Source organism: Acinetobacter sp. YH12233 (assembly GCF_013417725.1).
GTDB lineage: Bacteria > Pseudomonadota > Gammaproteobacteria > Pseudomonadales > Moraxellaceae > Acinetobacter.
In genome coordinates, this window is sequence record NZ_VPDK01000001.1 from 1 (window position 1) to 113,415 (window position 113,415).

The window sequence follows — 113,415 nt, forward strand, 5'->3', positions numbered from 1 at the left end:
AGTGAAGGTAAAGAATGTTGAAGGGTGCAATCTAAATTTTCAGATAAAGTCATAAAAAAATGAGCGTATTTACATACACTCATTTTTACTACATTTTACTAATATTTGCTTAACTGACTGGCATTACACTAAAGTGAGCTTTTTTATTTGCTGGAATTAAAGACTTAGATTTTATATTTTCTTATTTTAAATTATGGAAGTGGGCAATATCGCTGCCAATCATCTTTCATTTTTTGCAATTCATTACCCGTCAATATCTCGCTGTAATAAATATAATAGGTGGCATCGGGATATTGAATCTCATGTCTGTACATAATTCCACGTAGAGAAACAGGCAACTCTTCTGGGAAGTCATCCGCTAAATTCAGTTCCTCAAATTCATAGTTAAAATAACAATTTTGGATTGCTAAAAATGCTTCAGCCACGATCATCTTTCTGCTCTTAATGGAAATATGCTTCATTTTAGCTGATGAGCAGTAACCATGGCTGATATTTATGAAGGTTCAATCCATTTAAACAGCTTAGATTCTGCCAAATGCGGATATTTGAACTTATCTAAATATTCAAAGCAGGCTTTTTGACCTTGAGGAATTTTCTTTAGATGCTTATCAAAAAATAGATGACGATTATATTGAGCACCATCAAAGCGGATGCTGACACGCTCAAAGTAACCACCACGACGAGCATTGAATTGGTAAAATTGAATCACGCCACAGTCCTTCGAAGGACTAACTGGTGGAGCATCTGGCTTTAAAAATGCGTAAAGTAAAAAGATTGAAGTGCCCGGAAGAAAGCTGAGCCAAAATAAAATCTTCTTCGATTCGTCAGTGGTTAATTTCGCTTCAGAATAGAGCATAAATAGCATCGGAATAAAAATGATACTGAATAAGCCGAATAGTAAAAGAAACGTGAGCATATAAATGAGAAACTTCTATAAGTCAGTTACTTATAGCACAATTTTTTGATTTTAAATCATAAAAAAAGCCCACCGAAGTGAGCTTTTAGATTCATAACTGAATAACCAATTAAAGTTTAGGATCACGCATCTGTACCAGATTTGAATTGGCTTTGGTTAATGTATCTACTACTTTATTCATCACCGCAGGGATAAAAGAATCAGCAATTTGTGCTGCTTGCAAACCTAGTTTTTCGCCCAGCGTTGGTTTTTTACGAGTCTGAATTAAATACACATCATGCTGTGGTAAGAGGTCTAACAGATATTCATCAGAAGTTTGCAGTTTATCTACCAGATTCAGATCTAGGGCATCCTGACCATACCAGTGTTCACCCGTTGCCACTTTTTCAACATTTAACTGTGGACGATATTTTTCCACGAAGTGTTTAAACAAGGCATGTGTCTGTTGCAATTCTTCTTCAAACTTGGCTTTGCCTTCTTCGGTATTTTCACCAAACATGGTCACCGTACGTTTGTATTGACCCGCAGTATAAAGTTCAAAATCGATCTTGTTTTCTTTCAGTAGACGGTTAAAGTTTGGCACCTGTGCCACTACCCCAATTGAACCCACAATCGCAAACGGCGCAGAGATCACTTCATTTGCAATACACGCCATCATATAACCGCCACTGGCTGCAACCTTATCAACACAGATGGTCACATGAAAACCCGCTTCACGTAAGCGCACCAGCTGCGCAGCTGCAAGACCATAACCATGCACCATACCACCCGGACTTTCTAAACGTACAATGATACGGTCACGACCAGCTTTCGCTGTAGATAGAATCAGGGTAATTTCTTCACGCAGGCTTTCTACCGCAGACGCAGCCATATCGCCTTTAAAATCGAGTACATAGATTTTCTGGTTAGTTTTCTTACGCGCACGCGCTTCTTTTGACAATTGTTGGCTCAATTGCAAAAGTTCCAGTTTAGATGAAGTTGTTTGCGCTATTTTTTTTCGTTGCTCATTAATGCGCGCATTCAAATGACTAATACGGATTTCAGCGGGTAATTTGGGGGTATGAAATAACATAAAAATCGGGTCTCAATTATTTATATAGGTTTTATTTTAAGATAAGGTCAAATGAATTTTTTTCAATAGAATATTGTTGTTTAATTGCTGAAACAGAGCAGTATCCATGGGGCTCTAGTAGAGCAAAAATAATTTGTACTATAAAAGATTGATGCCATGCTGATAACCTGCCCAGAGAATAACACCCAGCAATACAGCAGAATTCGCATATAAGGCTTTTTCCTGCTTTTTAAAATAGAAATTCAAACTGAGTCCATACAGCAATCCAATCAGTGTATAAAACATGCTGCCGCCTTGTAATTGATGCCACAGACCACCCATGCTTAAACTTAATGCAATCAGCAGCATCAGAAAAACTGACATCGTTTTGAGTGTTTTCATAGCGGATGCAACCTTTTCTTAACATCTATCTTTTGACAGCTCTGCCATGTCAAAGACGGCATATTCTATAAGAATTTAGGGCACAATAGGATTCGGTTTATTTTTCCACATTTCACTGATTCAATTGATATATCTTCTATTCTTTGGTTACTTTTGGATATAAAAGAAAGAGCTTTTTAGCCCTTCTTTCTTGAGATAAAACTTCTTAACCAAAACGCCCGGTAATATAGGCCTCAGTGAGCTGATGATCTGGCTGGGTAAAGACTTTCTCGGTCGAGTTGACTTCGATCAGATCACCTAAATGGAAATAAGCAGTCCGATCAGAGACTCGCGCTGCCTGCTGCATGGAGTGAGTCACAATGGCAATGGTGTATTGGGTTGAAAGCTCGGAGATCAGTTCTTCAACTTTGGCTGTTGCAATCGGATCGAGTGCTGAACAAGGTTCATCCATTAGAATCACTTCAGGAGAAACGGCAATCGTCCGTGCAATACATAAACGCTGCTGCTGACCACCCGACAGCCCCGTACCCGGCTGATTTAAACGGTCTTTGACTTCATCCCATAATCCCGCTTTACGCAAGCTGTTTTCTACAATTTCTTCCAGATCATATTTATCCCGTGCCAGACCATGCAATTTTGGCCCATAAGCGACATTGTCAAAAATCGATTTTGGAAAAGGGTTTGGCTTCTGGAACACCATCCCCACCTGCGCACGCAGCAATACCACATCCAGATTCGGATCATAAATATCCTGATGATCCAGCAACACCTTACCGGTCACACGACAGCGATCAATCGTGTCATTCATCCGGTTTAAAGTACGCAGGAATGTTGACTTACCACAACCTGAAGGACCGATAAAAGCAATCACTTCATTTTCATAGATGTTCAGATCAATGCCTTTAATTGCTTCTGTTTCACCATAGTAAACATGTACATCTGAGGTACTGATTTTGACCTGATCTGACTTTTTCGGTGCTTTGTTTTCAGCCTGAGTATCAAACTGGGAAACAAAAGCAGTCGCCGGCTTTTGGGTCACAGAATCTTGGGTAAATTGTGTATGTTGTGGATTCACAGACGGATCCTTTTCTAAGGCATTTATAGTTGGATTTGCTGTATTCATATTCTGCTCTTCCTTACCAACGGACTTCAAATTTCTTACGTAACCAGATGGCTAAGCTGTTCAGGCTGATCATCATGGCCAGAAGTACAATAATGGCTGCTGCAGTACGTCCTTCGAAGAAGTTACGTAGCTCATTGCCTTGCCACAGGAAAATTTGCACCGGCAATGCTGTGGATTGATCAAATGGTGAAGCCGGTACACTTGCGACAAAAGCACTCATCCCGATCAATAATAGCGGGGCCGTTTCACCCAGTGCTTGTGCCACACCAATAATCGCCCCCGTCAAAATACCTGGTAGTGCAAGCGGTAAAACATGGTGAAATACGGTTTGCAAGCGTGATGCACCTAAGCCTAATGCTGCCTGACGAATGGATGGCGGTACGGCTTTAAGTGATGCACGCGTAGTAATAATCACAGTCGGTAGTGTCATCAAACTTAATACCAGACCACCCACCAACGGTGCTGACAGTGGTAAATGCATCCAGCCAATAAAAATCGCTGCACCGAGTAAACCAAAGACAATGGAAGGAACTGCTGCAAGGTTATTAATATTCACTTCTACGACATCGGTAATCCAGTTCTTTGGTGCAAATTCTTCAAGATAGATGGCCGATGCTACCCCGATCGGAATCGAGATAAAGATCACGATCAGCATCATGAACAATGAGCCCATAAATGCGCCTGCGAGACCTGAGGTAGCAGGTGAACTGCGCGAGTCCGGACTGGTAAAGATATTGGTATTAAAGCTACTTTCTATGATTCCGGCAGCTTTCATATCATCCGCAAGCTGACGGACTTCAGGACTGAGCTGTTGCTGTTCATCGGGCAGATCGCGGTCAATATTGCCAGCCAGCCAGACATCAACATTGGCATCTGCCAGAATTTTTACGTCTTTGGTTTGACCGACCAGAGCCGGATTATTCAGTACCATATCCCGCAGACGATACGCTTCTGAACTGGTATATAAATAGCCCAGTTCATCACGCTGGCTTTCCAGCTTACTGTCTTTGGCAATCATGCCATTTACAATCAAGGCATCCCAGTCAACCAGACCGACCTGCATTTGCCAATCCACCATACGCTGTTCAAATTGTGCCTGGGATTCTCCCGCAGCCTGTTTAGGTTTAGGATTAATATTGACAATGGCTGGATCAAAATGAATCGGCAAGCTCATACTGCTTTGCCAGAATGCCGGCAAACCTTTGCCCAAAATACTGCCGAAAAGCACCACTACAAAAAATAAACCGGCTAATACAGCAGAAAGCCCCATGACACGAAAGGTTTTTTCTTTGCGATGACGTCGTGCCAGAGAGCTTTGAATGGTCTTCCTGCGCTTTTCACGTTGCTCAGCAGCCACAGATGGATCAATAGGCTGATCTACAGGCGTTGTATTTGAAGTACTCATTAGTCGTATTGCTCTCGATATTTACGCACGATGTACAGTGCAACAATGTTCAGCCCTAATGTAATGACAAACAGGGTAAGACCCAACGCAAAAGCCACCAGCGCCTGCGGACTGGCAAAGTCAGTATCACCCGTAAGCTGATTGACGATAGTAATGGTCACTGTTGAGACTGCTTCCAGCGGATTGGCATGCAGTTGCGGACTGTTTCCTGCTGCGAGTACCACAATCATGGTCTCACCAATGGCCCGCGATGCCGCCAGCAAAAAAGCGCCAATAATGCCGGGTAAAGCGGCTGGTAATACGACCTGACGAATCGTTTCAGATTTGGTCGCGCCCAGACCTAAAGAACCATCCCTCAAGGCACGTGGGACCTGGGTAATAATGTCGTCTGATAAAGAGGAAACAAATGGAATAATCATGATGCCCATGACGAAGCCAGCAGTAAGCGCACTGGTGGCATTAATATCAATACCGACCAAAGCACCTAGACTTTTAAGAAATGGCCCCAGAATCATTAAGGCGAAAACACCGTAGACAATCGTTGGAATTCCAGCCAAAACCTCAATGGCCGGCTTTGCCCAAGCCCGGAAGCGTGGTGATGCGTACTCGGCCAGATAAATCGCAATCATCAGTCCTAAGGGGACTGCAACAAGTAATGCAATCCCGCTGACCATCAATGTTCCCCACAGCAATGGCAATAATCCATAACTGCCTTCGGCATGACCCGTGGTGCTAAAACCCGGATCCCATTCGGTGCCAAAGAAGAAATCCAGTGGACTGACAAAGCTGAAGAATCGCATGGCTTCGCCAAACATCGACATCACAATGCCGAGTGTGGTCAGGATGGCTACTCCAGAACACAAGGCCAGCCCGATATTCATGATCTTTTCGACCTGATTCCGTGCACGAAAATTCTGGCTGATCCGTTTTTTTGCCCAGACCAGACCGGCCAAAGCCACAGAAATAACAACTGCCAGTTTGGCAAAAGTACCGATGGTAGAAAATTTAGCTAATTGTTCTGCTGCTGCAAGTTCATAAGCAGCTGGCTGATCACTGACACCGAAACCGGAAGCCAATGCCTGTACACGGTCTATGACCACACTCAGACTGGCTTGATCCAGATGAGTCAAAACATCATGAGGCAGGTGTTTAATTACGACCTGTTCCAGCAGGCTAGGTTCAACAATGTTCCATGCCATCAGAATCAAAAATGCAGGAAGTCCACACCACAAAGCTACCAGTGCGCCATAATATCCAGGACGTGAATGTAGCATCGCAGAATTATTGCCCTGACCTGCTAGTTTCCGGCTTTTACTTAATCCGATTTGATAGGCGATGGCAATTAAAGCCAGTAACACACCTATAAGTAGCAGATTCATGTATTCTCCATGGTTCTTTTCAGGATTTTAGTCTGTGAAAAAACTTGCTTGCCATGAAAAGCCGATGACAGGTCGACTGTCACCAGCATTTCCCTAAATCCTGTTTTATTTCACTACTACGGCTTTTGCAGCCTTAAAATTTGCCAGCACTGCTGCACGTTCTTTGTCTGACATTGAAATCAAGCCGGCTTTTTCTAGCTTGGAACCCTTACCCGATACCTTTTTATTCAGGAAATACTCTGTGAACTGTTGCAAACCTTTGATTGATTTCAGGTGTTCGCCTTTGACATAGAAGAACAACGGGCGAGATACTGGATAAGCCCCATTTAAAATGGTCTTTTCAGAAGGAGCAACGTTGTTGACGGTTGCTACACGTAGCTTGTCGCGGTTTTGATCGTAAAAGCCCAGGCCGAATACGCCAACAGCGCTCGGTGAGGTTTTTAAGCGTGCCAAGGTTTCAGTATAGTCACCTGAAATTTCAATGACGCGTCCATCCTTACGGAAGGTGCTACACGCCTTTTTCTTGGCATCTTTATCTAGAGACTTAATTGCAGCATACGTTTCACAGCCTGCATCCACCATCTTCTCCTGGAAGACTTCACGTGTGCCATGATTTGAAGCCGGAATCACTAAAGTGATGGGTTCATTCGGCAAAGCTGGATCAATCTGGTTCCAGCGGGTATATGGATTAGCCACCATTTTCCCTTTAGAAGGTAACTGCGCAGCTAAAGCAGCATAAACATGCTGAGGTCGTAATTTATAAGCGGCTTTATTCGAATTAGATGCAAAGACAATCCCGTCATACCCGATCTTGATTTCTAGTACCTTGTTGACACCATTCTTTTTACATTCTGCCAGTTCGGCACTTTTGATTTGACGCGAGGCATTGGCAATATCAATGGTATTGTCCCCTACACCATTACAGAACTGTTTTAGGCCGCCAGATGAACCACCTGAACCAACGACTGGTGTTTTAAACTGAGGGAAAGTATTGCCAAATTCTTCAGCGACAATACTGGCATAAGGTAAAACAGTAGAAGAACCTGCGATTTGAATAGTGTCACGTGCTGCATTCGCTGTCGTGGATGCCGCTACCCCCGCTGCAATTAAGATTGCTATATTTGTTAAGCGCATTCTGGATCTCTCTCATTTATTAAAATTTCGAGTACACCACTTTTGATTCAGTTGAGTACCTGTTTTCGATACTCACATTTTGATTTTGGAATATGACAGCCGGGTTACAGCTTTATGACGGTTTTATGATAATTAATCCGTCACCTGATCAAGACAATATAATAGAAAAAAGACCCTGTTCAGGGCCTTTTTATTTAAGTGGTGGGTTCAGTAGATTCAGGCAAGAGCACAGGTTTCCTGCGATATTTCATCACATACATCACCGTCAAAAACAGCAACCAGACCGGCACCAATGCAACAGCAATCTGCATCTCTTTGGTAAAGCTCATGATCATTAAGATCATGATGATAAATGAAATCGTCAGGTAATTACTCCAGCGGCCAAACAGGCTTGGGAATGCGGTCTTCTGCTGCTGTTCTTGCATGGCTTTTCTGAATTTCAGATGAGTCAGTGAAATCATTAGCCAGTTAATCACCAGAGCAGAAACCACCAGCAACATCAGAATACCAAAAGCTTCACCCGGCATGAGGTAATTCATTAATACACAGATACCGGAGACTGCTGCCGAGAATAGAACAGCATTCACCGGAATACCCCGGCGGTTAATTTTCTTTAAAAATGCGGGTGCATTACCTTGCTGAGCCAGACCCAACAACATACGGGTATTACAGTAAATACAACTGTTATAGACTGAAAGTGCAGCGACCAGAACTACAAAATTAAGAACATTGGCCACGCCGTGACTATTCAATGACTGGAAAATCATTACAAACGGACTACCGCCTTGCGCCACCAGATTCCATGGATAGAGACATAGCAACACACCAATGGCACCAATATAGAAAATCAGTACACGGTAGACAATTTGATTCACTGCTTTTGGAATGGTCTTTTCTGGATTTTTGGTTTCACTGGCAGCAATACCAATCAGCTCCAGCCCACCAAATGCAAACATAATCACGGCAAGTGCCATCATAAAACCCGACCAGCCCTCAGGGAAAAATCCGCCATGCTGCCACAAGTTGGTCACACTTGCCTGACTTCCTGCAGAACCGCTAAACAGCAGATAGATCCCGAATCCGATCATGCTTAAAATGGCAATGATCTTGACCATGGAAAATATAAATTCGCTCTCACCGAAGAATTTGACATTGACCAGATTGATGCCATTCATGAGCAGGAAGAATGCCAGTGCCGTGAGCCAGGTCGGAATCTCCGGCCACCAGAACTGAACAAAAGTACCGATTGCACTCAACTCAGCCATACTCACTAAGACATAGAGTACCCAATAATTCCAGCCTGAAATAAAGCCTGCTTTTTTGCCCCAGTATTTATTGGCAAAATAACTGAATGAACCACTGACCGGTTCATGCACCACCATCTCACCCAATTGGCGCATGATCAGAAATGCAATGATGCCAGCGATGGCATAGCCCAAAAGCACTGATGGGCCTGCCAGCTGAATCGTATGTGATAAACCTAAAAATAATCCTGTACCGATCGCTCCGCCTAAGGCGATTAGCTGGATATGCCGGTTGGAAAGCTGTTTTTTTAATTGATGATCTTCAACATCCATATTGTCACTCCTTGTGAACAATTTTTTTATTTCTACATTTTGCTAGATTGCCTTTTTGTAGGGAGGTGTATTCTGCTCAACCAGCTGCTTATAACCATATTCACCATAGTCATAGCGTGCCACGACTTCAGCAAACTGTTTTAAGCGTTGTGGCGCATCCATACGTGGGAGTTGCAGCTCAATCAGACATAATTCCTCAGCCTGATGAACCTGTGCGAGTGTACGCTTTAATTCTGCCGGGGTTTTCACTATATGAGCCTGATGCGGAGTATCAGCAGAAAAGACTTGGGCAAACTGGCTGTATTGCCAGTTCTGAATATCGTTGTACTTGGCATTTTCACCCATGATCAAACGTTCAATGGTATAGCCGCCATTATTTAAAATAAAAATTACGGGTTTTAAGCCTTCTCTTAATAAGGTAGAAAGCTCCTGAATGGTCAGCTGAATCGAACCATCCCCAATAAATAACAGATGACGGCGCTTCGGTGCAGCAAGCATACTGCCAAGCAAGGCAGGCAAGGTATAACCGATTGAACCCCAGATCGGTTGTACCAGATACTTGGCGGTCACTGGCAAGGTTAGTCCAGACAACCCCGCATTGGCGGTGCCCACTTCTGCCACAATCACATCATCTTCCTGTAAGAATTCAGAAATCTGCTGCCAGAGTGCAGTTTGGCTCAGCGCAGTATTTTCTTCGATCTGTTGAGTTTGTAACGATGGTTTCGGTGCAGGATTAAAAGTACGTGGTTGATCATCTAAAGTCTGTTTTGAGATAGCTTGGATCAACTGAGCTAAATCCAGTCCACTGATCATCTGCCCATCCAGACAAAGACAGGAATCCGCCAGATACAGCATATTTTGTACGGATACACGATGTGAGAAAAAGGCGGTGGCCACATCGGTAAAACGTGGCCCAATAGCGATCAGGCAATCCGACTGTTCCACCAGCTGACAGGTTGATGCTGCGCTTGCTGCACCTGCATAAACACCTGCATATAAGGGATGGCTTTCATTCATGATATTTTTGGCAGTAGACAGGCAGGTATAGGGGATTTGCATGCGCTCAGCCCAATTTTGCAGCATATCGGTAAGCTGGAAAATTTCTACTCCATTGTCAATCAGTAAGACTGGCTGACGTGCCTGTTTGATGCGTTTGGCTATTCGTGCCGCAGTTTCTTGCAGAAGTTTTGGATCACTCTGTGGACGGCTCAAATCTAGAGGCTGCTTAGGTACTTTAATCTGAAGATGGGTAATATCTGAAGGGAGCTGAATATGAACCGGTCGACGCATCAATATACATTGCTTTAATACCCGGTCAATTTCACTCACTGCATTGGCTGGAGTCAAACGTGTCTGTGCCACGGTAAATTCGCGCATGCAGTTCATGATATTGTCATAATCGCCATCAATCAGGGTATGGTGTAACAAAGCGCCCTGCTCTACGGCATGCAAAGGCGGAATACCGGAAATATGCACCATGGCAACCTGCTCGGCATATGCACCTGCAATGCCGTTAATCGCGCTTAGATCGCCCACACCATAAGTGGTCAGTAAAGCGCCGACACCATGCAGACGTGCATAACCATCTGCTGCATAAGCTGCATTTAGCTCATTACAGTTACCGATAAATTCCAGTTTTGGATCAATTTCAATCTGTTCTAAATAGGAGAGATTAAAGTCACCTGGCACACCAAAAATATACTGAATTCCTAGTTCTTGCAGGCGCTGATTAAGGTACTGACCAATTTCCATAAACATTATTATTTTCCCTATCACTTATTATGCTTCAATTACAGAATATTGCATTTCATTTTCTGATTTCGTGCATAATGCAAGTCACAATGATTTAAAAATACATAGAACGTGTATCGAATAAGGATTCAATGCAATGGATGCAATGGATAAATTTGACTGGAAAATCATCCAGGCTTTGCAAAAAAATGGGCGCCTGACGAATCAGGAAATCGGAGATTTAATCGGTTTGTCAGCCTCTCAATGTTCTAGACGGCGTCAGCTGCTGGAGCAAAAAGGAATTATTTTGGGTTATAGCGCCTGCATTCATCCTGAAGCTTTGGGAATTGCAGTTTTGGCTATGGTACAGGTCAATCTCAAAACACATGACGCAGCAGCCAAGATCGCTTTTCAACAATTGATTGAAGAAGAAGAAGCTATTCAGGAAGCTTTTTCTTTAAGTGGTGATGCAGATTTCATGTTAAAAGTAGGTGCCAAAAATCTGGAAATGCTGGCAAATTTTGTGACTGAAAAATTACTAAGCTGTAATTTTATCGGCCATATCAAATCTTATATTGTCTTAAATAAATTCAAGCAATTACATTTTGATTTTCAGGCTGCCCGCCCTTTATTACGTTGATATATTTTAAGTAAAAGAAAAAAGCTCAAGTTAAACTTGAGCTTTTTTTGATTTAATTTTTATTGATATGAACAACCTGTTGAATCGTATTTTCGAGCAGCCCACTCAGTCCGAACTGGGCACCGATGCCCGAATGCTTCCATCCACCAAAAGGTACATGCGGGAAAATCTCACCATGCGTATTGATCCATGCCGTACCACAACTCAGTCGCTGTGCAAACTGTTGTGCCTGCTCTAGATCGGATGACCAGATCGAGCCGCCTAAACCAAAATCTGTATTGTTAGCTTTAGTCAGTACTTCTTCAATATCGTGATAACGGATCAAAGGTAATACCGGGCCAAACTGCTCTTCCTGCACCAGACGACTATCTGGGTTCACATTGGTCACGATCGTCGGTGCAATAAAATAGCCTGTATCCGGTAGATTCTGACCAGATGTCATAACTATTGCCCCTTCATCACGGGCTTCCTGAATCATGGCCTGAACTTTTTGGTATTGCTTGATGTTTTGCACTGGACCAAAAGTAGTCGTCTCGGCTAAACCATCGCCCAGAGACTGTTGCTGTGCGACTTTCACTAATTCCTGTACCAGTGCATCATACTGACTGTCATGCACATACAGGCGTTTCAATGCTGCACAGGTCTGACCCATGTTGATAAAAGCTCCATTAAAGATTCGGGTTGCCATTGCCTGGATATCGGTATCTGGCAAAACAATGCCTGCATCATTGCCACCAAGTTCCAGTGTCAGATGTTTGAAAGTCGCGGCTGCATTTTGCATGATTCTTTGCCCAGTCGCAGTTGAACCGGTAAATACCACTTTGGCAATTGCAGGGTGACTGGTCAGATTGGCACCGACCTCACCGCCTCCTGTAAGTATAGAGACCACTCCAGGTGCAACCTCTTGCTGAATCAGCTCACCGAGTCGAAGTGTCGACAATGGGGTAAATTCTGAAGGTTTATTGATCACCACGTTGCCAGCGCGAATTGCCGGCATGATATGCCAGACAGCAATCATTAAAGGCCAGTTCCATGGAGTAACCGATGCTACAACTCCTAAAGGCCGATGATAAAGTTCGATCCGCTTATTAGCATCATCCTGTAAGATTTCAGTTTCAATCTTGAGTTCTGCCTGATAGCGGGTCCAGGCAATGGCCCCACCGACTTCAAATTCAGCCAGTGCATAAGGTTTGCCCTGCTCCTGCACCACTAAACGCGCTAACTCTTCCCGATGTTCTTCAATACGATCTGCAATACGATGCAGGATTGACTGTCGCGTTGCATCATCCGTATTTTTCCAGTGTTGAAATGCCTGCTCGGCACTACGGATGGTATCTTCAATTTGTGCTTCCGAGGGAGAGGAACATAGGGCCAATACCTGCTCATCAGCAGGATTGATCACTACAAAACTTTCGGCAGCGCCTTGTACCATTTTTCCTTGAATAATACAGCCAACGGGTTGGGATACATGCAAATTAGTCATCTCTTCATCCTGAATCAGATATTTTTGTTGTTCCCTGACATTAGCTGATTTTGTCTGAATGGAGCTTGCATATCACATTAGGCATAAAGTCCTGAATGCACATTTTGTGCATGGAAAATAGAAGAATCATCTTTCGGGATGCTTTTTTGGAACTTTAAATATTGCTTCCTTTAATTTTTTGCCTATAGCTCATTCTTCCTTACATCCTGTTCGAATTTATGCAACAGGATGTCCTGATCTTTGAAATTTCGTAGAACATCACATTGGCCTATATTGGAAATAAAGAATCACAGTGATAGCGTCATGAATAGCACAACCATTCCAGTTTTCAATCCCGATTTACCGATTCACATGACATTTGAAGAACATGACTGGCATCTCCTGGCTCAATATTGGTATCCAGTGGCCTTAGCCCGTGATGTCTCTGAACAGCCGCTAGGGACAATGTTGTTAGATATGCCACTGGTCATTTACAAGATGCAGGATGAACTAGTTGTGGCCAAAGATGCCTGTCCGCATCGTGGTGTGCCTTTAAGTCTGGGAAAAAATGATGGTCAAGGCATCGTCTGTCCTTATCATGGCTTGCGTTTTGGTACACAAGGTAAATGCAACCGTATCCCTGCCCATCCACAGCATAAAATTTCAGATCGGTTTCATTTACGGACCTATGCCGCGGTTGAACGTTATGGTCTGATCTGGTGTTCACTGACAGCTGACAAAGATGCTGAACCGAATATTCCAATGATGCCTTATTGGAATGATGCAGATTATCAGCAACTGGTTTGCCCACAAGTCGACATCAAATGTTTTGCTGGCAGACAGCTAGAAGGCTTTATTGATGTAGCCCATTTTGCCTGGGTACATCCGGATACCTTTGGTGATCCGAATGATGTCGAAGTCCCGGATTACACCACAACGGAAACTCAATATGGTTTTAATGCCGACTATATCAGCAGTGTCGGCCGTTATCCGATTGGGTTAGATCAGCGCGGTCAGGAAGATTTTAAATGGCTACGGCATTTTGAAATTAGTCTGCCCTTTACCGCAACCCTGACCATCCATTTCCCTAATGATGCCAAACAGGTGATTATGAATGCTGCTTCACCGATGACCGCCCGTCAGACCCGACTGTTTGCTCCTATCTGTCGTAATTATGATAAAGACTTACCCGTTGAAGAAGCCTACGATTTTAATCTGAAGATTTTTGAAGAAGATCGCCTGATTGTCGAAAACCAGAAGCCTGAGTTTTTACCGCTAGACTTATCTCTGGAAGCACATTTCCCGGCAGATCGCAGCTCCAGTATGTACCGTAAACTGTTAAGGAAAAAAGGCTTTAATCCTTTATTTGCAGCTTAATCACCTTGAAGCTGATGATCTATATATGGATCAAAACCCAATAAAAAAGGAGATCATCTAGATCTCCTTTTTTCACCTGCAACCGCTTATGCGATTGGCGGTGTATAAGTACCATCAGCAATTGAATCTTTGATACGGTCCGCTTCTGCAAGCACAAGTGCCAACAGGTTCTTCACGTTTTCAAGCGTTGCAACCGGGCTTAAAGTCGTCATTTTCAGAGATTGAACCTGACCGACTTTAGTGACACCAATGTTCGCTTCACCACGCGCAAACAGTTCATCCGCGACGTTCTGATTCAAGGCATCGACAAACTCAGCTGGATAGCCTGCTGGAACCACACGGAACAATACCGATGCAAATTGTGGCTCAACCAGAAGTTCCAGACCATCAGTTGCCTTGATGTAATCTGCGACTTCACGAGTCAATTTCACGCCATGGTCGATCATCGAACCATAAAGCTCTTCACCCAACGCTTCTACAGTCATCCACAATTTCAACGCGTCGAAACGACGAGTGGTTTGTAGCGACTTCGACACCAGGTTAGGTACACCGTGCTCTTCGTCATAAGCAGAGTTCAGATATTCTGCTTCGTAGTGCATGAAACGATAGTTCGCTTCATCTTTCAGCAAGAACGCACCACATGAAATCGTCTGGAAGTAATGCTTATGGAAATCCAGTGTCACAGAATCAGACAGCTCGATACCATCCAACATAGAACGATAGTCATTCGACAGGATCAGTGCCCCACCCCATGCTGCGTCGATGTGCATCCACGCGCCATACTTATTGGTGATTTCACGAATCTGTTTGAGGGGATCAATTGCACCAGCATCAGTTGTACCAGCAGTTGCCACCACACATGCCACGATCTTGCCTTCAGACTGAAGATGTGCCATGGTTTTTTCCAGAGCATCAACATCCATCTGCGCATTTTCGTTCACAGGAACAGTCACAACGGACTGGAAGCCCATGCCCATCATCGCCATGTTCTTTTGCACAGAGAAATGCGCATTTTCAGAACAGATGACTTTGACGTTACGCATTGCATCCGCTGGGATACCATCACGCTGAACCGACCACGGATTACCGTTTTCATCTTTCCAGTTTTTTGCGATACAGGCATCACGCGCCAGCAATACGCCCATCAGGTTGGATTGTGTACCACCAGAAGTGAATACACCCGCCTGACCTGAACCATAGCCAACTTTCTGACGTAGCCAGTCAATTAGCTGCACTTCCATCAAAGAACCCGCTGGGCTTTGATCCCAAGAGTCCATTGACTGGTTAGTGGCATTAATCAACACTTCCGCGATCTGGCTAGTGACCATCGTTGGGCAATGCAAATGCGCTAAAGAATGCGGGTGATGTACTTTCAAGCTCTTGTTGAGGAATAGCTCAACCATACGCTCTAAAGACTTTTGTACGCCCAGACCTTCTTTAGAAGGATTGAAAGCAATTACGCTACGCAATTCCTTGATGCTACCGCCAGTATACATCTTGTCGTTTTGCAACCATGCTGCAACCGCTTTGGTCGCCTGATCCATCGCCGACTCATAGTCAGCGATAGATGCAGCATCATTGCAGAGTAACGCTTTACGGTGTTCTGCAAAATCTACCATGAATTATGCGCCTCGAACTGCGACTAGAGCTTCAGCAACCGCTTTCTTGAAGCGAACCAGAACTTCTTCACACTCAGCTTGAGTGATGATCAATGGGCAAAGTAAACGGATCACTGTACCGTTACGACCACCTTTTTCCAGCAACAGTTTGTTGTTGAAACAAGCGGTTTGAATTGCTGCAGCCAATTGGCCATCAGCAGGGAAAGAACCCATATGGTCTGCTGGTTTACGCTCGTCGACGATTTCAACACCGATCATCAGACCGCGACCACGTACGTTACCAATACATGGGAATTCAGCCGCCAGTTTTTTCAGTTCAGCTTGCAGGAAATCACCACGTTCTTGTGCATTTTGCGCAAGATTTTGTTCTTTAATGGTTTGTAGCGTCGCAAGACCTGTACCCATTGCCAGCTGGTTACCACGGAAAGTACCGGTATGGCCAGCAGGTTGCCATGCATCGAACTTACGTTTAATACCCAGTACTGCAAGTGGCAAGCTACCGCCAACGGCTTTAGACATTACAACCACATCAGGTTCGATACCAGCATGTTCGAATGCGAACATTTTGCCTGAACGCGCAAAGCCTGCTTGAACTTCGTCAAGAATCAACACAATGTTGTGTTTTTCAGTCACTTCACGGATTTTCTGCAACCATTTTACAGGTGCTGTTACCACCCCACCTTCACCTTGAATCGCTTCAAGAATCACAGCTGCTGGCTTGGTTACACCGCTTTCGACATCTTCAATGAAGTTTTCGAAATAATAAGTCAAAGCATCAACGCCCGCTTCACCGCCTAGACCCAATGGGCAACGGTATTCATGCGGATATGGCATGAATTGAACGCCTGGCATTAAACCATTCACTGAGTTCTTCGCAGACAGGTTACCTGTCATTGCCAAAGAACCGTGAGTCATACCGTGATAGCCACCAGAGAAGCTGATCACTGAACTACGGCCAGTAAAGGTTTTAGCAAGTTTAATCGCTGCTTCAGTCGCATCTGCACCAGATGGCCCACAGAACTGTAAGCAATATTCTTCTTTACCACCTGGCAGGTAAGCAAGAAGTGCCTCAGTAAAAGCATCTTTTAAAGGAGTGGTGAGATCCAGCGTATGCAATGGAAGACCGCTTGCAAGTGTGTCCTGGATACTTTGAATGACCGCAGGGTGATTATGGCCTAATGCCAATGTCCCTGCCCCAGCTAAACAATCAAGGTACTCCGTACCTTCAACATCGGTAACCCAGCAACCTTGTGCTTTCGCTATCGCTAACGGTAATTTACGTGGATAACTACGCACATTCGATTCCATCTGACTTTGGCGAGTCAAGTAGTATTCGTTTGTGGAATTGGTGGCAGGATTTACAGAAGAAACGCTCATATCGAATTACCATCTCTGATATGGGTTGAAAGAAATAAGTCTGGTGACTTGCGGTCGTTTGACTCGGTGCTTTATATAATCTAGTTAGACAATTTTCTATTCAGTAACTAGGAGAGGCGGATGATACAGTTTTTTTCAGGAAAATAAACAACTTTTAGTATCAATTTGCCTCGGCTGTTATTGAAAAAATATATCAAAAAATGTTGCTGTCTAAATTATCAACTTTATGCATGGCAATGACAAGGAACCCTAAACATTTTATGCAATTTTGTTGTCATGAATACAACAGTGTAATTATCAAACAATTATCTCAATAAGTATATAATTTTTATCACATTTAGTTTCTATATACCTATAATAAATAAAATATATTTTTAACAATCCAACGACAATAATTTCGGAATATCAACACATTTCCACCTTAGTATTTTATGATCAGCACAAGGCCAACAATTCCACTAAAACAGGACAACAAAATGCGTCTTTCTTCTTTTTCAGCGCTTGCTTTGCTCGGCGCATTATCTTCTGCCGCTTTCGCAGCTCCTGAAGAAACCTTGAATTATAATGTGGTGAATATCTCGGCAGAAGCCAGCCGCGATATTTCCAATGACCTGATGAATGCCAATTTATTTGTTGAAAAATCTAATAAACAGCCGGCTGAGCTGGCAGCACAAATCAACCAGTTGATGACGCAGGCCATTAATACTGCTAAAAAATATCCTACGGTAAAAATTGAAACCGGTTCACAGCATACCTATCCAGTCTATGACAACGACAACCGCAAGTTAAGAGAATGGCGTGCTCGTGCGCAGGTACGGATTGAATCGACTGACTTTAAAGCCGCCTCGCAACTGATTGCTGAGCTACAGCAAAACTTCCAGACTGAATCGATTAACTTCACAGTATCTGAAGCAAAACGCAAGAAAGTAGAAAACGAGCTGATGCTTGAAGCTTCGAAAAACTTCCAGCAACGTGCGCAAAGTCTGGCTCAAGCCTGGAACAAACCAGGCTATCAACTGGTGAATCTGAATATCAACACCAATAATTCGGGTTATCCACCTGTGCCACGCATGGCGATGGCCAAATCTGCTTATGCCGAAGCAGTTCCAGAACAGGAAATGGCAGCGGGTGAATCCAAAATGACCGTCAATGCCAATGGTTCTATTCAGTTTAAATAAGTCTTAATGAAATTGTTCAGATGTTTAAAAACCACCCTTTTGGGTGGTTTTTAAACACTTGAATATTCTGTGAAAAATCAATGCTACAAATTCATACAAACTCAGATATGAATTGAGCTTTGATCGGTTTAGAGTAACGGACATTTGTGTCAGCCCTCTCTCTCCTCATGTCACTCGATCAACTAAACCTGTATCTGTTTCATCTTCTCAATGTACCTGACCAAGCCTCGATCTGGATGATTAACTATGCCAGTCTGATAGCGCATGATCTGGTGTATGTATTTCTGCTGATTTTTGCTATTACCTGGCTGCGTGGCAGTCGTGAAATCAAAACAGGGATTATTAAAGCTGCGATCTTCACAGCAATCACCTTGTCGATTAGCGAGGTATTATCTGCCGTTCTAAACACACCCCGCCCTTTTGTCATGGAGGTTGGTCAAACCCTGATTGAGCACGCACCTACAGGTTCATTCCCAAGCAATCATATGAGTATTTTTAGCGGGATTGCCTTTGCCTATTATTTCTCAGCACAACGTGATTTGGGTCGAATCCTGCTCTGGACTGCTTGGCTTGTCGCTTGGTCGCGGGTTTATGTGGGTGTACATTTTCCGATTGATATGATGGGAGCATTCCTGATTGCTTTAGCAGTCAATCTTGCTGGCTTACCGCTCTGGTGGAAATATGAGAATAAAATCATGAGCTTTATTTTCAGCATTCATCAATTCCTGTTTAAGCCTTTTATTCGGATGGGCTGGGTGAAGTAAATTTCCAGACATAAAAAATCCCGCTCGAAAGCGGGATTTTTTTAATCTTAATAATTTAGTAAATTGCCATATGATTACGGTGAATCATCTCTAAAGAACGCGCTTCACCCAAGACCTGATGCACTTTATCTGATGCCAGACCTTTGACAATTTCCGCTGAACGCGAACTGAAGTTGACACGTCCTACAGCAATACGGTGACCTTGTCGATCGACACATTCCACTACATCACCACGGTCAAAATGTCCTTCTACCGCTTTGACACCGACAGGCAACAAGCTACGGTGATTTTCTTTGATGGCTTTAACCGCACCATCATCAATCACCAAACGACCTGCAGTTTGCAGATGCGCTGCTAACCATTGCTGATGTGCAGTCATGCGATCATCATCAGTGATAAAAAGTGTACCCAACATTTCACCTGCCATTAGGCGCGATAAAACATTGTCGCTATCACCACTAGCGATCAGCGTTGGACAACCAGATTTTGCAGCCAGACGTGCAGCACGGACTTTGGTCAGCATACCGCCACGACCAAATTTTCCGCCGCCGCCTGCCATATCAAACAGGCTTTCATCCATGGCACGCACGGTATGGAACAGTTTGGCATCCGGATTAGAACGTGGATCCGAGTCAAACATGCCTTCCTGATCAGTCAGGATAATCAGCAGATCTGCGTGAACTTGTCCCGCCACCATCGCAGCTAAGGTATCGTTATCACCAAAGCGAATTTCGTCAGTAGAAACCGTGTCATTTTCATTAATGACCGGAATCACATGCCAATCAATCAGGTGCTGCAAAGCATCACAAGAGTTGAGATAGCGACGACGGTCTGCCAGGTCATCATGAGTCAATAACACCTGAGCAGTTTGAATGCTGTGTTTTTCCAGCACACTTGACCAGGTCTGGATTAAACCCATCTGACCAATGGCAGCACAAGCCTGAAGACTGGGTAGATCGGTGGGTCGATTCTCAAGTTTCATTCGAACCATACCTTCAGCCACAGCTCCGGAAGAAACGAGAATAATCTCGTGTCCGGCATTGTGTAGATCCGCGATTTGTCCCGCCCAATGCGAGATAGCATCTAAATCTAAACCTTGCCCGTTTGCTGTGAGTAAAGATGATCCGATTTTAACAACGATTCGTTTACAACCCTTGAGCTGACGTTGCCCATCTACCACTTCTATCATCTTGTCCTCAGACTTATCTTTAAAAGATTAACGTACGTAATATACTTCTACGTCGCTGTCGTCATCATCTTCATCATCAAAGTCATCGCCGCCCAGACGTTGAGCGCGACGCATTTCACGATAAGCTTCTTTCGCAGCAATCGTTTGTTCACGTGTTTCAGCTTCAAGCTGATCACGGAATTCTTTCATCTCTGCTGCGTATTCAGGATCTTCAACTTCGCGTTCGCGTTGCTGCTCGATTTGATCCATCAGGTAATACACCACATCCTTAGTTCCTTCAGCCGTTAAGCCTGAAGTTTTAAAGACAGGACCTTCCCACTGCAATTCTTCAAGAATGTGATTACACCATTCATCGCGAGTATCTACAGCAAGCTGATCGACCTTATTCAGAACCAATACCACCGGTAATTTTGAAAGTGTTGGGGAGAATTTTTGCAACTCATTCAAAATCGCTTTGGCATTGTAAGCTGGATCTGAACCGTCAATCGGTTGAACATCGACAATGTGAAGCAGAATACGGGTACGTGCCAAATGTTTCAGGAAGCGAATCCCGAGACCTGCACCTTCTGCCGCACCTTCGATCAGACCTGGAATATCCGCCATTACAAATGAACGGTGACGATCCGCATCCACTACACCCAGATTAGGTACCATGGTCGTAAACGGATAATCTGCCACTTTTGGTTTTGCTGCAGAGACTGCACGGATAAAGGTTGATTTACCTGCGTTTGGCATGCCAAGCAAGCCCACATCAGCCAGTACTTTCAGCTCAAGACGGATTTCACGGAATTCGCCTTTGGTACCATGCGTACATTTACGCGGAGAACGGTTGGTTGATGATTTGAAGTGCGTATTACCCAAACCACCTTGGCCGCCATGTGCCACTAATACTTTCTGGCCGTCTTCAACCAGATCGCCAATAATATCGCCAGATTCTGAATCGACGATAGTTGTTCCCACAGGAACTTTTAAAATAACTGATTCGCCACCACGACCAGCACAGTTTGCGCCAGCACCGTTTTTACCACGTTCAGCGCGAAATTTACGGGTATAACGATAATCTACAAGGGTACTCGTGTCGTCGTCAGCCTGAATATAAATGCTGCCGCCACGACCACCATCACCACCATCTGGACCACCAAATGGTACGAACTTTTCACGGCGAAAACTGGCTACGCCATTGCCACCGTCGCCAGCCTCTACGGTAATGACTGCTTCATCAACAAAGCGCATAATGCCAATCCTCTAAAAACTTTAAAAACCGCCTATTCTGCCATATTTTAAAGCATTTCTCGACTACATTTATGCACTATTCCATGAAGATCGCTCATTTCAAGGGTAATTTCATTCAGCTTGTCTCAAAATACAAAACCGTCTGAAAAATATTCAGACCTATAAAAATTCAAAATATAGTTTTTAAAGCTTAATTGATCGTTTTTTATTATTTCTGATTTGGCATCGAGCTGCCTATAGTGCTCAACGTCGAAAAAGAGCCCATGGTATAGCTATGACCACAGAAAAGAATTCTGTCAGCCCATTGTCATCACAATTTGTATTACTTATGGCAATGGCATGTGGTCTCTGTGCCGGATCAGCTTATTTTAATCAGCCCTTAATCTATTCAATCGAGGAAAGTTTAGGAATTACAACCAGTCAGGCTGGCTTAACGGTAGTAATCGCCCAGATTGGATACGTACTGGGCTTAATGCTGTTAGTACCATTGGGAGATTTCTTGAATAAACGTAAGCTGATTGTCAGTCTGATGGTCTTTGCAGCCATTTCGCAGATTCTGCTTTCATTCAGCACGACTTTATCAACGCTTTATGTGTTTACCTTATGTGCGACATTTGGCGCAATCTCGGCTCAGGTTTTAATCCCTTTTGCTTCTACGATTAGTCCATCTGAATCCAGTGCTACCATTGTCGGTAAACTGATGAGTGGCTTGGTGATGGGCATCATTCTGTCGCGGACTTTTGCTGGCTTTGTTTCGACCTACTGGTCTTGGGAAGGTGTTTACTTATTTAGTGGAATCATTACCCTGCTTTTTGCCACTCTCATGTGGAGAAAACTACCGGATACTCAACCGCAGGCGGGTTTGACCATTGGCAGTATCTATCGCTCTTTATTTGTCATCGCTAAGCAGAACCCGCATCTGATTCGTCGTGCCTGCGCAGGTGCTTTAGGCTTCGGTATTCTATCTATGGTCTTTACTTCCATGACCTTCGTACTAGGTAGCGCACCTTACCATTTCACTGATTTTGAAATTGGCCTGTTTGGCTTACTCGGTGTGATTGGAATTTATTCATCAAGCTGGTCAGGCAAAACCGTAGGACAAGGCAGAGAAAATCTGGTCGCCAAGCTATGTATTGCTTTAATGCTCAGCTCTACACTGCCCTTATATTTTGCCCAGCAGAATATTGTGATCTATGCGATTGGCGTATTGATGGCTTATTTTGGCCTGACCGCATTCCATGTATTAAATCAGAATCTGGTTTATCGGATTGACCTGAAATCACGTTCCAGAATTAATGCAGTATATATGACCATTTATTTTAGTGGTGCAGCTTTAGGCTCACTCGGTGCGGTTTATGCCTGGGAGCACTTTGAATGGGTTGGTTGTGTGGTACTTGGCCTTGTTTTCTCGATTGGGATTTTGCTGATTGATCGGTGGGATTTTAAGAGGATGGAATAATTTTATATGTAATAAATAATAGACTTCTTTCATAAGTCAGAGAATACTCCATATTAAATTTATAAAATCAGCACTGCCTCACATTGCATTTTTTTATTTTGATACCTTTGAGTGGGCCATCGCTCTACTTTTGAAAGGTCAAAAGTAGCAAAAAACCTTTTGTTTCCCATACACAACATCCTTGTTGTGATGGGAAACGTGTGGCATCCCTGCCACACTTATGAATCCAATACCAACTCAAATCTATTGTTTATTTTAGATATATAATTTACTTATAGTCATTAAAAAATGATTTATGAAAGAAATTTATTTTTGGTGTTTAAAATATGCCATAAGTAAATATTTAGATTCTTTAATTACTTCACGCATTACCTCAACTAGGTAAGGAAAATTATTATCTAGAATGATATTTTTAAACTCAGCTCCTTCAAATTTTTCTAATGTCTTATATACTCTTGTAATCTCATCTTTTAACTCTAATAGCTCATCATGCTTATTGAAGGTGAGTTCATAAAAAAACTGGGCTTTCGATCTTATTTTTAAAGCTATATTCTTAAGATTTTCGAGTTCTACTATAGCTCTTCTTTGGTTCATAATTGCACTATGAACTTCTAAGCATTGACTATCATAATCATTTATTAACATTAATAATGATTGAGCCTCATTAGCTATTACTTCACTACTTTTCTGAGTCTTCCATTCCTTTGAAATCAGCCATGCCACCCCAGCCGCTATAAGCGTGGCCGTTGCCCCCCAGTCCCAATTAGATATATCCATTTACTGTCTCTTCTAAATTTAATCTAAATTAAATTTGTTATATACGTTCTTTATTTTCCAAAATCTCAGGCAGGCTTTTCTCAATCCAGCCAATCAAATTCATTATTTTTTCAGCTGCTTGTGAGCCAGTAATCGTCAACTGATATTCTACTTTAGGTGGCACCACCGGATAGACAGTACGCAGAATAAAACCATCTTGTTCCAGCATTTTTAAAGTCTGGGAAAGCATCTTTTCACTGACACCTTCAATGCGCTGTTTCAACTCGCTAAAGCGATGCACACCTTCACTCAGGCAACGTAAAACCAAGATCGACCATTTATTGGTGAGATGTTCCAGTATTTCACGGGATGGGCATTCATTAGATAGCACCTGCCCCAGTAATGGACTGATTGCATACTTGGTCATTGAAGAGTTCCTTTCTTGATCACGGTTTTTAGTTATTACTTACTATTTTTAATGTACTTACCATTTGTAAGCTAACAGATTCATATGAGCGTATCAAGGTGAATTTTCCATCAATTAATGCATATGATTTGATAAAACTAATTTTCCACCTTTATCTTCCACAATAAAAAAGAGCCTCAAAAGAGGCTCTTTTTTTAGATGACTTCTACAAATTATGCATTTGTTTCAGCAGGAACTTTTGGATAGCTTACGCCGCCCATTTGTTCAGCAATGCGAAGTACCTGGCAGCTATAACCTACTTCGTTATCATACCAAACGTAGCAAGTTAAACGGTTGCCTGAAGTGATGGTCGCTTGAGCGTCGAATACACCTGCAGTACGAGAACCGATAAAGTCAGAAGATACAACTTCAGTCGAGTTTGTATAACCGATTTGACCTTGAAGGTTAGAATTGATTGAGATTTGGCGAATGTATTCATTTACTTCATCACGATCAACTTCTTTGTCTAAAGTCAGGTTCAAAATTGCAAGAGATACGTTTGGCGTAGGAACACGTACAGAGTTACCAGTCAACTTGCCTTTCAGTGCAGGAAGTGCTTTCGCAACCGCTTTAGCAGCACCAGTCTCAGTAATAACCATGTTCAATGTTGCAGCACGGCCACGACGATCAGCTTTATGGTAGTTGTCGATCAGGTTCTGGTCGTTTGTGAACGAGTGAACTGTTTCAACGTGACCATTGATCACTGTGTATTTGTCGTTTAACACTTTCAGTGTTGGAGTGATCGCATTGGTAGTACAGCTTGCAGCAGAGATGATTTGATCTTCATCAAGGATGTCAGCCTGGTTCACACCAAATACAACGTTCTTCATGTCACCTTTACCAGGTGCAGTCAGAATTACGCGAGCAGCGCCTGGACATTTCAGGTGTTGAGCAAGACCTTCAGCATCACGCCATTTACCAGTGTTGTCGATCACTAAAGCATTTTCGATACCGTATGCAGTGTAATCCACTTCAGATGGATTAGATGCATAGATCACTTTGATGAACTGGCCGTTTGCAATGATTGCTTCGTTTTCTTCGTCTACAGAAATCGTACCCGCAAATGGACCGTGGATTGAGTCACGACGTAATAAAGACGCACGTTTTTCAAGGTCACCGTCAGATGATTTACGAACTACGATTGCTTTCAGGTTCAAGCCGCGGCCTAGACCTGACTGGCTGATCATCAAACGGGCCAGGATACGACCGATACGACCGAAACCGTAAAGCACCACGTCTTTACCTTCTACAGAAGTTGCATTGCCTTCAAGTGATTTCACAGCGTCAGCAACGAATGCGTTAACATCACCACCTTTTGCTTTGAATTCAACAGCAAGTTTGCCTAGATCAATTTCAGCAGTACCGATGTTTTCCACTTTTGCCAATGCTTCAAGGATTGGGAAAGTGTCTACAACAGAAAGCTCAACGTCTAATACGCGAGTACGACGATGCGCTTTAAGGATCTGGATTACAGAACGGTTAATTAAAGAGCGACCGTAAACTGTAGCTACGATATTTTTTTCACGATATAACTGACCTACTAGGGCAATCATACGTTCCGCAAGTTCTTCACGGTTTTTCCAACGACCTTGGTGCTCTGCATGGAGGGCAACGATAGTGTCTTTGCTCACAGATACGTCCTCTAATTAATTGTAAATCTAAGCATAAATTTCAAAACCCGATAATTGTAATGGAATTGGCCGCAAGTTTGAATCAAAAGCTGATTAACTCTGGCCGAAAATCCGATATATTCACTATAAATTTTGAAAATAATTGTAATTAGTCAGATGATTTTGCATTTAAAATTTGAAAAATCATCTATTCCCTGTAAAAACCAGATTTTTGTTAAATGTTGTTTATTCAGCCAAATTTATCATTCAAGAATCTAAACGTTTCTGATAACGCTCTAAATTTTGTGCTAGTGTCAGGCGTCTTTTTCGTTGTTCAATAATGTGTAGTATACCTTCAATTACCAACAATACGACGGCCAGCCAGATCGGAAGATAGGTCAGCCATTCGCCGGCTTCAACCCGCTCCCCTAATGCCATAGACGCAAAAGCCAAAAGTACTGGCTCCAGATAGCTCAATAGCCCAAAGATGACAAAAGGCAAATAGCGGCTTGCCAGAATATAGCTTCCCAATCCTAACGCACTTAAAAAGCCTAGACCCAATACCGCAAAAATCAGATGCTGCGCATTAAGAATCAATTGCATGGAATCGCTATGAATAAAGCCCAGATAAATCGCGACAGGCAGAATGATGAAGAGGTCCCACCAGAAACCGCCTAAATGATCCGTCTGGAATTTACGGCGCATAAAGAAGTACAGCGGATATGCCAGTGCCACATAGACCGTTTCCCAGGCAATGAAACCAATCCGCCAGATTTCATGTCCCACACCTAATATGGCCAGTGCGACTGCTGCCATCTGCCAGCGCGATAGTTTTTCCTTATAAAGCACACATCCGACCAGCACCATGACTAAGGGCAACAGGAAATATCCCAAGGATACCTGTAAACCGCGGCCATTAATTGGTCCCCATAAAAAGAGCCACAACTGTGTCGTACATAACAGGGAACTGATGATCAACCAGAGCAGAAAAGCAGGTTGTTTGAGAATGCGTTTTAAAATTTGAGTGATATGGCTGAGGTCACCTGACCACCACATGAACGCAGTCAAAAATGGAATGGTCGCCAGCATCCGCCAGGCAAAGGTTTGTTCACTGTCTAAAGGCTGCAACAATGGCGTGAATATATACAGGACACCAAATACCACTGATGCTAATACCGATAATGCAATGCCTTTATACATGCTTCAAACCCAAAATCATTCCGGCGCATTATAACGATTAGTCTAAAATAAAGCTTGAAGATTCATCTGACCAAAGGTGACAACAAGGCAAAATACATGATTCAAAAAAGAAAGCATTAAAAAACCATGCCGAAGCATGGTTTTTATACATAGCCCGAGTGGCCTTTTATTTTCTTGCCTGTTGGGTTTGTTTGGTATGAATCACATCACTCAAATCATAACCCACAGATTGCGCATATTGCAGGTATTCATTCACCACATTCTGATCCAGTTGAGGATCACGTGACAATACCCACATATATTTACGTTTTGGCTCACCGACCAGTACGGTTTGATAATTATCATCCAGCTTCAATACCCAATAATCGCCACGGCCCACTGGTAACCAGCGAATAAACTCTGGTAAGAAACTTACCTTAAGCTTGGTGTTATAAGGTGCATTCTGAATGTATGCCTCACCTACGGATTGAGTCACCTGACCATTTTTCTGGATACAGCGGTTATCTACATTAACGTTACCATTTTCATTTAATGTATACGTCGCCGTAACGTCACGATCACACTTGTTCTGGAATGTAAGTGGCTTACGAGCCACTTCATACCAGGTGCCCAAATAACGGTCCAGTTCAACTTTCTCTACAGTGGGTAAAGAATCGTTCTTGGCATAAGCCATGGTTGCAGCCCCGAGTCCAAGTAGAACTGCACTACCCACTGCAATTTTTGCAAGTTTCAATCCCGCATGAGGGAGATTATTTTTAGTTGTCATACGATACCTATTTGATCAGGACAAAATTTTCAACATGAATATTTCGTACTTACAATAGCGGCATCCGCAGACATATTTTGTAGCATTATGTTAGGTTTGTGATTGATTTTACGTAATTTAAATCTGTAATTTACACACAGACCTAACTTAACATCTGCGCTTTTAAACGTAAAATTTCATCCCGTATACGTGCAGCCTGCTCAAACTGTAGTTCTTTTGAAGCCTTGAGCATTTCTTTTTCCAGTTTATTGATATGCTTCGCGAACATCTTTGGATCGGCCATGATATGGCGTTCATCTGCACTAATTGCACGGGCCTGATCGGAAGCTTTCAGCTCAATAGTTTCATCATCCAGCACTTCGCCTGTATCAATTTCCTTAATCACCTGACGTACTGCACTACGTGGTGTAATGCCATGCTCTTCATTAAACTGGATCTGTTTGGCACGACGGCGTTCAGTCTCATCAATCGCTTTTTGCATAGAATCGGTAATGCGATCCGCATACAAAATCGCTTTACCTTTCAAGTTACGCGCTGCACGACCAATGGTCTGGATCAGTGAACGCTCTGAACGCAGGAAACCTTCTTTATCCGCATCCAAAATCGCAACCAGTGAAACTTCTGGCATATCTAGACCTTCACGCAGCAGGTTAATGCCGACCAGAACATCGTGCACACCGGTACGCAGCTCATGAATAATTTTCACACGCTCAACAGTATCAATATCGGAGTGCAAATAGGCCACCTTGATTCCATATTCTTTTAAATAGGATGTCAGGTCTTCCGCCATACGCTTGGTCAAGGTCGTCACCAGCACACGCTCATTCATTTCCTTACGAATATTGATTTCAGACAATACATCATCGACCTGTGTCAAGACTGGACGGATTTCAATTTCCGGATCAATCAGACCGGTTGGACGAACCACCTGCTCGACTACCTGTTCAGATTTTTCCAGTTCATATCGTGCAGGTGTGGCACTGACGTACACGGTCGTCGGTACAATACGTTCCCATTCCTCAAATTTCATTGGACGGTTATCCAGTGCACTTGGCAAGCGGAAACCGTAATTCACCAGATTTTCTTTACGGGAACGGTCACCTTTGTACATGGCTCCAATTTGTGGAACAGTCACGTGCGATTCATCGATAATCAGCAAGGCATCATCGGGTACATAATCAAAAAGCGTCGGCGGTGCTTCGCCTGCCGGACGACCCGATAAATGACGTGAATAGTTTTCGATACCGTTGGTATAACCGAGCTGCTGCATCATTTCCAGATCATAACGGGTACGCTGCTCGATCCGCTGAGCTTCCAGCAACTTGTCATTTTCACGGAAAAAGACCAGACGTTCTTTTAATTCATCTCGAATGGTTTCAATCGCGCGAGCCAGATTGTCTTTCGGTGTTACATAGTGACTTTTAGGATAGATCGTGACACGCGGCACTTTACGGATCATTTTCCCGGTTAAAGGATCAAACCAGCGAATGGAGTCGACTTCATCATCAAACAGCTCAATCCGGATGGCATCCTGATCCGATTCGGCTGGGAAAATATCAATGATCTCACCACGAATACGATAGGTACCGCGCAGGAATTCCAGTTCATTACGCGAATACTGCATTTCAACCAGACGGCGAATAATATCATCACGTCCAATACGGTCGCCTTCGACCACATGCAGCAACATGCTCATATAGGCATTCGGATCACCCAGACCGTAAATCGCAGACACTGAAGCGACAATAATTGCGTCGCGACGTTCTAAAAGTGCACGGGTGGCCGAAAGACGCATCTGGTCAATGTGGTCATTAATTGCCGCATCTTTCTCGATAAAGGTATCTGAAGATGGCACATAGGCTTCTGGCTGATAGTAGTCATAATAACTGACGAAATATTCAACCGCATTATTCGGGAAAAATGCTTTAAATTCACCGTAGAGCTGTGCAGCCAGCGTTTTGTTATGGGCCATGACAATAGTCGGACGCTGGGTACGGGCGATGACATTGGCCATAGTATAGGTTTTACCTGAACCGGTAACCCCCAGCAAAAGCTGATCGTGATAGCCTTTTTCTATACCCTTGACCAGCTTTTCAATGGCCTGTGGCTGATCGCCAGCAGGTTGATAATTGGTCACCAGTTCAAAGGGTTGTTTATCACTCATAGCTTTAATCATTTCACTGCGGATATCGACTCAATTTATTATGGGGGTAAAACTGAATTACTCAATCCCTATCCAGGTTTCTGTTTGGTAAAATAAAACAGTATCATTGTCATTATTTTATAGTGCTTTACTTTACTTAGATTTAATGAATAAGGTACAGATCAATCCAAATCAATTTTGAATTATGCAACAATCAATATAAAATTGAGATCTTTAAAAATTATAAAAAATTGGCAGGATAATGAAAGATAAAGAGTATCGTGAAATCGTGACTAAGAATCAGTTTCGCTATATGGGCACAATCATATTTTGTTTGGGCCTTTTCTATTTAGTTAGCGTTATTTACTTTCTTATTCAAAAACACTTTTTTTAAAACTCACCCATGAGTATCACTTGTGCAAAAGAATAAATTAAGCATTTTCAGACAACAACTTTATTTAGGTTTACTCGGTATGCTGTTTTGGATCATGGGTGGAATATTGTCCTATCTGTTTGGCTAGTCCTGCATAATAATACCTTGACCCTTATTCAATTCAAAGGCAACATGAAGCTAATCAGGACATCGAATAAAAAAGCCATGACTTACCATTATCACGATGAAAGTATTGTTAAATCTCTGCCAGAAAATACGGTATTTGTTTTCGGAAGCAACTTGGCTGGACAACATGCCGGAGGAGCAGCCAGAACAGCTTATGAGCATTTTGGGGCGGTCATGGGGGTTGGTCGTGGCTGGGCAGGTCAAAGTTATGCCATTCCGACTATGAATGAGCATTTGCAACAGATGCCTCTCTCACAGATCCAGCACTATATTGATGACTTCAAGATTTACACCAAGAACCATCCTAAAATTAAATATTTTATTACTTCGGTCGGTTGTGGCATTGCTGGTTATAAAGTCGAAGAGATCGCTCCAATGTTCAAAGGCATTTCTCACAATGTCATTTTTCCGCAATCTTTCCGGCCTTTTGTAGAAAAAGCGCTTCCGAAAATTACGTCGCAATTCCTGCATACCATCTTTCGGGATTCAGTGATTTTTACTCCGGCGACAGATGAGCTGATTGATGTTCTGGCACTGACCGATAATGAAAAGAGTCTGGCCAAAATTCTGCTCAATACTCAGATTTATCCGGTCGACAGCAATGGTCGTGATCGTGTATTCGAGATTGAAGATATTCTGCATAACCTGAATGGCAAGATTTTTGACTTTCAGAATAATTCTGAAGGTTCCATGCTGTTTGGTGCCGTAATTCTGGCGCTACTGGAACTTTATAATATCAATGAAAAAGACTTTATTGATGTCTGGAAAGGCGATCGTGAGATTGCCCCGCCAAAACCTGAAAATAAGGCGCGTAAAACAGTTCGCTAAGAAAATCTCAAATTTTACTCATAAAAAAGCCATGAACTTCATGGCTTTTTTATTTTTTAACGTTTGCCCATTGAACGGCGTGTACCACGAGGTGGCATCCAGGTCCGGTCGGCATAACGCTGCGGTTTAGGTCGCAGATCTTCCAGAACTTCATCTGAAGCAGATTGCTCTGCCTGTTTTAATGGAAACGGTAAATTAACCAGTGGCTTTTTCTTGGGAGAATTTTGGGAGCTCATGCGCAATACTCAATAATTTATGCGGCTATTGTACAAAAAAACTCTATCTGCTGTGTAGCATCGGTTGGCTAAATTTATTCAAGCTTTTTCTAGTAGGTTTTGAGCGGAAAATTTGCTGATTTCTTGTATAAATTACGTCCAGAGCAGAAAACTTAAATCATTATTTAAAACTTAGATTAATGAGAAAAATGTTACTCACTTATTATTCTATTACTTCGATAAAACTGAAAATTTTATAAAAATTAATATCCTATTTATCTTCACTATTCATAATAATTTTTACATAAATATATATTTTATTAATACAATTTATACAAATTTTGGAATTTTTTACTTTCTGTTAACTTTTCACTACTCGTTCTGTAACTGTGTAAATTGGTGAGATTTAACTAAATTGTTCAATAGAAAAACAAATAACTAGCACGGACAAGGAGTCCTCTGAACAATGAAGACAATCATGGTATGCATGGCAGGTCTAGCCACACTACCCCTGCTTGCACATGCAGAATCCCCATATTTCAGCCTACAGGATGGCGATGGCTTTAAGCGATTTTCCGTTTCAGTCGGTGCACTGCATGTCATGCCACAAGGTAAAGCACAGCCCGTTCGTGTAAATACTGCTATTAATGAAGGCTATCAATCCAAAGTTGGAAATATTCAGGCACAAACCGTCATAGATAACCTTGATCCCGACCGTAGACCAAATCGTTTTGTTGAAGGATTAGTAAGATTAATTGGTGCATTTGGGGGGCAAGTATCTAGTGGCCTTTCTGGAGATTCTTATGTATATGGTCTTTCAGAATGGGATAACCCGGGAACAGGTCTTGAAGCAGATGATGTCACTACGCTTGGCATCATGACAAACTATTTCTTCACTGATAACGTTTCATTTGAAATGAAGGCTGGTATTCCCCCCAAAGTAGATATCAAAGGTAAAGGTACAATTTATGCTCCATTCGCCGCTGTAGCAACGCCTTTGGGTGGGATTGCAGGCAATTTAAATCTTGCCAATGACATTAGAATTACAGACCTGGCGCAGTCTAACAAAGCCGCCGAAGCTCGTGCATGGACGCCTGCTTTTGAATTCCAGTACCATTTTGGTAAAACAGGAGTAAATAAATTCCGTCCATATGTAGGAGTAGGCTTAATGTATGCCTATTTCAATGAACTTGAAATGGATAAAGGCATTGAAGCTGATCTGGTTGCTGCAGGTCATATGATCCAGAATATTATTAATCAGAATGCTGGTGCTTCTCTTGAAATGAAGGACAGTAATGGCAGAATGAAAGTGGATCTCGAAGCTACCGATGCTTTTGCTCCTGTGGTGACTGCCGGCTTTACTTATGATTTCAATGAGAAATGGTTTGCAGTTGGCTCAGTGTCTTATGCCCATTTGCAAAACGAATCTAAGATTACTGTAATCAATGAAAATACCGGGCAAACCTTAATCAACTCTAAAGCCGATGTAGAAATTAATCCGATCCTAGCTTATGCAGGTATTGGTATGCGATTCTAAGACAGTTCAATTTTAAAAGCAGAGCTAAGCTCTGCTTTTTTGAGTTCCGAATTCACCAAATTAGCAAAGACTTTACGCAGTCTCCAGATTCTAATCTGGACCTATCTATCTCTATAAACATCGAATCTATAAAAAAAATTTATCTTTTAAGTAATTATTATTCTATCGCGACAACAAGTCGAATCGACTAACATAGCTTGCGATACTCATAGTACAGATTCTTTATGACCAGCAGCCAGTTTTCCAAGCCACTTATTTATATGCTCATTGGTTCAGCAGTGATTCTGGCATTGTCTTTAGGTGTCCGTCATGCATTTGGCCTATATCTGGTGCCGATGAGTGAGGAATTTGGCTGGGGTCATAATGTCTTTAGTTTAGCCATTGCCATGCAGAATTTGATCTGGGGTGCTGTTCAACCCATTACTGGTGCCTTCGCTGACAAATATGGCAGCAAGATTGTCGTTGCCGTTGGCGGTGCCTTATATGCGCTTGGCCTGTTATTGATGGCTGTCAGTTCAACCGGATTATTGTTGAATCTCAGCGTCGGACTGATTTTAGGTCTGGCCTTGTCTGCCACCTCTTTCCCGGTTTTATTATCTGCGGTTGGACGAGCTGCACCACCTGAAAAACGCAGTCTGGCAATGGGGATTGCCAGTGCAGCAGGCTCCTTCGGCCAGTTTATTATGCTGCCTTCAACATTATTACTTTTACAAAATGTCGGCTGGTCAGCAGCACTTGTCGTTAGCTCAATTTTAATCGCTTTGATTGTACCTTTGGCCTGGATGCTAAAAGCCCCGATGTATGTCGATCCAAATGCCATATCTACGCCGAATAAGGTATCACTCAGCTTTAAAGAGATTTTAGTGGTAGTCAAAAACCATAAGCCATTCTGGTTTCTGGCGATGGGCTTTTTTGTCTGTGGCTTTCAGGTGGTCTTTATCGGGATTCACCTGCCAGGCTATCTGATTGATCATGGTTTCAATGCTACAACTGGTACCATTTTTCTGGCGCTGGTCGGCCTGTTTAATGTTGTCGGTACCTATACGGCTGGCTGGCTCGGTGGAAAATATTCCAAACCACGTCTGCTAATGGGCTTATACGGTCTGCGCGGGCTTGCAATTATCGCCTTTCTGATGCTGCCTTTAAGCACCTGGACGGTCTATGCGTTTGGTGTCATCATGGGATTATTATGGCTTTCTACCGTACCACTGACCAACGGTATTGTTGCCAATATGTTTGGCGTGAAATATCTGACCATGCTCAGCGGGATTGTATTCTTTACCCATCAGGTCGGTTCATTCTTTGGCGGCTGGCTCGGCGGTGTAAACCATGACATGAGTGGCAATTATAATGCGGTATGGATGCTGTCGATTGCCTTAAGTATTTTTGGTGTACTGGTGCACTTATGGGTAAATGAGGAGCAAATCGTACATGACTGATTCCACCTTTCTGCTCAAGCTTTCCATTGCGATAGCAATGGTACTTCTCCTCGCTATTTCTCTATTGCTCTGGAGCCAGACTCCAGAACTGTTTGAGTACTTTAATCAGGCTTTTTGCGCACACTGATTGTCAAATATTTGACATTTTTCAGCAGCTTTAGGACTTTGTTTTGCCATTTTAATTAAAAGATATCAAATCAATCATTTAGATATTTTTATTAAGTTTTTCATAAGTTTAGCAATTCTTTTGATTTTATTTTTGCTCTGGTTTTTTTTAGATTTTCTGCAACAAGAAAATTCAGAGACTTTCCAATGACAAGCTTGACCCAACTTTCACAAGCCATTCACGATGCACCACGCTGGCATCAGCAAGATCAGTTCCAGAATACTGATGAAATCAAAATTGTCCCGCAGGCAGATCAAGCCCTAGGCGCAGTGGTTTATGGCCTCGATGCCCGTAAAGCCCAATCTGGCGAAACCATCCTGTGTCTGAAGCAGGCTCTGGCTGAACATTTGATCCTGATCTTTAAGAATCAAAGTCTGGATGATCTACAGTATCTGGCATTTGCCACCTATTTCGGTTCGATTTTCCGTCCAGATGCCGACACGCCAGTGCTGGCTTCTAAAACAGATACGGGCACTCCACCTGATGTCGTACCAGTTTCCAATGCAGTCGGTCAAGGGGATTACACCGGTCATGGTGAACTTGCACCGCATGCCGATCACCAGTGGACACCGTTACCTTCTTTTGGCTCTTTACTCTATGCCATTGAACTGCCAAAAGACGGTGGCCAGACGTCCTGGATCAATACCATCAAGGCTTATGAAGCCTTAGATGAAAAAACCAAAGCAAAAATCGATCAGTTACAGCTCATTACCTATAATCCATTTGTACGCTTCCAGAGCAATAAAGGTGGTAATGCGTATGCGGGAAATATGCCAAAATATCGCTTTAAAGATCAGCCAGTTTTAGGTCATGCCTATCCGCACCCACTGGTACGCACCCATCCTGAATCTGGCCGTAAAGCACTTTGGTTAAATACCCATACTGAAGTTGAATTAGTGAATTATGACGATCAGGCAGGTAGTGAACTGATTGCAAAATTACGTGAGCATGTCTTAAAACCTGAATTCGCTTATGAGCACCATTGGGAAGCAGGCGATATCGTGTTCTGGGACAATCAGGTTACTCTACATTCACGCCGTCCTTTCCCTGCTGATCAGCGCCGTTTATTAAAACGTATCAGCCTGGCAGGTAGTCGTCCATTTTAATCACCATAAAAATATAATAAAGAGAAAGGTCATTTAAGCCTTCGACAATAACGACTCATCATGTAGATTTTCCGCCATTGAGGAATGACCGCCTCAATGGTTTTATTTTTAAATTTTTAGTCATCCTATTTTGGGAATATCAGGATAGAGGTTTTAAATTAAATTTTTTAAAAATACAGCTTTTAACAAAATCGGCAATCGGATTACTTTTTCTCACTCAAACTGCCTAGTGTATTTTTCCTTTTCTGCTTAGCGTATTAAAAAAACAAGCCATTGCCATAGCTGCAAAAAGGAGAAGAAAATGAACGAGATTCAGTTTTCAGATTGTGTTCGTGCATGTATGACCTGCTCTCTGGCCTGTACCAACTGTGCCAGTGCCTGCCTGAAAGAAGAACATTTAGAAATGATGCGGGAATGTATCCAGCGCTGTCTGGACTGTGCTGATCTGTGTCAGCTCTGCGCCCGCATGCAACAAAAGCAATCTCCATTTATGAAAGAGATTTGCGAGCTATGTGCTAAAGCTTGCGATTATTGTGTAGAAGAATGTGGCCATCATGAGGATGATCATTGCCAGCAATGTGCCGAAGCTTGCCGTCGCTGTGCTGAAGAATGCCGCAAAATGGCAGCCTAATTTCTAGCATTACTGACAAGATTGAATTTTTTCAATCTGGAAAATAAAAAACCCGCAAGCCAAACCTGCGGGTTTTTGATCTAACCTGAATAAATCAAATTAGAATAAACGGTTCATACCATTCAAGGTTGCCACACGGTAAGCTTCTGCCATCGTTGGATAATTGAATGTGGTTTCCACAAAATACTTGATCGTATTGTTCGGGCTGTTCATGACTGCCTGACCAATATGGATAATCTCTGATGCATTATTACCAAAGCAATGCACACCCAGAACTTCCAGCGTATCGCGATGGAACAGGATTTTTAATTCACCAACTGTATCACCGGTAATCTGCGCACGCGCCAGATGACGGAAAGAAGCCTGACCCACTTCATACGGAATTTTTTCTTCAGTCAGCTGCTGCTCAGTTTTACCGATTGAAGAGATTTCCGGAATGGTATAAATACCAGTCGGAATATCAGTCACGGGTGCAACATCTTGCTCACCGCTCATGTTAGCACCTGCGCAACGACCTTGGTCATAGGCAGCAGAAGCCAATGATGGCCAGCCAATCACGTCACCTGCAGCATAGATATTTTCGACTTCAGTCTGATACTGCTCATTCACGGTTAATTGACCGCGACTGTTTGGTTTGAGGCCAATATTTTCAAGGCCTAAACCGTCAGTATTCCCTGAACGGCCGTTACACCACAGAATCGCATCTGCCTTAATTTTCTTACCGCTTTGTGTATGTAGAACCACATAATCATCAGAAGTTTCAAGGAAGTCGATCTGTTCATTATGACGGATCAATACACCCTGTTCACGTAAGTGATAAGACAACGCATCAGAGATTTCATCATCTAAATAGCTGAGCAGTTTTGGTTGGGTGTTAATTAGGTCAACCTTATGTCCTAGACCAATAAAGATCGATGCATATTCACAGCCAATCACACCTGCACCATAAATAATGATTTTTTGGATTGAGAAATCCAGATCCAGAATTTTATCTGAATCAAATACACGTGGATGATTGAAATCAAGAATTTCTGGGCGGTATGGACGTGAACCGGTCGCAATCACCAGTTGCTGGAACATAATAGTTTCTTTTATGCCATCTGGTGTAAATACAAAGATCGTATTTGCGTCTTGAATGTAAGCACGACCATGATAGATATCAATCTTGTTACGGTCATAAAAACGTGAGTGAGTATCCACCTGCTGCTGAATCACTTTATGTGCATTGCGCAGTACCTGTTTCATGGTGAATTGTTTCCATTCACCTACTTTTTGAAACATTGGATCACGTTGATAACGGATAATGCTGGATACCGTTTGACGCAATGCCTTACTTGGAATCGTACCTACGTGAGTACAGTTACCACCCAGCTGTTCACGCATATCCACAATTGCAACACGCTTACCCGATTTGGCAAGTTTCATTGCCGCGCCTTCGCCCGCAGGGCCTGAACCTAGAACTACCGCATCGTACTTAACGAAAGTCCCACTAACGACCTCTTTTTTACGTGGCATTCAACGCTCCTTAAAATTAAAAAATTTTGCTTTAATCTACGCTATATTATGACGTAATTACTGCCAATTTGGTGTATTTAACTTACATATATTGTGTGATAAGAACATTTTTTAAATGAATAATCCTTTTCGCCCTATTTCACCCGAGTTTCGTTATAATTAAAAAAGTGTTAACTTTGATTTATCTCCCTCCTTCAAAACAGTGGAAAAGTTATATATGTCTGAAAACCGTAAACCTGAACAGGGTATCAAACTTCGCGGCGCAGAAAAGGTCGCCCGTATTCCTGTAAAAGTTGTTCCTACGGTTGAAACGCCACGTAAGCCGGACTGGATCCGCGTGAAAATGGCCGCTCCCGAGGAAGTTCAGCGTATTAAAACTACACTTCGTCAGCAAAAACTGCATACCGTATGTGAAGAAGCGGCTTGTCCGAACCTGCCTGAATGTTTTGGTGGGGGTACAGCAACCTTTATGATTATGGGTGATATTTGTACGCGTCGCTGTCCGTTCTGTGATGTGGCACATGGTCGTCCAAATGCACTTGATCCGGATGAACCGCGTCATATGGCAGAAACGATTGCCAACCTGGGTCTGAAATATGCAGTCATCACTTCAGTTGACCGTGACGACCTGCTAGATGGCGGTGCACAGCATTTTGTCGATTGTATTAAAGAAGCTCGTGCATTAAGTCCAAAGACTTTGCTGGAAATTCTGGTACCTGATTTCCGTGGTCGTATGGACATCGCTTTACGCATCATGACTGAATGTCCACCAGACGTGTTTAACCACAACATTGAAACTGTGCCACGTCTGTATAAAGCCATGCGTCCAGGTTCTGATTATCAGCACTCTTTAAATCTGTTGAAAATGTTTAAAGATTATTGCCCAGAAATTCCAACCAAATGTGGTTTGATGGTCGGTATTGGTGAAACTGAAGAAGAAGTTCTCGCTCTGTTAGATGACCTGAAAGCGCATGACGTGGATTATGTAACAATTGGCCAGTATCTACAGCCATCTAAACAGCATGCACCAATCGACCGTTTTGTAACGCCAGAAGAATTTGAACGTTATGCAGAACATGGCCGTAAGCTTGGCTTTAAGAATATCTGGTCAGCACCGATGGTACGTTCAAGTTACTTTGCGGATCGTCAATACTACGGCGAACCGGTTCCAGAAGTACGCCGTAAAGTTGATCCAGCGAAGAAAATCGCTGTACAGGCAATTGAAGCTTAAAATGACTTAGATCAATGCCCTCTCAAGTAGAGGGCTTTTTTATGCCTAACTAAATTTATATTTGTTCACTTTTTAATTATTTTAACTACCCTCTCTTAAAGATTAAGTTATTACTTATCTTCACATTTCTTTGCGTGTTCTCACTTGAAGACTGTGCATTTTTCAAACAATCTCAAAAACAGATAAAACACTTCAATATATCGTTGAAATATTTAATAACGATCGTTCTCACACCAACAATTGTGAATTTGCCAGTTGCTTAAGCGATGTAAAAAAATTGATCAAGTCTTATGAAGACACCTTAGGGAGATCGGCAGCATCACAATTGTATGACCCTGGAGAAATATAACAATGCTATTTATTTTCGCCGTACTTCTTCTCATTGCCAGTTTATGGGCGATTTTCTTTTTTCAACTCTCCCGTACCACTGGTGCAATTACCCTGATTGTCATGTCAGTGGTTTGTGCCTTTATCAGTCCTTGGTCACTGATTCTGGGTATTCCTCTGATCCTGATCAGTCTGGTCGTCATGATCGAACCTTTGCGTATGTCTTTCATTTCCAGGCCAGCCTATAAGGCATTAGCGGATGCCATGCCGAGCATTAGCCCGACAGAACGTGAGGCTCTTGATTCCGGCACCAGCTGGTGGGAAAAAGAACTCTTTATGGGTGCGCCGAACTGGGAAACCTTTAATAGCTATCCCTATCCAAAACTTTCCATTGAGGAACAGGCATTCTTGGATAACGAAGTCGAAACGCTGTGTAGCATGCTGGATGAATGGGAAATTCATGAGAAGAAAATGCTGCCTGAACATATCTGGCAATATATTAAAGATAATGGCTTCTTGGGACTAATTATTCCCAAAGAATACGGCGGTCGTGCCTTTAGTTCCTTTGCTCAAAGCCGGGTGATGAGCAAAATTTCTTCACGCTCTCTCACTGCTGCTGTGAGCTGTATGGTGCCTAACTCACTTGGGCCGGGTGAGTTGTTACTACATTATGGTACCGATGAACAAAAAGATCGTTATTTACCCGGTCTGGCCAAAGGTGAAGAAATCCCATGTTTTGGTTTGACCAGTCCTGAAGCCGGTTCAGATGCCGGTGCGATTCCAGATACCGGTGTGGTTTGCTATGGACAGTTTGAAGGTCAGGAAGTCTTGGGAATGAGAATGAATTTCTCCAAACGCTGGATTACCTTGGCACCGATTGCCACTGTCGTCGGTTTAGCTTTTAAAATGTATGATCCTGACCATCTACTCGGTGATAAAACGGATTATGGGATTACTTGTGCCTTGCTACCGGCCAATCATGAAGGGGTAAAAGTCGGTCCACGTCATAATCCTGGCTCCCCTTTTATGAATGGTACTGTTGAAGGTAAGGATGTATTTATTCCTTTAGACTGGATCATTGGTGGCGTGAAAAATGCCGGCAAAGGCTGGCGTATGCTGATGGAATGTCTGGCAGTTGGCCGTGGTATTTCCCTACCGGCTTTATCTACCTCCAGTGCCGAAATGACTTACCTGAATGTCAGTGCATTTTCTCGAATCCGTCAGCAATTCAAGATTTCGGTGGGTAAATTTGAAGGCGTACAGGAAGCCAATAGCGAAATTGCCAGTGATGCCTATATGCTGGAAGCTTTCCGTTATTTAGTGACTTGTGGTCTGAACCAAGGTGGTAAACCGGCAGTCATGACGGCAATTGCTAAATACTATGCCACTGAGACCATGCGTAAAATTGTCAATCACGGTATGGATGTCGTGGGTGGCCGTGCGATTCAAATGGGACCTCGTAACTTCCTGGCTCTCAACTATCAGGCCATTCCAGTATCGATTACAGTCGAAGGCGCCAATATTCTGAGCCGTTCATTGATGATCTTTGGTCAAGGCTCAATGCGTTGCCATCCTTATTTGTATGAAGAATTACAGCTTCTGCAAGCTGAAGACCCAAAAGCCGCTCTGAATCCATTCGATATTATGTTGTTTAAACATCTGGGTTATACCTTTAACCGGACTGCCCGCTCTTTTGCCTATGCTTTTAGCGGTGGTTCAAGTGCTGCGCCACAAAGTGCAGTTGATTTTACCCGTCCTTATTACAAGATTATTAACCGGCTCAGTGCCAACTTTGCCCTGACTGCAGATATGTGTCTGGGTTTACTTGCCGGTGATATTAAACGCAAGGAAATGCTTTCTGGCCGTCTGGCTGATATTCATGCCCATCTGTTTATTGCGACGGCAATCCTGAAATTCTTTGAACATAGCAAAAAAACTGAAGCTGAACGTCTGCATGCACAATTGGCAATTGAGAAATCTTTATATACGGCTCAGGAAGCGTTTTATGACCTGTTTGCAAATTTCCCGGTGGGTGTTGCTGCTGGCATGGTCAAACTTATCTGTTTCCCATTTGGCCGCCCTGTCGCGAAGCCATCTGACCGACTTAAACAGGAAGTCGCAAATGTCATGATGGAAGATAACGCTTTCCGGAAAGTACTGAAAAAGCATGTTTTCTATAGCACAGCGGAAGATGATGTGAATGGTCGTATGGAATCAACCTTCACCATGTTATTGGAGATTGAGCAGCTTTGGGATCGCTTTAAAAAAGCCGAAAACAAAGGTCAATTTAAAGGACTCAGTTTTGCTGATCATGTGGCTGATGCGCATGAACAAGGCTTTATTAATGAAGAAGAAGCCAATAAGTTGCTGGACTATAATGCGCGTCGCTACGACAGCATGTTGACTGATGTCTTCGATCTGCATTTACAGGAAGTATTGGAACTTGAAAATCCTCATATTTCGAAAGCAGATGCAACAGGTACTGATACTTCAGTTCAAAGTGCACCTTCACATTCAACCAGTCCTTAGATAGAACTTTTATCTAAATCGGATCTTGCTTTCCAAAGTGAAGTTATTTCTTGACTTCACTTTGGATATTTCAAGTGGCTATTCAGCCACTTTTTTACGACTATTGCACGATGGTATTTAAGAGATAAAACGTTAAGCTAGACCCATAATAAAATTGAGGGTCAATGATGTCACAACAAGATTATGAAAATGGCTTGAAAGTCCGTACTGAAGTGATGGGTGCAAGTTTTGTAAAACGTGCTCAGGACAATACAGTTCCTTTTACTCAGCCTTTGCAGGACTGGATTAATTAATTTTAAAAATACTATAAAATCAGTATCATAAATTAGTATAGTGTTTTTAAGGCGTAAAATTGGTGTAAATAAAGACCCATCAAAGAGCCTTCACACAAATCCCCACGTTTACATTCGTTGTAATTGAATGAGCTAAAAGCCCTCACTTAGAGGGCCATGCATCACTTAATCGTTTTGCATCAGCTGCGTGTTCATCAGCTCGTTGCGCCACTGCTCGATATTCATTGACGCATTTTTCGAGTACGACACCGCTGGCATTACTGTACTCAATGATGGTTTCTCTGGTAGCTGTGGACATACGACTTGAGGCTGTATCGATTTGCTTTGACAGGCGCTCAATAGCGGACTTAGCGCTATTGCTATCAGCAATAATTTGTTTGATATCTTCACGATGTTGAATCTCCGCATTTAGTAGCTTTTCAGACCATTGTTTTTCTTTAGCAAGGGCATCAGCTTTTGCTTTTTCAGTTAGTGCTTCAGCCTTGGCTAGATCGGTTTGATATTTAGCATCGAGAGTGTCGTAATACTTCTGCCAGGTTGATGCACGCCATGTCTGCACACCTAAACCAATTAGGACCAGCAATAAAAAAGCCGACAAAAAGATAATGACGGCTTCGTAAAATTTAGCGATAAAGGCTTTTATCATATCCAGCCCCTCAACTTAGCCAGATGCGCTTTACGATCAGCCAAACCATTAGTGCCACCATTGATCCGGCGTGTAATAGTCAGCACATCATCTTTATCAGCCAGGGCATTCAAGCCATTATCAGCCCAAAACTTACAAGCAACCATAAGGCCGATGCTAGGAAGCGCTACAACCTCAGGATTGTTCTCAAAGTCGATGCCGAGCTGCTGACCGTACTTGCGATAGTTAGTGCGGCCAGTCAACTGAATTGGGCCACGACCTTTAAATCGCTTACCATCCCCTGCTTGCGTATTACCTAAATCCTTTCGGCCTTCATAAGCTGCACCTGATGCAATTTCTTCCATATAGCGGAAGTTGCCAGACTCGTGCGCCAATTGTGCAAGGAAGTGAATCAATCGAAGTGAGTTGTCCAGGATGCCATAGGTACGCAAATGAACATTGGCGGCAAGACCAAGTTCTTCAGCACGTGCTTGGCTGGCACCTAATTTTTTGAATACTGCGGTCAAGGTGCCACGGCCAATAATGCCATCGTCATGCACACCTACTACTTTTTGGAGTTTTTTAATTTGAGTGGTGTTCATCATCTTTATCCGTATTAAAAAATTTAGGACGTGCACCCTCCTTCCCCCAGATATAAAGCTGTCGGGTGAAAAGCACAAATACAATACTTACCGTGGTGTAAAAAAGAGTTCCGGCTGGACTGGGTGAGTAATCATCTTTTACAAAGAGTGCTACCCCAAAAATAATTGACAGCATCAAAAGAAAATCGATGTGCTTTGGTAATTTAATTTTTGGATGAAATACCATGATTGCAAACGAAACCAGAAACAATACCAATGCCGTCTTACTTATGATTAGCAGCATCTTCATTCTCCTTTTTGACCAAACCAAGAAGTCTTGATCGAGCCAAACTTAATAATGCTTCAGCTGTACTCTTACCAGCAGCACCTAAGACAAAACCAAATAGCTCAGGGTACTTGCCATTTGCAAGAAATAAGCTTGCTGGCTCAGCAAAGACCACACACAAAATGAAGCCTGCAAAGAACCCTATCCAGCGATCCCGAGTAGGCTCCTTGCTTAATAGAAAGCCAAAAGTTGCGCCCAGCACACCTGTAAAAAGGATGTGTGAATGGTTCTTTATGCTTTCCAATACTTGACTAAGAAAGTCCATATACATCCCCTTTAGCCATACATACTCCCTAAATTATTGACATTAAAAAAGAGCCTTTCGGCTCTGGTGGCGGATCAGTTGAATAATCGTTGGACATTGCGCCCCCTAAATTTTAGGTAATAAAAAAGCACCTAAAAAGGTGCTATAGGTTAAGTTAATCGTAGCTATTTTGCATAAATCATGGCGGTGATCGCTCTTATATTTTGATCGCCCGCCGGTATTTTTGAAATATTAAATACCGCTCCATTAATTAAAGAAATGCTGCTTCTCGTTTTGCCAGCCACAACAAAGTTAAAACCATCACCAACCACAATAGGACTTGATCTTGTTGCTATGATTGTCTGATCACTCAATATATTGCAAATGGGCAAACTTGCATATATCACATCCCAGCTTAGCATATCGATTTCAAAAACTTCAGATTTATCACTTATTACTGATGGTGTCATCAAGTGTCTTACAATTGTGTCATTTGCCACAGAAGCAGACAGATATTCGGATGCATGACCATAACATTCAACAGTTGTTATGGTCTTTGATGGCCTTAAAACAAAAGAAACTGCACCACCGTAGCCCATGGTTACGCGCTGTATTGTTTCTTGAGTACTGGCTAAGTTAGCTATTTTTGAGAACACAAAAAATCCATTCTCAAGGTCAAGTATTTTATTAAACCCATCTATGGATGGAATATTAAAAGTTCTGACAACAACAATAATAATGTCATTGATTTCAAAAGGTGCTACTTTTAAATTAACATATGTAATAGGTGATGATACTCCCGCGTTTCTTTGCGAAGCTGGTACAATATTCAATTTTGCATGTGTCTTTGTTGTAATCATTGCAATATTGCTAACTTTTTCAACCCCTTTCATATAAGAACCAATGGCAATGAAATATGTTTTGTTTTCTTCTATGTTGGTGTCAATATGGGCTAGTGTATCACCAGCCAAAATTTCCTTAGGGGTGGGTAGATTATTCACGTCAATAGGGGTTTCAGAGCAGTAATAGCGCTGCTCATCAACAAATCCATCTAGTTTCCAATTTAGTTCTAAACGATTAGTCATTTTTAAACTCAACTGTTAAGTCGTATGGGGCTGAGAAGAATTGCGACAGCTCAACAATATGCTCAAAAGATTGCAGACTCTCATAGCTATCTCGCACAGTTTTCAGTGTAACTTTCACAAATCGTGTATCCGCTTGCATGGTTGAAATCGGCATTGTGTAGCTTGTAGATCCAGTGACATTCGCATTCGTCGTTGCAACCTCAAGATCATTCTCATCTAACTGCGTCAAAATCAAACGTGTTTGAGTGTTTTGCTCAATTCCAACACCGCCATCAAACCAGCTAAGCAGCTCACCGCCAGTCTGCTGCAAACGATTACGATCAATCCAGGTCACAATCAAATCTGTTTCAATTTCTTCAGGCCAATACTCCCCATTAATTTTGACATTTGCCGGAGGGTAAGGTCGGATTGCACGCGCCTGAATTTCAACCGCTGTTCCTGTTGTTGAAAGCTCTTGAATCCCACTTGGCGTTGTTGTTAAGACTTGCGCTTCAACCACTTCACTTTGTGTGTACTGGGTTGAGTCAAATGCAACATCAGGCAAATCGAAAACAAATAAATTGCCAGAATTGTGCTTTTTCGGAATAGTATCTAGAACACCGCGCTTCACTGTTAAAACTTTCGTTTCAGTATCAAAGCTTACAAACCCCATTAATTCATCATTTAACAAGATTAAATTATTCGAGTTTGCTGTTTGGGTTAATAAGCCGGTGACTGTAAATGATGAGGTTGTTTCAGTAATATGCTGATCAAGTTGCAAAATATCGCAGTAATCAAGACGAGAAACTTGTTCAAACTCACTAATTCCACCATCCGTATAAAGAAGAGCATTAAGTGAATTGCTTTGCGGTTTTGCTGCAATTGCTGCGACATAGCCAATATCTGGATTATTTGATAATTCCAAATCAGCATTTGTTTGGCCGGCGCGAAGTACTGTTAGATAATACGGGGCTTCAAATACTGCATTCATGCTTGGCTGCGGTGGCTGTGGTGCTAATTCAACCGGAGCATCAACTACAATACTGGTATTCATTTCACCCGAATATGGAATTACTTCCTCAAAATCAATCGTCACAGTATTGTCAGTACCATTACCAAGATTGATTTTTATGATACGAACAAGGATTGTGCCATTCCATTTTTTTGACCAAGGCAAGCGAATTAAATCATATCTGTTCCATTTGCGAGCTTCACGCCAACCAGTTGTAAAACTACCGGACCATGCCGGAGTAGAAAATTGTTTTAATTTCCAATTCGCTACGATCTCAGCATTGCGCATATTCATGAAATATGGAAACTCAACTGACTCAGCATTCGCATGACCCATTGTTAAAATAGAGCCATTCTCATAAACCGAAAAAGTAGAATTTTTGATGCGCTCACGGTCGTAATAAGTGACATTGAGTTGATTCACAATGTCGTCACTATTCATCACCTCAAGTGACAAATCCTTGATTTTGTTTTCCGCAATATCATGAATTTCATCTTCAGAAAACCAGTCATCACGAAACAAAACCATTTCATATAAACCCGTCTGACGGTTTACACGAATACCAGCCTCTATGTGATAGCAAAGCTCCTCGATGGCTTCGATGCATGATTTCTCATCAATCGCCCACGAGACACCAAGACCCTCATCCCAGATTCGATCCGCAGCTTTCATAAAATTCACGTCATTTATGTCTGATTCAGGCTTGCCCATCGCGGTATCATCCGTAAGAATTTCACGAATTTTGTGAATGGGGTTTATGTCAAATGCATCGTTTTGGATGAATTTTTTATGCTCTCTTATCTCTAAAAAATAAACATCAAGAGCCACACCCATTACATGAGAATTGGAATCCGGGTTGTAAATAGAATTTCTGCAATAAGCTGAATCGCGAAAAACACCACCTGGCCCAACCCAAAGCTCGTAATTTTTTTCCTGTGACGCACTCCCGCCTCTTGCGCTTGACTCAACTCGGATTAGGATGTCAAAAGGAGATGTATTTTTAAAATATTGCTGTTCTTCATAAAAACCCTCAAAGTAATTTTGACCCGATGTTCCTGATCCGCCACCTGATTTATTTGGCGAAAACATCATTGTTTTATGATTAAACTCAATAGTTTTCGTATTTTGACCGCCCGTATATGTTCTGATTGCGTTCAATGTGAATGATTGCGGCTCAAACTCATCACTGTTCTGAACATAATAACCACCTATCTCACAAACAACAGCCCCATCCCCCCGAACTTTATACCACTGCCCACTACCGTCATTTCTAACGCGTGTACGCTTCACCCATAACAACATCTCTTTCATATAGCCTGATTTGCCCACGTAAAACGATGATCTTCCGCCTGCCCCCAAGGCGTTTGCTACTTCTTCATAAATTCCGCCAACCTTAGCAAAATCAAAACCTCCTTCTCCGCGAAATACCAAATAGGATTGATATGGGTAGCCAGAAACCAAAGGAAAGTATTTTTGGTATTCAGCATTTGGCTCTTGGTCTGGTGTGCCAAAATGAATATCAATATTTCCTGATACACCACCTTCTGTTTCGCCATATAGATTAGGCTTTTGTACCGGTAAAAGGTTTGGTGGATGTTTTGTTGGATCATGCAAAATCCAGCCGCGATTATCAAAGTTAATACCTAAGAACTTTTCAATGCGGTTTCCAATAAATGCAGCAAACTTTGCGGAGTAACGATAACCAACAACCTGTGAATTACTTTTTCCCATTTTTAGCTACCTCTACCACTTGCAAAGCCATGACATCTTTTGTGTTTATAAAATCCTGAGCATCACGACCATTTTTAAGAAAATCCTGCCAATCCCAACCTTGACGTAAAAAAAATGCCCGGGTTCCGCCCGAGCACATTTTTGCTTTCCGAATATCAGACATATAAATCTTCATTTTTTACCGCCTTTCTGCTTAATTGGCGAGGTCGTCTTACCCCAAATATCTGTAATGTTTGCATGAACATGAGGACTACCTGCAATATCACAAAATGAAGTGCCTTCATCCGCAATCGTGCCATCCAGCTGATTTGGTTTTGGTCGATTCTTTTTCTGCATCTTGCGCATTTGCAGGAAGGTGTAGACCCCAACAATTAGAGAAACAGCACCAGCAATCAAAGCACCAATCAATAAAGGTGCGATTGAGGTAGAAACAGGAATATTACTCGGATCAAAACCAGTAAGAAGCAATTCGATATTCATATTTTCTCTACTTAATTAACTGCGTTTCTAATGGATTTTCAGTCGGAATATTTGGATGACCACCAAAGCGCTTATGGTTATTGAATTTTTCATGACACATTTTCAGCGACTGATCACAACCTGGTGCGACTCGTACCACATCCCCAACTTTCAAGCCAATATGCTGGCGATACAGCCGAATGCTGCCATTAGCCCCATTACCGGTGATGAAAGTGAACACACCATCCTTTTTCAGCACACCGCGATTTAACCAACCAGACGGATAACTTTTTATTTCTATGATCGGGTCACCATCTTCAAAAGTCGGATTGCCTTCACCATCCAAAACAGATTGCCCCTGTTCATCAAGCACAGGTACTTGCTCGAATACCGGATTACCCTCTGCATCTTTGACTTGAGTTGGATTAACGGTAAAAGCCACATCAAGACCATTGATCGCAGTCACTGTCACATCGAATGACCATTCATCAAAATCAAGGCCACACCACTTGTCGTAAATCGTATTCGGGCAGGTGCGCTGATATTTACGCGTCAGAATCTTGCGACGCATAAAGCTTTCCGCAGTCGAGCAGACCAGCGTCATGGTGTTGTCACGGTCATCGAATTTTGGTTGCGTCACGCGGCCCTTAAACAGAACCAGCGATTCAGATCCATCCAGTTCAATCAGGGTAAAATACACCGATTCTAAGTAAATCTTGTTGAGAAAGACCTGCGCAAAATTATCATCAGAATCATTAAATAACGGATAGGGATGCGGAAAAGTCAGATCGACTTCACACTTATCAATATCTGCATCTAAAATATTTCCCCGACTCAAGCCTTTCACTGGGTAATAGGTGATGTTGTTATGGGTAATCGCCTTGCGTGCACTGGTAAAAAACCACTGCTTTTCCCCGTGCTTAAATTGATAAAGTTCTGAACGTGCCATTAGTTATCAATCTCCACGATTGGAACAGTAATTCGTGATTTGCCAGCGCCTAAAAACTGAAATTCAATCCGGTCTGCATCCAGGCGATGCAGCCCTAAATAACAAATAGTTTTAATATCGTTTCGATGGGCATTGATTGCTGGTGAAATCGTGAGTGAACCACCAGTACGACTGGTAATTTCATGCGCTGACCAGCTGCCATCCTTGCGCTTGACTGCAATATGTTTACGGTCGGCTTCAACGATGTATTTGGTATTGGTGCTTAAACTGGTAGTGATATTTCCCGTGTTTAAAATATTCAGATGCTTTTCGTATAGCGGCATCCAGAAAGCCTGGAACCGGCCAGACCGGCGGAACAAGAACCGGCGATAAGCATTGAACTCTGACCAGTCTTTTAAAACCGAAGTAAACGGCTTGAGATACTTGGGTTTTGCATGATGGGTATACTGCTGAAAACCACCAATAGCACCATCCACAATGTTCTGATGCTGGGTCAGTGTCATTTCCAGTGAGTCGCCATCCAGAATCAATGGTTTCCAATACAAATCATTACCTTTGTACTGCTCTGGCACATCACCTTCATGCTCTGGTAAATCTTCTGCCAGTACTCGAAAAACAACTGAAGCATTGGACCAGAAACCACCGGCATTAATTGAGGCATCCCCGTCGATAATGCAGATCCGCAGTGGCATGATCACAGCATTGGTTACAGTCACATTTGCAGCCAGTTGAAAACCATCCTGGTATTCAGTAATGAGTTCCTGAATCACCTTGTCTGTTTCCGGGTCCCGGATTTCTTCCTGGACAATGATGTAGCGGCCACGGTTAACGATCTCGACCACCTGACCACCTTCACCGCTCTCAATAAAAGCAAAACCGACTCGAAGGTCGGCTATGGTGTCTGTTGCATCGAGAATGATGTAGTCATCATCGGTCATATCAGGGATGCTTCGTTTTACTTGTCGAAGCGGAATGCCCCACTGTTTACGCAGATTTGCATAGAGCATGTGGAACAGACCACCCATGGCTTTACGCAACTGGGTGTAATTAAAGTTCAGGATCTGGCGTGGTGCATCACGAAGCGGATAGCGCTCTTCACTACCATCAAAACTTTCATGAACTTCAGTCATCCATTCCAGACTTTCCGTTGAATCTAATAGAGGGCAATTTGTTAATACGTGCACCTCGCCATATGACGTTTGTATTTTCATTTTGTCCTCAAATTGGTAAAAATAAAGCCCACCGAAGTGAGCTTATGCAAATCCTAATTCCCGTCGATTCTGCTTAAAGAACTTCACAAAGGCTTTCTTGCCATCTGGCCCAAACAGGTAATCCCCGAGTTTTTCACGCTCATCTACGATGACAAAGTTTGGGTTTAGATTGACGTTTGGTGATGAATTACTTTCACGGGCCTCAGCTATATATTTCCCAGCACCCTGTCCTTTATCAAAACTTAAGACTTTCGGAGCATCTAAGGCTATACCACCATCTGCAAAACCATTCTTAATAGATTGGCGAAGCGCGTAGAATCCTGACGGCCCACCTAATGCGGCGATCTCCTCTTGAGTTAAGACACCTTCTCCCTTATGAACGATGCCAGCGGGTTCATATTTGCCACCGTAACCGGTAAATCCTCCATCCGCATAACCAACTGGAGTAAGTGCCGAAACGGCTGCCTGTAATAACCCTGTTTCCATAGTAGCCATGGCAACGGCCGGCAAGTTGTATGGAAAAGGTGCTGATGCCCAAGCTGCCGAAATAGCTGTGTAGCTATTCATAGCAGTTGAGAATAAGGCTGCTCCCTTTTGAATACCGCCAAGAATTGCATAAGCTGAACTTGAGGAATCCACAAGGCCCATCATCATGCCGGCAAAGTCGGCACCATACTGAGCACCATACGCCATTTGCATTTGAAGTCTTTGCTGCTGATATTCCTCCTCTGTAATCAGCATTTGCTTGCGTGCTTCAGCAAGTAAATCCATATCTTGCTGATAGGGTGATTTATCCAAACCCATCATGGATTTGTAGTCTTCCCACACGCCTTCACGCTCAGCATTTTGTTCCATGCCTTGCTGAATATTGGCTTGCTTTACCAGAGAGTTTTTCATCTCTGGTGAGTATTCAGCTGTGTTAAGGATTTCCTCTCGAACTAATGCGTAGTATTGCTCAGCATAATCGCCAGCAGACATCCAGTGACGTTTTGCTTCAAGCAGTTGCTTTTTATCGCTCAGCTCTTTTTGTTTTTGAGCCTCCTGATATTCAGCAACGTCTTTTTGATATGCGAGCTGCTGAAGCTTTAAATACTTCTCACGGCTTGGGTCGTTTTCAGCAAAAGCGTCTTTGATTTCTTGGATAGAAACACTGTGGTCAAGTTCCATCCTTTCCTGTTCATTCAGGTATTTCAGGACAATTGATTGTTGGGATTTATAAACCTCCTCAACGTACTTCACCGCATCCGCCGCTGTGGTACCTACGCCTTTTAAGGCTGCATCCATATAACCAAGAACATTTTTTACATATTCCCGATTAATTGGCCCCAAGCCAGTGCCGCGCTCAACATTACCTTCACCAGCATGATAGGCTGAAATTGCCTTTTCCCAAGTTCCAAATTTTTGGTAAAGGAATTGAAAATATTTTGCCGCCGCTTCCGCTGATTTCCCTGTATCAAAAACAGCATTACCAATAAGGCCAAAGCGCTTTGCAGTTCCATCAAGAAATTGAAATCCACCTTTTGCCTGACCGTATTTGGTCATAGGGCCTATGGCGTTTGCATTACCACGGCTTTCCTGCATGTTAATTGCTGACAAAAGGCCGCTTGGCAATTGGTATTGGCTCTCAATTCCAGCAAAATTATACTTGGACGCATTAGATTGAACCTTTGCATTCACCTGTAATTGCTTGTTTAGCTTTTCGGTTTCTTTTGCGGCCTTTTCTTTGGCTTTGGCGTTTTCATCAGCCTCTTTGGTGTTAGTTCTCAACCCAGCAGCAGATTGTTTTGCGGCTTCTGCAATCGCTAGATTAGCCTCTGTCAATTTATCCGTTTTGGTAGACGCTGAATCCCATACAGCACTAACGCCATCCATTGCACTTTGGATGGCACTAGCGCCACTCACGAAAGTTCCTACCGCCAGTGTTCCAGCATTTGCTAAGCCATTCCATGTGGCTTTAGCTTTGGCTACAACGCCATCCGCATTCCAGACGTCAAGCGCAGTCTTAGCGACATTCTTGGCTTGATCTATAAGTCCAGCAATGACCTTAATCATCACCTCAATGGATGCCGCAACACCAATAATAACAACACCAACGCCTCGCGCAATCACTCCAACCGATTTAATAATGCCGCCAAACTGACCGCCTTTGGTTGCGCCATCAATAAAGTGACTTACAAGGCTATTTAAAGCAGGCATCATCTGAGTGGCCAACTGGCTTTTTAAGCCATCAAACCGCATCCGTACTGATTCAGTCTGTGCAGCCAGTAGTTTTGACTGCTCCAGCGCTTCACCTGACTTAATTACCCCTGCATCTCTTAATGCATCACCATACTTTTCTAAAAGGTCTCCATTTTCTGCAAATATTGGCGCTAAGTGAGCCAAGTCGCTTGCTAGGCTTTCAAAAATAAAACGACGCTCCTGAGATGTAACCCCAAGTTCATCCATTTTATCATTAAGGATTTGAATGGCCTCAATGCCATCTTTACCTTGCAAGGTTTTACCGAATGACTTGATTTGATCTTCTGTCATTTTGGTATTGTTTTTTAACGCATCAAAGAAGTCAGCAGCTCCACCTCCAGAAGTTGCACTATATTCACCTAATTTTTCCTGTACATCGGCAAGAATACTTCCAAGCTGATCTTGTGTTACACCTAAACCAGATGCGGCATACTGAAGAATTTGAAAACTCTCTGCACTGGTATTGGCTCGGTTTGCCAAGACTAAAAGTTGTGCATCTGCTTTAGCAGTATCAATCGCCATTTTTGCTAATGCGCCAGTAGCTACCGCAATACCACCAACAGCCATGCCAGTAAGCGCAGCGCCTGCCACCAAAACCCCACCCTTTAGAGAGCCAATTTTAGTGTTAAACGAATCAACAATTGAACCGATCTGAGTGCCACCCAAAGCATCGGCAACTTGGGACTTAAACCCACCAAAAGCTTTACCCATTTTCTCTGTAGTGTCTTTGGTTTTACGTTCTGCCTGCGTCATTCCTTGCTCAAATGACGAAAGTTTTACCGCTAAATCAAGGGTCAAACGACCAAGGGATGCTGCTGCCATAACTTTTCCTCAGGCAATAAAAAACCCCACATAAGCGGGGTTTATTGATGGGTTATCTTAGGGTTTTTCGGTTACATACCTATTAATGCAAGTTTTATAAATTTCTTTTGCATAACCTTCTTGAAAGTAGTCTCTCATTTCAATATTTTGCACAAATGGAATATGATCATATACACCATCCACCTGTTTTTTCATGATCAATTCAATTTCTGGATCGCTTTTTGCTGCAATATCGATTTTTTTATACTGGTCTTCGCGTGATACACCATCAAAATACTCAAAAACCAAATCGCTCGCCCTTTTCTCCCAAGCTTTGCATTTCTCATCAATAGACATTGCGGATACTTGAGTGTCAGCAAGCAATGCGGTTGGCGTAAACAAAACAATAATAATTAATAGTTTTTTCATTTCTCAGCTCCAATTAAACCAGATCACTAACATTATTAATTGCGAGCTTTACACCATAACTACCTGTGCTTTCTTCATCTTTCCAGCCACCATCTATGACCGCTGGAACATTTTTGTTCACCACCTTTCCGGCTAGTTTGGCCGCCTCACCCCTACTCAAGTAACCCACAAGCAAACCATTAATTTCAACCTTAACGGCATTCTTATCATACTGATTAAATGGCTCTGAGCTAACTTTGGCATAGCACTCAAAAAACTTCGACTCTTCTTCTTTGGGGCCGGCTATCTTCTTTAGGTTATTTTGATAGGACTGCTCACCCACAATATTGTAAACGTATGAAGTGTTGTTTGGATCTGGATTTGCACTTGTTTCACTTGTTGCCTTTTTGGCTTTCAAAACATACCAAATAACCACACCAACAATTATTGCTATTACTATTTCCATACCCTACCCCAAATATTAGTTATTTGAGACAAGATACTAATTCCAGCACAAAAAAACCACTCCGAAGAGTGGTCTTGTTATTAGTTGCTATTTCGCTCTCTTAAGAAATGCCGACCCACTCGCAGCGTATCAGTACCATAAAGCAGATCCAACACACTATCAAAGCGCTTAGTGAACTCAGCAATATCCATGGTTGGGTAAAAGCCTGGCGGTAGTGGCATTGCGGTCAGCACACCGTTACGAGCACTCACATGCCATGAATCATACCGTGAGTTATTAAACTCTTGACTGATCTGCTGGGCTACCTGAATAACCTCTTGTGGGTAAGGTAGGGCTTTAATCTCTTCTTTCTCAACCCTTTGCTTAACCTCCATTTCCAGCAGATACTTAACTGCATCCTCAAAATGAATAGCCAGTAGCTCGTGATAAGAGTTAATTTTGAAATGTCGATTATGTCGCGTCCAGACCTGTGCACGTAAACCTTGATTGCCGTTTACCTTATGGTCAACGATTTTGTGAAGCGTGTCTTTTTGCTCAGGCGAAATATTCTGACGACTCTCAAGCTGCTTAGTAACGACTTCACGATCCAACACATCCAAAACCCATTTGCGGAATTTTTTAGCGATTGCTGTTTTAGAAAACATTGCGATTAAGTGAGCCCCGCGTAAAGAAAATATACGAACAGTCTTAACCAAATTATTCTCTTTCTTCGGGAGCCTCAATTTGAGGCTCCCGACAGAACGCTCTGAGTTTAAGTCAATCACATTGGTCATGGATGAATTAAATTCATCCTGATTGCGCTCATAAACCTGAGTCACAGCATTTGCCTTTGCATATCCTAATGCCCTAGCAAGTTCGCCGGCGGTCAACCAAATCTGGCCATCTCGCTCTACTGGTGAAAAATTTACTTCGTTAAAACTTAATGCTAAACTAGACATAGTTAATATTCCTTTGTTGACAGCAATCAAGCCCTTGTTTTCCAGACGGTGGGCTTTTTTGTTGTCTGTTAATTTCATGCTTTCGCACTCTCTATGTTTTCTTTCATTTGTTTAACCGCATGGTTAATCAAATAATTCACTGGTCTTTCATACTCCTTACCAGTTTCTTTTAACCACTCCATTAACTCTGGATCAATTCTTAAGTTGTATTGAACCTTTGATCTTGGGGTTGTGGTTGGTTTTGTTAACATCTCCATCATAATCACCTTAAGTAATATTGTTTTGGTATTACTCAATAATATCGAAATAATATTATTAGTCAATATTATTTTAATACGAATATTAAAACAATACCTAGAGTGTTAGAATTTACAAATATTTATCGTAGGTACTAACCATGACAGCAAGTAGCGGAAACCTAACTACCCAATACAATTTGCGGTGGTCTGAGGATCTGAAAGAAAAAGTTGTTGATGCATCCAAAGAAAACTCACGATCTATTAATCAAGAAATTGTTGCTAGACTTGAGCAAAGTTTCTCTACATCTGAAGAAAAGCCTGTTGCCAATAAAAAAATTGATGTATGTCTTCAAATATTACCCTCTCCTGATTTCGACCTAGAAGAGGATGAGTATCAAAGCTTGATCCTTCAATTTGATCCCGCTCAAATTCCCATAAAAGGGGATGTTTTGGAAATTGAGGATGCGGGTGGAAACACCAGAACATTTGAGGTTAATAAGAGAATAATTAATACCTCTATAAGTGGGCATATAGGTTTTACTCTTGAGCTGCAAAGATCTACTGGCTGGGAATAAGCGCCAGATCTGGTGTTTGCTTCTAGAACCTTAAATTGAGTGTCTCGATATGATGCTGCTTTTCCGGCATCATGAGTTGCAAATTTGCAACTCACTTCTCATATATGAGAAGCAAGAAACCAAGCTAACCTGATTTCTTTTTAATTGCTTGCATACGCTGTTCTTCAAAGGACATTTCAGGCTCATCTTCATGAGGCATGTAATCATAAGGACTGACTTCCACTCCTTCTTTCACATGATTTTGAGCATATAAAGCCATCAAAGCCCCGATACTTTGCTCAATTCTACGCCCTGTGAAAAATGAGCCGCGCTTATTTCTAAGAGCAGCCCATTTTGAAACTTCAGCATTAGTCATATTTAACTTGGCTTCAGCAATCGTGCGACCACCAACCCCATTCAAAACCAGTTCACACCAGAATTCATCATCCAGTGTTAATCTGACTTTCCCTCTTCATCTAGAGGCGCTTTTTCAATACCAAGAATCGCATTGAAAATTGCTGAAGCTAGTGATTGAGTAAAGTTTGCAGCAACTTGTTTTTTGGTTAAATAAGCCTTGCCGCTTTCATCAACCAAAGCAGCAGAAATCCATTCAGCAACCACATCTTCCCCTTTATTCAAGCGAGTAAATAGTGGCTCTGTCACAGCATAAGGCAATTGTTTGATAGAGATTTCGACAGTTTCTTTTTTGCCGAAATGCTTAAATTCAACAGTCTTATTGTGGATTTCACTTACAAGTGAGCCTTGAATGATTTCATTTAACTTCACGGAGTCACCACCTTAAATTCATCAGTTACTTCAGTTTGACGCTTCATTGGCACCGTATGGTTTACTAGAGCGTCAGCATCAAATACTGGTGAGCCTTTGCGCAGAATTGCACGGAAAGACGACCATGTGCGGTCTTCTGGCAAGGTTACAACGCTTCCGGTAATAGTTGGAGGTGCATCCCCATCAGACCAGCCCACATAAACACCCACCTCAGCACGCTCAGCCGCAAGTTGCAGCAAAGTCATATGAGTTGCGTTTTTAGGATCAGTATCAATCTGGATTGAGCCTTCACCCGGTGTAGTTAAACCCCAGTCCGAAGTTGCCGTAGTTTCTTCTTCCAGGCAAGTTGTACTGATTTCTGTGGTACTGTCATCGCCAAGCACTAGAGCTTTGACGCAGTCCATTTTTGTAAGTGTTGGAGTATCGCCATGTAAAATCCATACATGCGTACCCTGAGATAAAACACCTTTCTTCGCCATGAGTAGCTACTCCTCAATTTTAGGCATAAAAAAAGCACCCGGTTGGGTGCTATGTGGAAAAATAAATTTGTTTAACGATCTAAAAACCAATTCGCATCAAAGCCACGACCAAAAATATTGGTGTCAGCAATACGTTCAAAATGATTTGGGTGAATATTGGTGACATAGCAATGCGGCTCTAAAGCCTTTCGTATTGCTGCTCGAATATCTGAAGCTCTTTTCTGCTGAGTGTCGTAAACCACGATCTGGAATGACACATGATCAAGGTTAGCCGGGCAATCCAAATTGTTTTCAGGATTGGCTGTGACTACTGACCAGACAGCATAGGGATATGGCGTTTTGTGTGGTGCAACATCCTCCCAGACCTTTAAGGGATTGGTGCCAAGTAAATCTGTTACTTCCTTGCTGGATTTCAATGTAGAAACTACAGGTAAAATGTTCATAATTTTGCGAGTTCCTTGTCGATTTCTTTATTGAAGTTTTCAGCAAAGCTATTTGTTGCGGCTTGGATGTTGTTTTGTAAGGCTGGACGCATGAATGGAGTTGGTGGATTGTGTACACTACCCATCTCTAACCAACGCCAGTGCCGCGTATCTCCACCGCTTGTATTGGGTGGATTGGGGTTGGAAAATGACGCACCACCACGCACACCGACACGCATTATCACTTCATTTGGGTTTCTGGTTTTACCCGCAGCAATCGCAATGTTTTTCCAAATCTTTTCGGCTGTTTCTGGATCATCCAGAGCCTTTGCTGCATTGCGAGCACTATCACGTACAATCGACATGGCTTTACGAGCAGAACGCCGAGCAGCATTCTTGATTAAGCGAGGATTGCCAAGTCTTTTAAGCTTTTCTTGAACCTGATCCAAGCCTTCAATATTTACTTCAATCGACATAAAGCCCTCGCATTAAAAAACCGCCTTAATGGCGGCTTTTTTTTAATTGATGCTCTGGATGTTCATCCATGCGTAAATCTCATGATACTCAAACACCTCACCACCGTAAGCCTCAAATATCTCAACTTCCACGCCATCAATAAATCCAGTCCCGTAGAAAGCAACGAGGTAGTCAAAATTATCACCAGCAACATCGCCGACTACAATTAAGATTGGCTCACCAGTCTTTGGCTTTGTGTTTTTGTCTTTAATCCACATAACTCACAACCTTTTTTTAAATTAGAAAACTAGATTTTGATATAAGTGTGCATGCTCTGATGTTAAGTACTCATCATCACTGTAATCCGACTTGACCCATCTAGCGGCAAAGCGATTACTATTCTCGTCATGGAATTCCTGCAAAAACTGCCAAGTGCCGCCATTTCTATCACTTATCCGCCTAATTACTTTCCCGCTTAAAATGTTAATCATAATATGGGTTTTAGCTCTCTCAATCACTTTGATTTGCTGGGCAGTCAGGTGAAACACATGATTTCCATCACAAAGAAAGTGCTTGAGTTTTGTTTCAATAGGAATTGGTGCTGGGTCGTTTAAATTCAGACCTAACCTATACTGCCAATCATCTACACAGTTGGATAAAATAATCATATTAATCCCGCTCCTCAATCCATTTCTGAATGTCTGAAGCTCTCCAGACAGTAACCTTGCCACCAGCACCACCTAGCCGGATCGGCTTAGGAAACCTCCCGTCTCGTGACCACTCCCATATAGTTTTCTCAGAAACTGGGAGTAACCCTTGTCGTGCTGGCTTGGCTTTTATCTTTCGGGTTTTTCCGACATTTGCGCCAGTTTTATAAACGTGGATTTTTTCTGGAGTGGCTGGAGCTGAAGCGATTTGCTTAACTCGGTAATATTGTTCTTGGGTTTGCATAATGTGCTCTCTACTTCACTGTTATGCTTACCAAGTATAGGCATATCCTTAATCTTTTCAACAGCATAAAAAAAGGTGCGATGAATAGCCACATTGATAATATTGATTTACATGATTTTAAATTTTGTAAAAAAATCCTTAACCTCCGTGGTTTTTACCCCACTAATGACAACTCCAATGTCATATAAATCCGACCATTCTCGTTGTCTGGTTTAGGTGGTGACACGATCTGGAATGTCTGCCCATCGAATAAAACACGCATACTTGAGTCGATATCATCACGCTTTCGCAGTTTTAGCCGTGCTGTGGTTTCTGATCCTGCGGCTTTCGCTGTAAGGCTGTCTTTCACTGAAAGGAATTCTAATTTAGACCAGAGCTTCTTATATTCAGTCCAAGCTTCGGTTTCATAATTGTATTCATCATAGACCGTGGTTTTATGCTGAATCGTTACACGGTGGCATAGTTCGCCGGCACGTTGGGCCATATCACACCCCCATATTCCGGTAAGGCTGAATTAAGGACCAGTATCCTAAAGGCAATTCAATCGTTGCCTGAGTGGTGGCTTCCCGGTTGGCATAAAGATGCGCAACAAAGAGAAGCCGAGCAGCATCTAGGGCCTTATTATCAACCAGATCATTTTCATTTACTCGCTCAGCCTCGGTTGCGATAACTTTGCGATCTAAATGTGCTTGGATTTGCTCATTGGCAGCATCGATATATGCCTGTATCAAAGTATCTTCATCATCATGGTCCACACGACAATGCAACTTAGCTTTTGCGAGATCAATCATTCTAGTTTCGCCTGTTTTGCTGGGGTTTTAGTGGTTTTGGGTTTTGGTTCTTCAACAGATTCAACTAAAACACCCTTATCAACTAAGTGTTTCACATCCGCTGGATTGGCTGTGCGCTTATCACCAGTCTGATAATATTTATCGCCATAGTGCTCACGCTTAACATCGTACTCAGTCATGACTATCTCCTAATAAATAAGGGCCAGTAATTTGGCCCTTATTGGATTTTGGATTAACCGCCGGAAACTGCTGGGGTAATATCACCATAGATAAACGCTTCTGGACGATAAACCGCCAATGCCAGACGCTCTTCCGCAAGAATGGTTACCAAGTTTTTAACAAAGTCATCTTCGTTCTCGGTTGCCACTTCAACACGTGAAGCCCAGCGGTCAAAGATTTGAGCACCCATTGAGAAGGCACCAGTCAGGAATTTACCCGCAGCAATCGCCTGTGTTTCTGCAACCGGAAGACCCCACAGAGTCGGGTTTAAGTTGCCTTGCGGATTACCAATGATGTACTGACCAGATGTGTCTTTCAGGGTTTCAATTGCAGCCCAGTCAATCGGGTTTAGCACATGGCCGCTTGCAGGGTATTCAGCAAGAATTGCCTGAAGCATTGCGAAGCGCAGGGTGTCGATTTTGCTTTCTGCGGTGGTTGATACGCCTACAGGGCGAACATACGCAGTTGCTTGTGGAATAATACCAAGCAAGTTTTGACCAGTGCCGTCACCGTTCAGGATCTGCTGCTCTTCTTTGAAAGCAAGACCATAGCGCAAACGACCATCGATATAAGACTGCAATTGCGATGCATCATCAAGAATCTGGCGCGATGCCTTCATGTAGTGAGCGATAACTTTTGCAGTAGTCGATTTAAGATCGAACTTAATATCTGATTGAGGTTTTTTAGCACCTTCAGCCACCATATCAGCAGCATTCACAAAGCCAGTTTCCTGAACATACTCAAGCGCGTTACCATCCATGCGGCCCTGCATCAACAGGTCACGGATTGTGAGCTTGCGATCAGGCGGTGCAATAATGCCTGGAATGCGGGTAGTCTGAACCAGATCACCAGCCGAGCCAGCAGCATCAGTTACTGCTGATGTGATAGTGGCTTTAATTTCAAGGTTTGCTTTACCGCGCTGTCCAGCTGAACCAACCAGTGATTTAAACTGATCAGATTCCACAAATTGACGGCCAAGAGATTTAACCTCTTCATTGCCTTCATGCGGACGACGGGCAGCTTTCTGCTCAACTTCATCCACGCGAGCTTTTAACTCATTCAGCTTGGTAATCGCTTCATCCGCTGCCTGTTTAGCACCTTCGGCAATTTTGTCGCCATGTTCACGCTTGCCTTTGAAGTCTTCGGCAATGCCTTTAACTTCATCGACTTGTTTTTTAAACTCTTGAGCGAGTTGTTCTAAATTTTGATCAGTCATTTTGACTTCCTTTTAAAATATTAAGAGCATTTGAAATTGATTTCGCTTGGAACTTTTCATCTTCAGACTCGCTCAAAAGATGGCGCAAACCCTTGCCAGCGATTGCAGTGGCTTGCGATTTTGAAAAGCCTGACTCTCTCAGGAACTTTTCGAATTCTGGTAAAGATGGCAATTCGCCTTCTTCTAACTTGGATTTCACAGAAATCACTGTGCTTTTTTCATTGGCCGGTGTGGTGACAATGGAGATTTCACCCAGATCCAGTTCAATCAGTTCACGGATATCTGTGTTTTCGTTGTAGCTAGACTTAACTGTGCGATAACCAATACTTAGGCCATCGATTGCACCAGCCTTTAAAAGAGCGTGTGTTGATTTGGCTTTTGGGACATCATCGACCAATAGTTTGCCTTCGACATACAAGCCTCTTTCATCCTCTACCAGCTTGGTATAGACCCCAATTGGCTCATTGGAGCTGTGGTTCCAGAGAACTGGTGGGAATTTCCCTTTTTCAGTCCATTTAGCTAGCGTATTCTTGAAAGCACCTGGCAAAATAATGTCGTTGTACCAGTCCAGATTCCCAAAAACCGCACCATAGCCCGAAAAAAAACCGTCCTCTTGGACGGCTTTAATATTTAAATTAAAACTTTTTCTATTCATTTGTCTCACCTTTTTCGGTGCCCAACGGAACCATTTGCATCTGAACCATTAACTTGTCTGCGGTTGGATCGTCAGCTCTTGGCATATCCTCAAGCTCTCGCACTTCATTACGGGTATATAAGCCATTCTGAGTCATCTTCACGTAGAATTCGGCTCTGGCTGTGTTATTTGCACGCAATAGACCATCAACCGCAAACTTAGGTCGATATTTGTATTTGTCTTGTGGCAATAATAACTTCCGAGCGATTGTCTGCTCATAGCGGACCAGTTGCGGATTCAGTGAATAAGTAAGGAATCCCTGATTGGTTTGCTCAAGGCTCGATGCCCATGAGCTAGCCTTGTTTGTGTGGCCAATTAATTGAGGTGGAACGCCAAAGGCCCGACAAATTTCCTCAATGCCGAAATAACGACTTTCAAGAAGTTGAGCATCAACCGGATTAATACGAATATTTGAAGCGCTGGCTACTTTCATGCCCGCCTCAAGAATCATGTACTTCCCAGCGTTTTCAGGAAGGCTAAAACTAGCCAAGCCTTTGCGCATTTTTAAACGCTGCTCATCAGTTAAGGTTCTCTCACCAGTTTCAAGAAATCCGCCGACCTTTAGTCCGTTTTTGAACCAGTCCTGCGCCTGATTATTAGCATCAAACTGCATGCCAATCGTCTGAGCAAAGAATTGAATTGCCGACAACCCCACATATCCATCCAAGGTAAATCCCTTAAAATGCAGAATTTCATCATCGGTATAGATCTTAACTTTGCCATTTTCCGTGTAATGGTATTCAAAGCTTCCATCTTTCAGTCGCTTTTTAACCATTTCACTAGGAAACAATGGTTCTAAAGAAATAACACTGCGATTATTGCGGCGAGCAATATAACTGTACGCATTACCCCATAAATCCAGACACGCTGACTGAATCTGCCAAAATTCACTGGCGCACATGTCTGCATTGGGTGAATCATGCAAGATTCGATACAGTTCGTGGTCTTTAGCAATCTTTTTATCAGTGTCGTACAAGTGAAGTGGCAATGTTGAAATAGTTTCAGCGCGTAGTTTTACACATGCCCAAACTGCCGATAACTTCAGAGAGGTTTCGGGACTGACCACTGCACCACCAGAAGACATGTAGCTATCTACCGGATAGGAAGTATCCCCTTTCTTTAATTGAGTTTTTCCAGTCAATCGTGACCAGAAGCGAGACCAGAATCCCGTGTCTTGTAAGTCGCTCATGCTATCACGATGTCCTCTAAATATCCGTCAATGTCATAGTTATTAACTTCCGGTGCCAGGCTCATAAGTGCCACAGCGTTAAACGTGGCAATCAATGGGTCAATCTTCCCAACACCTGATTCCTGTTTGCTGATCATCATGCCGTTACCCTTCACGACTGAACGTGCATTACCAACACACCAAGTCATTAAACCCTGTCCGGCATGGTAAAGATTCCCTTCAGCTAGTTTTCGTTCAGTAGTGAGGATATAGCCCATCAACTTAAAGCCCTGCTGGACCGCAATAAGCTTATCTTCAGGAATGCCAGCATCAAGTAAGCCATCCAGTAGACCACCTAGACCAAGTGGATCAAGGCCAATCTTATCGAGCTTGCCAGAGTCGAAGCATTTCTTTGCAATGGCCGCCAACTGGTCAATGTCATCGCCGATACGCTCAACAATGGTCAGGCTTTTTTCCTTCTCATAATCAGCGTACTTTGGCGCGTTCTCTTTACGTCGCTCGACTGCGGTTTTATTGCACCAAGCGTGATTCCAGAGCCACCATTTACGGCTTTTGTTATGGCGACCAAGTACAGCGAACCCAAGCAAATCATCCAGACCGCCACCATCGATACCACATGTAATGACATCTGATTGCTCAATCAGTTTGTCCAAGGTGAATTTTTTAGATTGTTGCAGCCAATATTCAGCACCTGCCCAACGGTTGGCGCGAAGATTAATACCAATCTCAACATTAAGCCGCTTGGCTAGAAAATCCCGAAAGTCCGATTCCTCACCATCGCGCGACTGCTCAAAATCATCTTCAAGCTGAACCGGATCAACTGATGTGCCATAGTTTGGGTTTGGGATATGGAAGTTCTCTTTTTTAAGGTGCTCCCCATCCTCAATCATCTGCTTTGGAAACTCATAAATCAGAGGCAGAAACTTATTATTCTGCTTAATCCCATCCCGAACATCTCGGGCATAGTCTAATTTTTGCTTAAATACACCGCATGGCTGCTCATTGGCTTGAGTGGTCAGGTAGATAATGCAGCCTTCTGGGCGTGATGCCAGACCACCAGTCGCTTCACGAAACATACTGGCCGCACCTGCGTTCTTTTGAAACAAGTGCAACTCGTCAATCAGAATCCATGAAGCCTTTTTACCACCTACCGTATTTGATTCAGCAGCAACCACCTTAAGAGTGGCGTTGGTTGATCGGTGTGTGATGGTTTTAGTGTGCTCAGAGATATTAAGCAATGCACTTAATTCTTCATCTGCTTTAATCGCATCCCTGATTGGAATAAAACTGTTGTCTGCAACCTCTTTCGTGGGCGCAAGGATAATCAACTCAGCAGATCCGCGGTCATTCATAATCAAGGCTGTCAACATAATGAATGCAGCCAGTGTTGATTTAGAGTTTTTCTTCGGGATCAATAGGAAGAATTCACGGATTAAGCGCCGACTCTCATCTTCACTATAAGCACCAAAGATTGAGGCCACGAATTCAAATACCCAAGGCCGGGTAATCTCACCCATAGTTGGCTGGCCAATCACATCAGTCACAATCAGACTCTTAAACACATCCAAAGCCATTTCCGCTTCTTCCGGGAATAATGGCTTGCATGGCATGAGTGACTGCCCTTTTTTAATTTTTTCATCCCAATCGGGACACGCTGTGGACCAATTGAGTGATGTCATATTTCAACCTAACTGTAATTTGCTTTTCTTGCTGATCGAGTAGCGTATTTACCACCGCCGGTTGCAGCGGCCTTGGCATCATCTGCCTGAGATTCTTTCTTTCCTTTGTCTGCAACTTTGCCATGCACATAAGGCAGAGCAGCTTTAGCTGCATTGAATCGCATAAACATATCGTCACTCTTGTTCATAACATCGATCAGGAATTGAAGTGGATCATCTTTTGCATAATCCTCATCACCCAAAGGGTTGTCATTTTCATAGGTATTAGCTGTTTTAACTTTCGGTTTCTCAGGGGTTAAACTTCGGCCTTCTTTATCAGCCTTTAACTTTTCGATATGGACAATAATTTCAGGATCTTTTCTTAATTTAGAGCCTGCCTGTGATGCTGTCTTTTCTGCATAACCTGCTGAAATTGCAGCTTCTTTGTTGCTTAAGCCGTCAACAACGGCCTGAGCAAACTTTTTCATTTTTTCGCTTAGTGCCATTGGTTAACCTTTAACTTTTCGCTTTAACTTTTGCTGAAATGGGAAATTTTTTTATAAGTGAGATTGGCCGCGATAATTTAATTCAAGGGGTGTTGAAGACCAACAAGCCCCCGATGGTTATCACTAAATTAGTTGATAAACTCGATCACTCTTTAATCCATTGCATTTTCTGCAAGCACATCTCAAATTTGATTCAACATGCAAACCACCTTTACTTAGTGGAATGATGTGGTCCACCTCTGGAGCGTTGTCCTCAAAAGTGCCTCGTAGTTTCTTTGGTGTTTTGATTCCACAGATATAACAACGATACTTATCACGCTCTAAAATAAAATCAGGATTAACATTTTCAGCAACTTTTGCACCACGCTCTAGGGCTTTACGTTTATTGCGCCACGCCTTCTTGTTGGCCTTATAAACCTCTGTATGCTTGTACTTCTGCCTATAAGCAAGCCTAATAGTCTTTTCGTATTCCTTTCTGCAGTTTGGATGCAACAGTAAATACTTAGAATAAACAATCTCACCGCAATGCTTACAAGACTTTGATACTCTTGCTGCTCGCGCTATTCTTTTAATGGCTCGAATCTCATTGAGAACACAGGTATTAACAACGGCCTTTGGTTTATTGTTCTCAGCTATACGTCTTAATGCGCGAATCTCTTCGTTTATTGCAACCTTGTGATCGACAGCGCACTGCTTCGAGCAATACTGCTTTGCGTCACGACTGCCATGAGCATTCCGCCTAACCACCCTCTTACATGCCAAACAATCAACAACAACAGTTCTTAATCTCTTATTGCTACAGGAAGTAGAACAATACTTACCATTCTTCTGTCTTGGCTTGAATGTTGTGTTGCATATAATGCAGTTTGTTTCTGGGTGATCTTTTGGTTGCCATCTTGCTCTATTGTTATTAGCCACATGAACCAACCTACAATCTTGTGAGCAAACCACAGATCTCTTTTGATATGGCAAGAATAACTCACCACAAATTACACAAGGCTTTGGCACCTTCCATTCTGGCTGTTCATACGAATTTGTTTTATCTTTACTGACAAATGAAAGTAGTGCAGAATTGTCCGCAGTCATGTTGTTACCTCGAATAACAATGTGATTAGAAGCCTCTTACTATTACCAGTAGTGAGGGGCTTTGTTTTGTCTAATAATTATACCACAAAACTACATATATCCTTGTTTTATTTCTTCTTTTGCCTTAATTGAATCATGGCAATATTTGCATAACGGCTGCCAATTCTTCTCATCCCAGAACAGTGTCTTATCTCCCTTATGCGGGATAATATGATCGACCACAGTTGCTTCAGTTACTCGACCAAATCTGTTCTCACAATACGTACATAACGGATTGGCTTGAAGGAACTTTGCTCTGGCCTTTCTCCAGTCATGGTTATAAAGTTTCTGGAATTGATTACGGAAACCTGTCTGAATTACTTCACGTCTCGGTGCCTTCGGTGTCATCGCCTGTAGTTTGCTTTGCAGCCTTGGTAGTTTCATTATCCAATCCCTTCAGCCATTCTAGTTTGCTCTGAAGATCAATTATCTGATTCTCAATGTTGTGTATTAGGTTTGGCCTGCTCTGACGCTTTACCACCTCGACATTAGCCAGTACAGCCTCAAGCGTTTGCTGACCCATAAAGTCAGGAACCATATCAAGACTTAGTGACCACAGCTGTGACTCTGTATCACCTCGAAGGGTAATAGATTGAATGCCAGTGAGGTATTGACCGTTGCTTAACTTAACCTTGGTTCCTTGGCATACGCCACCTTTCGGGACCTCAATAGCAACCACTTTTAGTATTTCGTTTGTATTGACCATATCTCTTAACTCTGTCTGACGATTATCAGCCTCAGCTCTACTTATGATTGATGTCATACCTTACCCATCCAAATACTGTGACTTAGGCTTCTCATCTTCCTCACCACCTTCCAACTGAATCAGCAGCTCATTAATCTGAGCATTCTGTTCATTGTTGATCTGGATGACTTGGGCCACTTGGTTTATTAACTGACTGTTCTGTTCGAGCAGCTTTAGAAGTAAGTCGTTCGATACACAACCGCATTCGTTCTTTAGATCGCTCATATTGTTCTTTCATCCATTTGCGTCTTGCTTCACAGCCTTGGCATGTCATTAACCTACTCCTGATAACACCACTTCAAGTCATCTGGAATGGTTAAATAGACATTCAATCTAACCGTGGCATAGTCGTGTATGTTGTTTAGAAATTCGGTGAACTGCTTCACATTGGCAAGCGTTGTACTCACATAGCGAAGAATGAACATGGTTACGATGTTTTCGTAGTGAGCCATTCCTTTTGCTTTCTCAGGGTCGCCATCATCCATGCGATCTAATACAGATTTTAAATACCGGATTGACTCATACTTTTCAGCCATATCCTGAATGTCTCGAACATAAATTTTTGCGAGGAACTTTTTCTTAAAAAAGAACTTAAGTGAGTCTTCACTTTGTCCTGTCTTTCTTTGTAGCTCACTCATCCACATATAGAACAGTCTGTTTTGAGCTACCGATCTTTGCTCTGCCTTCTGATCAATCACCACCCTTAACGGCTTACCCTCATTAATCGCTTGAGTGTAGTTGGTGTGCATGTAGTTAATGGCTTTGGTGATGTCAGCATGACTCTGGATAGGAAACACGGCTTTTTGCATTTCCTATCCTCCTTTGAGTTATTGCGCTTGATATAGCTTTTCTTTCAACAAATAGCCTTCAAGCATCCAAATTTTGTTGCGAGCATTTTCATAAGCAATCTTTCGACCAATTTCAGGGTCAAAGTTTTCAGGACTTGCACAAGCAGACTCGCCAGTAACCGTAAAACCATTCTTTAAAATCAAAACGCAGAAAGTTAATGTCTCTAGTTGCTCATGCATCCCAATCAAGGCTGTTGTATTTGGGTCAGCACCCCATTGTGCATTTGCAGCTGTGAAGAAATATTTATCAACAATAACGCTATCAATAAGATCAGGCGTTAAGCGTGGTGCATTAAGACCCTTGTCTTTAATTTCTTGTTCAATCTGTTTTTCGTTTGACATTTCCTACTCCAAATAAAAAAGCCCATCAAGTTAATGACAGGCTTTGCAACTCAAGACTAAAGACAATAGTAGAACTAAATGCCTTTCACGTTAGTCTCGTGATGTGGTGTTTAACCACGATAATCATCATTACCATAATTTTCAAGCTTTATTAGATATTCATGTGTTTCTGACAAAAGAAGTTTGAAAGACTTGGCTAGATCAATCCGATCCGCGGCTCTGGCACCAACTTCAGCATTAGTTGTGTGCTTAATTATGTATTCGTTTTCAGTAATAATCTTTTCGGCAAACTCATATGCCTTTTCGATAACTTTTGCTTTACTTGCTTTCAATCCTCTTTAGGTCGGGACGCTACTCCCTAGTCTAGATTCCCGAAGGAAGTTTACTCGATGGCATGTTCCACTGGTCAGCACTCCAGTAGGGTAATTGTCTTTTTACAGGCAACAAAAAAGCCCAACCAAAAGGGAGGGCTATTAAACACCCACAGCCAAGCCAAAAGTGACTCGCTTATGTTTCCGCCCAAAAGTGAGCATTTGGTGTTATTGATACAACCGCAACGTGCGAATAGTTGCACACCCAATAGATCAAACTAACCACCCTATTGAGTCCTAGATGAGCAGCACAGTCCAAGCTGTGCAGATGTTAAGCTCAGTCGCCCTGAGATTTGATTGTATCGGTGATGTGACCGCATGATGAACCCATGCCCTATGCAGAAAATCACATCCCAATAAAATCAAAAGCCCACCTTTCGATGAGCTTTAATCGCTAGTGTACCCGACTACTCAAGCGCACTATATCAGAAATCCTATACTGCGCGTTTAAACGAGTCAATACCAAACACATCAAATATATTAAATTTTTTCCGTATTGGCTCAATATTGCTAAAACACTCGGTTTGACCTGTAAAAGATTTCTTTGGTTTGTATTTGTATTTTTTTAACAACCTCAATAACAAGGCTTCAAACTTATAAAGTTTCTTTCTATCCCCATTTTGAAGGCTCAGCACCTCGTATTCATAAGGCATTAAAGCTGGGAAAATAAATCTCTGCTCTATAGATTTGGTTGTTATGCCAATTTTGTAAAATTCTTCCTGACTATCAAAGCATCTTATAATGTAAATCATTGCGCCCTGATCCATTAGACTTTCTGTATTGCAAGATACACAACCTCTACCAGCTAATAGTTTTTTAGCCTTTGTATTTATCCACCCATGCCTAGGGCAGCGAATCCTTACCAGTGAATCAACATCCTTGTCGAACCTAACCTGTGAGAAGTCATAATCAAAATCTTCATAGGTTAATTCTAAAAGTTTCATAAAATTTTGGTGACGACGTTGCATAGCTGAAGCTACGCAAGTATTATTGCGCTCAGTCATATTGTTACTCATCCTAACAGTGTGATTAGAGCCGAATTGGTATTTCCAGTACCCTTTCGGCTCGCTTGTTTATTATACCATAAATGCTTAATTTCTATTCAATTTTCAATCTTTTATCATGTCCTGATAGATAGAATTTTCCTGCATATACCATGTTGTTTATCGAGCTTCTGGACAGAATAAATTCAGACTCCATCTGGCTTAAGCTTAAACCTCGCACATGCTTCTCAATAAATAATGACACTGCAACTTTAGCTGTTTTACAAATTCTCTCGGACGTTTTTACATCATAGATTAGTTTTCTGACTTGCTCAGCCTCGTAATCATCAATCACGCAAATAGCCTGGTCTTTTCTTTTAACTTCGCCAATTGACTCACAAACAAGCCAATATATTTGATTTATACCTAGGTCATTTGGAGCTGAACCACCACGCATCCGGCAAGTTTGGATGTATGCCCCATACTGCTTAAGCCAATCTTCAATACTAAAACGATCCCAATCCATCACTTCTGCCTTCACCATCGCATTCATCCCATCACCCCTTACTTCATACCTATGATCAACATCGCAGCATCCCGTTGTTCCTGATTCGTTCTGCCCTGCCAACCTGTAATTCGATTAAAATCCTCTGCCTTCAACTTTGTGCGTGTCGGCTTAACCAATACCACCGCTAAACCGCATTCTTTTGCCATCTCTGCAAGCAATTTGCCTGTTGCGTGGTTCTCCCCTACATTCTTGGCAATCTTCTCTCCTGCGCTCTTAGAGTGACCGAAACGGAAGTTTGATTTTTTATTCAACCAACCTGCCTCAATGACGACTTTCTTGATTTCATCCTGGTGGCTTCGAAATAACTCTACAGTTTGAGCAAAGGTTAAATTTTTAAGTTCCAGTGACTGCCCTAAGACAGCCACTCCTGATTTTTCCAAGTCTGGATCAATGCCGATAATCAGGTCAGTCATTGGCACCTCGCAGGGCTTCTTCATCAAACCACCACAGGAACATCCCGCAGCAAATCGCATGAGCTAAATGATGCTCTCCTGTTTCAGGGTCTTTCTGCTCACCATGCCACCAAGCGTCTATGTGGCGTTGCATTGCATCGTAATATCGCACCTTAGCGTCAGGCACATGCTTCCAGTTGTCTACCTGATACTTATTAGCTCCAAACTCTAGAACGCGAATTACGGCATTTAGAGCGCCTTTTGGAAGCAGCGACATACGCGGCTTATTTTTGTCAAACTTTTGACCCTGCTCACTCATCCCAATCACTCCAATCACCCCGAATCAAATCTTCAAACTGCTTACTTTCTTCATCTGCCGCCTGGTGCATCATTTCAAACTGCTGCTGAAGTAGTTCCTTTTCCTGTAAATCGGTCGTCCGGTTGATCTGGTCTCTTAATTCTGTGAATCCTGTCATGCTGCCTACTCCCCAATCTTTTGAGCCTGTTCACGCTTGCGTTTGTGATAAGCCCGGTTTGCTTCACGCTTGCAAAGAACACACTTAGTTCCATAAGCTCCATGTGACATCACTCGCTTATGAAGTGCCATCCCATGCTTCTCGCACTCGCCCTCAAAATGCGTTTCACCTCTTTCCATAGCTTGTTTCATTGCTTCCAGGTTGCGATTTATACGTTTCCATTTTTCCGTGATTGGTCCGTATGACTTCTTGGCTCTATCAGACTCGCATTTTGTGCAGCGATGCACTTTTGCATGAACTACGTACTCAACCGGCCCATGCTTTTTGCATTCACCATAAAAACGTTTCTCTCCACGGATACGTGCGTCATTTGCCAGCATTCGGTTATTGGATAATTTTTGATTGTTGTACTGCTTCACCTTTGCGCTTCTACAACTTATGCAATAAGTCGTTCCTGAGTTGTAGATTCCAAAACAGGTTTCTTTTTCTTCTTTGATGCAGTAAGCCAGGAATGTTCTTTCGCCTCGTTGCACAGCGTCTTTTTTACGAGCCATGTTATGAATGCGGATAAATGATTTTTTATCCATTGCCATAAGCGCCGGCCCATCCGCGTATTCGAAGTTTTTAATAATTTCTTCTAGCTCATGGATCCTTTCCCATGTCAGCGCATATCTACCGATAATTGCATCATGAATTCGGTTCCATGCCACACCAAACTGTTTTGCTAGTTTGTTTGTGTCACCAAAACGCGCTCTCGCTTTAAATCCTTCAAGCAGTGTTTTTTGTTTCTGAAGGCGTAATTGTCGATCCTGCTTTTCCGCCTCCTTTTCAGCTTTTTTAAGAGCTACGCTTTTTTGACGCTCTTTTTTGATTTGCTCGGCCTTTTTCTCACGCTCTAAAGCACGTTGCTGTTTAGCCGACTCAAGTTCGCGCTCACGTCTTTTTCGTTCCTCTTGCTTGCGCTGTTTAGCTTCAGCACGTTGCTGGCGTTTTGTAACCTCTCTTGCCTGGCGAGCTTCTGTGTTAGTAGCTTCAATTTTTGCATTACGTTCAGATTCAGGAGCTACCACCTTTGCACGTTCTTTTGGAATATTCCCATCAGGAAACTTTGTGAAACCCATTGGCAACTGAGTGATTTGGTTTTTAGTCAGCCAAGCTTCAACATCGTTATTTAATTTTTCAGATTCGATTTGTTTTTTGATAAATACTCATGCCGCACCTCCGAATAAATCTTCCTGCTCACCTTGGCGCACATCACCACCCCACTGCATAGCCATGGCATCAGCAATTCCTTGATAAGTCCGGCTGCGCTCTTTCCATCGGTCAGGACCTGGTGATAAGTAATGCAATCTTTCACGCTGATTTTTTGGCAAAAGCATCATCTCCTCCTTAACGATATTTGTCGGCTTTAGAGGCTCCAGTCCTTTCAACCATAAACAGGTAGCCTTCTGCTCCATGTGTCCAAACATCCAAGGCTGAACAACCTGGCTTTGTTTCACCCCACCAATTAAGATTTTTGCATATCCGTGCATAATCGGGTTTTCGATTGCTCGCATCGGGATATGCTCAGCGTTCAGAAACAGTTTGAAAAACTCAGCGGCATCAAACAGCTTTGGCCAGCGCTTCGGATCTGTATGCAAGTGGCACACGCCAGCGTTGGTCAGGTACGTGCATTCAGGATGTGCGATTAACAAATCCCACTGCTCACCCAGCACATCACGAACATCACCTTGGTAGTGATTACCAGGTGCTTCTGTTGGCAGTAGATCGCAACTCATAGCGTCATGACCAAGTGCGGCAAAAGCATCACGGACACGGCCTGAATATTCACAAGCAATTAAAATCTTCACACCCCACCCCCTGCGCTTTCCTCTACTCGTACCGATGCAAAGCGACAAATATCCAAACGATCCATCACCCGAACTACACCTTTTTTGCCATGACGGTTTTTAGCGATAATGATTTCCGTAATACCGCTCGGCATTTCGTCATCACTGTTCACAATTGGATGGGCTAATAAAATCTGATCCGCGTCCTGCTCAATCTGACCAGACTCTTTCAGATCAGATGCCTTTGGACGTTTACCTTTTTCAGACTCACGGTTGAGCTGTGCCAGGGCGATTACAGGGCAATCGAATTCCTTCGCCATAGCTTTTAGATCACGACTGATTGAACTCACTTCCTGATAGCGGTCTTTCTTGGTTGGGTCACGTACCAGTTGCAGGTAGTCGATAATGATGCAGCCCAATTTTTTATAGTTGCGCTTGGCCTTACGTGCATAAGAATGAATCTCTGCAATGGTTGGCTTCTGCTTATCTTCAATATGAATTGGCAGCTTGCTAAAACGATCCTGAGCGCCTGCAAATTCCTGAATCATCCCGTCGTACAGATCGGCATTGTGGATGTTGTCGTATGGGATCTGGGTGAGTGCTGAGATACAGCGATTCGTGAATGTCTCTACATCCATCTCGGCAGATACAACCAGTACCGCTTCCTTGAACTGCATAGCGGTTTGAATCGCCACCATTTGCGCCAGAGTGGACTTTCCTGATCCAGGTCTACCACCGATCACACAAAAATGGCCGCGCTGAATGGTGCCCACTACGTTGTCCAAATGAGGCAGGTTGAACTTAACCCCTGTGTACTGCTTATTGGCTTTTGCCTCTGCCTTCTGAATCAGTTGATCACCAGCGCGTTTTAATGCTTCCTCAAACGTGAAACTAGACTTCTCCAATTTTTCGTTGGTGGTCGCCTTGTTCAGGATATTTTCAGCAGCGTTATGCACATCAGGTACGGTTAAGTCTCTTGCCACTTCCTGAATGCTTCGGCCCATCTTTTCAACTTCACGATGCGCTTTCAGCTTGTTGAGTTCAGCAACATAGGATTCCAGGTTGTAGAAACTCGACGGTGCATCTGCCATCAACGTCATCAGGTATTCAGATGGACTTACACCAACCAGTGAATTTTTCTCATTCAGCTTCTGTTCGACGAAAACCACGTCGTACGGTTTGTTCTCGTTAGCTAGGTCAGTAATGGCCTTGTAGATCTCCTGGTGACGGTTTGCGAAGAAGCAGCTTTCATCCAGGTCGTTCATCACGGTTTCAAGTGAGTTCTGAACGGTCATCAGTGCAGCAAGTACACATTGCTCGATGGAGTTGTTATGAATATCAATCATTACCAATCCCCCATGTCAGCTTGATAGTTTTGAGGGTTTGGTGTTGACTGTGGATTTTCTAACTGCTCAATCTCAGCATTAGTCTCGGCCCAGTTCCATGCAGCTTTGAACGACTCCCATCCGCGTAAAACGATAATCTGGAATACACGTTCGTTTGAAAGCTTGGCTTCAATCGCCTGGTTGAAGATGATTTTTAGAGAACGGTCGGTGATGGTTTTACGTTTCTTGTTTTTCAGATCAATAAACTCTTGAGCTGTTTTTTCAGATACACCGTTTTCCATCATGAATTTTTTAGCAGAGAATTTTTTAGGTTGTTCAGGTGCGGATGCGCCTAAATTAATATCTGTAGTATTCTCTGTTGTATTCTCTGAATTAGATGCCCCTTTTGGCACATTTGATTGTTCCGTAGCGCACATTTGATTGTTCCCAACGGCACATTCAATTGTTCCATTTGGCACATTCAATTGTTCCGTATGGCACAATTGAGAGCCTGTAAGGGTTTCAGAGTATTCAATGAGTGCTTTATAAAGATTTTCGCGCTCAACACGGAAGTAAACTCGAGGTGGTACACCACGTTTCTTCTCGGAAATAAAGCCTAAATCCTTAAGTGCTTTTCGTGCTGTGTGCTGTTCTTTTCTGGTTAATCCAGTTTCCGAGGTCCATTCGTGGTGATCCTTATAGATCCAGCCATCAGTATCCTTTGTGCGCGAAGTCCAATACACCAACTGGGATAACATGAGCGCACCATTAATACCGCACCCCAGAAAAACGTAATGCTTGTTGAAGGCAATCGGTTGTTCATTCATGGCTTCTATCAATTTGATAATTGGAACTGCCTTGTTCATGCCTCACCTCGTGCAAATACAAATAACTCATGGCGAGCCTTGGCAACCAAACAAGCATTATCCAGACTTGGGTTTTTAAGATTTGCTTTAAGCGCTTTCTCCAAAAGTTGAATCTTTTGAATAAGCATTTTTTCTCTAAAATTTCGTGCTAAACTAGTCATGTTTACTTTCCTTGACGTTAGTGAACAACTGAAAAAGCCTGATCTAGTACATCAGGCTTTTTCTTTGCCTAAATCCCCGTGAATCCCTTCCGATCCCTCACCGAAGCTGATGTCGGTACTTAAATCCCTTACTAAAGCTCCTAATCCCAAGCGCTCGAAAGATTTTGCTTGTAAATTAAGTACATGCCACTCACCGACGATTTCCTTCTCTAGGAGATACGCCAGGTATTGAGCAAGGTCTTTACCCTTAATTTCGGCAAGTAGTTTTGCCCGCTCATGGATTTCAGGAGACAAGCGAACATGTGTAGATTTCTTTTCAAGACTCATAAATTCACCTATGCAACTTCTTTGCTGTGTTTGATTGGCTGCTTGCCAGCAGCTAAATCTCGAATTTGGTATTCACGTGCTAATGGGATTTTGTTGTTAGGCCACTGGTAAACAGCAGAAGGTTCAATTCCTAGCAAGCCCGCTAGTTCAACGCCATTAACCCCAAGCAACTTGTATGCTTCTTGTTTGGTCATTGGTATTTACTCAATAAAGTAAGATTTCTTAGTATTTAATCAAAGAAAACTTATAAAAGCAATATGTAAGATTACTTATATGGAAAAAACAACTATTGGTCAGCGCATACGTGCGCTTAGACGTTCGAAAAAATTAACTCAAGTGCAATTAGCAAAGATTGCTGGAGTGAGTTCGCCCGCTGTAACTGAGTGGGAAAAAGATAGTTATTTGCCTAAAGCGGGATCATTAGAAGCAATGGCAAATCATTTTGGGGTAACGACTGAATACATACTGACTGGCAAGGGTGATCCTAGCGCCACGCAAAAAGAGCAGTCTAATGTGGTTCCTGTGGCACCACGCATGGCCCCTGTCTTGTCATGGGTTCAAGCAGGTACGATGACCAATGTCGAATCTGTTGACATGTCCCAGGTGGAAGAGTGGCTGCCAATTCCAGATGGTGATTGTGAAAAATGCTTTTACCTGAAAGTTCAAGGCTTGAGTAACTACCCAGAATTCCATGAAGGTGATTACATTCTTGTAGATCCGACACTACCGTTTTGCGATATGAACTCAGGTGACATCGTTGTTGTTAGAAAGTTTGATGACGCGACCTTTAAGCGCCTGGTGATTGAGCCAGATGGCAGCAAATACCTTCAGGCAATTAACCCTGAATTTAAACCAAATATCATTCCGCTTGATGAAAATTGCGAGTTTGTTGGCGAGGTAGTGGATTGTATTCGCTACGTTTATCGAGCTAAGAAAAAACCGCGCAAGAATTAAAAATAAAAGCCGCTATATGCGGCTTGGGTGTTTTATAGGGGTGATAATTGAAAAAAGAAGATGAGAAAAATAAGGGTGTGAAAAACCTTGGCCCATTAACCCTTGAGTTGGCAAAAAAGCTTAGTGAGCAATTAGATAAGGATAACAGCCAGCCTACTGATTTCAGTAAGCTAAGTGAAGTTCATAAGGCTTCGATGCACCATCATGCGAGTGACTTGAAACTGAGTGATGGAATGGAGACAAAAGTTGTAAAGCTGCCTAATCTAAATACTTTGAGTTTATCACTGAAGGAAATTAAGAGCCTTTCAGATGAGGAACTTCTTAAGCTTTTGAGCAACGAAGGTCATGATGGTCATATGCTGGATAGAACTGTGCAGCTTATTAGTAATGAAATTTTGATTAGGCAGATAAGAGAATCATCGAAACCTGACTGGACAGTAAAGCCCACATTCTTCTTGCTGATAATCACATTGATCCTAACCGCCATTCCAGCCGCAGAAACTCTTTATGACTTAGCCTTTAAGGATACCCGAAGTGTTGATAGCCACACAAACAAGGGTGAGAAAATTAAAACCAACAACGAACCATAGTAGACGTTCAAGCTTTTTGCGCTGATTTTCAGTCATAACAAACTCCAAACAACCCATCCCTGTGATGGGTTTTCTTTTGTCTATTAAAACAAAAAAATAAGTTTTCTAAAAATAAAACTAACATTTCTTATATTTCCGCTTGACACTAAAACTAAGTTTTCTTATATTTATCTCACAGACAACAAAAAGCCCCAGCGTAGCCTACGACAACTACCTGGAGCGTGACCCACTCTCTCTCAGTGAGTAAAGAAATTATGAATACAAAAGTTGATGAAGGCAAGTTGATTAGCGGGAAAGAAGCGCTGATTGCCTTGGCGAATGGTGAATCTGTACAAAAAAGATCAGATTCTTGGGCTGGTGATCATTGGTTGGATATCTCCAGAAAAGAACTATTTAACCTTGAGTGCTTTCTTAGTGGTTTGAATCGTAATGGCGAAACCATTAAGTTCCGCCTAAAACCCCGCACCATCAAAATAAATGAAATTGAGGTTCCTGCGCCTTTTAAGCCGGAAGATGGTGATAAATATTACTACATAGATAGCAATAGGAAGATTTGTTACGACTGGGACAACAACGATTGCGAAACAACGGATGAAAACAGGGTTGCGTTTGGTGCATGGCGCACCGAAGAAGAAATCAAACAAGTCGTTGCTGCTCTTCGCCAAGTATTTGGAGGCAGTCATGACAACTAAATCCAATATTCTCAAGTCTGCATTCATTGCAGCATCAATCAGCGCAGGGATAGCAGTAGCTTACGCTTTCCAGCCTGCCAAAGTGGCTGATGATAATCCTCAAGTGGTTATCACCGCTCAAAAATATGAAGTGCTTAAACGTACTTGCAATGAAACCTGTTTGGCTACCGTCAAAGCTGACGATTACAGCATCTATGTCGAGTATGCACTGGATGATGGATCAGTCGAGTTTCTAGACATTCTGAACGTAGTCCATTTTGACAAGACGATTAATGCTTATGTTGATCGTTATGAAATTGAAAAGATTAATGCTGCGATTGTTGGGGGTGTGAAGTGATGGAAATCAAAGAAATCAGAACTCACCACATTCCCGCTCAAGATGGCGTGGATCCAATTGATGTATTCATCGTGTGGTATGGCGAGTGTAAATCACAAGTGACTATCCGTTGTTGGGATAAAGCCTGGACTGGATACCGCGGAGGCCACCATACACCACGTGTAGAAGACTACCTGGTTGACTGTGTAGAAAAAGGAATGACAGACCACTTGGTAATGCTGTTTTCAAGAACGATGCAAAACTCAGAACTTAGCTGGCTGACAAAAATTATCAAGAACATTCATAAGCACTTAAAAAGCAGTGAGGTGCCAGCATGAACACTTACGCTCAATTCTGTGGATGTGGTGCGGCAATGCGTCCTATCAACCACATCGGCAACCAGTCTTTATTCCTGTGCCGTGATGGTCATAGCACCAAGGTAATTGACTGCAAGGTGAATGAAGATTTTACCCGTGATTTGTATTTTTCAGACCTGCCGAGCTTCAAGGTTGATTCTGATATTTCGATTGAAGATAACGTGCTGACGTTTGGTTTGTATCGTCAGATTGGTGAAAACCTGCATGCAACGGCTGATTGTTCAATGCCTGTATTACCTCACACGATGACGCAAATGCGTAGCTCGAATGGTGATATGCGATATGCAGAGCCAGTGGATATTGATTCTTGGCTGGTGGTGAAAGATACGCCTGTGACTTTACTTGATGTGTGGAACTTTGAAGCCGAGGAAGGTCAGGTATTTACGCTTAACGATGAGCAGATTAAAGAATTACAGCGTCTTGTGAATGAGTACGCGGAACAGATGTTTGAAAACAAATTAGATGAGCAAGACACACGGATTGCTGAAAGTATGGCGGGAGATTGGTAATGAATGCAGTAGCTCAAGTTGAAAGCCAGTTAGGCGTATCTCTTAAAGATTATGATGTTGATCAATCAATGTGGTCCGCCCTTACATCCTCAATCTTTCCAGGCGCCAAGCCTGAATCAATCGTAATGGCGGTTGAATATTGCAAGGCTCGTAATCTGGACATTATGAAGAAGCCTTGTCACATCGTTCCAATGAATGTGAAAGACGCAAAAACAGGCCAATCGCAATGGCGTGATGTGATTATGCCCTCTATCGCCGAGCATCGAATTACAGCCTCACGCTCAAATAGTTATGCTGGTATTGATGCGCCTATTTTTGGCCCAATGGTTCAGATCCAGTTTGGAAATACAACACATACAGTCCCAGAGTTTTGCACTGTGACTGTATTTCGAATTATTCATGGTGAAAAGGTTGCCTTCTCACATACGGAATATTTCGAAGAAGCGTGCGCCACTGTTAAGGATGGTGGTCTGAATTCAATGTGGACTAAGCGTAAACGCGGACAGTTGGCAAAGTGTGCTGAAGCTGGTGCATTGCGTAAAGCCTTCCCTGAAGAAATTGGTGATGAGTACACTAAAGAGGAAATGGAAGGAAAAATTATCACAGTGGGTGGCACTGAGCATATTCAGGAAGAAGCAAAGGCTATCGAGGATATTCGCCCCACCCTTACGGAAAAGCAAATTGAAACCGCTATCAAGAAAATCAAAGCAAACCAAGGTTCTCTTGATGCATTAAAAGCTCATTACAACATTACCCCTGAGCAAGAAAATTATGTTCGCGCTCAAACTGAGGTGCTTGAACATGATCCAGTTTAGAGCATCAGGCGTAGGTAAGTTAATGGCTTACCCTGAAAAAGACACATTATCGGATGGTGCGCTGACTCATGTTTATGAGTTGGCAAGCCAGATCCTTTTGAACTGGAAGCCAGTACTTGACACCTATGAAATTGAAAAAGGCCGAGTTGTGGAAGATCAGACCATTGCCTTGTACAACCAAGTGTCCGGCAATTTTTATGTGAAAAATAACGAGCGCAAAAAGACCGATTTATTCACTGGTGAGTGCGATATCAATGAAGAGGATGAGGATCTAATTCTTGATATTAAATCTTCTTATTCCAAAAAGACTTTTCCTTTAATTTTAAAGGAAGGTGACAAAAAGCTTTACGAGTGGCAGCTCGATACTTACATGCTGCTATGGGATCGAAACTATGCTGGCCTTGTATTTGGTTTGGTGGATACCCCGAGCCATTTAATCAAAAAACAAGATCCGGAAGATTGGCACATTGTTGGCCATATTCCGCCAGAACTACGCATCACCACTATTTTTAAAGAACGTGATGCTAAACGCGAACAGCAACTTATTAATAAAACCCGTGTTGCTCAGGATGTGCTTTTGGAGATTCTGGATAAACGTGGCTACAAGGGAGTGAGAGCAGCATGAAAATTAAAGAAGGTGGCGGGATGGATATTCAGAAAGAAAAAATTGCTCATGAAAAACACCTGCTTTCACAAGGTGTGGATTTCAAATATTTGCCGAATATTCAATATAACGAACTGGAAAATGTTTATGAGCTAATTGAATGGGATGAGGAATATAGCGAAGCCCTGAATGAAATTAATTCAAGCTGGTGCACATGGCAAGCAGCCAAATCCCAAGCGGTGCCGGAATGGATTTCGGTTAAGAATGCCATGCCGAAAGCTGGCAGCCAAGTTCTTGCTTATGATGACTATGGCTTTGTCAGTGTGGCGAATATTGATGGTTGTGAAGACCCAAATAATGTGTACTTCTCTCATTGGCTACCATTACCGCCAATGGCACAGGAGCAAGCCAATGACTGAAATTCAACAAACAAACATTGCTGTGGCCAACTACATTATTGATCAACTGTATAAAGAGAAGCCTTTTAACTTGGTGCTTGATGCAGGTCAGACCGGATCTTTATACAACATTGCGAGTGAGTCACATCACCTGCACAGTGATTTTGTTCGCAAGCTGGAAGCAACTTTAAGACAGCGCGTGAACAATGGTACTGGCGTGATTCTTGAGGTTGGTAATGATGCTGATCTGTATTACCACATGCTGTCGTCATATATCGCGGAGTTTGATCAGTATGGCGTGGTGAAGAGTTTGGGAGAAGTGTCGTGAATAATTATACCTACCCCACTCATGAGCATCTTGAAATTGATATTGAAAGTGATGTGATTAATTTTCCAAGACGTGACTTTCAAAAGTGTCAGCACATACAGGTGGCTATTGACTCCAAAGCAATGGAATTGATTTGCAAGCAATGCGAAGCCAAAGTTAATCCAGTTTTGTGGATTAAGGACAGTATTGAATATTTTGCTCGATTGCAAAATCGGATTCAGGAAGCTAGGGAAAAGTTGAAAGAGGATGAGGAAGAACTTAAAACTCGTTCCAGAACACGCTGCCAGCATTGTAGAAAAATGACAGCAATCAATTTAAAGCATCACAAATTTGTAGTTTTGTAGGAGGTGAAGTGATGGGAGCATTGCAGTTTTCAACTTATGACTACTTGTTTTTAAAGCATCGCTCTGTTGTTGTGAAGTTGCTCGATATTGCGGATGAATACTACCCATCCCTAAAAAAAGCAACTGTGCATCAGATGGCGACTGAAAACAAGTTCCCCTTTCCAGTGTTCAAGCTGGATCAGAAAAGCCGGACAGCGCCATATTTCGTGAACTTGCGGGATTTGGCAGATGCACTAGATAAGGAGCATCAAAGCGCATCAAAAGACTTTGCTACATTTCACCAATGATCTGTAGCAGGTCGTCCAATTGCAAAATATTCACCCTCTTTTTTACTGACACATATCGCTCAAGGCTGCTCCATGTGTCATGCAATGTGACTTGCTGTATTTGTGGAATAGTCAATCCATTCTCAGCAAGTCGTGTTGCTCCCTCATGCCTTAAATCGTGAAACCTAAAGTCACTCATGCCTAAAATATGGCAGGACTGATTAAATTCAGATGCTATGGAAATGGCAGATAGTGGTACAAGTAAATCACTATCACCACCCATCTTTAGCATTCTTGCTCTTGTGTCATCTCGCATTAAAAGTTCAGTGATCTTTTGGCAGTCTGGAAGCACGTTAAAATACTTATGGTTTCCTTTTGAGCCATTAGGGTTTTTTAAATCCCGAACCATCCAAGACTGATGTTCTTTATCATAGTCGCTTAATCGAATTCGGGTTATCTCTGCTTGTCGCCTGCATGAAAAAATAGCAAATAGAACTATTAAGTGCATCGGGTATGCAGTGCGTCCACGATCCCATTTATCAAGATAGTGCAGCAACAGGTTTTTTAATTCAGCATTTGATAGCAGCCGATCTCGCTTGTCTGACTTCTTGATCTGCCGTGTCTTTCTGAGTTGCAAACAGGCATTGTTAAATTCATTCAAATTAACATTGATACGCCACATCACGGATGCATGGGTCAAGATGGATTTAATGTTTTGAAGCTCATTTAAGATCGTTGATGGCAAGACAGGATCAAGACCTAGTTTGCTATAGCCTTTCTTTCGTAGAGCTACGTGTTCAGAAACATGGGTGGCATTGATTTGCTCTAGATAAACCTTGGCAATAGGCAGTTTTGCAATTAGATCAAGCGACCTGTTTTTTGTGCGACCAAATTCATCTCCCACTTCTTCTTTATATTTTGCAATAGCAGCAGCAATCGTCATTGACTTATTATTGATACCGAGCAAAATATCAGGATTGTCTGCTATCTCCTGCTCGCGCTTGTTGAGCCAGTTTGATGCAGTGCGCATGGTCCCAAAAGTTTTACTTTCCTTGTATTCTGGTAGACCAGCACGTTTAATGCGTATTTCAGCACGATAACGGATAGCACCGCTGACGCTTTTGCGCTGTGTAATTGTTCCCATTTTTACGCCATTTAATGTATTTTTCAGATGGCGTAAATTATGGCGTAATTCGATAAGCTTTAATACTTGTTAATCTGCATTAATCGTTATTAATCAGCAAGCGAGTTATTGAATTAAGGTGCTGTAATTTATAATAAAATACATAAGATATTGATAATTAAAAGGTATTTAGCATTTACATCAATGTGATGCAGGACTGGATTAATGAACATGCTTGGGGTTCAACCTGGCAACGTGAAGGGATTTTACCACGTAAATACCGTTCTTTAATTACCATTGCTTTTCTTACCGCGCAAAAAAGCCCAACTGAATTGAAAGGCCATGTTCGTGGCGCTTTGAATAATGGTGCAACAGTTGAAGAAATTCAGGAAGTGCTACTGCATAGCCTGCCTTACTGCGGTGCCCCTGCTACTCAGGAAGCCTTCCGTGCAGCGCTTGAAGTGATCCAAGAATATCAATCGAATCAGCAGAGTTAAGAATTGCTTAGGCTATTTAGCCATCTTAGCAATAATAAAGCCGGGAATTAAAATTCCCGGTTTTTTAAATTTTGAATCGATAAATCTATTGTTCTTTAATTAAAGAATCATAGTTTCTCTGTTTAATAAAAAATTAAAAATAAACTTATCCTCTTAATTCAATTTGAGTACGTTGCTCCAAGCCTTGCACCGCAGCGGAAAAATCTAATTGACTGGCCTGAGATTTCGCTATTTGCTGAAACTTTTGCTGAACCAAAGACATCACCGATAAATCCAGTTGCTGTTGTTGTACCAGCTTCAAAGCAATGCCAATATCTTTCTGCAATAGATCCAGTGCAAAGGTCTTGTTAAATTCACGGTTCAGTACACGCTGCGCCATGATATTTTCCGACATGCTGCTTTTACCACTGGAATGATTAATACAGTTCAGTGCACTGCTTAAATCAACGCCCTGTCCTTTCAGTACAGTCAGTCCTTCAGCCAATGCCCATAAGTGAGTCGCCATTAAGGTATTATTCACGGCTTTCACCGCAAAGCCCGAACCACTTTCTCCCACATATTCAATTAAACTAGCAAAGGCATCAATGATCGGTTTAGCTTGCTCAAAGGCTTGTTCATTGCCTCCGACCATAACGGTTAAAGTGCCACGTTCTGCCCCAATCGTTTGACCCGAAACCGGTGCATCCAGATAAAAACTGCCTTGTTTCTCCAGGAGCTTCGCCAGTTTCTGGGCAGATTCTGGCACCCCGCTGGTACAGTCAATCCAGATTGCACCTTGTTTGGGTGGATGGGCTGCAATCAATGCTTCCACATCCTGACTGGTCGGCAAACAGGAAAAAATAAAATCCGCCTGAACCGCCTGCTCAATACTCACTGCTTGAGTTGCAAAAGTTTCGGCATGCGCTACAGCTTTCTGTTCAGTGCGGTTCCAGACCCAAACCTGATGTCCAAATTTTGGCAAATGGGAGGCCATATGCCAGCCCATTGCCCCGAGTCCTAAAAATGCAATTGAATGACTCAAAAAATACTCCTCATTTTAAGCGACTGGCTTAGCCTCAACCTCAGTTACGGTTTCAGCTGATTCAGATGCTGGTAATTCTTTATCTTCACCACGGTTCAGGAATAGATTCAATAGAATTGCGGCTAAGGTTGCGGTACCAATACCACCCAGATCAAAACCACCGATCTGCAAGCTATAGTTCCCTGTACCCATGATCAGACACACGGCACCAATGATCAGTGTACTGTTCTTGGTGAAATCAACACGGTTATCTACCCAAATTTTCGCACCAGCCACCGTAATCAGACCAAATACGACAATCGATGCACCACCCAATAAAGCCACTGGAATGGTACTGATCACTGCGCCAAATTTAGGCGAAAGTCCGAGTAAAATTGCGAAGATACCAGCAAAGACAAATACAGTGGTTGCATAAACTCTGGTGACTGCCATTACACCGATATTTTCGGCATAAGTGGTCATGCCTGTACCACCGACAGAAGCTGACAATGAAGTACACACCCCATCAGCAAAGAAACCGCGTCCCATATACGGTGACAGGTTTTTACCGGTCATCGCAGAGACTGCCTTAAAGTGTCCCAGATTTTCTGCAACCAAGATAATTGCCACTGGTGCAATCATTAGCATGGCATTTATTTCAAAGACCGGACTCTGGAAATTTGGCAAACCAAACCATGCTGCTTCACTGACCTTGGTAAAATCAATCGCAGGTCCGAAGCCCATCACATTGGTGAAAAGGAAATAAATCAGGTAGGAAGATAATAAGCCCAATAACAATAATAGACGGCGTACCATTCCTCGGGTAAACACAGCAATCACACTGATACAGATAATGGTGATTAATGCCATCCACGAATCAAACTGATTCGCTGAAACACTCTTAATCGCCACGGGTGCCAGATTCAAACCGATGATCATCACGATCACGCCTGTCACTACTGGCGGCATCAGTTTTTCAATCCAGTTGGTGCCAGTTTTCATCACCAGCAGACCAATCAAGGCATAAACAATACCGCAAGCAATCGTACCGCCAAGGGCTAATCCTATATTTGGATTGGCTCCAACCCCTGAATAACCCGTCACTGCGACGACCGCACCAATAAAGGCAAAGCTTGATCCCAGATAACTAGGCAATCGACCGCCCGTGATCAGGAAAAATAAAATGGTTCCAATCCCGGTAATAAAAATCGTGAGATTAGGATCAAACCCCATTAATAAGGGTGCCAGCACGGTTGCGCCAAACATGGCAAACACATGCTGTAACCCGAGAATAATACTTTTTCCAGCAGGCAGATATTCATCTGTTTGCACGGGTGTGGTATCGAGATTGCCTTGGTAAGGCTTGAATTTTGGAAACCACGTTTCTTTTTCTTGCATCGGCTTCCCCTCCTTGATTAGGATTGAATTGAATTAGCACATTTTGTGTGGCTCACAGTAAGAACGGTTGAAGTACATCAGCGCATTGCCTCGACTCTGGCACATGGCTTTCACCTCACAGAACAGCACGTCATGACTGCCTACGGATAAACATTGGACCACCTCGCAGTCAAAACTGACTAAGGCATCCTCAAGTACAGGTGACTGGGTCACCAAGGTTTTCCAGTTCCCCTGACTGAAACGCTCTGCCATTGGTGTTTTTCCACCAAACAGATTGGAGAGATATTGTTGATGTGATGCCAAGGTATTCACACACAACACCTGATTCTTTTTAAAGGTTTCATAGACTGACGCAGAACGGTTCAGACACACCAGCAACGTTGGTGGTGTATCCGTCACACTGCATACGGCCGAAGCGGTAAATCCAGCCATTCCTGCATCGCCTTGCGTGGTAATCACATTCACCGCAGCCCCCAAATTGGACATGCCCTGACGGAAAATCTGCTGATCAACCTGGGTAAAAATGTCACCCGATGCCTTAGTCGCCAAAACCTTATTTAATGCATTATTTTCTGCAACTGTTTCTGAGATGATTTTAGATAGTTTGGCATTCATGCTGTTCTCCCTACCCCAAGTCAATGTTCAGTTTCAGACCTGGGGCATCTAGTAATGAGATTGAATCAGGTGGATCGGCTTATATATGGGCAATCGAAGCAATTTCGACCAGCGCATCAGGTTTGACCAAACCTGTCTGTACGCAATACCGTGCCGGCTTATCTCCCGGGAAATACTCTGCATAAACTGCATTAATCGCAGCATAATCTGCCCAGTCTTTGACAAACACATGATTAAAGGTTACGTCATCCATGCTGCCGCCCGCTTCTTCAATCACGCGCTTGATAGTTTCTAGAATATGACGGGTCTGTGCTGCGGCATCCCCAACATGCACCACATTATTATTTTCATCAAAAGCTAATGTACCGGACACATATACAATATTGTCTGCCTTGGTTGCCGGTACATACGGTGCTAATGGTTTCGATGTTCCTGCTGGAATAATGATTTCTTTAGGCATAGTATTTTTTCCTTAATCCTGATCTTTAATTCTTTATGCGCTTACAGCTAATTTAGTTTCTTTTAGTGACTCACTTTCTTTTTGAAAGGTCTCTACAAAATTTGCAGTATCTGACACCCAGCCAAAGAAGGTCTTGATGTTATACAGACTGGCTTCATGCGCTTCGACTGGACCTGCCTGATGGCAAGCATCAGCAAGTGCGACACCAAAATACTCCAGGAAAAAACCATCACGTAGCGTCGATTCCACACACACGTTGGTGGCAATCCCGACAAAGACCAGATTGCGAATACCTCGGACACGCAACATGCTATCCAGTGCGGTATTAAAGAAACCGCTATAACGTGGCTTTTCAATCACCAGGTCTTGTGGCAGTGGCTTTAACTCATCAATCAATTCAAAATCCCAGCCACCCTTAGCCAGCAATTTTCCTTGTAATTCAGGACGTTTACGCATAGTCTTTAAGGCATTCGATTTATGGAAATTTGGAGAGTCAGTACCACCTGCTTCCTTATATTCCGCATCCCAGCCATTTTTGAAATAAATCACCTGAATACCTGCTGCATGCGCTGCATCAACTGCCTTTTTAATATTTTCAACCACGGGCTTGGTCTTTGAGACATCAAAGCCCGCCAGATCCAGATAGCCACCCTGAGAGGTATAGGCATTCTGCATATCAATCACAATCAAGGCTGTCTGTTCTGGTGCAAGACAGATCGCTTCTGGTTCCGCTTTAAGGGTTTTTCCTGTGCCGAGTTTTTCAGTAAAACCGGCTTTTACCATTGATTCACTCATGCACTTTTCTCCAGAACTGGCTCTTCACCTGCAATCACAATATGCTCACGGCATTTCATCAGCGGCTGGATTTTTTGACCGAAATCTTCAACCCCTTGAATAAAATCATCAAACGTCAGCAGCACCCCTTCGGTACCCTTGATCTCGCCAATTTCATCCAACATTCGTGCCACATTTTCATAAGAACCCACCAGCGTACCCATATTTATATTCACTGGAGATACGCTAGAAGCCATTTGACGGATATTGGTATCTGTACCAGAAGTCGTATCTTTACCGCCTTGATTCATCAGCCAGTTAATCGCTTCCATATCAGCACCATCGTTATAGTGCTGCCATTTTGCTTGCGCTTCTTCATCGGTTTCAGCAGCAATCACCATAAACAGCACATAAGTCTGTACATCACGGCCAGTCACATCTGTTTTTTCTTTTAGGCGGTCATTAATTTCTGCATAAGCTGTTGGAGTATTCAGGCCTTTACCAAATACGAAGTTGTAGTCGGCATATTGTGCAGAAAACTCTAAACCTGCATCAGACTGACCTGCACAGATAATTTTCATATCCGCTTGTGGACGTGGGCTCACACGGCAGTCTTCCATCTGGAAATGTTCGCCTTTAAAGTCTGATTTACCAGTCGCCCAAAGTTCACGAAGAATCTGTACATACTCAGACAGATATTCATAGCGTTTGCCAAAATAGTCATTACCTGGCCACATGCCCATTTGGGTATATTCAGGTGGCTGCCAGCCGGTCACGACATTCAGACCAAAACGGCCATTTGAAATCGAATCAATGGTTGATGCCATCCGCGCGACAATTGCGGGTGGCATCACCAGAGTTGCGGCAGTTGCGAAAATTTTAATTTTGCTGGTGACAGCCGCAAGACCTGCCATCAGGGTAAACGTTTCCAGGTTATGTTCCCAGAATTCAGTCTTGCCGCCAAAGCCACGCAGCTTGATCATAGAAAGTGCGAAATCGAAACCATAGTGCTCAGCGCGCTGTACGATTTGTTTATTTAACTCAAAAGTCGGCATGTACTGCGGTGCATTTTCAGAGAGTAACCAGCCATTATTTCCGATTGGACAGAAGACACCTATTTTCATTTTCACACCTCATTATTTTTAACACTTATTCAAAATTCTGATTCCACTTCGGGAATTTTATTTACAAGATAAACATTGCAAATCGTGTGCCAACTATATTTAGTTAATATTTATCAAATACTTAATATTTTATTTTTTGAATTTTTAGTAAAATAACCATTTTTACCTATGAGTCAATTTTGAACATACTGTTTCATTCAAGTGCACTCGTAGCAATTTGTGCATTTGCAGTTCATGCATCAATTCGAAGTAAAAACCATACTAACGCTACAAAATGATTAATTAGAAAAAATAAAAAACCAGACAGGAGGTCTGGCTTTTAAAAAATCTTCAAACTAAGGGGAAATCAGGAAGGAAAGGATCCGTTGATTGACCTGATCTGTCTCGGTCACGGTGGAAGCATGTGCACCTGTATCAAGCAAACTGAGATGACTATGCGGCAAGCATTGTTGTAATTGCTGTGACCGTTGATAAGGCACCAGAAAATCATCCTGATTAGCAAGCAGATGCACACGAACATCTTTGAGTGCTTGCTGATGCTCTTCGTTCAGTTTAAAGGCCTGTACAGCTTGTAAGCGTGCTAGAACATTTGAAATTGGAGGAAAATCTAAAAGCTGCTTATTTTCTGCTTCAGTTAACTGATCAATATGGGTTGAGATCCACTGCGACGGATAAAGAAATAAAGCCTGTGCTCTCACATAAGCCTCTGCCCCGCTATTCACCAATAAGGAAGTTCGTGCCTCGAAACATTTCTGAGTATGAGCATCCAGCTCTCCCCAAGCATTTAACATGGTCAGACTGAGCAGCTTAAACTTTCTTTCAGCCTGATAGGTCGCCAGTTGCATGCCGATATGTCCGCCCAATGCATGCCCGATAAAATAAAACTCTCGAATACCATCATTGATCAATAAATCCAGAATCTGGCAGGCCATATGGTCGATCGAATAAGGCATGGGCAAGAGTTCAGAATCTGAATGACAGCCTTCCTGATCATAAGTGACTACATGAAAATGCTGCTGTAAAACTCTAATTTGAGGATTCCAGAAACTGGCATGCCCGCCCAGTCCGGATGAAAGCACCACATAAGGTGCATCTGCCTGTGCTGCAGGATGAATAAATAAAGACATAAATTTCTCATAGTTTCGTTATGAGGTAAATGCAGCAAAATATATGCCTGAACAGGATTTTTTTTGAACAATTGATAAAATTATAGCCAGTAAACATTAAAGCTATAATAAAATTCCTGCACCTCAAAGCGCACGTTATAACCAAGCTCAGTCAACTCCGCCGAAAGACCACGAATTTCTTCCAAGGGCAAATGTTTGGGAAATACCGTTAGCACAGCGGTATTGCCCAGTCGGGCATTATCTTCAATCAGTTGAGCCAAGCGAGGCTTATACATTTCAATATTTAAATTGGCCACATCCGATAAAATTTTGGCCTGATCCGCAGTCATAAAACTCATTGTTCTTCACCCTTTTTGATTTTTATTCAATGAAGTTAAATGATTTAATTCACATAAAATATTTTTGTTTTGTATCTATAGTAAATACAGCGTGCATAAAAAATCCCTCACATGGAGGGATTTTCCTGAAGAAAAAATTACTGACCTGGTAAAGGAATATATTGTGAAGAACTGCTTTGCGTTTTACGTTCACTAATCACCACATCCAGTGTCATAGTTTTTCCAGCGCGTTCTACTTCAATCTGAACAGTACTGTTTGGGGCCTGTAAAGCGACAAAATTAATCAGATGTGAGGCAGAAGTAATCACTTCATTATTCACCTTAATGATTTTATCACCACGCTGGATGCCAGCTTTTGCTGCAGGTCCATTTTCCAGCACTTCAGCGACCACTACACCTGATTCTTTAGGTTGTAATACATCATTACGTTCTGTCGGCAACAGACTGATACCCAGCCAGCCACGAACGACACGGCCATCTTTCAGGATTGCATTCATCACTTGCTGACAGATTTTAGCGGGAATCGCAAAACCAATCCCCAGTGAGCCACCTGTTTGGGAGAAGATTGCTGTATTTACCCCGATCAGGTTACCAGCAACATCAATCAATGCACCACCCGAGTTACCCGGGTTAATTGCAGCATCTGTCTGAATAAAGTCTTCATAGGTATTGATGCCCAGATCAGAACGGCCTGTCGCAGAAATAATCCCCTGAGTCACGGTTTGACCGACACCAAACGGGTTACCAATAGCCAGAACAACATCACCGACTTCATTGCCACTCAGCTTGAATGGCAAAACTGGCAATTGTTCAAGTTCGATCTTGATTACAGCCAAATCCGTATCTGGGTCTGTACCCACGACCTTGGCTTCGGCACGGCGTCCATCATGCAAAGCCACCACAATCTGGTCTGCTTGTGCAATCACGTGGTTATTGGTCAGGATATAACCATCAGGACGTACAATTACACCTGAACCTAAACTGTTTTCATTTGGACTCTGACCAAACTGGTCTGGCAACTGATCACCGAAAAATTCACGGAAGACTGGATCAGTCAGTAAAGGGTGCGCCTGCTGTTTTACTTTTTGTGTGGTAAAGATATTCACCACCGCAGGTGCTGCGACTTTCACGGCGGCACTATAGGAGACAACCCCTCCAGAACGCGAAGTATCAATCAACGGTTCTACTTTTTCAGCAGGCATTTTTACGCCATCCGGCGCAATCGGTGATTTAGGTTTCTGCAGCTGCTGCCACCCCAAAAAACCGATAATGACTAAAATCAGTAACACCCAAGGTAACCATGTAAAGGTGCGGCGCACTTTGCTATCCTCTAAAATATTTTAATTCGTTGATGACTAAGTAATTTGTATCCTATTGTAATGCCAAATACATAACTAAACACAAAAAAATCCACAGAGATTTGTGCTGCTTTAGTTACAATTGGACAAATAAATAAGAATTGGCAAGTTTATAAACTGACAGGAATTTTATGGCGAATTTAAACGATATTATCCGCTGGTGCGATCAGACTTTGGCATCTTCCGAATTTAAGGACTATGCACCGAATGGCTTACAGATCGAAGGCCGCACTGAAGTCAATAAAATTTTATGTGCGGTTACTGCCTCACAAACTGCTATCGAAGCTGCGATTGAACAAGGTGCTGATTTGTTACTGGTTCACCATGGTTATTTCTGGAAAGGTGAAGCCTACCCGATTACCGGGATGCGTGGTAAACGAATTAAAAGCCTGATCCAAAATGATATTTCGCTTGTTGGTTATCACCTGCCTTTAGACAGCCATCCAACTCTGGGAAATAATGCTGCGATTGCAGACCTGCTGGAACTGGAAAACCTTGAACAGCTTGATCCGAATGAGCGCCGTCCAATTGGGAATATTGGTTATTTAAAACAGGCCATGACGCCAGAAGGATTCAAAGCCTATGTTTCAGAAAGACTCGGTTATGATGCGTTACATTTACCTGCTGAAAAAAACCTGATTCAAAAAGTCGGTTTCTGTACCGGTGGTGCACAGGATTATATTCATAAAGCGGCAGCACAAGACTGTGATGCTTATATTTCTGGCGAAGTCAGTGAACGCACTTTTTATGATGCTCAGGAACTGGATGTCCATTATTATGCCTGCGGCCACCACGCCACTGAAAAATATGGTGTACAACGTCTGGCTAAAGCTATTTCAGAACAATTTAATATTGAGTATAGTTATTTCGAATTAAACAATCCGATTTAATTTCGATTGGCAAGTAGATGAGTGGCTTTATCTTTAAATTTTCAGGCTTTATTCTGTATTGTTATTTATACACAGTGCCCATTTTTGCCTAAGAATCTATTACAATAACGCCACTTATTGTCAAAACCCAGCAAAATGCAAGGAATTGAAAACATGACAACCATTACTTTACCACCATTACCATACGACTACGACGCTCTTGCTCCACACATCAGCAAAGAAACTTTAGAATACCACCACGACAAACACCACAATACTTATGTGGTTAACCTGAACAACCTGATCGCTGGTACTGAGCTTGAAGGCAAAACGCTAGAAGAAATCATCAAAGCAACTGCTGGTGATTCATCTAAAGCAGGTGTATTTAACAACGCTGCGCAGGTATGGAACCACACATTCTACTGGAACTGCTTGACTAAAAACGGTGGCGGTAAAGCAACTGGCGCTTTGGCTGCAAAAATTGACGAAGCTTTCGGTTCTTACGAAAAATTTGCTGAAGAGTTCGCAACTGCTGCTGCAACTCAGTTCGGTTCAGGTTGGGCTTGGTTAGTTGCTGATGAAGTAAACGGCAACCTGTCTATCCTTAAAACTTCAAATGCTGACACTCCAATGGCGCACGGTAAAATTGCTGTGTTGACAATCGATGTTTGGGAACACGCTTACTACATCGACTACCGTAACGCTCGTCCTAAATACATCTCTACTTTCCTAGAAAGCCTGGTGAACTGGGACTACGCAAATGCGAAATATGCAGGTCAACCTGCTGGTGTTGAGAAATAATTTTTTATTTCCAGCTTAAAAAAATCACCCTTCATGGGTGATTTTTTTATTTTTAGGTCTGAGATGCATATTAAAAAAGCAAATGATTCATTTCTTTACAGGAATTGATTGACGGTCTTTGTTTTCCTGCCTAAAATGCGCATCAGATTCTCCAATAGCTCAGTCGGTAGAGCGACGGACTGTTAATCCGCAGGTCCCTGGTTCGAGCCCAGGTTGGAGAGCCAATCTATTCTCCCATAGCTCAGTCGGTAGAGCGACGGACTGTTAATCCGCAGGTCCTTGGTTCGAGCCCAGGTGGGAGAGCCAAGATTCTGAAAAAACCCACTCATTATGAAGTGGGTTTTTTTATGTCTGCATTTTGGATTAAATATTTATATGAGTCCTGTTTGTAGTTTTAGCGACTTGCAACCATGGCAGCGAATAATCACACAACCCCTCTACCCTTAATCTGGGTTTACATAAACATAACATTTTGAACTACAATCATTTTTGATTATTTTTAAAACACTTGATTCAGTTTTTTTAGCTTTTTTATAAAAGTGCCTTGACCCCTTTTTAAATCTCTCTATAATCGCTTGCAGATTCTCCAATAGCTCAGTCGGTAGAGCGACGGACTGTTAATCCGCAGGTCCCTGGTTCGAGCCCAGGTTGGAGAGCCAATCTATTCTCCCATAGCTCAGTCGGTAGAGCGACGGACTGTTAATCCGCAGGTCCCTGGTTCGAGCCCAGGTGGGAGAGCCAAGATTCTGAAAAACCCACTCATTGCGAAGTGGGTTTTTTTATTCTTTTCTCTTTTATGATCCGTATTTGATTTGAGTCAGTTTATATTCTTTGTGATTGGCTGTCTGGCAAGCTTTGCCTTAATTTGCCTGCTCTTCCCCCATCTGTTTACCCGCCAGACGAAATTCTATCCCAAGCGTGTCATTACAGCTTTCGAAAGCAAGATGTTTACTCGCCTGAAAGATGCTTTTCCGCATCATCACATTCTGGCACAGGTCGCATTTAGTGCTTTGATCACACATGACAATATGAAAATGCGCAGCAAGTTCAACCGTAAAGTGACCGATTTTGTGGTGATGGACCGGGAATATAATGTAGTGGCGATTATAGAACTGGATGACCCTAGCCATATTGGCAAGGAACAGGAAGATGCGGAACGCGATGCGATGCTGATTGCTGCCGGCTACACAGTCATCCGCTACACTGAAATTCCAACGATCCGGCAGCTTCAAAGAGATTTGAGATAAATAGTTTAATGAGAGGAATTTGTTTCAGCTTCGGAAGCAGCTTGAGTTGCTTGAGCCGCCTGCTCTGCCTTTGATTTTTCAGCCGCTTCGCGTGCTTCAATCTGGGCAATCATGTCAGCCTGTTGCTGTTTATATTTTTCCTGATTTTTCGCATCGCTATTAACTGCCAGAAATGCCATGGTCACCAAAAAAATTGGAACACACAAAGCCAAGGTTCCAAAGATAAGCAATTTTTTGATACTGCGGGGTTTTGTCTGTTCCGACATAACGAGCCTACACTGATAACCTATAATCTTAAGCCACTATAACAAACTTAAATGATTGCTCAAGGCCTAGCATCACAAGGAATAAAAAGGAGCCGAAGCTCCTTTTAGGATTAAGGATTGACAGAAATACCTGAAGGCATATAGGTATTAATAAAGGTCAGCAGCTGGGTTCTGCTTTGTACAATGGCCTCGGTATGTGAAGCATTCTTTACCTCTACAAAATTCACTGTGGTTCCCATATCTTTCAAGCCCTGTTGTAAAGTATTTGTTACTGGATACGGAACAGCCATATCTGCAGTACCTTGAATGATCATCACAGGAACATTAATTTTTTCAGTTGCAGGCTGATTGTTCTCAAGGAACTTTTCAACCGACGAATTATTCTGGAAGTTTTCTACTAATCCCGGATAGTCCACGACCGTTTTTTCCGGATTATTCACCAGATAATCATCAATATCTTGCATATATTCAGTAATCAATGGCCCTAAACAAAGTCCATTTTCTCCAGTCGTGCCTTCCGCCTTTTCAGCCACAATCCCTGCACGGCTTGAGAATATATTGCGATAGTTAAAGCCTGGTTCATAAGCTTTAATCCCTACAGCCACATAAGCCGCATATGCCAGTAATTCTGCATAGACCGCTTTCGCAGCATTATCTTGTCCAGCCTCAACCAAAGCATTAAGCGCTTGCGGTGCTACTTCACTGATAATATAACCCAGACTTGAAGCCGGAGCTGCTGCAATTGCTGCCTTATAATTTGGATCTTCATCGGCAAACTGGGCTGTGGCAAGTGATGCGTGTCCTCCCTGGGATTGTCCCACTGAGACCCAGGCACCATTAAATCGATTTCCTTGTTGTTCTTTAAAGGCTCTTACTGCATAGATAGCCGATTGTGCCGCACTTTTTAAATTTAAATAAGGATGGATCCCCCGAGTACCTAATCCTTCATAATCGGGTGCAACAATCACATATCCCTGTGCAAGCAAGCTGCTGGCCAATCCTCTAAAATTATTATTCAGCTGGTTATTACTTGGTGCACATGAATCACCGCTACCCACCGTGCCATGTTCCCAAACCACCACCCTCCATCCGTCTTGAGGTTGAGGTATATTTGGATAAAACACCATGGCTGTCGCTTCAGCCCGTTCACCATTTACGTTTGGCATATTATAGCGTATGACTTGAATATCCGATGCTTCAGGCAAGGTATCCTCATCATAAGACTGTTGACTTAAAAATACCCTTTCCTGTGGTCGGAACGAATCATTATCATCGTCATTACACGCAGTCATAAACAATGACATGGAACATACCAGTGCCAGACAGGTTTTTTTGAAACCGTTTTTCACTACATTATTCATATTCTAATCCCTTATTGTTGTTTATGATTTTCATGAAGAATCTTGAATTAAGCATAAAAAAAAGCACCCTTATAGGATGCTTTTGTTATGAATCGACAAGGTGCAGTTACAGAAGCGCGGCAAAGATTCCAAGAAAAATCATCAGCCCCACCCAACGGTTATGACGGAAAGCCCAGAAACAGCGCTGCGGGTCCTTATCTCGAGTTTTTGACCATTGATAAATAAAATCAATTGCGACGGCTAGAAGCCCCATCAGGCCAAATGGAACAAGCAAATCCTCAATCCATAATGCCGTGCCAATCAAGACCAGACTTAGAACCTGTAAGGTACTAATGATCTGAATATCATGCTGACCGAATAAAATGGCTGTCGATTTTACTCCAATCTTTAAATCATACTCACGATCGGTAATCGCATATTGCGTGTCATAGGCCACGGTCCAAGCCAGATTGCCAAAATAGAGAAGCCAGCAGGTTAGGTCTGGTGTCTGCCCGACAGCGGTATAAGCCATCGGAATGGACCAGGAAAATGCAGCTCCCAAAAATACCTGCGGCAAATGGGTATAGCGTTTCATAAACGGATAAATGAACGCTAAAAACAAGGCTCCAAAGGACCAGTAAAAGGTTTCAATCGGCAGGAAAAATAACAGGCAGGCACTGGCTGCGACGAGCACCAGAAAGACCATCACTGCTTCTTTAGCACTAATAATACCGGTGGCTAAGGGACGGGTTTTGGTACGCTCGACATGCGCATCCACTTTACGGTCGGCAAAGTCATTAATGGCACAGCCCGCTGCGCGCATAAAAATTACACCTAGAATCATCAGCACTAGAATACTGAGATCAGGGATTCCTTTTGCTGCGACCCATAGCGCCCACATGGTTGGCCAAAAGACCAGCTCTGTGCCAATTGGCTTATCAAAACGACAAAGATAATAATAGGTGCTCAGACGTTCACGCCAGGTAATTGCTTGTGCAGTTGCCATATCAAGTTAAGCCTGTTGATTTTGTATAAAGTGTTCAAATGCCGGTAAAAATGTTTCTTGTACGATAAATTTACAACCATGCCAAGTATAGCAGCTCTGACGGGTCCAACCCTCTTCCAGATAAATCACACGTCGTTCACAGTTTGGATTGGTCCGCTGGAATAATAGCCAGCCAATCGGCTTCGATCCAATATGCTGAAAAATCCGCGCACGTTTTTGCAAGCTTAATATCGGAAATATACTTTTTGCTTTGACCCATGGCTGCTCTTCACAGCCATATAAATAACTTTCCCGCACCCAGGACGTATGCTGATGTGGCATCTGCATCCACCGCGCATCCACAAATTCCAGACGCTGAAAATGTTCCTGCTGTGGTTCTACCCGAAACTGTCCACCGGCCAGATCTGTTAACTGCTGCGTCAATGATCCTGAGGCATACAGCCATTCTCGAAGCGCGGCGGGTATATGCGGTCCATGTGGATTTTTAAATTTTACACTCACAACGTTATCAACTTCACGATTAGGCATTATCTGTCTTTGCAATGACTTCATATTTTCCACTTGGCAGCTTTTTCAAAATCATGCCATCTGTGGTGAGATAAAAACTTTGTGGATAGTCATAGTTCAGAGCCAGCTCAGGATGACGTAATGCCACAAACTCGACCTGCTTATAACCCTCAGGTGTACGCGCGACTTCTACATAGGTCACTTCAGAAAAATTCAGTTTAAAGCCTTTGCTATGATCCTGAGGATCAATCCAGGGAAAAAAGCCGGTATGTCTTTTACGTTGTGCCATAACTTCATATCTTTGATCAATAACAGCATCATACAAAAAAACCCGCACAAAGGCGGGTCTTTTTTACAGTGAAATTCAGATCAGAATTACAGGCTGTAGTACATGTCGAATTCAACTGGGTGAGTAGTCGTGTTTAGACGACGTACATCTTCAGTCTTAAGTTCGATGTAAGCATCAAGCATTTCTTTAGTAAACACGCCACCTTTAAGCAGGTAGTCATGATCTTCTTTAAGAGATTCAAGTGCCATTTCAAGGCTGTGTGCCACTGTAGGGATTTTCGCTTCTTCTTCAGGAGGAAGATCGTACAGGTTCTTGTCAGCAGCTTCACCTGGGTGAATCTTATTTTGGATACCGTCGATACCCGCCATCAACAATGCAGCGAAACCTAGGTACGGGTTCATCATTGGATCAGGGAAACGTGCTTCGATACGTTTGCCTTTAGGGCTAGAAACGTAAGGAATACGGATAGAAGCTGAACGGTTACGCGCTGAATAAGCAAGCATAATCGGTGCTTCGAAGTGAGGTACCAAACGTTTGTATGAGTTTGTAGATGGGTTAGTGATCGCATTCAATGAACGAGCATGCTTGATCACACCACCGATGAAGTACAATGCCATTTCTGAAAGGCCTGCATATTCATCACCAGCAAACAGGTTCTTGCCGTCTTTAGAAATCGACATATGAACGTGCATACCTGAACCGTTATCGCCTACCATTGGTTTAGGCATAAAGGTCGCAGTTTTAGCGTATTGGTGTGCAACGTTCCAAACAGCATATTTAAACTGTTGTACTTCGTCAGCTTTACGAACCATTGTGTTGAAGCTCACACCAATTTCTAACTGGCAAGATGCAACTTCGTGGTGATGTACTTCTACACGACCTGGGCCCATGATTTCTTCAATTTTTGCACACATGTCTGCACGCATATCTTGATGAGAATCAACAGGAGGAACTGGGAAATAACCACCTTTAACACGTGGACGGTGACCTGAGTTACCTGCTTCGTAATCTTTACCAGTAGACCAAGCAGCTTCTTCAGCGATCAATGTGTGGCGCGCGCCAGACATGTCGATGTCCCATTTCACTTCGTCAAATACGAAGAATTCTGGTTCTGGACCGAAGAATGCAGTATCACCGATACCTGTAGATTTCAGGTATTCTTCTGCACGGCGAGCAATCGAACGTGGGTCACGTTCATAACCTTGACCAGTTGATGGTTCGATAACGTCACAAGTCACAACAACAGTTGGCTCTGCAAAGAACGGGTCGATGAAACCTGTTTCTGCATCTGGACGTAAGATCATGTCCGATGCTTCGATGCCTTTCCAACCTGCGATTGAAGAACCGTCAAACATTTTGCCGTCTTCAAACGTATCTTCATCAATACTGTCTGCTGGATAAGTAACGTGCTGTTCTTTACCCTTGGTATCAGTAAAGCGAAAATCGACCCATTTCGCGCCACTTTCTTGTATGAGTTGAAGGACCTTGTTCGCCATGCTCATTTTGCTCCGATGTTTTTTGTTGCACTCGCAAAGTGCGTGTTAGAAGTTGGTATCTATTAAGCAATTAGCGTACCAACTTTTAAAAGTATATCTAAAATCTTGAAATCTTTATAAGAAAACATAGGAAGATAAAAATACCTTGTCGCTATTATACTGTGACTTAAACTAAATGCACTATATTCAAGCATTCTTCCTAAGATTTGTTACAGGTATTTTTTTAGCGCACCTAAATAGTGCGATGATTTCATATTAGGTAAGAATAGGAGCACTTTTCAGTGAGGATTTGCGTTTTTATGCTAATTTAGTTTAAAAAATATTCAATTTCGTTTAATTCTGGTTAATTTTTATCAGTTACAAAGTGGTATCTGGAGGTTTGTGTATTTAAAAAGATCACTATTTTGAGTCACTTTTATTCAAATTGTCGATCTTATTGTTTGATTTATCCCATGCATTATTATTCAAATGATGTTTTTTTCAGCATCATTACTTTAATAATTTAAAACCTATTTATTTTTAATTTAAAAAAATAATAACTGCAATATTTATTTAAACTTACTTTTCGTCAGTTAATTACTTATACGCACATTTAAAATATTTAAAAGGCTGTGAGCTAATCACCAGGCTGAAAATTGAAAAATTATTGCGCCCGATGTGGCTATTTTTTGCTATGATGAGGCGTGCTTTATTTTCACACAATGAAATCAACGATTTAGTCGTGTATTCCCTAGACTTGCAACAAGTCCCGATAAAGCTCAATCTGGATCACTTTAGCACAGTTAAGTGCAATAATTTCAATAGGTTAAGCTCATGCTTCTAATGATCGACAACTATGACTCCTTTACTTATAACATCGTCCAGTATTTTGGCGAACTAAATCAAGAAGTAAAAGTAGTCCGCAATGATGCCGTGACATTGGAGGATATTGAGCGATGGCAACCCAAGTATCTGGTGATTGGTCCTGGTCCATGTTCGCCAAGTGAAGCGGGAATTTCGATTCCTGCCATTCAGCATTTTGGCGGCAAGATTCCCCTGCTCGGTGTTTGTTTGGGGCATCAAAGTATTGGTCAGGCTTTTGGTGGCGATATTATTCGTGCCAAACGCGTCATGCATGGGCGTTTGTCTGATATGTATCACAGCGACAAAGGTATTTTCAGCAACCTACCGAATCCTTTCTCTGCGACGCGTTACCACTCGCTGGTGATTGATCAGGCCACTTTACCTGAATGCCTGGAAGTGACCTGCTGGACCAATGAAGAAGATGGCTCTATGGAAGAAATCATGGGGATTAAACATAAGACACTACCGATTGAAGGCGTGCAGTTCCATCCGGAATCAATCCTGAGCCAGCATGGTCATCAGATCTTTAAAAACTTTCTTGAAATTTACGCATAATGGGCAAAACGCAAGTCATGAATATTCAACAAGCTTTAAGCAATATTACTAAAAACATTCACCTGACTCAGGAACAAATGGAAGACGTGATGCGCACCATTATGTCTGGCGAAGCAACCGATGCCCAGATCGGTGCTCTGCTCATGGGTCTACGCCTGAAAGGCGAAAGTATTGACGAGATTACTGCTGCAGCACGTGTCATGCGTGAACTGGCAACCAAAATTGATGTCAGTGATGTCCCTCATCTGGTGGATATCGTCGGTACAGGCGGTGATGGACAAAACCTGTTTAACGTATCTACCGCTTCAGCCTTTGTAATTGCAGCAGCTGGTGCAACGATTGCCAAACATGGTAACCGTGGTGTTTCTACCAAATCAGGCTCTTCAGATTTACTGGAACAGGCAGGCATTAATCTTGATTTGAATATGCAGCAAACCGAACGCTGTATCCGTGATATTGGTGTGGGCTTCCTGTTCGCACCGAATCATCACAAAGCCATGAAATATGCGATTGGTCCACGTAAAGAACTGGGTATTCGCAGTATTTTCAACCTGCTCGGCCCGCTTACGAATCCGGCCGGCGTAAAACGTTTGGTCATCGGGGTATTTTCCAATGAACTTTGCCGCCCAATTGCAGAAGTCATGAAACAGCTCGGTGCTGAACATGTCATGGTCGTACATTCACGTGATGGCTTAGATGAAATCAGTCTGGCTTCTTCGACGCATGTGGCTGAGCTGAAAAACGGTGAAATCACTGAATGGGAAATCATTCCTGAACAGGTCGACATTGAATCGCAAACCTTAACTGGCTTAATTATTGAAAGTTCAGCAGAAAGTCTGGCTCTGATTAAAGATGCCTTAGGCAAGAAGAAATCTGAGATCGGTCATAAGGCTGCCAATATGATTGCCCTAAATGCCGGTGCTGGTATTTATGTATCAGGCCTGACTTCAAGCTATAAGCAAGGTGTTGCATTGGCACACGATATTATTTATGGTGGCCAGGCACTGGAAAAAATGAGCGTGCTGTCTGAATTCACCAAAACCATCAAACAATATGAAGCTTAATACGGTCAGGAATTTGAATCATGGTTGATATTGCAAATACAATTTTGGGTAAAATTGTTGATCGAAAGAAAGAAGAGTTCGCTCTTCGTTTGAAGCAGAAAAGCTATAAGGATATAGAAGAGTTAGCTCAAGGCGCGACACCTGTACGTGGTTTTGCTCAATCTTTAATGTCTAAACGTCCGGGTGTAATCGCTGAAATTAAAAAGGCTTCTCCGTCCAAAGGCGTGATTCGTGAAAACTTCAATCCTGCAGAAATTGCGGCACAATATCAGGATGCCGGCGCTGCCTGTTTATCTGTACTGACTGATGTGGATTTTTTTCAGGGTGCTGATGAAAATATTCAGATCGCCCGTTCGCACTGTGACTTGCCTGCGTTGCGTAAAGACTTCCTGATCGATCCTTATGGCGTGATTGAAGCGCGTGCCCTACATGCAGACTGTATCTTGCTGATCGTGGCCTGTCTGTCTGATCAGCAGTTAGAGGAAATGTCTAAAACCGCATTTGAGCATAATCTGGATGTACTGGTTGAAGTGCATGATGAAGAAGAATTAGGACGTGCTTTAAAACTGCCTGATCGTTGTCTGCTGGGTGTGAACAACCGTAATTTAAAAACTTTTGATGTCGACCTGAATACATCACTACGTCTGAAAAAATTACTGGATCCTTCACGCCTGCTGGTCACTGAAAGCGGTATTGCGACCCCTGCTGATGTTTCGATGATGCAGGAACATGATATTCATGCCTTCCTGGTCGGTGAAAGTTTCATGAAACAGCCACGTCCAGATCATGCTTTCCGTGATTTATTCGGTGAGCCTGAATCGGTTTAAAATATTAAGTATAAAAAAAGCCCCATCTCAGCATGGGGCTTTTTTTATTTCTATTAACCAAATTCATTTAATACTGAGTTGAATGATCAAAATAAGAGATTAATTTTTCAAATTCTGGCAGTTCAGAATAGGACTTATCCGCCTTGATTTCATCTGCCCAATCCACCTTCGAGTTCAGACAAAAACTCAGTCTGTGCTGAATTTTGGGTGCTTGATCCAGAAGCCCTAAAGGAATCCAGATCAATGCAATTGTACCTACCTGATTCGGTACAGGCGAGCCACAGTGTTGACAAAAATGAGAACGAAATCCGGTCTCTTTTTGATAGCAGGAAATTGAAGTCTGTTCTGAGGTCCATTCAAAATATTGCTGATGAACTAAAGTTGCTGCATTCGCGGCCGTACCACTCTGTTTACGACATAAACTGCAGTGACAATGATACATGGCCTGAATATTCGTATTTACTTTGAACTGGACATCGCCACACAAACAACTGCCTGAATAACTCATTTTTTTATTTTCCAGGTTTGATTGATTTATATTTAAAGAGAGATGTTCCATCGAGGCAACTGTTAAGATGATAAAAGGAGAATATTCATGAATTATTTTCTATTTAAAGTTCATCAAGCTATACAATCTTAGAAAACTATTGAGAAATTAATGCTGGGTTTGGGATATGTTGTATTTAGTGCAATTCATTTCTCCTTTCAGTCATTTAAGACTATAATTTACCAAATTCAGTATCTCCCCCGTTTCCAGATTATGAGCAAACACGATTCTTCGCTTTCTAAAGATCAGTACAATTTACTCAAAGATCTTAAAAAGCAAATTAGTCATCCTCAGCCTAAGGCTGAACCTGTTGCCCCTGTCGTGAAAACAGCGGAGCAGGAACAGGAGGAAGACCTCGATCTATTTCGCAAGCAGATGCAAGGCGTACAAAAAATTGATGCCGGCAATATTGCGAAAATAGAAAAATCTCCCAAGAAAAAAGTCGATGCGCAAACTTTGGCCAAGCGTGCTGCTGCCGAAGGCCCCATGCATACCGATGAAACCGTCCTGTCTGATACTCAAGCCATGCTCAATCCGGTTGGCAGTCAGGCGAGCTTAAGCTACCGCATTGCGACCTTGCAGCATAAGGTTTTTGAAGATTTAAAAGCAGGCAATCTGCGCTGGTTCGAAGCTGTCGACCTGCATGGTTGTACGGTCGAAGAGGCACGTCAGGCTGTGCTTCAGATTATCCAGATCGCCAAAGATGAAAACCAGAACGTGATCAAGATCGTACATGGCAAAGGGCCGGAAGCGATTTTAAAAACTTATGTCAACGGCTGGTTACGTCAGCACCGTGATGTTCTGGCCTTTGTCAGTGCGCCTGAAAAACAGGGTGGCACTGGCGCAGTTTTAGTTTTGCTAAAACGTGCAGAAAAAAATCCAAAGTTTAAACAGTAAGCGGATTTACCCCCAAAATAAGGCATTGTAAAAGATTTCTGCTACAATGCCGTCCTTGTTCATTCTCAGTTTAAGTGAATACGTCATATGACTATGCAGCAATCTTACGCAAACATTCTTACTGCCGTTGGTGAAGATCTCAATCGCCCTGGTCTCAAAGATACGCCCGTGCGTGCTGCGAAAGCGTTTTCGTATTTAACCTCAGGTTATAGCCAGACTCTGGAAGAAGTGACCAATAGTGCGGTTTTTCCATCAGATAACCGTGAAATGGTTTTAGTGAAAAATATCGAATTTTATTCACTCTGCGAACACCATTTATTGCCATTTTATGGCCGTGTACATATTGCCTATTTACCTGAAGGCAAGGTATTGGGGCTGTCTAAATTTGCCCGAATTACTGAAATGTTTGCCCGTCGTTTGCAGATTCAGGAAAATCTGACCCAGCAAATCGCAGAAGCGGTTGCTGAAGTCACCAATGCACGTGGTGTGGCTGTGATGATTGATTCAGCACATATGTGTATGATGATGCGTGGTGTTGGCAAACAGGAATCGACGACGCGTACGGTGTCATTTATCGGTGACTTTAAAACCGATAAAGAAGTCCGCCGTGAGTTTTTAGGCGCTGTACCAGAAAGTTATTAATATAGATTCATACATGAAAGCCTCAATTGATATTGGGGCTTTTTTACACGGTGAGGTTACGAAAATGTCATCTATTTGGATTGCGGGTCAAGGTTTAGGCCAGGCTGAAGAAAGTATCGATTATCCACGGCCAGACCGGCTGGTTAAAGGCAATCCTAAACGCCTGACTCAGAGTGCCTATCAACATCCCAATATGGATTGCGGAATCTGGCAATGTGAAGTGGGTGCGTGGAATATCGTATTTGCCGAGAATAAACAGGAATTCTTTCAGGTAATCGAAGGGATCGTCCGTTTACATGATGCTCAAAGACAATCCTTTGTTGAAATCAAAGCAGGTGAAGCCGGCATTATTCCACCCGGTTTTATTGGCACTTTTGAAGTGGTTGAAGCCGTTAAAAAATATTATGTCGTGGTAGAAAGTTAAAAGATAAGTACGAATTCAATATCTTCATCAGTTAAGGAATTTTGCAATCAATTCCTTAACTTTTCTACGTATTCATTCAATTTCTTAAAATTTTATCCCTACATTCTTTTCAAAAAGTTGTCTCATTAACTTAACTTCCCTAGTTTTAAAAATAAACAAATTGATGCTGCATAATTAATTTCCTGACTACATTTCCTGCCATGTTTAAATACAGATCTTTTGTTTAGAAGGCTGCATGATCCAAGTGTATAAATTCTGGAAACAGCCATGAGTAGAAAACAGCCTGATCCGCCTAAACGCCCTTCACGTGTTCATTCAAATAGTTTTGACTATAGTCTAGATTTTAAAAAAATTGATTTCCGTAAACGTCCAGACTTATACCGGATTGGACGCGGTGAGCAAGGCGTGCTTTTAGTAGAACCTTATAAGTCGGAAATTCTGCCCCACTGGCGTTTTGCAGATGCGGAAAAAGCCCAAGCCAGTAGTGAAAAAATTTATGCCCTGTTTCTAGAATATTTAAAACAGGAAGATTTCGTCGGGGCCGATATGGCACGCAAGTTTTTACAAATGGGTTATACCCGCGCCCGACGTTATGCCAATCATAAAGGCGGCAAAAAATACGATGGTCCGGTTCCAGATGATAAAAAGGGTTTAAGTGGTGCGCATGGGCGTGAGGAATTGCCGCGCAGTTCTGAAGATCCGGTTAAAGCTGCTGCAGCGAAAATATTTAAACAAAAATGGGATAAAGCCAAAGTCCATCCCGAATATGTACGGCAAAAACAGCAATTTCAGGCTGCGATTCAGCAGCAAATTTTAAATTAGACAGACGCTTTTTGTGCGCCCTGAATTTGAGAAGGTTGCGCCAGATAGACCCGGTTACGCCCTGTATTTTTAGCCATATACAGTGCAGCATCTGCGGCATCCAGGAATCTTTGGTAATCCGGATGACCATCAAATAACGCGCAGCCGATACTAACTGTGAGTCTAAATTGCTGTCCTTGAGCCGTACTGATCAGGCCATGCTCTACATATGTACGGATATTTTCAGCAATATTTAGCGCGCGTCTTTCATCGGAATCCACCAGCAGCAGCAGGAATTCCTCACCACCGACACGGAACGCATAGTCACTGCCCTGAATGTATTTCTGTAGGGCATCAGCAATAAATTTTAAGGCCAGATCGCCGGCTGCATGACCATATTTATCATTAATGGCTTTGAAGAAGTCGGCATCAATCGCTAGCAAGGATAATGGTGTCTGGTTATCACGAGAGAAATTGATTTCACGTGAAATAATGGTATTTAAATAACGGCGATTCAATAACTGGGTTAGAGAGTCATTTCCAGATTCGATGTAATCTGCAACCTGGAATAATTGATCGACCAAGTGCTGTATTTCACGGTTTAAGTCACGAATACTTTGAATCAGATTCAGCATCTGATCTTTTTCAGTACATTCCAGCACTGCCTGATTCAGCGTATCGATCTGATAAATTCGCTCGATAATTAAATCGACCTGATCAGAACCGGTAAAGGCATAAGACGCCTTATGAATAAACCATAAGCCAAATTCTGACTTGGACAGCATTTGATGTCTAATGCCTGTAGTTCCAGAAAAGACCTTGAACATCAGCTCATTTTCCCAATCCAGCAATGAACTGCGCTGTTTATCTTTTTGTACCGCGACATCTTGCATTGCAGAAAATACCCGGTAACTGTGCTTCATTTCCTGATTCTGGACGGATTTCGCCTCATAGGAACGACACATAATTTCTGTGGCAAATCCCATGATTTGTACAATATAACTACAGGTAGTAAGCATGTTCGGCTGCGGATTTAAACTCAGCAATTCAAACATTTTGCGCTGAATTTCTCGTACACCGCGCATAATCAGCCAGGATGGAATCCCGACGCGTGCATGCACATGTCCAACGATATTCTGTTTTTGCACAGCCTCTGCATAACGCTTATTCAGCGCTACACTAAAACTTTCTGAAAGCCATTGATGTAAAGTATCGCGTAAACGCTGCTGAATCAGCTCATCAGTAAAATACTGAGATGCTTCTTCTTCCAGAAGCATATTTTTATAGAATTCTTCTACCAGTACCAAAGAGTGGTCTTGAATAAACTGAAATGCGTGTAGCAAATCATCTGATGAATAATTTTGACAGATCTGCTCCCACTGCTCCGCCAGCATAGCCATACACTCATTATTCATATAACTTTTCCCGATACTTTGCGATTCGCAGTGATATTATGTGACAAATACAACAATATTCAGGCATTTTAACCCAATTACTGAATACAATCTTTGATAATATCGGTAGAAGTCTCCGAACATGAATTTATTTTAAACATTCAAATACAAGTCATTTGATCTATAAAATTAATTTACTCAATATTCGATGTTATGTTCGCCAAATCAGAAATAATGGACTAAGCCCAGACTCCATTTTTCCCAGTCTTTCGAGTCCTGTTGCCGATATTCCCAGCCCGCCCGAATGGCATTTTGTGTATTCCATGCATATTGCAGCTGGCTTTTCAACTTTAGCTGCCACTGATGAGAGTCTTCCCAGTATGGCAATTCCACCTGTACCAGACTATTAACCTGATTCGTCCAGATATTCTGGCAACCCACCGTTGGCCCCATACCGATACGCCATCCTTTGTCTAGCGCCTTTCCGGCCTGCACATGATTTTGTAGCTGCACATAACAGAGATGTTCACGTGCTTCATTTGCCCAGCTATAGCCCCCCTGAACCTGAAAATTGGCTATGCCATGCTGCTGCTCGGTACTAAACTGGCCATGCTGATCCAGTGCTTCCTGTTTCCAGCCCAAACTAAAACCCCAAGATAACGGCGCTTTAAATGCATTGATCGGGTTATAGGAATTCACTGTAAGTAGATCCAGGTGCTCCAGCTTCACGCGGTCATCACGGTATTGCAATGCACCATCCAGGAATAATAATTGGGTTCCTGTACGCAGCCCGCCTTGCGGATCCATGAGGTCGTGATAAGCCTGACGATGACCGAGCTGCACAAAAGTCTCACCCTGTACTTGCCCAGTTTCAAGAACGATATTTCGGGCATGATGGCTTTGAACCGGATCTATTTTTGGACGCTCTGGCTGCTGACGCTGTTTGTCTATCGCCAACTGACTTCTTAGGCCCAATAATTTGCGAAAGCGCGGCTGGGCAAAAGATTCATCAACTTCTTGACGAAGAAAATCCAGATATAAATGGTCGTAGGCCATTTCCAGAATCTTGGCCTGATCTTCAGCCGGATAATTTTGCAGTATGGTTTCCATTTCAGAGGTTTCTGCATACGCTACCTGATGCGCAGTTTTTGCCAAGGATTTGCCATGTTGCCGGGCTTGAGCCAGTAATTGAGTTTCCAGTGCCGGACGGTAAATCTTTTTCCTGATCAGTCCCTGCTGTTCCACAACTTTTAAAGTTTCGACCGGAATCGCGGCGGTATCGAATTGCTGCTGCAAGTTCAGTTCAGGACGCACCAGATCAAAAAGCCCTAGTAGACGATAAGCACAGTTATCATTAATGAAATAATAAGGGAAACTTACCTGCTGCATTTCCCAGAGATGCTTCACCAGAAAACCGGTTTCTTCAGGTGTTAAATTAAGTTCATATTCCCATAAATCACGGCTTTCAAAGTCACCATATTCCTTGACTTTGCGGTAATACGGCATCAAGGAATATTCCCCCGGATATTGTCCGGTCAGCCCTTTCCAGGCAAAGGACCAGTTATCATTACTGTCAACTGTGGCAGCATAATTGACCGCATAAGAAACCAGATTCAGTTGCTGCTGGTCTTTGGGATCCAGACGCAGCAAAGTATGACCAAACATGGAGCTGGGATTACCCATATAATCGGTGGCATAAATCAGGGTCGCTTGATAAGGCTTGACTTCATTCATCCAGCGCTCAAAATCCGGGCAACTCGCTTCAGGCAATTGCTGTTCAGAAATATTCAGCTGTTGCATTAACCACTGACTACGCGCCGGAAATTCACATCGTACAGACTGATTGGGTTCTGCTGGCTCAAACAATGCCTGTATATTTTGCTCCAATTCAAGTTGCAGGTCTGTCTTGCTCTGCTTTGCCAGAAAATAGCCAGCATAGCTGACTTCACTTTTTCCTTCAGCATTGACATACATCAAACGCTGCCAGGTCGCGGTCTGGTGCAATTTTTTTTGTGTGGCTTGTTCTAGATAAGCTTGAATATCTGGAGAAATTTCGGATGCAAAACTTAGGGGACTCCACAGCAAGGCTGGGAGCAAAAAAGCATATTTCATTCAGTCAACGGTTCTTTTCAGTTTTTATTTATAAGAAAACCCTGCCAGGACAGCAGGGTTTTTACAGCGATACTTAGATATAAGCTTTTAATACTTCATCTTTAGCCATGACTGTTTGTAGAGTACTTAACACTTGTAAAGTATTCTGGTTTTCTTCTGAATAGATTTCAGAGAAATTCTGCTTAGATACAGTGAAGAAACGTGCTTTGTCTTCTGCCTTGATATTTAGCAGTTCAGCCAGTACATTCAGGCTTTCACCTTCACCTACGGCCATATCACGTGCCAATGCCTCAGCATTTTCATTGGTAAAAGTCACGACTTGAGCCGTTACTGTACCGCCCTGGCTACATCCTAAAGTACCGAAAGTAATACCCAGCCACTGGTTAGTAAACAGGACGTTTGTTGTACCTGCAAGCAGCTTAGGAATAATGCCTGACTGGCCTGCCCATACCTGGCTACCAATACCACAACCTACATCTCTATCCGCCATCGCCATACCAGAACCCGTTGCCAATACCACAGCGAGCATAATCTTTTTTAACATACTTATTCTCCGGTTATTCTCATGCATCTTTTGTTATTACGCTAATGATGTAATCTTCATTACACATTCAGGAGAGTAGCGGGAAGTCTAATTTGGCGCAATGAAAAAACTGTCTGATTTACATAAAGATAAACAGAATAGTTTTACCGGGTTTTTAGACTCCAGTTACCTTGAGAATTACGCTGTCCTAGAATCTTTAATACCAGCACCAGACTGAGCAATAAAAGTAAATACCAGGAACCGAGCTTACCCCAACCGACCATGTGCCATTTTTCTACCTGGCTTGGATATAGCCAGATCTGATAAAAGGTACTGATGTTCTCAGCCACCCAGATAATGAAAGCCAAAATCAACAGGACAGGTAACATCGGCAGCTGAAAAGCATGCTGATTCAACTGAAATCGAATTCTGGTTTTCCAGAACATCACTACACTCCAGACAAATAACAGCAAACGATAGTCGGGAATGAAGAATTTACTCATAAAGTTGATGTAGGACAGTACTGCCAAAGCCAGCATATGGCTAAAGCGCGGCAATTTTTCAAATGAAACTTGGTATAAGCGTAAGGAACGTGCAAAAAAACTGCCGACAGCCGAATACATAAAGCCGGCAAATAAAGGCACCGTCAGTATTTTAAAAATCGCAGGTTGTGGATATTGCCAGGATGCAATCGCCGGATGGGTCAGGAAAATTTCCATGACCATCGCCATGATATGGAACAAGGCAATTACTTTGGCTTCGGCCCAGGATTCCAGTTTGGTATAGAGTAATACCACCTGAATCAGTAAAGCGAAAAATAATAGATAGTCATAGCGGTAGAAACCGTAAAATAGTTCACTACCCATTGATGCGGTTTGTGCAAAAGCAAGCAGGAGCAGAATCCCAAATAAGGCAGCCGAAGCTGCCTTATAGATAAATTCAAACCCTGATTTAAAAAAGTCGATCAAGGTTTACATCCTAAAGATATTTAGCGCTGTACTCATGTACGGTATCAATAAATACTTTAGGATTGGCTGGATCCACCCACTGGGTAATGCCATGACCTAAGTTGGCTACATAACCGGTTTTTTCACCGTTGGCATAGGCATCATCCAGCATCAACTTGGTTGCTTTAGCAATCGCGTCTGGAGTGCCATATAAAGTTGCCGGATCCAGGTTGCCTTGTAGTGCGGCACGGCCTGCAACAGTCTGACGCGCAACATTGAGCGGTGTAGTCCAGTCCAGACCAAAAGCATCTGCACCGGTCGCAACCATAGGCTCCAGCCATTGACCGCCACCTTTGGTAAACAGAATCACTGGAATCTTGCGGCCATCTTTTTCACGTTGCAAACCTGCCACAATTTTCTGCATATAATTGAGTGAAAATTCAATATATTCACGATGAGCAAGTGCCCCGCCCCAGCTATCAAAGATCTGTACTGCCTGAGCACCGGCATCAATCTGGGCATTCAGATATTCAGTCACAGCATCTGCTAAACGTTCTAATAAAGCATGCAGAACCTCTGGCTGTGCATACATCATGTTTTTAGTGAAGCGGAAGTCTTTGCTCGAACCCCCTTCAACCATATATGTCGCCAAGGTCCACGGACTGCCAGAGAAGCCGATCAATGGTACTTGCCCACCCAAAGCGGAACGAATGGTCGATACTGCATTCATTACATAATCAAGGTCAGACTTGGCATTGAATTTGGGTAAATTAGCCACATCCTGTTCAGTCCGCACAGTTTTGTGGAATTTCGGACCTTCACCTGCTTCAAAATACAGACCCAGACCTAAAGCATCTGGTACAGTCAGAATGTCCGAAAATAAAATGGCCGCATCCAGCTCATAACGGCGTAAAGGCTGCAAAGTCACTTCACAGGCAAATTCAGTATTTTTGCAAAGAGAAAGGAAATCCCCTGCTTTGGCACGTGTTTCTCGATATTCTGGTAAATAACGGCCTGCCTGACGCATCATCCATACAGGGGTAGTATCTACAGGTTCACGTAACAATGCGCGCAGAAAACGATCATTTTTTAAGGTCGTCATTCACTTTCCTATCTATCTTTGATATTGCCCACATCATAACAAAATGGCTGCATTTTGAATAACTTCTCATGACTTTAAAAACCGATCATGTTAAGTGATCAAATGTGAGGAACTACACAAAAGAACTACTGCATCTCCACATTTTTTCTGTAATACTTATAGTGTTTTTTCACATAGTTAACGAAATATTTTTAAGGTTGAGTTACATGTTCGTTCGCACAATGCTCGCTGTGAGTCTAGGTTGCATTTTCGCAGGTACTGTTTTCGCTGCGTCTAATGCTGAACAACCATTAAACCCCCAAGTTGTCACTGATGTTGCGGTTCAGGATCCGATTGATCCTTTAGCGACTGAAGCTTCGGCAGCACAAGCAGAAACTCGAATTAGTGCTCAAGAACAACAAGATCTGAAGAAAGCTTCTGAAGCATTAGATGTATTACAAGATACTGAAGACCAGACTGCCAATATCGGTGCTGCTCTAACCACGACTAAAGCACCGACAAATTCTGCTGCTGCGAAAGCATCTTGGACTTTAGACGGCCTTAATAATGCAAGCTGGTATGAAGATATTGGTAAAGGCCAATTTCCGGTATATGCACGTGCGCATGTCATGTTGAATAATGCCCATGCTTCTCCAGGTGCGATTGACGGTACTAGCGGTAAAAATACCTTGAAAGCGATCGCATCTTTCCAGCAAATGAATGGCATTAAACCAACAGGTACGTTGACTCAGGAAACTTGGGATGCCCTATTGGCTAAACAGGGTTCTAAGCCTGCTTTTGTTGAATACACCATCACTGAAGAAGACCTGAAAGGTCCTTATGCCGAGTCTATTCCTTCTGACTATGCCTTACAGGCAAAAATGAAAGGTCTGTATTACACTCGCGTAACTGAAATGCTGGGTGAAAAATTCCATATGGATGAAGACTTTTTGAAAAAGTTAAATCCAAAAGCTACCTTTAAGAAAGCTGGGGAAAAGCTGATTGT

131 protein-coding genes, 4 tRNA genes and 2 pseudogenes (1 of these 137 only partly in view) are annotated in these 113,415 nt (G+C 42.6%); 43 read left to right on the plus strand and 94 right to left on the minus strand.

Annotated elements, in window-relative coordinates:
- Positions 1 to 191 precede the first annotated feature (191 nt).
- From FTV12_RS00005 to FTV12_RS00050, 10 genes are all read right to left on the minus strand, one after another.
- Positions 192 to 431 (minus strand): hypothetical protein, encoded by a 240-nt coding sequence (locus FTV12_RS00005; protein WP_180033322.1) that lies wholly within the window; start codon positions 429 to 431, stop codon positions 192 to 194.
- 62 nt (positions 432 to 493) lie between these two features.
- Complete coding sequence (locus FTV12_RS00010; RefSeq protein WP_180033323.1) at positions 494 to 916, minus strand: hypothetical protein; 423 nt, start codon at positions 914 to 916, stop codon at positions 494 to 496.
- A 109-nt stretch (positions 917 to 1,025) separates the two neighbouring features.
- The gene (gene sohB / locus FTV12_RS00015) at positions 1,026 to 1,988 is read right to left on the minus strand and encodes a protease SohB (RefSeq protein ID WP_180033324.1); all 963 of its coding nucleotides are present in this window, start codon (positions 1,986 to 1,988) and stop codon (positions 1,026 to 1,028) included.
- Positions 1,989 to 2,126: 138 nt separating this feature from the next.
- Positions 2,127 to 2,369: a hypothetical protein gene (locus FTV12_RS00020; protein ID WP_180033325.1), complete on the minus strand. Its 243-nt coding sequence runs from the start codon at positions 2,367 to 2,369 to the stop codon at positions 2,127 to 2,129.
- A gap of 205 nt (positions 2,370 to 2,574) precedes the next feature.
- Positions 2,575 to 3,492 (minus strand): phosphate ABC transporter ATP-binding protein PstB, encoded by a 918-nt coding sequence (gene pstB, locus FTV12_RS00025; protein WP_218945654.1) that lies wholly within the window; start codon positions 3,490 to 3,492, stop codon positions 2,575 to 2,577.
- A gap of 13 nt (positions 3,493 to 3,505) precedes the next feature.
- Positions 3,506 to 4,897, minus strand: a complete 1,392-nt coding sequence (gene pstA / locus FTV12_RS00030) for a phosphate ABC transporter permease PstA (RefSeq protein WP_180033326.1) — start codon at positions 4,895 to 4,897, stop codon at positions 3,506 to 3,508.
- On the minus strand, positions 4,897 to 6,276 hold the full coding sequence (gene pstC / locus FTV12_RS00035; protein ID WP_180033327.1) for a phosphate ABC transporter permease subunit PstC: 1,380 nt from the start codon (positions 6,274 to 6,276) through the stop codon (positions 4,897 to 4,899). Before pstC ends, pstA begins: the two co-directional genes overlap by 1 nt.
- Before the next feature lie 105 nt (positions 6,277 to 6,381).
- Positions 6,382 to 7,410 carry a substrate-binding domain-containing protein gene (locus tag FTV12_RS00040; RefSeq protein ID WP_180033328.1) on the minus strand — a complete coding sequence of 343 codons (1,029 nt, stop codon included), beginning with the start codon at positions 7,408 to 7,410 and terminating at the stop codon, positions 6,382 to 6,384.
- 194 nt (positions 7,411 to 7,604) lie between these two features.
- Complete coding sequence (locus tag FTV12_RS00045; protein WP_180033329.1) at positions 7,605 to 8,987, minus strand: amino acid permease; 1,383 nt, start codon at positions 8,985 to 8,987, stop codon at positions 7,605 to 7,607.
- 42 nt (positions 8,988 to 9,029) lie between these two features.
- Positions 9,030 to 10,745 (minus strand): alpha-keto acid decarboxylase family protein, encoded by a 1,716-nt coding sequence (locus FTV12_RS00050; protein ID WP_180033330.1) that lies wholly within the window; start codon positions 10,743 to 10,745, stop codon positions 9,030 to 9,032.
- Between the two features lie 139 nt (positions 10,746 to 10,884).
- Between FTV12_RS00050 and FTV12_RS00055 the strand changes: the two genes are divergently transcribed.
- Positions 10,885 to 11,358, plus strand: coding sequence for an Lrp/AsnC family transcriptional regulator (locus FTV12_RS00055; RefSeq protein ID WP_034703664.1), 474 nt, complete (start codon positions 10,885 to 10,887; stop codon positions 11,356 to 11,358).
- A gap of 52 nt (positions 11,359 to 11,410) precedes the next feature.
- On the opposite strand, the gene FTV12_RS00060 is transcribed toward FTV12_RS00055, so the two are convergent.
- Positions 11,411 to 12,841, minus strand: a complete 1,431-nt coding sequence (locus FTV12_RS00060; protein ID WP_180033331.1) for an aldehyde dehydrogenase family protein — start codon at positions 12,839 to 12,841, stop codon at positions 11,411 to 11,413.
- A 303-nt stretch (positions 12,842 to 13,144) separates the two neighbouring features.
- Between FTV12_RS00060 and FTV12_RS00065 the strand changes: the two genes are divergently transcribed.
- The gene (locus FTV12_RS00065; RefSeq protein WP_180025160.1) at positions 13,145 to 14,197 is read left to right on the plus strand and encodes an aromatic ring-hydroxylating dioxygenase subunit alpha; all 1,053 of its coding nucleotides are present in this window, start codon (positions 13,145 to 13,147) and stop codon (positions 14,195 to 14,197) included.
- Between the two features lie 86 nt (positions 14,198 to 14,283).
- Here the strand turns inward: FTV12_RS00065 and FTV12_RS00070 are convergent, their stop codons facing one another.
- Entirely contained in the window at positions 14,284 to 15,816 is a 1,533-nt protein-coding gene (locus tag FTV12_RS00070) for an aspartate aminotransferase family protein (RefSeq protein ID WP_180033332.1), read from the minus strand.
- Between the two features lie 3 nt (positions 15,817 to 15,819).
- Positions 15,820 to 17,193 carry a diaminobutyrate--2-oxoglutarate transaminase gene (locus FTV12_RS00075; RefSeq protein ID WP_159123116.1) on the minus strand — a complete coding sequence of 458 codons (1,374 nt, stop codon included), beginning with the start codon at positions 17,191 to 17,193 and terminating at the stop codon, positions 15,820 to 15,822.
- A gap of 476 nt (positions 17,194 to 17,669) precedes the next feature.
- On the opposite strand from FTV12_RS00075, the gene FTV12_RS00080 reads away from it, so the two are divergent.
- Together FTV12_RS00080 and FTV12_RS00085 are read left to right on the plus strand one after the other, a co-directional pair.
- A complete protein-coding gene (locus tag FTV12_RS00080) occupies positions 17,670 to 18,371 on the plus strand; it encodes an SIMPL domain-containing protein (RefSeq protein WP_034703657.1) in 702 nt (233 codons plus the stop codon).
- A 167-nt stretch (positions 18,372 to 18,538) separates the two neighbouring features.
- Positions 18,539 to 19,135: a phosphatase PAP2 family protein gene (locus FTV12_RS00085; protein WP_180025161.1), complete on the plus strand. Its 597-nt coding sequence runs from the start codon at positions 18,539 to 18,541 to the stop codon at positions 19,133 to 19,135.
- A gap of 55 nt (positions 19,136 to 19,190) precedes the next feature.
- Here FTV12_RS00085 and proB read toward each other — a convergent pair whose 3' ends face one another.
- Entirely contained in the window at positions 19,191 to 20,324 is a 1,134-nt protein-coding gene (proB, locus tag FTV12_RS00090) for a glutamate 5-kinase (RefSeq protein ID WP_005234922.1), read from the minus strand.
- 27 nt (positions 20,325 to 20,351) lie between these two features.
- Positions 20,352 to 21,557, minus strand: coding sequence for an Obg family GTPase CgtA (gene cgtA / locus FTV12_RS00095; RefSeq protein WP_004782712.1), 1,206 nt, complete (start codon positions 21,555 to 21,557; stop codon positions 20,352 to 20,354).
- 274 nt (positions 21,558 to 21,831) lie between these two features.
- On the opposite strand from cgtA, the gene FTV12_RS00100 reads away from it, so the two are divergent.
- On the plus strand, positions 21,832 to 23,016 hold the full coding sequence (locus FTV12_RS00100; protein ID WP_180016737.1) for an MFS transporter: 1,185 nt from the start codon (positions 21,832 to 21,834) through the stop codon (positions 23,014 to 23,016).
- Positions 23,017 to 23,322: 306 nt separating this feature from the next.
- On the opposite strand, the gene FTV12_RS00105 is transcribed toward FTV12_RS00100, so the two are convergent.
- The 6 genes from FTV12_RS00105 to uvrB all read right to left on the minus strand — a co-directional run bounded on the left by FTV12_RS00105 (position 23,323) and on the right by uvrB (position 29,978).
- Entirely contained in the window at positions 23,323 to 23,793 is a 471-nt protein-coding gene (locus FTV12_RS00105; RefSeq protein ID WP_005107387.1) for a hypothetical protein, read from the minus strand.
- 37 nt (positions 23,794 to 23,830) lie between these two features.
- Entirely contained in the window at positions 23,831 to 24,199 is a 369-nt protein-coding gene (locus FTV12_RS00110) for a helix-turn-helix domain-containing protein (RefSeq protein WP_180016739.1), read from the minus strand.
- 212 nt (positions 24,200 to 24,411) lie between these two features.
- Positions 24,412 to 25,869 carry a glyceraldehyde-3-phosphate dehydrogenase gene (locus FTV12_RS00115; RefSeq protein WP_004782721.1) on the minus strand — a complete coding sequence of 486 codons (1,458 nt, stop codon included), beginning with the start codon at positions 25,867 to 25,869 and terminating at the stop codon, positions 24,412 to 24,414.
- A 246-nt stretch (positions 25,870 to 26,115) separates the two neighbouring features.
- A complete protein-coding gene (gene rarD, locus FTV12_RS00120; RefSeq protein WP_179992246.1) occupies positions 26,116 to 27,048 on the minus strand; it encodes an EamA family transporter RarD in 933 nt (310 codons plus the stop codon).
- A 166-nt stretch (positions 27,049 to 27,214) separates the two neighbouring features.
- Positions 27,215 to 27,814 carry a lipocalin family protein gene (locus FTV12_RS00125; RefSeq protein ID WP_179992245.1) on the minus strand — a complete coding sequence of 200 codons (600 nt, stop codon included), beginning with the start codon at positions 27,812 to 27,814 and terminating at the stop codon, positions 27,215 to 27,217.
- Positions 27,815 to 27,956: 142 nt separating this feature from the next.
- Positions 27,957 to 29,978 (minus strand): excinuclease ABC subunit UvrB, encoded by a 2,022-nt coding sequence (gene uvrB / locus FTV12_RS00130; protein ID WP_034170047.1) that lies wholly within the window; start codon positions 29,976 to 29,978, stop codon positions 27,957 to 27,959.
- A 577-nt stretch (positions 29,979 to 30,555) separates the two neighbouring features.
- Here uvrB and FTV12_RS00135 point away from each other — a divergent pair.
- Positions 30,556 to 31,344 carry a hypothetical protein gene (locus FTV12_RS00135; RefSeq protein ID WP_034580895.1) on the plus strand — a complete coding sequence of 263 codons (789 nt, stop codon included), beginning with the start codon at positions 30,556 to 30,558 and terminating at the stop codon, positions 31,342 to 31,344.
- Between the two features lie 56 nt (positions 31,345 to 31,400).
- Here the strand turns inward: FTV12_RS00135 and FTV12_RS00140 are convergent, their stop codons facing one another.
- A complete protein-coding gene (locus FTV12_RS00140; protein ID WP_004782731.1) occupies positions 31,401 to 31,580 on the minus strand; it encodes a hypothetical protein in 180 nt (59 codons plus the stop codon).
- A gap of 445 nt (positions 31,581 to 32,025) precedes the next feature.
- Between FTV12_RS00140 and FTV12_RS00145 the strand changes: the two genes are divergently transcribed.
- The 5 genes from FTV12_RS00145 to FTV12_RS00160 all read left to right on the plus strand — a co-directional run bounded on the left by FTV12_RS00145 (position 32,026) and on the right by FTV12_RS00160 (position 36,438).
- On the plus strand, positions 32,026 to 33,096 hold the full coding sequence (locus FTV12_RS00145; RefSeq protein ID WP_180033333.1) for an OmpW family protein: 1,071 nt from the start codon (positions 32,026 to 32,028) through the stop codon (positions 33,094 to 33,096).
- A gap of 224 nt (positions 33,097 to 33,320) precedes the next feature.
- On the plus strand, positions 33,321 to 34,535 hold the full coding sequence (locus tag FTV12_RS00150) for an MFS transporter (protein WP_180033334.1): 1,215 nt from the start codon (positions 33,321 to 33,323) through the stop codon (positions 34,533 to 34,535).
- Complete coding sequence (locus FTV12_RS16440) at positions 34,528 to 34,662, plus strand: hypothetical protein (RefSeq protein WP_257218399.1); 135 nt, start codon at positions 34,528 to 34,530, stop codon at positions 34,660 to 34,662. The genes FTV12_RS00150 and FTV12_RS16440 overlap by 8 nt, the downstream gene beginning before the upstream one ends.
- A gap of 185 nt (positions 34,663 to 34,847) precedes the next feature.
- Positions 34,848 to 35,807, plus strand: a complete 960-nt coding sequence (locus FTV12_RS00155; protein ID WP_180033335.1) for a TauD/TfdA family dioxygenase — start codon at positions 34,848 to 34,850, stop codon at positions 35,805 to 35,807.
- 301 nt (positions 35,808 to 36,108) lie between these two features.
- Positions 36,109 to 36,438, plus strand: coding sequence for a four-helix bundle copper-binding protein (locus FTV12_RS00160; protein ID WP_180033336.1), 330 nt, complete (start codon positions 36,109 to 36,111; stop codon positions 36,436 to 36,438).
- 99 nt (positions 36,439 to 36,537) lie between these two features.
- On the opposite strand, the gene sthA is transcribed toward FTV12_RS00160, so the two are convergent.
- Positions 36,538 to 37,953 (minus strand): Si-specific NAD(P)(+) transhydrogenase, encoded by a 1,416-nt coding sequence (gene sthA, locus FTV12_RS00165; RefSeq protein ID WP_004782740.1) that lies wholly within the window; start codon positions 37,951 to 37,953, stop codon positions 36,538 to 36,540.
- 217 nt (positions 37,954 to 38,170) lie between these two features.
- Here sthA and lipA point away from each other — a divergent pair, with 217 nt between their 5' ends.
- The 3 genes and pseudogenes from lipA to FTV12_RS00180 all read left to right on the plus strand — a co-directional run.
- Entirely contained in the window at positions 38,171 to 39,184 is a 1,014-nt protein-coding gene (gene lipA / locus FTV12_RS00170; protein ID WP_004782741.1) for a lipoyl synthase, read from the plus strand.
- A 351-nt stretch (positions 39,185 to 39,535) separates the two neighbouring features.
- Positions 39,536 to 42,040, plus strand: a complete 2,505-nt coding sequence (locus tag FTV12_RS00175) for an acyl-CoA dehydrogenase (protein ID WP_180033337.1) — start codon at positions 39,536 to 39,538, stop codon at positions 42,038 to 42,040.
- A gap of 167 nt (positions 42,041 to 42,207) precedes the next feature.
- Positions 42,208 to 42,330, plus strand: a pseudogene (locus FTV12_RS00180) (4-carboxymuconolactone decarboxylase); the annotation flags it as partial.
- 145 nt (positions 42,331 to 42,475) lie between these two features.
- On the opposite strand, the gene FTV12_RS00185 reads toward FTV12_RS00180, so the two are convergent.
- The 15 genes from FTV12_RS00185 to FTV12_RS00255 form a co-directional block, all read right to left on the minus strand.
- Entirely contained in the window at positions 42,476 to 42,979 is a 504-nt protein-coding gene (locus tag FTV12_RS00185) for a hypothetical protein (RefSeq protein ID WP_180033338.1), read from the minus strand.
- Positions 42,976 to 43,560, minus strand: a complete 585-nt coding sequence (locus FTV12_RS00190; RefSeq protein WP_180033339.1) for a glycoside hydrolase family 19 protein — start codon at positions 43,558 to 43,560, stop codon at positions 42,976 to 42,978. Before FTV12_RS00190 ends, FTV12_RS00185 begins: the two co-directional genes overlap by 4 nt.
- Positions 43,541 to 43,843 carry a hypothetical protein gene (locus FTV12_RS00195; RefSeq protein WP_163171470.1) on the minus strand — a complete coding sequence of 101 codons (303 nt, stop codon included), beginning with the start codon at positions 43,841 to 43,843 and terminating at the stop codon, positions 43,541 to 43,543. Before FTV12_RS00195 ends, FTV12_RS00190 begins: the two co-directional genes overlap by 20 nt.
- On the minus strand, positions 43,824 to 44,150 hold the full coding sequence (locus FTV12_RS00200; protein WP_044112749.1) for a hypothetical protein: 327 nt from the start codon (positions 44,148 to 44,150) through the stop codon (positions 43,824 to 43,826). Before FTV12_RS00200 ends, FTV12_RS00195 begins: the two co-directional genes overlap by 20 nt.
- A 164-nt stretch (positions 44,151 to 44,314) precedes the next feature.
- Positions 44,315 to 45,214 carry a hypothetical protein gene (locus FTV12_RS00205; protein WP_180033340.1) on the minus strand — a complete coding sequence of 300 codons (900 nt, stop codon included), beginning with the start codon at positions 45,212 to 45,214 and terminating at the stop codon, positions 44,315 to 44,317.
- Positions 45,207 to 47,936 carry a phage tail protein gene (locus FTV12_RS00210; protein WP_180033341.1) on the minus strand — a complete coding sequence of 910 codons (2,730 nt, stop codon included), beginning with the start codon at positions 47,934 to 47,936 and terminating at the stop codon, positions 45,207 to 45,209. The genes FTV12_RS00205 and FTV12_RS00210 overlap by 8 nt, the downstream gene beginning before the upstream one ends.
- Positions 47,923 to 48,099 (minus strand): hypothetical protein, encoded by a 177-nt coding sequence (locus FTV12_RS00215; protein WP_257220860.1) that lies wholly within the window; start codon positions 48,097 to 48,099, stop codon positions 47,923 to 47,925. Before FTV12_RS00215 ends, FTV12_RS00210 begins: the two co-directional genes overlap by 14 nt.
- Positions 48,100 to 48,107: 8 nt before the next feature.
- Positions 48,108 to 48,416 carry a hypothetical protein gene (locus FTV12_RS00220; protein WP_218949113.1) on the minus strand — a complete coding sequence of 103 codons (309 nt, stop codon included), beginning with the start codon at positions 48,414 to 48,416 and terminating at the stop codon, positions 48,108 to 48,110.
- Between the two features lie 7 nt (positions 48,417 to 48,423).
- A complete protein-coding gene (locus tag FTV12_RS00225) occupies positions 48,424 to 49,344 on the minus strand; it encodes a phage BR0599 family protein (RefSeq protein WP_180033343.1) in 921 nt (306 codons plus the stop codon).
- Complete coding sequence (locus tag FTV12_RS00230; RefSeq protein ID WP_180033344.1) at positions 49,344 to 50,555, minus strand: hypothetical protein; 1,212 nt, start codon at positions 50,553 to 50,555, stop codon at positions 49,344 to 49,346. Before FTV12_RS00230 ends, FTV12_RS00225 begins: the two co-directional genes overlap by 1 nt.
- Positions 50,556 to 50,597: 42 nt before the next feature.
- Positions 50,598 to 53,615 (minus strand): transglycosylase SLT domain-containing protein, encoded by a 3,018-nt coding sequence (locus FTV12_RS00235; protein ID WP_180033345.1) that lies wholly within the window; start codon positions 53,613 to 53,615, stop codon positions 50,598 to 50,600.
- Between the two features lie 57 nt (positions 53,616 to 53,672).
- Positions 53,673 to 54,023, minus strand: coding sequence for a hypothetical protein (locus tag FTV12_RS00240; protein WP_180033346.1), 351 nt, complete (start codon positions 54,021 to 54,023; stop codon positions 53,673 to 53,675).
- Positions 54,024 to 54,036: 13 nt separating this feature from the next.
- Positions 54,037 to 54,468, minus strand: a complete 432-nt coding sequence (locus tag FTV12_RS00245) for a hypothetical protein (RefSeq protein WP_180033347.1) — start codon at positions 54,466 to 54,468, stop codon at positions 54,037 to 54,039.
- A gap of 80 nt (positions 54,469 to 54,548) precedes the next feature.
- Complete coding sequence (locus FTV12_RS00250; protein WP_257220865.1) at positions 54,549 to 55,406, minus strand: BRO family protein; 858 nt, start codon at positions 55,404 to 55,406, stop codon at positions 54,549 to 54,551.
- A gap of 74 nt (positions 55,407 to 55,480) precedes the next feature.
- Complete coding sequence (locus FTV12_RS00255) at positions 55,481 to 55,657, minus strand: BrnA antitoxin family protein (protein WP_373687215.1); 177 nt, start codon at positions 55,655 to 55,657, stop codon at positions 55,481 to 55,483.
- Between the two features lie 146 nt (positions 55,658 to 55,803).
- On the opposite strand from FTV12_RS00255, the gene FTV12_RS00260 reads away from it, so the two are divergent.
- On the plus strand, positions 55,804 to 56,220 hold the full coding sequence (locus FTV12_RS00260; RefSeq protein ID WP_180033350.1) for an Arc family DNA-binding protein: 417 nt from the start codon (positions 55,804 to 55,806) through the stop codon (positions 56,218 to 56,220).
- 124 nt (positions 56,221 to 56,344) lie between these two features.
- Here the strand turns inward: FTV12_RS00260 and FTV12_RS00265 are convergent, their stop codons facing one another.
- The 34 genes from FTV12_RS00265 to FTV12_RS00430 all read right to left on the minus strand — a co-directional run bounded on the left by FTV12_RS00265 (position 56,345) and on the right by FTV12_RS00430 (position 76,118).
- Positions 56,345 to 56,620 carry a hypothetical protein gene (locus tag FTV12_RS00265; RefSeq protein ID WP_306669315.1) on the minus strand — a complete coding sequence of 92 codons (276 nt, stop codon included), beginning with the start codon at positions 56,618 to 56,620 and terminating at the stop codon, positions 56,345 to 56,347.
- 32 nt (positions 56,621 to 56,652) lie between these two features.
- Positions 56,653 to 56,985 (minus strand): phage tail assembly chaperone family protein, TAC, encoded by a 333-nt coding sequence (locus FTV12_RS00270; RefSeq protein ID WP_179992015.1) that lies wholly within the window; start codon positions 56,983 to 56,985, stop codon positions 56,653 to 56,655.
- A complete protein-coding gene (locus FTV12_RS00275; protein WP_180033351.1) occupies positions 56,982 to 57,464 on the minus strand; it encodes a phage tail tube protein in 483 nt (160 codons plus the stop codon). The genes FTV12_RS00270 and FTV12_RS00275 overlap by 4 nt, the downstream gene beginning before the upstream one ends.
- A gap of 71 nt (positions 57,465 to 57,535) precedes the next feature.
- A complete protein-coding gene (locus FTV12_RS00280) occupies positions 57,536 to 57,907 on the minus strand; it encodes a DUF3168 domain-containing protein (RefSeq protein ID WP_180033352.1) in 372 nt (123 codons plus the stop codon).
- Complete coding sequence (locus FTV12_RS00285) at positions 57,904 to 58,362, minus strand: HK97-gp10 family putative phage morphogenesis protein (RefSeq protein ID WP_180033353.1); 459 nt, start codon at positions 58,360 to 58,362, stop codon at positions 57,904 to 57,906. Before FTV12_RS00285 ends, FTV12_RS00280 begins: the two co-directional genes overlap by 4 nt.
- A gap of 42 nt (positions 58,363 to 58,404) precedes the next feature.
- Positions 58,405 to 58,620 carry a hypothetical protein gene (locus FTV12_RS00290; RefSeq protein WP_180033354.1) on the minus strand — a complete coding sequence of 72 codons (216 nt, stop codon included), beginning with the start codon at positions 58,618 to 58,620 and terminating at the stop codon, positions 58,405 to 58,407.
- A 21-nt stretch (positions 58,621 to 58,641) separates the two neighbouring features.
- Positions 58,642 to 59,010 (minus strand): hypothetical protein, encoded by a 369-nt coding sequence (locus tag FTV12_RS00295; protein ID WP_180033355.1) that lies wholly within the window; start codon positions 59,008 to 59,010, stop codon positions 58,642 to 58,644.
- 1 nt (position 59,011) lies between these two features.
- A complete protein-coding gene (locus FTV12_RS00300) occupies positions 59,012 to 59,293 on the minus strand; it encodes an AlpA family transcriptional regulator (protein ID WP_180033356.1) in 282 nt (93 codons plus the stop codon).
- Positions 59,294 to 59,447: 154 nt separating this feature from the next.
- Positions 59,448 to 59,777 carry a phage head closure protein gene (locus FTV12_RS00305; RefSeq protein ID WP_180033357.1) on the minus strand — a complete coding sequence of 110 codons (330 nt, stop codon included), beginning with the start codon at positions 59,775 to 59,777 and terminating at the stop codon, positions 59,448 to 59,450.
- A 1-nt stretch (position 59,778) separates the two neighbouring features.
- Positions 59,779 to 60,084 carry a head-tail connector protein gene (locus tag FTV12_RS00310; protein WP_148826125.1) on the minus strand — a complete coding sequence of 102 codons (306 nt, stop codon included), beginning with the start codon at positions 60,082 to 60,084 and terminating at the stop codon, positions 59,779 to 59,781.
- Entirely contained in the window at positions 60,081 to 60,263 is a 183-nt protein-coding gene (locus FTV12_RS00315) for a hypothetical protein (RefSeq protein WP_180033358.1), read from the minus strand. The genes FTV12_RS00310 and FTV12_RS00315 overlap by 4 nt, the downstream gene beginning before the upstream one ends.
- A gap of 53 nt (positions 60,264 to 60,316) precedes the next feature.
- The gene (locus FTV12_RS00320) at positions 60,317 to 61,519 is read right to left on the minus strand and encodes a phage major capsid protein (protein WP_180033359.1); all 1,203 of its coding nucleotides are present in this window, start codon (positions 61,517 to 61,519) and stop codon (positions 60,317 to 60,319) included.
- Complete coding sequence (locus tag FTV12_RS00325) at positions 61,512 to 62,174, minus strand: HK97 family phage prohead protease (RefSeq protein WP_180033360.1); 663 nt, start codon at positions 62,172 to 62,174, stop codon at positions 61,512 to 61,514. The genes FTV12_RS00320 and FTV12_RS00325 overlap by 8 nt, the downstream gene beginning before the upstream one ends.
- The gene (locus FTV12_RS00330) at positions 62,167 to 63,402 is read right to left on the minus strand and encodes a phage portal protein (RefSeq protein WP_180033361.1); all 1,236 of its coding nucleotides are present in this window, start codon (positions 63,400 to 63,402) and stop codon (positions 62,167 to 62,169) included. The genes FTV12_RS00325 and FTV12_RS00330 overlap by 8 nt, the downstream gene beginning before the upstream one ends.
- Positions 63,399 to 65,081 carry a terminase large subunit gene (locus tag FTV12_RS00335; protein WP_180033362.1) on the minus strand — a complete coding sequence of 561 codons (1,683 nt, stop codon included), beginning with the start codon at positions 65,079 to 65,081 and terminating at the stop codon, positions 63,399 to 63,401. Before FTV12_RS00335 ends, FTV12_RS00330 begins: the two co-directional genes overlap by 4 nt.
- Before the next feature lie 8 nt (positions 65,082 to 65,089).
- On the minus strand, positions 65,090 to 65,566 hold the full coding sequence (locus FTV12_RS00340) for a terminase small subunit (protein WP_180033363.1): 477 nt from the start codon (positions 65,564 to 65,566) through the stop codon (positions 65,090 to 65,092).
- Positions 65,567 to 65,689: 123 nt separating this feature from the next.
- Positions 65,690 to 66,652 (minus strand): HNH endonuclease, encoded by a 963-nt coding sequence (locus FTV12_RS00345; RefSeq protein ID WP_180033364.1) that lies wholly within the window; start codon positions 66,650 to 66,652, stop codon positions 65,690 to 65,692.
- A gap of 90 nt (positions 66,653 to 66,742) precedes the next feature.
- Positions 66,743 to 67,075 carry an HNH endonuclease signature motif containing protein gene (locus tag FTV12_RS00350; protein WP_180033365.1) on the minus strand — a complete coding sequence of 111 codons (333 nt, stop codon included), beginning with the start codon at positions 67,073 to 67,075 and terminating at the stop codon, positions 66,743 to 66,745.
- Between the two features lie 382 nt (positions 67,076 to 67,457).
- Entirely contained in the window at positions 67,458 to 67,661 is a 204-nt protein-coding gene (locus FTV12_RS00355) for a hypothetical protein (protein WP_180033366.1), read from the minus strand.
- Between the two features lie 53 nt (positions 67,662 to 67,714).
- Positions 67,715 to 68,245, minus strand: coding sequence for a hypothetical protein (locus FTV12_RS00360; RefSeq protein WP_180033367.1), 531 nt, complete (start codon positions 68,243 to 68,245; stop codon positions 67,715 to 67,717).
- Between the two features lie 18 nt (positions 68,246 to 68,263).
- Entirely contained in the window at positions 68,264 to 68,626 is a 363-nt protein-coding gene (locus tag FTV12_RS00365; RefSeq protein ID WP_180033368.1) for a Gp49 family protein, read from the minus strand.
- Between the two features lie 110 nt (positions 68,627 to 68,736).
- A complete protein-coding gene (locus FTV12_RS00370) occupies positions 68,737 to 68,958 on the minus strand; it encodes a hypothetical protein (protein ID WP_180033369.1) in 222 nt (73 codons plus the stop codon).
- Positions 68,959 to 69,431: 473 nt separating this feature from the next.
- Positions 69,432 to 70,001: a GIY-YIG nuclease family protein gene (locus FTV12_RS00375; protein ID WP_180033370.1), complete on the minus strand. Its 570-nt coding sequence runs from the start codon at positions 69,999 to 70,001 to the stop codon at positions 69,432 to 69,434.
- A gap of 94 nt (positions 70,002 to 70,095) precedes the next feature.
- Positions 70,096 to 70,533, minus strand: a complete 438-nt coding sequence (locus FTV12_RS00380; protein ID WP_180033371.1) for a hypothetical protein — start codon at positions 70,531 to 70,533, stop codon at positions 70,096 to 70,098.
- An 11-nt stretch (positions 70,534 to 70,544) separates the two neighbouring features.
- Positions 70,545 to 70,961 (minus strand): hypothetical protein, encoded by a 417-nt coding sequence (locus FTV12_RS00385; RefSeq protein ID WP_180033372.1) that lies wholly within the window; start codon positions 70,959 to 70,961, stop codon positions 70,545 to 70,547.
- A complete protein-coding gene (locus FTV12_RS00390) occupies positions 70,954 to 71,259 on the minus strand; it encodes a dATP/dGTP diphosphohydrolase domain-containing protein (RefSeq protein WP_180033373.1) in 306 nt (101 codons plus the stop codon). The genes FTV12_RS00385 and FTV12_RS00390 overlap by 8 nt, the downstream gene beginning before the upstream one ends.
- Positions 71,252 to 71,416: a hypothetical protein gene (locus FTV12_RS00395; RefSeq protein ID WP_180033374.1), complete on the minus strand. Its 165-nt coding sequence runs from the start codon at positions 71,414 to 71,416 to the stop codon at positions 71,252 to 71,254. Before FTV12_RS00395 ends, FTV12_RS00390 begins: the two co-directional genes overlap by 8 nt.
- A 5-nt stretch (positions 71,417 to 71,421) precedes the next feature.
- Entirely contained in the window at positions 71,422 to 72,537 is a 1,116-nt protein-coding gene (locus FTV12_RS00400; protein WP_180033375.1) for a hypothetical protein, read from the minus strand.
- 87 nt (positions 72,538 to 72,624) lie between these two features.
- Entirely contained in the window at positions 72,625 to 73,266 is a 642-nt protein-coding gene (locus tag FTV12_RS00405; protein WP_180033376.1) for a hypothetical protein, read from the minus strand.
- Positions 73,263 to 74,591 (minus strand): DnaB-like helicase C-terminal domain-containing protein, encoded by a 1,329-nt coding sequence (locus FTV12_RS00410; protein ID WP_180033377.1) that lies wholly within the window; start codon positions 74,589 to 74,591, stop codon positions 73,263 to 73,265. The genes FTV12_RS00405 and FTV12_RS00410 overlap by 4 nt, the downstream gene beginning before the upstream one ends.
- Complete coding sequence (locus tag FTV12_RS00415; RefSeq protein WP_180033378.1) at positions 74,591 to 75,436, minus strand: DNA-binding protein; 846 nt, start codon at positions 75,434 to 75,436, stop codon at positions 74,591 to 74,593. Before FTV12_RS00415 ends, FTV12_RS00410 begins: the two co-directional genes overlap by 1 nt.
- The gene (locus FTV12_RS00420; protein WP_180033379.1) at positions 75,433 to 75,597 is read right to left on the minus strand and encodes a hypothetical protein; all 165 of its coding nucleotides are present in this window, start codon (positions 75,595 to 75,597) and stop codon (positions 75,433 to 75,435) included. The genes FTV12_RS00415 and FTV12_RS00420 overlap by 4 nt, the downstream gene beginning before the upstream one ends.
- 51 nt (positions 75,598 to 75,648) lie before the next feature.
- On the minus strand, positions 75,649 to 75,924 hold the full coding sequence (locus tag FTV12_RS00425) for a hypothetical protein (RefSeq protein ID WP_180033380.1): 276 nt from the start codon (positions 75,922 to 75,924) through the stop codon (positions 75,649 to 75,651).
- An 8-nt stretch (positions 75,925 to 75,932) separates the two neighbouring features.
- Entirely contained in the window at positions 75,933 to 76,118 is a 186-nt protein-coding gene (locus FTV12_RS00430) for a Cro/CI family transcriptional regulator (RefSeq protein ID WP_005103769.1), read from the minus strand.
- 79 nt (positions 76,119 to 76,197) lie between these two features.
- Here FTV12_RS00430 and FTV12_RS00435 point away from each other — a divergent pair, with 79 nt between their 5' ends.
- The 12 genes from FTV12_RS00435 to FTV12_RS00490 all read left to right on the plus strand — a co-directional run bounded on the left by FTV12_RS00435 (position 76,198) and on the right by FTV12_RS00490 (position 82,138).
- Positions 76,198 to 76,878, plus strand: a complete 681-nt coding sequence (locus FTV12_RS00435; protein WP_180033381.1) for a LexA family transcriptional regulator — start codon at positions 76,198 to 76,200, stop codon at positions 76,876 to 76,878.
- 47 nt (positions 76,879 to 76,925) lie between these two features.
- Positions 76,926 to 77,468, plus strand: coding sequence for a hypothetical protein (locus FTV12_RS00440; RefSeq protein WP_180033382.1), 543 nt, complete (start codon positions 76,926 to 76,928; stop codon positions 77,466 to 77,468).
- Positions 77,469 to 77,722: 254 nt separating this feature from the next.
- Positions 77,723 to 78,160: a hypothetical protein gene (locus tag FTV12_RS00445; RefSeq protein ID WP_180033383.1), complete on the plus strand. Its 438-nt coding sequence runs from the start codon at positions 77,723 to 77,725 to the stop codon at positions 78,158 to 78,160.
- Complete coding sequence (locus FTV12_RS00450; protein ID WP_180033384.1) at positions 78,150 to 78,497, plus strand: hypothetical protein; 348 nt, start codon at positions 78,150 to 78,152, stop codon at positions 78,495 to 78,497. The genes FTV12_RS00445 and FTV12_RS00450 overlap by 11 nt, the downstream gene beginning before the upstream one ends.
- Positions 78,497 to 78,814 (plus strand): hypothetical protein, encoded by a 318-nt coding sequence (locus tag FTV12_RS00455; protein WP_180033385.1) that lies wholly within the window; start codon positions 78,497 to 78,499, stop codon positions 78,812 to 78,814. Before FTV12_RS00450 ends, FTV12_RS00455 begins: the two co-directional genes overlap by 1 nt.
- Positions 78,811 to 79,362, plus strand: coding sequence for a hypothetical protein (locus tag FTV12_RS00460; protein WP_180033386.1), 552 nt, complete (start codon positions 78,811 to 78,813; stop codon positions 79,360 to 79,362). The genes FTV12_RS00455 and FTV12_RS00460 overlap by 4 nt, the downstream gene beginning before the upstream one ends.
- Positions 79,362 to 80,177, plus strand: coding sequence for a phage recombination protein Bet (bet, locus tag FTV12_RS00465; protein WP_180033387.1), 816 nt, complete (start codon positions 79,362 to 79,364; stop codon positions 80,175 to 80,177). The genes FTV12_RS00460 and bet overlap by 1 nt, the downstream gene beginning before the upstream one ends.
- Positions 80,164 to 80,802, plus strand: coding sequence for a hypothetical protein (locus tag FTV12_RS00470; protein ID WP_180033388.1), 639 nt, complete (start codon positions 80,164 to 80,166; stop codon positions 80,800 to 80,802). Before bet ends, FTV12_RS00470 begins: the two co-directional genes overlap by 14 nt.
- A complete protein-coding gene (locus FTV12_RS16445) occupies positions 80,799 to 81,200 on the plus strand; it encodes a hypothetical protein (protein ID WP_257220862.1) in 402 nt (133 codons plus the stop codon). Before FTV12_RS00470 ends, FTV12_RS16445 begins: the two co-directional genes overlap by 4 nt.
- Positions 81,193 to 81,507 carry a hypothetical protein gene (locus tag FTV12_RS00480; protein ID WP_180033389.1) on the plus strand — a complete coding sequence of 105 codons (315 nt, stop codon included), beginning with the start codon at positions 81,193 to 81,195 and terminating at the stop codon, positions 81,505 to 81,507. Before FTV12_RS16445 ends, FTV12_RS00480 begins: the two co-directional genes overlap by 8 nt.
- A complete protein-coding gene (locus FTV12_RS00485; protein ID WP_180033390.1) occupies positions 81,504 to 81,851 on the plus strand; it encodes a hypothetical protein in 348 nt (115 codons plus the stop codon). Before FTV12_RS00480 ends, FTV12_RS00485 begins: the two co-directional genes overlap by 4 nt.
- 11 nt (positions 81,852 to 81,862) lie before the next feature.
- Positions 81,863 to 82,138: a pyocin activator PrtN family protein gene (locus FTV12_RS00490; protein WP_180033391.1), complete on the plus strand. Its 276-nt coding sequence runs from the start codon at positions 81,863 to 81,865 to the stop codon at positions 82,136 to 82,138.
- Here FTV12_RS00490 and FTV12_RS00495 read toward each other — a convergent pair.
- Complete coding sequence (locus FTV12_RS00495) at positions 82,122 to 83,261, minus strand: tyrosine-type recombinase/integrase (RefSeq protein ID WP_180033392.1); 1,140 nt, start codon at positions 83,259 to 83,261, stop codon at positions 82,122 to 82,124. The genes FTV12_RS00490 and FTV12_RS00495 overlap by 17 nt on opposite strands.
- 188 nt (positions 83,262 to 83,449) lie before the next feature.
- Here FTV12_RS00495 and FTV12_RS00500 point away from each other — a divergent pair.
- Positions 83,450 to 83,737: pseudogene (locus FTV12_RS00500) on the plus strand (carboxymuconolactone decarboxylase family protein); the annotation flags it as partial.
- A gap of 145 nt (positions 83,738 to 83,882) precedes the next feature.
- On the opposite strand, the gene FTV12_RS00505 reads toward FTV12_RS00500, so the two are convergent.
- The 9 genes from FTV12_RS00505 to FTV12_RS00545 form a co-directional block, all read right to left on the minus strand.
- A complete protein-coding gene (locus FTV12_RS00505; RefSeq protein ID WP_180010821.1) occupies positions 83,883 to 84,758 on the minus strand; it encodes an NAD(P)-dependent oxidoreductase in 876 nt (291 codons plus the stop codon).
- Between the two features lie 15 nt (positions 84,759 to 84,773).
- Positions 84,774 to 86,135, minus strand: coding sequence for a pyrimidine utilization transport protein G (gene rutG / locus FTV12_RS00510; RefSeq protein ID WP_179992238.1), 1,362 nt, complete (start codon positions 86,133 to 86,135; stop codon positions 84,774 to 84,776).
- Between the two features lie 33 nt (positions 86,136 to 86,168).
- Positions 86,169 to 86,684: an NADH-dependent FMN reductase RutF gene (rutF, locus tag FTV12_RS00515; protein WP_373684494.1), complete on the minus strand. Its 516-nt coding sequence runs from the start codon at positions 86,682 to 86,684 to the stop codon at positions 86,169 to 86,171.
- Between the two features lie 145 nt (positions 86,685 to 86,829).
- Entirely contained in the window at positions 86,830 to 87,210 is a 381-nt protein-coding gene (gene rutC / locus FTV12_RS00520) for a pyrimidine utilization protein C (RefSeq protein WP_179992236.1), read from the minus strand.
- 33 nt (positions 87,211 to 87,243) lie between these two features.
- Positions 87,244 to 88,005: a pyrimidine utilization protein B gene (gene rutB, locus FTV12_RS00525; protein ID WP_179992235.1), complete on the minus strand. Its 762-nt coding sequence runs from the start codon at positions 88,003 to 88,005 to the stop codon at positions 87,244 to 87,246.
- Positions 88,002 to 89,108 (minus strand): pyrimidine utilization protein A, encoded by a 1,107-nt coding sequence (rutA, locus tag FTV12_RS00530; protein ID WP_179992234.1) that lies wholly within the window; start codon positions 89,106 to 89,108, stop codon positions 88,002 to 88,004. The genes rutB and rutA overlap by 4 nt, the downstream gene beginning before the upstream one ends.
- A gap of 335 nt (positions 89,109 to 89,443) precedes the next feature.
- The gene (gene rutD, locus FTV12_RS00535; RefSeq protein ID WP_180033393.1) at positions 89,444 to 90,235 is read right to left on the minus strand and encodes a pyrimidine utilization protein D; all 792 of its coding nucleotides are present in this window, start codon (positions 90,233 to 90,235) and stop codon (positions 89,444 to 89,446) included.
- An 80-nt stretch (positions 90,236 to 90,315) separates the two neighbouring features.
- On the minus strand, positions 90,316 to 90,573 hold the full coding sequence (locus FTV12_RS00540; protein WP_005234869.1) for a hypothetical protein: 258 nt from the start codon (positions 90,571 to 90,573) through the stop codon (positions 90,316 to 90,318).
- Between the two features lie 137 nt (positions 90,574 to 90,710).
- Entirely contained in the window at positions 90,711 to 91,892 is a 1,182-nt protein-coding gene (locus tag FTV12_RS00545; RefSeq protein ID WP_004782756.1) for a S1C family serine protease, read from the minus strand.
- 170 nt (positions 91,893 to 92,062) lie between these two features.
- On the opposite strand from FTV12_RS00545, the gene FTV12_RS00550 reads away from it, so the two are divergent.
- The 7 genes from FTV12_RS00550 (at position 92,063) to FTV12_RS00580 (ending at position 94,848) form a co-directional block, all read left to right on the plus strand.
- Positions 92,063 to 92,821, plus strand: coding sequence for a Nif3-like dinuclear metal center hexameric protein (locus tag FTV12_RS00550; protein ID WP_179991999.1), 759 nt, complete (start codon positions 92,063 to 92,065; stop codon positions 92,819 to 92,821).
- Positions 92,822 to 92,974: 153 nt separating this feature from the next.
- On the plus strand, positions 92,975 to 93,601 hold the full coding sequence (locus tag FTV12_RS00555; RefSeq protein ID WP_004782758.1) for a superoxide dismutase: 627 nt from the start codon (positions 92,975 to 92,977) through the stop codon (positions 93,599 to 93,601).
- 148 nt (positions 93,602 to 93,749) lie between these two features.
- Positions 93,750 to 93,825, plus strand: a tRNA-Asn gene (locus FTV12_RS00560).
- A 6-nt stretch (positions 93,826 to 93,831) separates the two neighbouring features.
- Positions 93,832 to 93,907 (plus strand) — tRNA-Asn (locus tag FTV12_RS00565).
- A gap of 277 nt (positions 93,908 to 94,184) precedes the next feature.
- Positions 94,185 to 94,260, plus strand: a tRNA-Asn gene (locus tag FTV12_RS00570).
- A 6-nt stretch (positions 94,261 to 94,266) separates the two neighbouring features.
- Positions 94,267 to 94,342, plus strand: a tRNA-Asn gene (locus FTV12_RS00575).
- Positions 94,343 to 94,413: 71 nt separating this feature from the next.
- Positions 94,414 to 94,848, plus strand: coding sequence for a DUF2726 domain-containing protein (locus tag FTV12_RS00580; RefSeq protein WP_125279766.1), 435 nt, complete (start codon positions 94,414 to 94,416; stop codon positions 94,846 to 94,848).
- A 5-nt stretch (positions 94,849 to 94,853) separates the two neighbouring features.
- On the opposite strand, the gene FTV12_RS00585 is transcribed toward FTV12_RS00580, so the two are convergent.
- The 6 genes from FTV12_RS00585 to glnA form a co-directional block, all read right to left on the minus strand.
- Positions 94,854 to 95,114: a hypothetical protein gene (locus FTV12_RS00585; protein WP_179992000.1), complete on the minus strand. Its 261-nt coding sequence runs from the start codon at positions 95,112 to 95,114 to the stop codon at positions 94,854 to 94,856.
- Between the two features lie 110 nt (positions 95,115 to 95,224).
- Complete coding sequence (locus tag FTV12_RS00590; RefSeq protein ID WP_180025173.1) at positions 95,225 to 96,475, minus strand: S9 family peptidase; 1,251 nt, start codon at positions 96,473 to 96,475, stop codon at positions 95,225 to 95,227.
- Between the two features lie 106 nt (positions 96,476 to 96,581).
- Entirely contained in the window at positions 96,582 to 97,460 is an 879-nt protein-coding gene (gene ubiA / locus FTV12_RS00595; protein WP_180025174.1) for a 4-hydroxybenzoate octaprenyltransferase, read from the minus strand.
- A gap of 6 nt (positions 97,461 to 97,466) precedes the next feature.
- Complete coding sequence (locus FTV12_RS00600; RefSeq protein WP_218945655.1) at positions 97,467 to 97,988, minus strand: chorismate lyase; 522 nt, start codon at positions 97,986 to 97,988, stop codon at positions 97,467 to 97,469.
- A complete protein-coding gene (locus FTV12_RS00605) occupies positions 97,981 to 98,256 on the minus strand; it encodes a hypothetical protein (RefSeq protein WP_179992003.1) in 276 nt (91 codons plus the stop codon). The genes FTV12_RS00600 and FTV12_RS00605 overlap by 8 nt, the downstream gene beginning before the upstream one ends.
- 86 nt (positions 98,257 to 98,342) lie before the next feature.
- Positions 98,343 to 99,758 (minus strand): type I glutamate--ammonia ligase, encoded by a 1,416-nt coding sequence (gene glnA, locus FTV12_RS00610; RefSeq protein ID WP_171064793.1) that lies wholly within the window; start codon positions 99,756 to 99,758, stop codon positions 98,343 to 98,345.
- 807 nt (positions 99,759 to 100,565) lie between these two features.
- Here glnA and FTV12_RS00615 point away from each other — a divergent pair.
- From FTV12_RS00615 to trpC, 3 genes are read left to right on the plus strand one after another with little or no spacing between them, the layout of a single operon-like run.
- Complete coding sequence (locus tag FTV12_RS00615; protein WP_004782771.1) at positions 100,566 to 101,150, plus strand: aminodeoxychorismate/anthranilate synthase component II; 585 nt, start codon at positions 100,566 to 100,568, stop codon at positions 101,148 to 101,150.
- Positions 101,151 to 101,167: 17 nt separating this feature from the next.
- On the plus strand, positions 101,168 to 102,214 hold the full coding sequence (gene trpD, locus FTV12_RS00620) for an anthranilate phosphoribosyltransferase (protein ID WP_034590018.1): 1,047 nt from the start codon (positions 101,168 to 101,170) through the stop codon (positions 102,212 to 102,214).
- Positions 102,215 to 102,234: 20 nt separating this feature from the next.
- Positions 102,235 to 103,041, plus strand: coding sequence for an indole-3-glycerol phosphate synthase TrpC (trpC, locus tag FTV12_RS00625; RefSeq protein WP_180025175.1), 807 nt, complete (start codon positions 102,235 to 102,237; stop codon positions 103,039 to 103,041).
- Positions 103,042 to 103,108: 67 nt separating this feature from the next.
- Here trpC and FTV12_RS00630 read toward each other — a convergent pair whose 3' ends face one another.
- Complete coding sequence (locus FTV12_RS00630) at positions 103,109 to 103,549, minus strand: GFA family protein (RefSeq protein ID WP_179992054.1); 441 nt, start codon at positions 103,547 to 103,549, stop codon at positions 103,109 to 103,111.
- 252 nt (positions 103,550 to 103,801) lie between these two features.
- Between FTV12_RS00630 and FTV12_RS00635 the strand changes: the two genes are divergently transcribed.
- From FTV12_RS00635 to FTV12_RS00650, 4 genes are all read left to right on the plus strand, one after another.
- Positions 103,802 to 104,485: a Smr/MutS family protein gene (locus tag FTV12_RS00635; protein WP_034590020.1), complete on the plus strand. Its 684-nt coding sequence runs from the start codon at positions 103,802 to 103,804 to the stop codon at positions 104,483 to 104,485.
- Between the two features lie 93 nt (positions 104,486 to 104,578).
- Positions 104,579 to 105,127 carry a GTP cyclohydrolase I FolE gene (gene folE, locus FTV12_RS00640; RefSeq protein WP_171064799.1) on the plus strand — a complete coding sequence of 183 codons (549 nt, stop codon included), beginning with the start codon at positions 104,579 to 104,581 and terminating at the stop codon, positions 105,125 to 105,127.
- 64 nt (positions 105,128 to 105,191) lie between these two features.
- The gene (locus FTV12_RS00645; RefSeq protein ID WP_159124404.1) at positions 105,192 to 105,551 is read left to right on the plus strand and encodes a cupin domain-containing protein; all 360 of its coding nucleotides are present in this window, start codon (positions 105,192 to 105,194) and stop codon (positions 105,549 to 105,551) included.
- Between the two features lie 267 nt (positions 105,552 to 105,818).
- Positions 105,819 to 106,373 carry a DUF4385 domain-containing protein gene (locus tag FTV12_RS00650; RefSeq protein WP_179992055.1) on the plus strand — a complete coding sequence of 185 codons (555 nt, stop codon included), beginning with the start codon at positions 105,819 to 105,821 and terminating at the stop codon, positions 106,371 to 106,373.
- Here FTV12_RS00650 and FTV12_RS00655 read toward each other — a convergent pair.
- The 5 genes from FTV12_RS00655 to hemE form a co-directional block, all read right to left on the minus strand.
- Entirely contained in the window at positions 106,370 to 107,767 is a 1,398-nt protein-coding gene (locus tag FTV12_RS00655; RefSeq protein WP_180010811.1) for a diguanylate cyclase, read from the minus strand. The two genes, FTV12_RS00650 and FTV12_RS00655, sit on opposite strands and share 4 nt — an antisense overlap.
- Positions 107,768 to 107,971: 204 nt before the next feature.
- Complete coding sequence (locus FTV12_RS00660) at positions 107,972 to 109,858, minus strand: DUF4105 domain-containing protein (protein ID WP_180025176.1); 1,887 nt, start codon at positions 109,856 to 109,858, stop codon at positions 107,972 to 107,974.
- A 73-nt stretch (positions 109,859 to 109,931) separates the two neighbouring features.
- Complete coding sequence (locus FTV12_RS00665) at positions 109,932 to 110,402, minus strand: DUF3015 family protein (protein ID WP_004782788.1); 471 nt, start codon at positions 110,400 to 110,402, stop codon at positions 109,932 to 109,934.
- Positions 110,403 to 110,545: 143 nt separating this feature from the next.
- Positions 110,546 to 111,349, minus strand: coding sequence for a DUF817 family protein (locus FTV12_RS00670; protein ID WP_179992058.1), 804 nt, complete (start codon positions 111,347 to 111,349; stop codon positions 110,546 to 110,548).
- Between the two features lie 10 nt (positions 111,350 to 111,359).
- The gene (gene hemE / locus FTV12_RS00675; RefSeq protein ID WP_179992059.1) at positions 111,360 to 112,430 is read right to left on the minus strand and encodes a uroporphyrinogen decarboxylase; all 1,071 of its coding nucleotides are present in this window, start codon (positions 112,428 to 112,430) and stop codon (positions 111,360 to 111,362) included.
- A gap of 206 nt (positions 112,431 to 112,636) precedes the next feature.
- On the opposite strand from hemE, the gene FTV12_RS00680 reads away from it, so the two are divergent.
- Positions 112,637 to 113,415 carry the 5' portion of a L,D-transpeptidase family protein gene (locus FTV12_RS00680; RefSeq protein ID WP_179992060.1) on the plus strand. 439 nt of this gene lie beyond the right edge of the window, so 779 of the gene's 1,218 nt are visible here — the first part of the coding sequence; its start codon is at positions 112,637 to 112,639; its stop codon lies beyond the right edge, outside the window.

Coding starts and splice junctions, on each gene's coding strand:
- FTV12_RS00005 (WP_180033322.1), bottom strand. CDS start 431: ATGATCGTGGCTGAAGCATTTTTAGCAATCCAAAATTGTTATTTTAAC.
- FTV12_RS00010 (WP_180033323.1), bottom strand. CDS start 916: ATGCTCACGTTTCTTTTACTATTCGGCTTATTCAGTATCATTTTTATT.
- sohB (WP_180033324.1), bottom strand. CDS start 1,988: ATGTTATTTCATACCCCCAAATTACCCGCTGAAATCCGTATTAGTCAT.
- FTV12_RS00020 (WP_180033325.1), bottom strand. CDS start 2,369: ATGAAAACACTCAAAACGATGTCAGTTTTTCTGATGCTGCTGATTGCA.
- pstB (WP_218945654.1), bottom strand. CDS start 3,492: ATGAATACAGCAAATCCAACTATAAATGCCTTAGAAAAGGATCCGTCT.
- pstA (WP_180033326.1), bottom strand. CDS start 4,897: ATGAGTACTTCAAATACAACGCCTGTAGATCAGCCTATTGATCCATCT.
- pstC (WP_180033327.1), bottom strand. CDS start 6,276: ATGAATCTGCTACTTATAGGTGTGTTACTGGCTTTAATTGCCATCGCC.
- FTV12_RS00040 (WP_180033328.1), bottom strand. CDS start 7,410: ATGCGCTTAACAAATATAGCAATCTTAATTGCAGCGGGGGTAGCGGCA.
- FTV12_RS00045 (WP_180033329.1), bottom strand. CDS start 8,987: ATGGATGTTGAAGATCATCAATTAAAAAAACAGCTTTCCAACCGGCAT.
- FTV12_RS00050 (WP_180033330.1), bottom strand. CDS start 10,745: ATGTTTATGGAAATTGGTCAGTACCTTAATCAGCGCCTGCAAGAACTA.
- FTV12_RS00055 (WP_034703664.1), top strand. CDS start 10,885: ATGGATAAATTTGACTGGAAAATCATCCAGGCTTTGCAAAAAAATGGG.
- FTV12_RS00060 (WP_180033331.1), bottom strand. CDS start 12,841: ATGACTAATTTGCATGTATCCCAACCCGTTGGCTGTATTATTCAAGGA.
- FTV12_RS00065 (WP_180025160.1), top strand. CDS start 13,145: ATGAATAGCACAACCATTCCAGTTTTCAATCCCGATTTACCGATTCAC.
- FTV12_RS00070 (WP_180033332.1), bottom strand. CDS start 15,816: ATGGTAGATTTTGCAGAACACCGTAAAGCGTTACTCTGCAATGATGCT.
- FTV12_RS00075 (WP_159123116.1), bottom strand. CDS start 17,193: ATGAGCGTTTCTTCTGTAAATCCTGCCACCAATTCCACAAACGAATAC.
- FTV12_RS00080 (WP_034703657.1), top strand. CDS start 17,670: ATGCGTCTTTCTTCTTTTTCAGCGCTTGCTTTGCTCGGCGCATTATCT.
- FTV12_RS00085 (WP_180025161.1), top strand. CDS start 18,539: ATGTCACTCGATCAACTAAACCTGTATCTGTTTCATCTTCTCAATGTA.
- proB (WP_005234922.1), bottom strand. CDS start 20,324: ATGATAGAAGTGGTAGATGGGCAACGTCAGCTCAAGGGTTGTAAACGA.
- cgtA (WP_004782712.1), bottom strand. CDS start 21,557: ATGCGCTTTGTTGATGAAGCAGTCATTACCGTAGAGGCTGGCGACGGT.
- FTV12_RS00100 (WP_180016737.1), top strand. CDS start 21,832: ATGACCACAGAAAAGAATTCTGTCAGCCCATTGTCATCACAATTTGTA.
- FTV12_RS00105 (WP_005107387.1), bottom strand. CDS start 23,793: ATGGATATATCTAATTGGGACTGGGGGGCAACGGCCACGCTTATAGCG.
- FTV12_RS00110 (WP_180016739.1), bottom strand. CDS start 24,199: ATGACCAAGTATGCAATCAGTCCATTACTGGGGCAGGTGCTATCTAAT.
- rarD (WP_179992246.1), bottom strand. CDS start 27,048: ATGTATAAAGGCATTGCATTATCGGTATTAGCATCAGTGGTATTTGGT.
- FTV12_RS00125 (WP_179992245.1), bottom strand. CDS start 27,814: ATGACAACTAAAAATAATCTCCCTCATGCGGGATTGAAACTTGCAAAA.
- uvrB (WP_034170047.1), bottom strand. CDS start 29,978: ATGAGTGATAAACAACCCTTTGAACTGGTGACCAATTATCAACCTGCT.
- FTV12_RS00135 (WP_034580895.1), top strand. CDS start 30,556: ATGACTTACCATTATCACGATGAAAGTATTGTTAAATCTCTGCCAGAA.
- FTV12_RS00140 (WP_004782731.1), bottom strand. CDS start 31,580: ATGAGCTCCCAAAATTCTCCCAAGAAAAAGCCACTGGTTAATTTACCG.
- FTV12_RS00145 (WP_180033333.1), top strand. CDS start 32,026: ATGAAGACAATCATGGTATGCATGGCAGGTCTAGCCACACTACCCCTG.
- FTV12_RS00150 (WP_180033334.1), top strand. CDS start 33,321: ATGACCAGCAGCCAGTTTTCCAAGCCACTTATTTATATGCTCATTGGT.
- FTV12_RS16440 (WP_257218399.1), top strand. CDS start 34,528: ATGACTGATTCCACCTTTCTGCTCAAGCTTTCCATTGCGATAGCAATG.
- FTV12_RS00155 (WP_180033335.1), top strand. CDS start 34,848: ATGACAAGCTTGACCCAACTTTCACAAGCCATTCACGATGCACCACGC.
- FTV12_RS00160 (WP_180033336.1), top strand. CDS start 36,109: ATGAACGAGATTCAGTTTTCAGATTGTGTTCGTGCATGTATGACCTGC.
- sthA (WP_004782740.1), bottom strand. CDS start 37,953: ATGCCACGTAAAAAAGAGGTCGTTAGTGGGACTTTCGTTAAGTACGAT.
- lipA (WP_004782741.1), top strand. CDS start 38,171: ATGTCTGAAAACCGTAAACCTGAACAGGGTATCAAACTTCGCGGCGCA.
- FTV12_RS00175 (WP_180033337.1), top strand. CDS start 39,536: ATGCTATTTATTTTCGCCGTACTTCTTCTCATTGCCAGTTTATGGGCG.
- FTV12_RS00185 (WP_180033338.1), bottom strand. CDS start 42,979: ATGATAAAAGCCTTTATCGCTAAATTTTACGAAGCCGTCATTATCTTT.
- FTV12_RS00190 (WP_180033339.1), bottom strand. CDS start 43,560: ATGAACACCACTCAAATTAAAAAACTCCAAAAAGTAGTAGGTGTGCAT.
- FTV12_RS00195 (WP_163171470.1), bottom strand. CDS start 43,843: ATGCTGCTAATCATAAGTAAGACGGCATTGGTATTGTTTCTGGTTTCG.
- FTV12_RS00200 (WP_044112749.1), bottom strand. CDS start 44,150: ATGGACTTTCTTAGTCAAGTATTGGAAAGCATAAAGAACCATTCACAC.
- FTV12_RS00205 (WP_180033340.1), bottom strand. CDS start 45,214: ATGACTAATCGTTTAGAACTAAATTGGAAACTAGATGGATTTGTTGAT.
- FTV12_RS00210 (WP_180033341.1), bottom strand. CDS start 47,936: ATGGGAAAAAGTAATTCACAGGTTGTTGGTTATCGTTACTCCGCAAAG.
- FTV12_RS00215 (WP_257220860.1), bottom strand. CDS start 48,099: ATGTCTGATATTCGGAAAGCAAAAATGTGCTCGGGCGGAACCCGGGCA.
- FTV12_RS00220 (WP_218949113.1), bottom strand. CDS start 48,416: ATGAATATCGAATTGCTTCTTACTGGTTTTGATCCGAGTAATATTCCT.
- FTV12_RS00225 (WP_180033343.1), bottom strand. CDS start 49,344: ATGGCACGTTCAGAACTTTATCAATTTAAGCACGGGGAAAAGCAGTGG.
- FTV12_RS00230 (WP_180033344.1), bottom strand. CDS start 50,555: ATGAAAATACAAACGTCATATGGCGAGGTGCACGTATTAACAAATTGC.
- FTV12_RS00235 (WP_180033345.1), bottom strand. CDS start 53,615: ATGGCAGCAGCATCCCTTGGTCGTTTGACCCTTGATTTAGCGGTAAAA.
- FTV12_RS00240 (WP_180033346.1), bottom strand. CDS start 54,023: ATGAAAAAACTATTAATTATTATTGTTTTGTTTACGCCAACCGCATTG.
- FTV12_RS00245 (WP_180033347.1), bottom strand. CDS start 54,468: ATGGAAATAGTAATAGCAATAATTGTTGGTGTGGTTATTTGGTATGTT.
- FTV12_RS00250 (WP_257220865.1), bottom strand. CDS start 55,406: ATGTCTAGTTTAGCATTAAGTTTTAACGAAGTAAATTTTTCACCAGTA.
- FTV12_RS00255 (WP_373687215.1), bottom strand. CDS start 55,657: ATGTTAACAAAACCAACCACAACCCCAAGATCAAAGGTTCAATACAAC.
- FTV12_RS00260 (WP_180033350.1), top strand. CDS start 55,804: ATGACAGCAAGTAGCGGAAACCTAACTACCCAATACAATTTGCGGTGG.
- FTV12_RS00275 (WP_180033351.1), bottom strand. CDS start 57,464: ATGGCGAAGAAAGGTGTTTTATCTCAGGGTACGCATGTATGGATTTTA.
- FTV12_RS00280 (WP_180033352.1), bottom strand. CDS start 57,907: ATGAACATTTTACCTGTAGTTTCTACATTGAAATCCAGCAAGGAAGTA.
- FTV12_RS00285 (WP_180033353.1), bottom strand. CDS start 58,362: ATGTCGATTGAAGTAAATATTGAAGGCTTGGATCAGGTTCAAGAAAAG.
- FTV12_RS00290 (WP_180033354.1), bottom strand. CDS start 58,620: ATGTGGATTAAAGACAAAAACACAAAGCCAAAGACTGGTGAGCCAATC.
- FTV12_RS00295 (WP_180033355.1), bottom strand. CDS start 59,010: ATGATTATTTTATCCAACTGTGTAGATGATTGGCAGTATAGGTTAGGT.
- FTV12_RS00300 (WP_180033356.1), bottom strand. CDS start 59,293: ATGCAAACCCAAGAACAATATTACCGAGTTAAGCAAATCGCTTCAGCT.
- FTV12_RS00305 (WP_180033357.1), bottom strand. CDS start 59,777: ATGGCCCAACGTGCCGGCGAACTATGCCACCGTGTAACGATTCAGCAT.
- FTV12_RS00310 (WP_148826125.1), bottom strand. CDS start 60,084: ATGATTGATCTCGCAAAAGCTAAGTTGCATTGTCGTGTGGACCATGAT.
- FTV12_RS00315 (WP_180033358.1), bottom strand. CDS start 60,263: ATGACTGAGTACGATGTTAAGCGTGAGCACTATGGCGATAAATATTAT.
- FTV12_RS00320 (WP_180033359.1), bottom strand. CDS start 61,519: ATGACTGATCAAAATTTAGAACAACTCGCTCAAGAGTTTAAAAAACAA.
- FTV12_RS00325 (WP_180033360.1), bottom strand. CDS start 62,174: ATGAATAGAAAAAGTTTTAATTTAAATATTAAAGCCGTCCAAGAGGAC.
- FTV12_RS00330 (WP_180033361.1), bottom strand. CDS start 63,402: ATGAGCGACTTACAAGACACGGGATTCTGGTCTCGCTTCTGGTCACGA.
- FTV12_RS00335 (WP_180033362.1), bottom strand. CDS start 65,081: ATGACATCACTCAATTGGTCCACAGCGTGTCCCGATTGGGATGAAAAA.
- FTV12_RS00340 (WP_180033363.1), bottom strand. CDS start 65,566: ATGGCACTAAGCGAAAAAATGAAAAAGTTTGCTCAGGCCGTTGTTGAC.
- FTV12_RS00345 (WP_180033364.1), bottom strand. CDS start 66,652: ATGACTGCGGACAATTCTGCACTACTTTCATTTGTCAGTAAAGATAAA.
- FTV12_RS00350 (WP_180033365.1), bottom strand. CDS start 67,075: ATGAAACTACCAAGGCTGCAAAGCAAACTACAGGCGATGACACCGAAG.
- FTV12_RS00355 (WP_180033366.1), bottom strand. CDS start 67,661: ATGAGCGATCTAAAGAACGAATGCGGTTGTGTATCGAACGACTTACTT.
- FTV12_RS00360 (WP_180033367.1), bottom strand. CDS start 68,245: ATGCAAAAAGCCGTGTTTCCTATCCAGAGTCATGCTGACATCACCAAA.
- FTV12_RS00365 (WP_180033368.1), bottom strand. CDS start 68,626: ATGTCAAACGAAAAACAGATTGAACAAGAAATTAAAGACAAGGGTCTT.
- FTV12_RS00375 (WP_180033370.1), bottom strand. CDS start 70,001: ATGACTGAGCGCAATAATACTTGCGTAGCTTCAGCTATGCAACGTCGT.
- FTV12_RS00380 (WP_180033371.1), bottom strand. CDS start 70,533: ATGAATGCGATGGTGAAGGCAGAAGTGATGGATTGGGATCGTTTTAGT.
- FTV12_RS00385 (WP_180033372.1), bottom strand. CDS start 70,961: ATGACTGACCTGATTATCGGCATTGATCCAGACTTGGAAAAATCAGGA.
- FTV12_RS00390 (WP_180033373.1), bottom strand. CDS start 71,259: ATGAGTGAGCAGGGTCAAAAGTTTGACAAAAATAAGCCGCGTATGTCG.
- FTV12_RS00395 (WP_180033374.1), bottom strand. CDS start 71,416: ATGACAGGATTCACAGAATTAAGAGACCAGATCAACCGGACGACCGAT.
- FTV12_RS00400 (WP_180033375.1), bottom strand. CDS start 72,537: ATGGGTTTCACAAAGTTTCCTGATGGGAATATTCCAAAAGAACGTGCA.
- FTV12_RS00410 (WP_180033377.1), bottom strand. CDS start 74,591: ATGATTGATATTCATAACAACTCCATCGAGCAATGTGTACTTGCTGCA.
- FTV12_RS00415 (WP_180033378.1), bottom strand. CDS start 75,436: ATGAACAAGGCAGTTCCAATTATCAAATTGATAGAAGCCATGAATGAA.
- FTV12_RS00420 (WP_180033379.1), bottom strand. CDS start 75,597: ATGACTAGTTTAGCACGAAATTTTAGAGAAAAAATGCTTATTCAAAAG.
- FTV12_RS00425 (WP_180033380.1), bottom strand. CDS start 75,924: ATGAGTCTTGAAAAGAAATCTACACATGTTCGCTTGTCTCCTGAAATC.
- FTV12_RS00430 (WP_005103769.1), bottom strand. CDS start 76,118: ATGACCAAACAAGAAGCATACAAGTTGCTTGGGGTTAATGGCGTTGAA.
- FTV12_RS00435 (WP_180033381.1), top strand. CDS start 76,198: ATGGAAAAAACAACTATTGGTCAGCGCATACGTGCGCTTAGACGTTCG.
- FTV12_RS00445 (WP_180033383.1), top strand. CDS start 77,723: ATGAATACAAAAGTTGATGAAGGCAAGTTGATTAGCGGGAAAGAAGCG.
- FTV12_RS00450 (WP_180033384.1), top strand. CDS start 78,150: ATGACAACTAAATCCAATATTCTCAAGTCTGCATTCATTGCAGCATCA.
- FTV12_RS00455 (WP_180033385.1), top strand. CDS start 78,497: ATGGAAATCAAAGAAATCAGAACTCACCACATTCCCGCTCAAGATGGC.
- FTV12_RS00460 (WP_180033386.1), top strand. CDS start 78,811: ATGAACACTTACGCTCAATTCTGTGGATGTGGTGCGGCAATGCGTCCT.
- bet (WP_180033387.1), top strand. CDS start 79,362: ATGAATGCAGTAGCTCAAGTTGAAAGCCAGTTAGGCGTATCTCTTAAA.
- FTV12_RS00470 (WP_180033388.1), top strand. CDS start 80,164: ATGATCCAGTTTAGAGCATCAGGCGTAGGTAAGTTAATGGCTTACCCT.
- FTV12_RS16445 (WP_257220862.1), top strand. CDS start 80,799: ATGAAAATTAAAGAAGGTGGCGGGATGGATATTCAGAAAGAAAAAATT.
- FTV12_RS00480 (WP_180033389.1), top strand. CDS start 81,193: ATGACTGAAATTCAACAAACAAACATTGCTGTGGCCAACTACATTATT.
- FTV12_RS00490 (WP_180033391.1), top strand. CDS start 81,863: ATGGGAGCATTGCAGTTTTCAACTTATGACTACTTGTTTTTAAAGCAT.
- FTV12_RS00495 (WP_180033392.1), bottom strand. CDS start 83,261: ATGGGAACAATTACACAGCGCAAAAGCGTCAGCGGTGCTATCCGTTAT.
- rutG (WP_179992238.1), bottom strand. CDS start 86,135: ATGCAAGAAAAAGAAACGTGGTTTCCAAAATTCAAGCCTTACCAAGGC.
- rutC (WP_179992236.1), bottom strand. CDS start 87,210: ATGCCTAAAGAAATCATTATTCCAGCAGGAACATCGAAACCATTAGCA.
- rutB (WP_179992235.1), bottom strand. CDS start 88,005: ATGAGTGAATCAATGGTAAAAGCCGGTTTTACTGAAAAACTCGGCACA.
- rutA (WP_179992234.1), bottom strand. CDS start 89,108: ATGAAAATAGGTGTCTTCTGTCCAATCGGAAATAATGGCTGGTTACTC.
- rutD (WP_180033393.1), bottom strand. CDS start 90,235: ATGTCTTTATTTATTCATCCTGCAGCACAGGCAGATGCACCTTATGTG.
- FTV12_RS00540 (WP_005234869.1), bottom strand. CDS start 90,573: ATGAGTTTTATGACTGCGGATCAGGCCAAAATTTTATCGGATGTGGCC.
- FTV12_RS00550 (WP_179991999.1), top strand. CDS start 92,063: ATGGCGAATTTAAACGATATTATCCGCTGGTGCGATCAGACTTTGGCA.
- FTV12_RS00555 (WP_004782758.1), top strand. CDS start 92,975: ATGACAACCATTACTTTACCACCATTACCATACGACTACGACGCTCTT.
- FTV12_RS00585 (WP_179992000.1), bottom strand. CDS start 95,114: ATGTCGGAACAGACAAAACCCCGCAGTATCAAAAAATTGCTTATCTTT.
- FTV12_RS00590 (WP_180025173.1), bottom strand. CDS start 96,475: ATGAATAATGTAGTGAAAAACGGTTTCAAAAAAACCTGTCTGGCACTG.
- ubiA (WP_180025174.1), bottom strand. CDS start 97,460: ATGGCAACTGCACAAGCAATTACCTGGCGTGAACGTCTGAGCACCTAT.
- FTV12_RS00600 (WP_218945655.1), bottom strand. CDS start 97,988: ATGCCTAATCGTGAAGTTGATAACGTTGTGAGTGTAAAATTTAAAAAT.
- FTV12_RS00605 (WP_179992003.1), bottom strand. CDS start 98,256: ATGGCACAACGTAAAAGACATACCGGCTTTTTTCCCTGGATTGATCCT.
- glnA (WP_171064793.1), bottom strand. CDS start 99,758: ATGAGCATGGCGAACAAGGTCCTTCAACTCATACAAGAAAGTGGCGCG.
- FTV12_RS00615 (WP_004782771.1), top strand. CDS start 100,566: ATGCTTCTAATGATCGACAACTATGACTCCTTTACTTATAACATCGTC.
- trpD (WP_034590018.1), top strand. CDS start 101,168: ATGAATATTCAACAAGCTTTAAGCAATATTACTAAAAACATTCACCTG.
- trpC (WP_180025175.1), top strand. CDS start 102,235: ATGGTTGATATTGCAAATACAATTTTGGGTAAAATTGTTGATCGAAAG.
- FTV12_RS00630 (WP_179992054.1), bottom strand. CDS start 103,549: ATGAGTTATTCAGGCAGTTGTTTGTGTGGCGATGTCCAGTTCAAAGTA.
- FTV12_RS00635 (WP_034590020.1), top strand. CDS start 103,802: ATGAGCAAACACGATTCTTCGCTTTCTAAAGATCAGTACAATTTACTC.
- folE (WP_171064799.1), top strand. CDS start 104,579: ATGCAGCAATCTTACGCAAACATTCTTACTGCCGTTGGTGAAGATCTC.
- FTV12_RS00645 (WP_159124404.1), top strand. CDS start 105,192: ATGTCATCTATTTGGATTGCGGGTCAAGGTTTAGGCCAGGCTGAAGAA.
- FTV12_RS00650 (WP_179992055.1), top strand. CDS start 105,819: ATGAGTAGAAAACAGCCTGATCCGCCTAAACGCCCTTCACGTGTTCAT.
- FTV12_RS00655 (WP_180010811.1), bottom strand. CDS start 107,767: ATGAATAATGAGTGTATGGCTATGCTGGCGGAGCAGTGGGAGCAGATC.
- FTV12_RS00660 (WP_180025176.1), bottom strand. CDS start 109,858: ATGAAATATGCTTTTTTGCTCCCAGCCTTGCTGTGGAGTCCCCTAAGT.
- FTV12_RS00665 (WP_004782788.1), bottom strand. CDS start 110,402: ATGTTAAAAAAGATTATGCTCGCTGTGGTATTGGCAACGGGTTCTGGT.
- hemE (WP_179992059.1), bottom strand. CDS start 112,430: ATGACGACCTTAAAAAATGATCGTTTTCTGCGCGCATTGTTACGTGAA.